We start from the raw sequence: 112,919 nt of genomic DNA on the forward strand, positions 1-112,919 counted from the left end.
ACCTCGGTCCGCCGCAGCGGCCTGCCCGTCCTGCACGGCACCCGCGCTCTGCGCGACGAGCTGCTGGAGCGCTGGCTGGCCGAGCACCCCGAGGGCACCGCCTGCGTCATCGGCGACCCCACCTTCCTCGGCCTGCCCCGGGCCCGCTCGCTCAGCCCCCAGCTGGTCAAGGGCCTGGAGTTCGACCTGGTGGTGCTGGTCGACCCCGAGGCGTTCGGCGAGGGCATCGAGGGCGCGGTGGACCGCTACGTGGCGATGACCCGCGCCACCGGGCAGCTCGCGATCCTGCGCTGACGTCAACTGCTCGTGGACGGGCGGCGGTTCACCCATACTCGATCGCATGACCGAGGAACTGCCGCCCGAATACGCACCCCACTACCCCGACGTCGCCCGGGCCGGCTCGCTGCGCGCCGCCCTCCAGGCGGAGGCCGACCGGGCCGGGCTCCGGCTGGAGGGCGGGCCGACGGAGACCACGGCCTGGCGGCTGACCGACGCGAAGGTGCGGTCGGGCGAGCGGACGGTGTACGTCGATCTCCTCCCCGGCGACCGGCAGTTCACGGTGGCCTGCTACGTCCGGGAGGTCCGGATGGCTTCGGGCCGTACCGACGACCTGGCGGCCGTCGCCGCGGCAGTGGCGGACTGGCAGCGGCCCGTGCCGGTCCGCGAACTCGTCACCCGTCGCCCCTTCCTGGGGACTTGGGAGCTGGCCGAGGCCCACGAGCGCGGCGAACCGATCCCGATCCGCTGGAAGCAGCTGCTCGCCAACCGGAACCGCCGCACCAAGGGCCTGCGCGAGTTCATCGAGGCCGCCCACGCCGAACCCCGCCTACGCGCTCTCTCCCCGGGCATGGCCATGTGGTGGGTGACCTTCAGCCGCCGCGCCGAGGACCCGATCTCCCACGACCTCCCCATGGTCCGCCCGCTCGGCGAGGACCGCTTCGAAGTCCGCCACCGCGCGGAGGACCGCCCCCCACTGATCACCACCGGCGTCGCGGCCACCGTTGCCGCCGTCCTCGACCTGCTCCCCGAGGACGCGGTGCCCGAGCCGCACCTCCCGATGATCTGACCGGCGCGGGCTTCAGTCGGCCGTGTTCGGGCCGAGCACCCGGTAGCGCAGGTGGGTGACGGTCTCGGAGGGGATCACCTCGACGGGCTCCAGGGCGATCCGGAGGCCGTCGAGGAGGCGTTCGCCGGTGCCCAGGGTGACGGGGACGAGGTGCAGGACGAGTTCGTCGAGCAGGCCGGCCCGGAGGTACTGGCGGACGGTGGCGGCGCCGCCGGCGATCTCGACGTCCTGTTCGCCGGCGGCGGCGCGGGCCCGGTCGAGGGCGGCCTCGATGCCGTCGGTGACGAACTCGAAGGTGGTGCCGCCGGCCATCGGGAGCGGCTTGCGGGGGTGGTGGGTGAGTACGAACACCGGCGCGTGGTACGGCGGTTCGGCTCCCCACCAGCCCGTCCAGCTCTCGTCCCAGGCGCCCCGGCCCGGGCCGAACATGTTCCGCCCCATGATGTGCGCGCCGGTGTTCGCGTGCAGCACGCCCAGCAGGTGCGCGTCCTGCTCACGCCCCGGCCGGTCGGTCTCGAACATCCAGGAGGTCAGGGCCTCCCTGGCGCCCGTGCCGAATGGGTACTCCAGGCTCTGGTCGGGCCCGGCGGTGAACCCGTCCAGCGAGATGGCCATGTTGGCGGTGACGATTCCCACGAGGGCTCCCGGTGGCTTCGACGGCGGTGTTTCCCCGGCGATGCTAGGCAGCGGGGCGGCCGATCAGTGGGAGCCGCGGGGCGGAGTGTCCTGCGGGGTGTCGTCCGGCAGGTCCGGGAGCTCGGGCGGGTCGAGGCGGACGCGGCGGTCGGTCGGGTTGTCCGCCAGGTAGCGGACGGTGGCCTTCGCACCGAGCTGCGGTGGCAGGTGCACCCGGAACTCGTACCTGGCGCGGACGGTGGGTTCCCCGTCCTGCCCGTCGGTATAGCGGAGTGTCAGGGTGGTGGCCGTCCGGCCCCAGTTGTCGATCTCTTCGAGCGACTTGCCGATCGCGACCACCACGGCCCGGCGGGTCACCGCCTCGGCGGCGAACCGCCGTTCCGCCAGGGCGCGTTCGCGAGGCTGGTTCAGGCAGAACAGCCGCCGCCTGCGATCCTTCCGGGCGGTGAACACCACCCCGACCGCGGCGGCCACCGCCACCGGCAGCGGCCAGGGGCTGGGCATCCCGACGGACGCGCCGATCGCCATGGTGGAGACGGCGGTCAGGGTGGCCGTCCACGGCCCGAAGACCGGATGGATGTGCTCCAGGGTGTCCAGGCCGGCCGCCGCGAAGGCCATGAAGGCCCCGTACGTGACCGCCGCCATCACCAGTGCGGCCGGCTGCTCCCGGTACCCCGCCCCGGTCAGCCAGCCGCCGACCAGCCCGATCAGCACGGCGATCGCCAGACCCACCCAGCGCAGCCAGAACAGGCGCGGCCACTTCCCCGCCGGGGGTATCGAACGTTGGTAGTCCATGGGCGGGGATGTTAACTGCTCTACCGCAGTGGTTCGTTCGCGTCCTGCGGGGTGTCGAGCGGGCGTTCGCGCAGGGCCTGTTCGCGCGGCTTGTCGGTGGCTCGCGGCAGCCGCTCACGGTACTTTCGGGCGATCTGCACCAGCCAGACCGCAGCGGCCGCCGCCAGCGCCAGCGGCCGGAGGTCGGCCGCCCCGGCGGCCGCCCCGAGCGCGAAGGTGAGGGTGGCGACCACGGCGGCCGTCCACCCTCCGAACATCGGGGCGCGGGTGCGGGGGTCCTTCCGCCCGGCCAGCGCGAGGGCCATGAATGCCGCGAACGTCACCGGCCCCAGGACCGGCGCCGCCGACATGTGGCGGCCGGTCAGCCAGCCGCCGACCAGCCCGACCAGCAGCGTGATCGCCAGGAGCACCCGGCGAGACCAGGGAAGTCGCTGCCACTGTCCCGCCGGTGGCACCGATCCTTCGTTGTCCATGGGCCGGGATGGTAGCGGTTCTGCTGCCGGAGCGGAGTCGCGTCCCGAGGGGTGTCCTCCGTCGCGGGCTGTTCGCCGGGCGGTGGGTCCGTCAGGCGTCGCGCAGCAGGCAGGTCAGGCGGCAGCTGCTGATGCGTTTTCCGGCGGCGTCGGTGATGGCGACCTCGTAGGTGGCGGCGGTGCGGCCGCGGAATACGGCGGTCGCGATGCCGGTGACGTGGCCGTCGGTGGCGGGGCGGTGGTGGGTGGCGTTGAGATCGACGCCGACCGCGTAGCGGTTGGGCCCGGCGTGCAGGGCCGCGCCGATCGAGCCGAGCGACTCCGCGAGGGCGGCGGAGGCGCCGCCGTGCAGCAGGCCGTACGGCTGCTCGTTGCCGTCGACCGGCATGGTGCCCACGACCCGGTCCGGGGTGGCTTCGAGGATGCGGATGCCCATCCGTTCGGCGAGGCGGCCGAGCGGGATGCGATCGGGGTGGGCGCCGAACTCGGCGACATGGTCGGTGAGTTCGGCGGGAAGGTCCTGGAGCGGGTCGAGCGGGGTTGCCTGGTTGGTCATGGTGTTCCTGTCCTGCGGGGTGGCCGCATTCAGCCTGGTGGCGGCGGCTCGAGCAATTGCTTCAGGACTGTAGCTACAGATGTGAAGCTTTCACAAGATAGGCTGGCGCCATGGTCCGACCGCCCACGCCCGCGAAGCGCCCCTACGCCCCGCGGATGGCCCCCGCCGAGCGGCGGGAGCAACTCCTGGACACGGCACTGGAGATCATCAACCGCGACGGCGTGGCAGCCGTCTCGGTCGATGCCGTCGCCAAGGCCGCCGGGGTCACCCGGCCGGTGGTCTACGGGCAGTTCACCGACGCGGACCACCTGCTGCGCGCCCTGCTCGAACGCGAAGGGGAACGGGCCCAGGCCCAGATCGCGGCCACGCTGCCGCGCGACCTGAACGGAGCGGACCCCGTCGAGGTCTTCACCGGCGTCGCCCGCGGCTACTACGACGCGGTGGTCACCGCCCCGAGCCGCTGGCGCGCGATCCTGCTCCCGGTGGACGGCTCACCGCCCGCCGTGCGCAGGTACAAGGAGCGCAGCGACGCGCTGGTCCGGGAGCAGTTCGCCCACGCCGTCCGCTGGTTCCTCCGCGACGCCGACGACGCCGACGACGTCGCCGATCTCGACGTCGAACTGCTGATCCGGGTGCTGCTGGCGGCACTTGAGGAAGGCGGCCGGCTCGTGCTCAACGCCCCCGACGAGTACCCGCCCGAGCGCCTCACCGCGATGGCCCGGTTCCTGGTCGAGACCTTCCTGCACCGCTACCCGTACACGGCGCGCTGAGCCGGCGTCGATCCGGCGTCGTCCTGGTGGGGGAGTCGAGCCGCATCGACCTGATGGCGTAGCAGCGGCCACTCGTTGGTGCACTCCGCAGGGCCGTCCCGGCTGCCCGTACCGCCGAGCGGCGCGGGCCTGGCCGATGATCACAGGCACCGCCCTCGCCCCCTGGAGGCCCCGATGCCAGCCAGCAGCCCGCCCAGGCGCATCCTCGTCGTCTGCCTCGGCAACTACTGCCGGAGCCCGTTCGCCGCCCGGGTGCTCACGGACCTCGGTGGCGGGGCGCTGGAGGTGCGCTCCGCCGGATTGATCGGCAGGTGGCAGGAGGCGCACCCCGAGATGGTCGCCGTGGCGGGCGTCCTCGGCTACGACCTGACCGTCCACCACCCCACCCGCGTCACGGCGGAAATGATCGAATGGGCCGACCTGGTCCTCGCCATGGACCACGCCGTGCTGGACCGGCTCTTCGCCCTGGTCGGCCCCGACAGCACCACCGAGATGCGCCTCTACCTCGACCACGACCGCGACGTCCCCGACCCGATGGGCCGCTCCGCCGTCGAGTTCGTCTACTGCGCCCTGCTGATCGAGGCGGGCGCGGCCATCCACCTGCCCTGACGGGCCGTCAATGCCGGGGGACGCTAGGTTTCCCCTGCACTTTCGTCGAACGATCACCGGGGGGTGGGTCGGCACGTGATCTACAACATTTTCGTGACGGGGTCGCTGGGCCCGGAACGGCTGAAGCCGGCGCTGGCCGAACAGTTCTCCGTGTCGCCCGAGAACGTCGACGTGGCGCACTCCGACGAGTGGGAGGTGCGCGACTGGGACGCGCAGGTGATCTGCGAGTTCCGCCCGACGAGCGGCGACACCTGCCTGATGCTCGACATCTCGGTGGTCGACAGCGTTCAGGGCCAGCCCACCGAGCCCGAGTTCGCGATCCTCCTCGCCGCGCGCCTTCAGCTGCCCGTCCTGTTCCCCGACCCGTGCATCGATCCGAGTGCGTACTGGGTCGCCGACCCGCTGGGAAAGACGGCGCGTGCGCGCCTGTACGCACCCGACGAGGAGGGCGGGAACTACGTCATCGATGCCGTCGATGCGCCGATTGCGGGCCTGCCGGGTATTCCCGTGAAGAATTTCGAGGAAGCGGTCCGAAGGTTCCGGCCGGAGAGGCACCGCCGTCCGGTCGAAATCCCCTGGGACGTGGAACAAGCCGGGTGAGCCTGGTCAGCCGAACTTCGGCGCGAGGTGCGCGGACAGGGCGCGCAGGAAGTCTGGGGCGTCGAAGATCGCGCCCGCGGAGGCGACGCCGGTGGTCCGGGTGCGGCCGGTGAGGATGCGGTCGACGGCCTCCACCGCGAGTGGTGCGGTGACGGCGTAGATGTCCTGGCCGGCGGCGGACGCGCGGCGTTCGGTGTCGCCGGAGCGGACCAGGACGTCGACGACGAAGGTCTGGGCGGAGCGGCCGCGTTCGTCGACGGCGGTCGGCGCCGGGGCGTCGGGGGCGGACAGGTCGGCGGCCGCGTTGGTGGTCATGTAGGTGCGCACCTCCGGGACGGCCAGGTGGCTGGGGACGGTGACGACATCGGCCATGGTGAACTCGCCGAGGACGCGCCGCAGGCCGAGCGGGGCCGGGAAGGGCCAGTCGAGGGTCGGCAGGGCGTCGTCGTGGTGCTCCAACTGCCCACCGGTGAAGCGGAGTCGGCGGCCGCCCCGGCGCTGCCCGGAGACCGCGCCGGCGGCGAGCGTGCCGGCGGTGGGGTGCCAGCTGCTCAGGCCGTAGGCGATGTGCGCCTCGTCCGCCGCCGTCCAGTCGCCCATCGCGGCTGTCACCAGCAGGTCGCCGAGGCCGCCGTAGAAGGCCATCGCCGGGACCACCACCGTGCCGGCTGCGCGGGCGCGTTCCGCGAACTGGGCGAAGGTGTCGAGGTTCGCCTCGATCTCGGCCGCCACGTCGACGTACGGGATCCCGGCCCGCAGTGCCGCCTCGATCAGCGGGGCGGCGGTGGTGGCGAACGGTCCGGCGCAGTTGATCACGGCGGCGGCGCCGCGCAGGGCGCGGTCGAGCGCGGCCGGATCGTCCACCGAGGCCTGCCGTGCCTCGAAGCCCGGTGGAACCAGCGCCGCCAGCTTGTCCCGGTCGCGGCCGACGAGCAGCGGGAGGTACCCGCGCTCGTGCAACTCCGCGACCACGAACCGTCCGGTGTGCCCGTAGGCCCCGTACACCGCCACCACGTTCCGGCTCGACACCATCCGTCTGCTCCCGCGTGCTCGAAGTGAACTGCCAGGAAGATCCTGTCCGTTCGGGGATCCGGCGCCCAGTGTCCGGAACGACACGACCCGTACAATTTCCGACATGACCCCTGCCGCCGCGCGCTCCGTCGCGATCGCCGCCACCGACGGCATGCTGCACTTCGAACTCGCCCTCGCCCAGGAGGTGTTCGGCTCGCGCCCGGACGCGGTGCCGGGGCCCTGGTACGAGGTCAGGGTGTGCGGCACGCGGGCCGTCCGGGTCGGCCGGTTCCTGCTGGAGCCGGACTGCGGGCTCGACCGGCTGGCGGACGCCGACACCGTGATCGTCCCCGCCTTGGCGGACGTCGACCGGGAGCCGCCGGCCGACCTGGTCGAGGCGGTGCGCGCGGCCCACACGGCGGGGGCGCGGGTGGTGTCGCTGTGCACCGGCGTGCTCGCGCTCGCCGCCGCCGGACTGCTGGACGGGCTGCGCGCGACCACGCACTGGGCGCACACCGAGGAACTGGCCAGGCGCTACCCCCGGGTGGAGGTCGACCCGGACGTGCTCTACGTCGACAACGGCCAGGTGCTCACGTCCGCCGGCAAGGCCGCGGCGATGGACCTGTGCCTGCACCTGGTCCGCCGCGACCACGGCTCGGCGATCGCCAACGTGGTCGCCCGGCGCCTGGTCGTGCCGCCCCACCGGGCAGGCGGCCAGGCCCAGTTCGTCACCACGCCGGTGCCCGTGCAGGACGACCACCCGCTGGCCGAGCTGCTCCCGTGGGCGATGCGGCGGCTGGACCGGCCACTTACCGTGGAGGACCTGGCCCGGCGGGCGAACCTGAGCTCGCGCCACCTGGCCCGGCACTTCCGCTCGGTGACCGGAACCACCCCGCTGCAGTGGCTGCTGACGCAGCGGATCCGGCGTGCGCAGGAACTGCTGGAGACCACGGACGACAGTGTCGACACCATCGCCGCGGCCTCGGGCCTGGGCACCTCGACCACGCTGCGCCGCCACTTCCACCGCACGATCGGGGTGCCGCCGGACACCTACCGCCGCACCTTCCGGGCGTGACTATGCGCGGCGGGCGACCGACAGCAGGACGTCCACCAGCCGCTCCGCCGCGTCCGGGCGGCCGTGCTCGCGCGCCCGCGCGGCCATCGCGGCCCGCCGTGCGTCGTCCTCCAGCAGCGGGCCGAGTGCCGATCGGAGGTCGTCCGGCGTGACCGTTCCGAGCAGGGCGACGGCCGCGCCCGCCTGCTCCAAGTGGGCGGCGTTGTGGGCCTGTTCGTTGCCCGCGGCCGAGGCCAGCGGGACGAAGACGGCCGCCTTGCCCAGCGCCGTCAGCTCCGCGAGGGTGCCCGCGCCGCTGCGGCTGACCACCACGTCCGCCAGGGCCAGGACGTCCGGCAGTTCGGCTCCCATGAAGCCCGTCAGGTAGTAGCGGCCCATCAGGTGGGCCGGCAGCCGCGCCGCCCGGGCGTTCAGGTCGGCCTCGTTCGCCGGGCCGCACTGGTGGACCACGTTCGCGCGTTCCAGCAGCCACGGCAGGACGCCGGACACCAGGTCGTTGATCTGCGCCGAGCCCTGCGCGCCGCCCGTCACGTACACCGTCGGCAGCGAACGGTCGAAGCCGTACAGGCCGAGCGCCGCCACCGCCTTGTCCGGGTGGCCGGTCAGCACCGCCGGGCGGACCGGGTTGCCCGTCACCACGACGGTGCTGCGGGCGGCTTCCGGCAGCAGCGGGAGCGTCGACTCCGAGGAGACCGCGACCCGGGTCGCCGCCCGGGCCAGCACCTTGTTCGCCAGGCCCAGCCGCACCGTCTGCTCGTGCACCACCAGCGGGGCCCGGCACGAACGGGCCGCCAGGCCCACCGGCACCGCCACGTACCCGCCCGTCGCCAGCACCACGTCCGGCCCGAACTTCCGGATCAGCGACCGGGCCTGGACCGCGCCCCACGGCACCCGGAGCATGTCCCGCACGTTCGCCGGGGACAGCAGCTTCAGCGGATTGCTCGACCGCCGCACCTTGCCCGTGGCGACCGGCTCGAACGGAATCCCCTCCGCTGGCGCGATCCGCGCCTCCAGGCCCTTCGCGGTGCCCACCCAGAGCACGTCCACGCCGCGACGCTCCGCCGCCAGCCGCTGCTGCAACGCCCGCACCGCCGTCAGCGCCGGGTAGGTGTGCCCGCCGGTGCCGCCGCCCGTCACCACCAGCCTGAGCGCCCTCTGTTCGCCTGCCATCCGCGTCCTCCTCCAGATCGTTCTGTGCTGCTGTGGTCCAGGGTGCACGCTTACCTGGCGGTCAGTCATATTCGTTGGAGTGTCGATGGGGAGGGGCGCTGATGCGCGAGGCGTACATGGATCCGGCGGTCGCTGCCGCTGTGGCGGCCCGGGGCGGAGTCCCGGCGCCGTTGACGCCGGAGCGGCTGCGGGAGTGGCAGCGGGCGGACGCGGGGGTCCGGCCACGGCCGGGGCTGCGGGAGTTGACGGACGGGGGCCGCTTCGAGGTGGGCGTCGGCGAGGGCGTGGTGTGGGCGCGGCCGACCGGGCTTCGCGGGCGGCTGCCGGTGCTCTTCTACCTGCACGGGGGCGGGCTGATCGGCGGCAACGCGTACTCCGTACTGCCGCGCGTGCTGCGGGAGTTGGCGCAGCCGCTGGGCCTCGCGGTGGTGTCCGCGGAGTACCCGCTCGCACCGGACGCCACCTACCCGCAGCCGCTGCACGCCTGCCGGGAGGCGCTGCGCTGGACGGTGGCCAACGCCGACGCGCTGGGGATCGACCCGTCGCGGGTGGTCCTCGCCGGCAAGAGCGCCGGGGGCGGCCTCGCCGCCGCGCTCGCACTGCTGCTGCGGGACGAGGGCGGGCCGGTGACGCTCGGTCAACTCCTGCTCAGCCCGATGCTCGACGACCGGGGCGGCACCGCGTCCGCCCGCCAACTGGCCGGCCACGACACCTGGGACGCCACCTCCAACGCCACCGCCTGGCAGGCCGCCCTCGGCCCGGCTCGCGGCACCGCCGACGTCCCGCCGTACGCCGCGCCCGCCCGCGCCACCTCACTGGCGGGCCTGCCGCCCGCGTACCTGGAGGTCGGTTCGGCGGAAACCTTCCGCGACGAGGTGGTGGCCTACGCGAACACCCTCTGGCAGCACGGCGGCCACGCCGAACTGCACGTCTGGCCGGGCGCCTGCCACGGCTTCGACACCTTCGCCCCGCACGCCGCCGTCAGCCACGCGGCGGTGGCGGCCCGGCGCGGGTGGCTGGGGCGGCTGCTGGCGGGGTGACGCGGGCGTCGGACGTCAGGTGGGTGGCTGGTGTGCTCGGCCCGCTCGGTCCGCTCGCAGGATTCGCGAGACGTGGATCCGCGCCTCATGAGGTTCTTCTCGCCGAGATGGCGGGCAGCACCACTGCGGTGTCGTCGCGATCAAGGGGCCCGGTGGCCGGCTCAGCAACCGCTTGGGTGATCAGCGTGGCCGATCGTCGGTCAGAGTGTGCCGCCGAGCCCACGCGCCAATCGCGTCGGCGATGGCCTGGGGTTGGTCCTCGGGGGCGTGGTGGCCGGCCGGTCCGCAGTGCCGGGTTTCCAGCGCGGCAATGTTCTCCGCGCACCAGTCGGCCATCTCTTTGCCGATCAGCAGGGTGGGCGAGGAGTCGAAGGTGAGCAGCAACTTGGGGACCTCGTCGCTGTCGGCCAGCCACTCGACATACTGCTCGACCCGTTCGGCGACATCGGTCGGCTGCCCGTCCAGCGGTAGCGAGCGTGCCCACTCCAGCACCGGGCGGCGGCTTTCCCGAGTGGGGTACGGCGCCCGGTAGGGCTGCATGTCCGCCTCGCTGACCGGGTTCAGCACGCCTCCGGTGAAGGCCGACTCCAGGAAGACGCTCTGATCCAGCACCAGCGTCTCGCCCTGGGGTCCGCGCATGGCCTGGGCACGCGAGCGCGGTCCGTCGCCCAGCTCGTTCCAGGACATCGGCCGAACAATGGTTTCGAAGAAGGCCATGCCGCGGATCCGATCGGGGTGGCGAGTTGCCCAGTCGAAGGCGAGTGCGCCGCCCCAGTCGTGGCCGACGAGCACCACCCCGTCCAGGCCCAGCTGGTCGAACCAGTCGTCCAGGTAGCGGGCGTGGTCGGCGAACCGGTACGGCACGTTGGGCTTGCCGGAGCGGCCCATGCCGATCAAGTCCGGGGCGAGCAGGCGGGCGGGCAGGTCGAGTTCGGGCAGCACCTTGCGCCACAGGTGGGACGAGCTGGGGTTGCCGTGCAGAAAGACGAAGGGGGTACCGCTGCCCGCCTCCTCGTAGAACATCGTCGAGTCCAGTACGTCCGCCACCGGCATGACGTCCTCCTATTGGTTCGTCACACTAACATTCCATCGCCGGGCAGAGTATTTTGTTAGTGTGACTAGCGCAAGGGATATGGGCATGGGCAACTACCCGCCCGACACGGCTCGTTCGGCCGACCGGCAGGCCACTGCCGCGCGGCTGTGGAATCTGCGGACCCGGCTCCTGTCGCTGGCCGCGATCCAGTCGGATCGTCTGGTGAACGAGAAGCTGGTGCGGGAGGGCGCCCGCAAGTGGCATTTCGCGGTACTCGCCACACTGGACGAGTTCGGACCCGCAAGCCAGGCAGAACTGGTCTCCCGCGCCAGGATCTACCGCAGTGACATGGTCGCGGTCATCAACGAGCTGGCCGATCGCGGACTGGTGGAACGCTCGCCCAACCCCGCCGACCGCCGCCAGAACGTCATTACCCTCACCCGGCAGGGCCGCCGCCAACTGCTGAAGCTGGACAAACTGCTGACCGAAGCGGAGAACGAGGTGCTCGCGCCACTGACGCCTCAGGAGCGCGAGCAGTTGGCCCGACTCCTCGCTGTCCTTGTGCACCACCACGGCCAGGACATGTGAACAAGCCGCGTGCCCTCGGCGCGGTGTGGCGGTGCATCCCGGTCGGCCGGGCGGTGGTGGGTCAGCCCGGGATGTCGGTGGGGGTCCAGTTGGTGGAGGTCCAGCCGGTGGCGGTGCGGGTGAGGTGGAGGTGCTGGTGGTTGCGGTCGGGGGAGGCCTGCCAGAGCTCGGCGGTGACGGCGTGCAGGGCGTAGCAGCGGAGGGTGGGGGAGGGGGTGGTGCAGTCCGGTGCGGGACGGACGGGGCCGCGGAGGCGGACCTGGCGGCCCGGGTGGGGCCAGTAGACGGTGAGGGCGGCGTCCGGGTGGGCGGCGAGTTGGCGGGCCTTCGGGGAGTCGGGTTCGGTCCAGAAGTGCCAGGCGCCGGCGGCCGGGTCGATGTCGCGCAGGACGAGCACCCGGGCGTCCGGGCGGCCCTCGGCGTCGACCGTGGAGAGCGTCATCACCTGCGCGTCCGGGACGTCCGCCGCGAGGGCGTCCAGCAGCCAGGCGGTGAACAGGGCGGCCGGGTCGGCAGGGGTGGCCGGGTCCGGGGGCGGGTAGGTGGTGGCCGCGAGGACCGGATGGGCGATCAGGGCCCGGACCAGCGGGCCGGGTTCGGTGCGGTCGGTCAAGGCGTCTCCCGGGGTGGCTTCGGGTCACCCTATCGAGCGCTTATTAGACTCAATGTTGATAAGAACTGCCGAACCTCTTGTCGGGCCCGCTACCCGCGAGTAGTTTGCCCCTGTGCCCACGGGTCCACCGGGACTCCCCGGAGGCCGGCCCGCCGCTCCGTCAGCCCCCCAGTCGCAGGTACAGGAGGCACCCCCATGCCGCGCCCCACCCCCTCCCGCAGCCTTCGGCCCGGGCAGTCCGCGTCCGTGCACGACAACCTCGTCCTCGAACCCCGCGACGTCCACTTCGACTGGTCGCAGCTCCCCCTGCACTGGATCCCCGACGAGCCGATGGCCACCCACACCATCAACGTGCTGCACCTGCTGCTTCCCGAGGGCGAACGGTGGTTCGTCAAGGTGTTCAAGGAAGCGCTGCCGCTGATCCGCGACGACCAACTGCGGGAGGAGGTCCTCGGATTCATCGGCCAGGAGGCGATACACGCCGAGGCCCACCAGGAAGTCCTCGACCACCTGCTCGGGCAGGGCCTCGACCCGCGACCGTACGTCCGCCAGATCAGCTGGCTGTTCCGCCGCGTCCTCGGCGACAAGCCCGGACTGAACGCGCGCCAGCGCCGCGAGAACATCATCGAACGGGTCGCCTTCATCGCCGCGATCGAACACTTCACCGCGTTCCTCGGCAACTGGGCCCTCAACTCGCCCGGCCTCGACCGCGCCAAGGCCGACCCCACCATGGTCGACCTGCTGCGCTGGCACGGCGCGGAAGAAGTCGAACACCGCAGCGTCGCCTACGACTTGATGCGGCACCTCGACCCCGGCTACCTGCGACGCATCCGCGGCATGGCCGTCTCCGGGCCGCTGCTGGTCCACCTGTGGATCCGGGGTGCGCGCTTCATGCTCGCCGCCGACCCGTCGCTGGACGGGAGGGTGGTGCCGACCTGGCGGGAGGCCCAGAAAGCCGCGAGGCGGGGACTGCTCCCCGAACCGGCCCGGTTCGTGCGGTCGGCGCTGCGGTACTTCAGCCCCGGGTACCACCCCACGAACGAGGGCAGCTCTTCGCAGGCGCTCGCGTATCTGGCGAAGTCGCCTGCGGCAAGGGCTGCCGCGACGCGATAAGCGTTGCGAGACCAGGGAGAGCACAACCAGGGGCGCGGGGAACTGTGCGAAGGGGAACGGGACTTCGGAAAGATCCGGGGTCCTGGAGCACTCGAATCCTGGTTGCGGCCCACGCGAAAGGGTGCACGCCCATGGGGGCCGTCCACGTGCAACTGGCTGTCGGAGCACGGATCTTCCGGACGCGTTCGTTCCCCTTCGCGCCGTTCCCCGCGCCCCTGTCTTCGCGCCCACCTGCTTTCGCAACCCTTCTCTCCCCGCCCTTCTCTTTCCACCCCCGAGAGCACCCGGAGTCGTACCCCCATGGATCTCGAAACCCCGCCGCCCGACCTTTACGGCCGCCCCCGGGCCGATCGGATGTTTGCCCGGCTGACCGCGTTCGGTGATTGGTACAGTCCGGCGCTCGGGCGGCCGGGGTTGCGTCGGAGTCCCCGGCGGGGGGAGTCGCGGGGGGTGCCGCCGTTGTACCTGGTGGTGACGTCGCACCAGGTCATTGCCGAGGGCGTCGTGGAGTTGCGACTGGCCGACCCCTCGGGCGGGACGCTGCCGCAGTGGCAGCCGGGTGCGCGGGTGCTGGTGACGTTGCCCTCGGGGCGGGAGCGCCACTACTCCCTGTGCGGGGATCCGGCAGATCGGCACGGGTACCGGGTCGCGGTGCGGCGGATCGCCGATGGCGGGGGCGGGTCGGTGGAGGTGCACGACGAGGTGCATGTGGGGATGCGGTTGCGGGTGCGGCGGCCCCGGAACGGGTTCGCGTTCTGTGGGGAGCCGCAGGTGCTGTTCCTGGCCGGCGGGATCGGGATCACGCCGCTGCTGCCGATGGCCCGGGCGGCCCAACACGCGGGTATCGACTGGAAGTTGATCCACACCGGCCGCACGGCCGACGCGCTGCCGTTCACCGCGGAGCTGAAGGCGCTCGACCCGCGCCGGGTGGAGGTGCGGACCGACGACGTGCACGGAGTGCCGGACGCGGCCGAGTTGCTCTCGCACGCCTCGCGGGGCGCCGCGGTGTACGTGTGCGGCCCGGCGCCGATGCTGAGTGCCGTGCAGCGGGCGCTCGACGCCTCGCCCGCGGCGTCGTTGCACTTCGAGCGGTTCGGCGCCGCGCCGATCGTGGACGGGCGGCCGTTCACGATCCGGCTCGGGGAGGGCGGGGAGCCGGTGACCGTCCCGGCGGACCGTTCCGCGCTGGACGTGGCAAGGGAGTTGAAGCCGGACCTGGCGTACTCCTGCAAGCAGGGTTTCTGCGGGACGTGCGTGCTGAAGGTGGCGTCCGGGACGCCCGAGCACCGCGACCGCAGGCTGACCGGGGAGCAGCGGGCCGAGGGTCTGATGCTGCCGTGCGTGTCCCGAGCCGCCGAGGGCGAGACCCTCGTGCTGGAGGTGTAAGCGTTGACTTCCTCCCCGGCCTGAAGGCCGGGGATTCCCCTCAGCCTCGCGGCTGAGCCGCTGCGCGGATGCGCGGCGGTGGGACGACTTCCTGCTTCATTGACGACTGCCCGCCCGGAGTGCTCCGTTGAGGTCTTACACCGTCTCCACAGGCTGCTGCCGCCAGTCCGGCGGCCAGGATGTTGCGTGCCGCGTTGACGTCCCGGTCGTGGACCGCACCGCAGTCGCACATCCATTCGCGGACGTTCAGAGGCATTTTCGCGCGGGTGGTTCCGCAGGCCGAGCACAGCTTGGAGCTGGGGAACCACCGGTCGACGGTGATCAGCTCGCGGCCGTACCACTCGGTCTTGTACTCCAGCATGGTCCGCAGCTCGGTCCAGCTCGCGTCGCTGATCGCGCGGGCGAGCGTACGGTTGCCCAGCAGGTTGCGGACCGTCAGATCCTCGATCACGACCGTTTGGTTCTCACGGACGAGTCGGGTGGTGAGCTTGTGCAGGAAGTCCCTGCGCCGGTCGGCGATCCGCGCGTGGATGCGGGCGACCTTCCTGCGGGCCTTCTCCCGGTTGTTGCTGCCCTTCGCTTTGCGGGCGAGGTCCCGCTGGGCCCTGGCCAGGCGTTCCCGGTCGGCGCGCTCGTGCCTCGGGTTGGTGACCTTCTCGCCGGTGGAGAGCGTCACCAGGCTGGTGATCCCGGCGTCGACGCCGACGGCCGCGTTGACGGGTGCGGGCATCGACGGCCGGTCCTCGCACAACAGGGAGACGAACCAGCGTCCGGCCGCGTCCTGCGACACGGTCGCCGTGGACGGCGACTGCCCCTCCGGCAGCGGACGGGACCACACGATGTCCAGCGGTTCCGTCATCTTCGCCAGGGTCAGCCGGCCGTCCCGGTAGCGGAACGCGCTGGTGGTGTACTCGGCGGACCTGCGGGACTTCTTCTTCGACTTGAACGTCGGGTACTTCGCCCGCTTCCCCCAGAAGTTGGCGAACGCCCCCTGCAAGTGGCGCAGGGCCTGCTGCAACGGCACCGACGAGACCTCGGCCAGGAATGCCAGCTCCTCGGTCCGCTTCCACTCCGTCAGCATCGCGGAGGTGGTGTTGTAGTTCACCCGCTCCTGACGCATCGTCCACGCCTCGGACCGGGCGGCCAGCGCCTTGTTGTACACGAGCCTCACGCACCCGAACGTGCGCGACAGCTCAGCCGCCTGCGCATCCGTCGGATAGAAGCGGAACTTGAAAGCCCGCTTCACGTGAGTGGTAGCCATGTCTCACACGTTAACACTTCTGCGTGTGACTACATGACGCGGCATCAACTACCGGTTAGCCGTGCCACCTTGGCGGCGGTTCGGCTTCCCCTGCCCCGCTGTGCGGGAGTTTCGATTCCTGCCTCGGCTGAAGCCGGGGGTATCCACGAAAGGACCCTGATGAAGCAGCGCGGACAGATGCCCCGATTCCCGTTCGACGAGCGGGACTTGGCGAAGTTCCGGGAAGTGCAGCAGCTGGCGTACCACTGCGCGGAGCAGGTCGCGGCGTGGATGGAGCCCGGCGTCACCGAGCGGCAGGCGACCGCGAAGCTGCGGCGCAGCCTGGTGCAGGCAGGGGTGCAGGACTTCTTCCACGTGCCGTTCGCCTGGTTCGGCGACCGGACGGCGTTCCGGCACTTCCACACCCCGTTGCAGTTCTTCGCGGGCTCACGGGTGTTGAAGGAGGGCATGCCGTACGTGCTGGACTGCGCGCCGGTGGTGGACGGCTACACCGCCGACATCGGGTACGGCGGCAAGGTCGGCGAGAACCCGGTGTGGGACCGGCTCGCGCAAGACCTGCGGGTGTACCGGGAGCTGATCCTGCGCGAGGTGAAGGCGCGAAAGACGCTCGACCAGGTGTACGCGGCGGTGGACGCGCAGATCGCCGAGCACGGCTACGACAACCGGCACCAGGTGTACCCGGGCCGGGTGATCGGCCACCAGGTGACCAGGATGACCGCCCGCGGCCCGGCCGGGGTGAACCTGTTCGGGTTCGGCGTGCGGACGCTCCAGACCCTCGGACGGGAACTGGTGAAGGAACGCCTGGAGGGCCGTTCCCCGCTGTGGGCCGGCGGCAAGGCGTCCCGGCACGCCCCGACGCCCGGACTGTGGGCGGTGGAACCGCACATCGGATTCCGCGAGGTGGGCATCAAGTTCGAGGAACTCCTCGTGGTCACCGACGAGGACGCGTACTGGCTCGACGACGACCTGCCGCACGTGCGGCGCTGGGCACTCCAGGAGGGCACCGTATGACCGGCCGCAGCACCGAGATCCGTCGCCGCACCGTCGACTCCGGCGGGCTGAAGCTCGCCGTGTACGAGCAGGGCGACCCGGCGCACCCCACCGTGCTGATGGTGCACGGCTACCCGGACGACCACAGCGTCTGGGACGACGTGGCCGCCGACCTGGCCGCCGACCACCACGTGGTGCGCTACGACACCCGCGGCGCCGGCGCGTCCGGCGTGCCGGCCGGGCGGGAGGAGTACCGGCTGGAGCTGCTCGGACAGGACCTGTTCGCCGTCGCCGACGCCGTCAGCCCCGACCGGCCGGTGCACGTGGTCGCGCACGACTGGGGCAGCGTGCAGTCCTGGGAGGCGATCACCGCCCCCGGCTCGTACCGGCGGATCGCCAGCTACACCACCATGTCCGGCCCGTGCCTGGACCACATGGGCCACTGGATCCGGCACCGGCTGCGCCGCCCGACACCCCGGCACGTCTCCCAACTGCTGCGCCAGGGCCTGCACTCCTGGTACATCGGCCTGTTCCACCTGCCGGTGGTCGCGCCCGCCGCGTGGAAGCTCGGACTGGCCCGGCTGTGGCCCCGGGTGCTGAAGGACCTGGAGGCCGTCCGCCCCCGGCCCGGCCACCCGCAGCGGACCCTCGCCAAGGACGCCGTGCGCGGCATCGAGCTGTACCGGGCCAACATGCGCCCCTCGGTCGCCCGGCCGCGCGAACGCCACACCGACGTGCCCGTCCAGCTGATCACCCTGCAACGCGACCGCTACGTCTCGGAGTTCCTCTCAGAGGGCCTGGAACAGTGGGTGCCCCGGCTGACCCGCCGCACCCTGAACGCCACCCACTGGTCGGCGCTGCTGGAGAAGGGCCCACAGGTCGCCGCGCTGGTCCGCGAGTTCGCCGCCCGCGACCACGGCGCAGTGCGCCAGGAGCCGTCCGAGGGCGGCGAGTTGGTGGTCGTCACCGGCGGCGGCAGCGGCATCGGCCGGGCCACCGCGCTGGCCTTCGCCGACCAGGGCGCCCGGGTGGTGGTCTGCGACCGCGACCTGCCCGCCGCGCAGCGCACCGCCGAACTGTGCGCACTGTCCGGCGTCAAGTCCGGTGCGTACCAGGTGGACGTGAGCGACGGCGCGGCCGTGGACGCGTTCGCCAAGCAGGTCGCCGCCGACTTCGGGGTGCCCGACGTGGTGGTCAACAACGCGGGCATCGGCCACTCCGGGACGTTCCTGGAGACCACCGAGGAGGAGTGGCAGCGGGTCCTCGACGTCAACCTGTGGGGCGTCATCCACGGCTGCCGCGCCTTCGGACAACTGATGGTCGACCACGGCCAGGGCGGACACATCGTCAACCTGGCCTCCGCCGCCGCCTACCTGCCGTCCAAGGTGCTTGCCGCGTACGCGACTTCGAAGTCGGCGGTGTACATGCTCTCCGACTGCCTGCGGGCCGAACTCGCCCCGCACCGGATCGGCGTCTCCACCATCTGCCCCGGCATCGTCAACACCAACATCACCCGCACCACCACCTTCTCCGGCCTCGGCGAGGACGAACAGGCCGCCAAGCAGGCCCGGGTGTCCAAGATGTACGCCCGCCGGGGCTTCCCGCCGGAGAAGGTCGCCGCCGAGATCGTCCGCGCCGTCCGCACCCGCAAGGCCGTCGTCCCCGTCACGATCGAGGCCAAGGCCGCCCGGCTGCTCGGCCGGCTCAGCCCGGGACTGCTCCGCGCGGCGGCCCGGATCAACGCCGGGTGAGGAAGCGGTAGTTGGCGGGCGCCGCGCGGCCGGTGGGGGAACCGGCCGCGCCGCGCCCGCCTGCGCGGGGAAAACCGGCTTGGCCGCGCCCGCGTCATGGCGCGAGACTGCCGTGCATGGACACACCCGAAACCCGAGCCCTGCGGCACGTCGCCGCCCTCAGCAGCGGCGACCCGCTGCCCGCCGGGATCGACGTCACGCTCAACTTCCACCCCGACCGCGAGTTCGACGGAGTGCCGATCCTCGAGTCTCTCGCCCGGGACGGCGTGTACCGCTCCCAGTTCTCCACCGGCACCAGCAACGGCGGCCTCACCGCCCACCCCGGCGGCGACCGCTGGACGTGGGAGAGCCGGATCTTCGGCGGCGCCTACGACGACGCCCCCGTCGAGCGCCGCCCCGTCTACGGCGCGCTCAACCACCTCCGCAGCCCCTACGGCGGCGCACCCCGCTTCGGCTCCGCGCACTTCCGCCTCGCACCCGACACCCTGAACCGGGCCACCTTCTGCTACCCCGACAGCGTCTTCGAACCCGAACACTTCGGCACCGCCGACGCGATGGCCCTGATCGCCCTGGCGGAGGCCGACGAACAGGACCTGCTGGACGCCTACGTCGAAGCCCAACTGCACGGCACCGTACGGATACTGGACCACCTCGACGCGCTCGTCCTGGACCCCTGCTACCGGGGCACCGCCGTCGAGACCGCCGCCCGCGCGCTGCCCTGCCGCCTCGAATGGCACCCCGGCCACCGGCTGCTCGCGCACGAGTTGGAGCAGTACGCCGACTACCGGGGCCCGCACATCACCGCCCTCGGCGCGAAGATCGCCCACGACGGCGTGCTCGACCCCGCCGTCATCGGCGCAGCCGTCCGCAGCGGGCAGCACGACCCGCAGGAACTCAAGAAGGTATGGCACTGCCTGGCCCGATTCGGCCGGCCCGTAGGCTGACAGTCCATGGACCTGTCCCTGATGGCCGCGCCCCTCGCCTCCTTCGCCCTGGTCGTGGGCCTGCTCACCCTCACCCCCGGCCTCGACACCGCCCTCATCCTGCGCACCGCCGCCCTGGGCCGGCGCCGACAGGCCTGGGGCGTCGTCCTCGGCATCCAGACCGGCACGATGATCTGGGGCGCCGCCTCCGCCGCCGGCCTCAGCGTGCTGCTCACCGCCTCCCGCGCCGCGTACGAGACGCTGCGCTGGGCCGGCGTCTGCTACCTGCTCTGGATGGGCGTGCAGATGTTCCGCAACCGCCACCAGGAGGCCCTTCCGGAATCCGAGGAGGGTGACAACCCCGGTGGCTGGTGGGCGGGTTGGCGGCGCGGCACGCTCACCAACCTGCTCAACCCGAAGGTCGGCGTGTTCTACGTCGCCGTGCTGCCCCCGTTCATCCCCGCCGGGGTCGCGCACCTGCCCGCCGGTGTCCTGCTCACCTCCGTTCACGTGATCGAGGGCACCCTGTGGTCCGCCGTCCTGATCGGCTTCGCCCACACCCTGCGCGGCTGGCTGCGCCGCCCCGCCGCCCGCCGGATGCTCGACCGGGTCACCGGCACCGCCGTCCTCGGCTTCGGCGTCAAGCTCGCGCTCAGCGACTGAGGCCCTCGGGTTCCGCCGCGGCGGCGGCGAGCCGGTTCGCCGCCGCCGCCACCGCCGCCCGCAGCTCCGGGCCGCCCAGCACCCGGAAGTCGAACGGGACGGCCGCCAGCCACTCCTGGGCGTACATCGCCGCGTTGCGGGTGCTGCCGCGCAGCACGCAGCGCTCGCCCGCCGCCTCCAGCCGGCCCATCGGCGCGTTGATCCACGGCGCGACCCGGTCGAGCGGGGCTTCGAACAGCACGTGCGTCGGGAAGGCCCAGCCCGAGCCGAGATGCTCCTCCAGCAGCGCCACCGGGTCGAGGTCGTCCGGCATCCGGAACCCCGTCGTGGTCTCCTCGGCCGCCAGCACCCGGTCGATCCGGTAGGTGCGCGTCGCGCCCGCCCGGTGCGAATGGCACAGCAGGTACCAGCGGGTCCGGCGCGCCACCACCGCCCACGGATCCACCTCCGCCCGCCACTCGTTGCCGCCCGCGCTCCGGTACGCGATCACCGCGCGCCGCCGCGCCGCCACCGCCTCCACCAGCGTGTTCACCACCCCCGGATCCGGGTACACCGCCCACGGATCCGGCGCCGCCGCCGCATGCTCGCGCAACGCCGCCGCCTGCCGCCCGACCTCCTCCGGCAGCACCCGCACCACCTTGTCCAGCGCCGCCCCCACCGGATCGCCCGGCTCACCGGCCGCCGGACGCCCGTCCAGCACCGCCATCACCAGCCCCAGCGCCTCCGCCTGGGTGAACGCCACCGGCGCCAGCCGCGTCCCCCGCCGCAAGCGGTACCCGCCGTACGGGCCACGCTCCGACTCCACCGGAATCCCCGCCTCCCGCAGGATCGCCACATAGCGCCGCGCCGCCCGGTCCGTCACCCCGAGCCGCTCCGCCAACTCCTCCGACGTGGTGCCCGGCCGGGCCCGCAGGATCTCCAGAGTGCGCAGCGCGCGGGCGGTGGGGCTCGTTCCTGTCGTCACGTCCGCCAGCCTAGGCCCGGCCCTCCGACAATCAGGAAGCAGATCGTCCTGAACCGCACCTAGCCTTTGGATCACACCCCCTCGACTTCGGGAGCTCACCATGGACATCCTGCTCATCGGCGGCCTCTGGCTGGACGGCACCGCCTGGCATGCCGTCACCCCCACCCTCCGCGAACTCGGCCACCAGCCCCGGCCGTTGACCCTTCCGGCCACGGTTTCCACCACCCTGGACGAGCAACTCGCCGCCGTCCTCGCCGCGGTGGACGCCGCCTCCGGACCGGTCATGGTGGTCGTCCACTCCGCCAACTGCACCCTCGGCTGGATGGCCGCCGACGCCCGGCCCGAGCGGATCGCCTCACTCGTCCTGGTCGGCGGCTTCCCGCAGGCGGACGGCCAGCTCTACGCCGACCTCTTCGAAATCCGCGACGGCGTCATGCCGTTCCCCGGCTGGGCACCCTTCGAGGGCCCCGACGCCGCCGACATCGACGAGAGCCTGCGGCAGCAGATCGCCGCCAACGCCATCCCCGTCCCCGAAGGCGTCGCCCGCGCCCTCGTCCACCTGACCGACCCCCGCCGCTACGACGTCCCGATCACCATGGTCAGCCCCGAATACACCCCCGACCAGGTCCGCGCCTGGATCGCCGCAGGCCAGGCCCCCGAACTCGCCGCCGCCAAGCACGTCGAGATCCTCGACTTCGACTCCGGTCACTGGCCCATGTTCACCAAGCCCACCGAACTCGCCCACCTCCTCGCCGACCTGACCTGACGCCGGTCACAGCCAACGCTCGGCGGCCTCCACGCTGTCGCTCACGCCGCTGTTGAACGCGATCGCCGCACCCGGCGCATGCCGCCGCACCAGATTCACCACCTGCTCGAACAGCGACAGCAACGCCTCCGCCTTCCGGATCCCACCCCAGATGGAGCTCGCCCTGTGACCTGTGCCACATGGTCTGCCAGGTGTGCACGGACCGAGGGGCGTGGGTGCGTGGTGGGGACAACCGGGGCGGGGTGCGTTTCTAGGGTGGAGGCTTCAAGTTCGAGTGGTTCAGAGGGAGTTCACGTGTTCACACGCATTGTTCTGGCCGTCGACGACAGCGACGCCCGGGTGCGCGCCGTTGCCACGGTTGCCGATCTCGCGGGGCGCTTCGGGGCGAGCGTCCATGTGTTGCATCTCGCGCCGACCGTGGTGGTGGGGACGAGTCTGGTGACGCTGGAGGACAACGAGGAGGCCCGGCGGGTGCTGGACGAGTCGGTGCGGGTGTTGCGGGAGGCGGGGGTGGAGGTCGACGGCGAGCTGGTGGACGGGATGCGGGGGCAGGTGCCGGAGGTGATCTCCGACGCGGTGAAGCGGGTGGGGGCCGACCTGGTGGTGCTCAGTCCGCACCACCGGGGGATCGTCGCGTCCTGGTTCAACCCGAGTGTCTCGGACGCGGTCGGCCATGCCTCGCACGTGCCGGTCCTGCTGGTGCCGGACGCCGCCTGACGGCGTCCGGGGCGCCGGGGCCTGCCCGCACGCGATCGGTCATCGCGGATGGAGATGACAGTTGTCGTCGATCATCGCGATCGGACGGGAAGCGCGGGCCGGCCCCGGGCGCTCATACACCTGTGCGCTGCGATCGTCGCAGCCGTTGAACCGCAACCACCCGGGAAGGCAGCCATGGCCACCTCATCGACCACCACTACAACCCACCGCGCGCAGGAAGGCGTGCCGGGCTGGCTCGTCGCGCTGCTCGCCGTCTCCACCGGCATGACGGTCGCCAACCTGTACTACGCGCAGCCGCTGCTGGCGCGGCTGGCCGAGGTGTTCCAGGTCGGAACGACCACGGTGGGTGCGCTGGTGACGGTCACCCAGATCGGTTACGTGATCGGGATGCTGTTCCTGGTGCCGCTCGGTGACCGGATCGAGAAGCGGCGGCTGGTGGCCCTGCTGCTGGGCGTCACGACCGTGGCGATGACGGTGGCGGGGACGGCGGGCAGTTTCGCGGTGCTGCTGGCCGCCTCGCTGGTCAGTGGTGCGACCTCGGTGGTGGCGCAGATACTCGTGCCGTTCGCCGCCGGTCTGGCCCCGGACCACGAGCGGGGCCGGATCGTGGGGCGGGTGATGGCGGGGCTGCTCACCGGCATTCTGCTGTCGCGGACGCTGAGCAGCCTGGTGGCGGGCGCCGCCGGCTGGCGGACGGTGTACCTCGGTTCGGCGGTGCTGACGGCGCTGCTGGGCTTCGCGCTGTACCGGGCGCTGCCGCAGCACGCGGCCACCACCGACCTGCCGTACCACCAGGTGCTGCGTTCCACGGTGCGGCTGGTGCGCACCCACCCGGCGCTGTGGAAGCGCGGGCTGTACCAGGCGGCGGTCTTCGGGTCGTTCAGCGCCTTCTGGACGACCGTCTCGTTCCAGCTGACCGGTCCGGCGTTCGGGTACTCGGAGGCGGGTGTCGGTATCTTCGCGCTGGTCGGCGCGGCGGGCGCGCTGGTCGCCCCGCTGGCGGGGCGCTGGGCGGACCGCGGATTCGGCCGGCCGCTGACGGGGGCGGCGCTGCTGGTGGCGTCGGGGAGCGCGGTGCTCGCGGGTCTCGGGGCGCACAGCATCGTGCTGCTGGCGCTGGCCGCGATCGTGCTGGACGTCGCCGTGCAGACCACGCTGATCCTCGGTCAGCACGTGGTCTACCAGCTCGACCCGGGTGCCCGGGCCCGGCTGAACAGCGTCTTCATCGCCACCTTCTTCCTCGGCGGCGCGCTGGGCTCGGAGTTCGGCACCGTCGCGTACCACGCGGGCGGTTGGTGGGCGGTCGCCGGGTTCACCGCGGTGCTGCCGCTGCTGCCCCTGGTGCACTGGGCGGCGGACCGGAAGGGCGCCGTGAGCTGAAGGAGAGACCGGACGTCAGCCGAGGTGGCGCAGCAGCGCCGCCACGGCCGGCGTCGGCTCCCCGGCGGGGCACACCACGGCGACGTCCCACCGGGGTTGGCCGCGGGTGAAGCGGCGCAGGGCCAGGTCGGGGAAGTGCGCGGCGATCGACTCGGGCAGGACGCACACCCCGAGGTCGTGCCGGACCAACTCGGCGGCGGCCACGATGTCGTTGACCTCGAAGACCGCCGCCCGTTCGACGCCGGCGGTGCGGAACGCCCGGTCCACCGCGGACCGGACCGCCCAGCCCGGGGCGAAGTCGACGAACGGCAGCCCGGCGAGCTCCTCGAACCGCACCCGGTCGGGGAGCTCGAAGGCGCGTCCGGGCGCGGCGGCCAGCACCATCGCCTCGCAGGCCAGCGAGCGCACCGTCAGGCCACGCTGCTGCTGGCGGTCGAACGCGACGATCGCCGCGTCCACGGTGCCGTCGCGCAGCCCGGCGCGGATGTCCACGGCCGCGGCCTGGCGCAGCCGGATCGTCAACCCCGGGTGTTCGGCGCGCAGTTCGCCGAGCACCCGGTCGAGTCCCAGCCAGACGCCCTGCATGGTGCCGATGGTGAGCACGCCCCGCAGCACCCCGCGCGCCTCGTCCGCCGTCGCCCGGGCGAGATCCGCCGCCCGCAGTGCGGCCCGGGCGGCGGGGACGAACGCCGCGCCGGCGGTCGTCAGGGTGACGCGGTGCGTGGTGCGTTCGAAGAGCTGGACGCCGAGTTCCTTCTCCAGCGCGCGGACGGTGCCGGACACCGCCGACTGCACGACGTGCAGCCGCCGCGCCGCCGCGGTGAAGCCGCCCTCCTCGGCCACCGCGACGACGACCTCCAGCTGCCGCAGTTCCATCGCGCTCCACCCCGTCCTCGCAGCCGGGAGCTGTCTCCCGGGCCTCTCGCGGTCAAGGTTAGGTGGCCGTACGGTGACCTCCGGCAGGCGTCGTCGCGGGCGACAGCTGTGCACGGACCGCGCGGGGCGGGTGCGTCGTCGGACAAGCCGGGGCGCGTGGCGTTCCTAGGGTGGGGCGAAACCCAAGTCCAACTTCGAGGGAGCGCGCCGTGACTGACGCGAACGCGGTCGGCCGGCGGCCGGTCCTGGAACCGGAGGCGCAGGCTCTCGCCACGGCGACGGCGAACCCGCCGTACCTGTACCAACTGGGGCCCGCCGAGGGCCGCCGGGCGGTGGACGAGGCCCAGTCCGGGGAGATCGCCAAGCCGGAGGTGGACGAGGAGTGGGTCACCGTCCCGGGCGGCCCCACCGGCGCCGTGAAGGCGCGCATCGTCAAACCCGCCGGCGCGGCCGGCCCGCTGCCCGTCGTGCTCTACCTGCACGGCGGGGGCTGGGTGTTCGGCAACGCGCACACCCACGACCGGCTGGTGCGCGAACTCGCCGTCGGCGCCCACGCCGCCGTGGTGTTCCCCGAGTACGACCGCTCGCCCGAGGCCCGCTACCCCGTCGCGATCGAGCAGAACTGGACGGTGGCCCGCTGGGTGGTCACGGACGGCCGGGGCAACGGACTGGACGCCGGGCGGATCGCCGTGGCGGGCGACAGCACGGGCGGCAACATGGCCGCCGCGCTGACCCTGATGGCGAAGAAGCGCGGAGGCGTCCCGCTGGTGCAGCAGGTGCTGTTCCACCCCGTCACCGACGCGTCGTTCGACACCCCGTCGTACCACGGCTTCGCGACCGGCTACCACCTGCGCCGCGACGCCATGCAGTGGTTCTGGGACCAGTACACCGCCGACCTCACCCAGCGCGCCGAGATCACCGCGTCCCCGCTGCGCGCCACCCTCGAGGACCTGAAGGGCCTGCCGCCGGCGCTGGTCGTCACCGCCGAGGCCGACGTGCTGCGCGACGAGGGCGAGGCGTACGCCGCGAAGCTCTGCGAGGCGGGCGTGCCGGTCACGGCCGTGCGGCTCCAGGGTGTGATCCACGACTTCGTGACGCTGAACGCGCTGCGCCCGACCCAGGCCGCCGGGGCCGCGATCGGGCTGGCCGTGCAGACCCTGCGCGACGCCCTGCAGCAGGGGTGAGGCCGCGATGAAGCCGCCGATCACCGCGCCGCTGCTGAGCCAGTGGGGCTGGCAGGAAGAGGCCGCCTGCCGGGGCATGGACAGTGCCCTGTTCTTCTCGCCGTGCGGCGAACAGGGCGAGGCCCGCCGCAGCCGCGAGCGGCGGGCCCGGTCCGTCTGCGACGGCTGCCCCGTCCGCCCGACCTGCGCGTCCTTCGCCGTCCGCACCGGCCAGAACTTCGGAATCTGGGGCGGGCTGACGGAGGCCGACCGGCAGACGGTGAGGTGACACGTGCCCAGCGTGGGTCGGGCGGCGCCGGTCAGGCGGCGTCGCTCTCGGGCAGCGCGGAGAGGTGGCCGCGCCGGCTGCGCCACTCGCTCGGGGTGACGCCGTAGGCGGTCCGGAAGGCGCGGCTGAAGTGCGAGGCGCTGGCGAAGCCGTGGCGGCGGGCCACCTCGGCGAGGGTCGGGCCGAACGGGCCGTGCCGTTCCAGGGTCCGCGCGCAGGCCTCGACGCGGCGCTGCTGGATCAGCCGGGTGACGGTCAACTCCTCGTCCTCGAACAGGCGGTGGAGGTAGCGGACGGAGATCCGCAGCGCCCGGGCCACCGACTCGGGGCCCAGGTCGGGCCGGCCCAGGTGGGCGTCGACGTGGGCCAGCGCGCGGGCCACCAGGAGGTCGCGGGCGGTGGTCGGCTCCTGCTCCTCGTCGAAGGCGATCGCGTCCACCAGGTCCGCGACGTGCCCGGCCAGCCGGGCGGCCGCGGTCGGCCCGAACTGCGCGGCGTCGCTCAGCACGTGGGTCAGCAGCATGCTCAGCATGGACACCGCGCCGTCGTCCGGCCGGAGCGTCGAGCCGGCCAGCTGCGACAGCGTCCGGGGGCCGCTGAGGGTGCGCTGCGGCAGGTGGACCAGGTGCAGCCGGAACGGCTGGGGGAAGTTGAGGGCGAACGGCCGGGCCAGGTCCACCACCATGATCTCGTCCGGCCCGGGCCGCCGGGTCGGCCTGTCCTGCGAGAAGACCGCCTCGCCCCGGACGCACAGGGCCAGCGCGAAGCGCTCGGCGGGCTCCGGGCGGCACAGGCTCGGCGGGCGGCTGATCCGCTGCGGACCGGCGTCCAGCGACACCGTGCGCAGGTGGCCCAGGCGGTGCGAGCGGACCCTGCCGAGCAGCGGGCCGGGCGCGGTGGCCGTCACCCGGACCGGGACGAGCGCGCGGGAAAGGGCGTCGCTCCACACGTCGTGGCGGGTGTCCTCGGGGACGTCGCCGGTGTCCAGGACGAGGGTCATGCGTGCCCCTGCCTTCCGTCGTGGCCTGACCGGACACCCACGGCTGCGGGGTGCGGTCCTCGTTCACCACCAGCGTCCCCCGCCCCGACTGCTCACCCGGCCGCGGCGGCCACGGCCGGGCACGGCGTGCACGGTGCTGTGCGCGCTCAGGCATGCGGGAGGCGGCCGGTTCGACCGGCCGTGGCCGCCCGCCGACGGAGGGTCACCCCGAGAGGGCGTCCCGGAGCTGGGCCCGGGACTTGATGCCCAGCTTCGGGAAGACCTTGTGCAGGTGGTAGCCGACCGTGCGCGGCGAAAGGTACAGCCGGGAGGCGATGTCCCGGTTGGTGAGGCCCTGCGCCGCCAGCTCGGCTATCTGCAACTCCTGCGGCGTCAGTTCGGCCTTCGCCGCCGGCTCCGCGCCCTGCGGAACGGCGGCGCCCGCCGCCCGCAGCTCCGCCGCGGCGCGCTCGGTCCACGGCCGGGCGTCCAGGCGCCGGAACGTCTCCAGCGCGGCGATCAGCAGCCCTCGGGCCTCCGCCGAGCGCCGGTGGCGGCGCAGCCACTCGCCGAAGTCGAGCCGGGTGAGGGCGCGTTCGAACGGCCACCGGTCGCCGGCCGGATCGGCCAGCGCGGCGCGGAAGTGCCGCTCGGCGGCCTCGTCGCTCTCCTCGACCAGGGCCGCCGCGCGCTCGGCGACGGCGTGCAGACGCGGCGAGAGCCCGTCGCCGAGCGCGCGCCGCGCCGCCGCCAGCACGGCCCGGGCGTCGTCGGTCTGCCCGGCGCGAACGGCCGCGGCGGCGAGGTCGGCCAGGTAGTACAGCGAGGCGTGGTAGTGCACCGGGTCGGGCCGGTAGTCGTGGGTGAAGGTGTTGCGGAGCTCCACGTAGGCGCTCTCGTGGTCACCCTCGACGACCTTGGCCATGCCCAGCGCGTAGTGGTAACGGGCCCGCAGACTACGGGAGTTGCGCAGATCCACCCCGCACAGGGCCTCCTGGACGCGGGCGCACGCGCCCTGGTGATCGCCCCGGAACGCGCCCAGGGTGGCCTGCAGGATCAGCGAGCCCAAGGTGACGTTGTCCGCCCCGGCCTCGGCGGCCATCCAGTACGCGTTCTCGGCCGCGGCCTGCGCCGCCCCCCAGGAACCCGCCTCGGCGTGGGCCAGGGCCAGCGCCTGCGTGAAGGTGGCGTTCGAACCGGCGGTACCGGCCCGGCGCAGCAGGTCCGTCGCGTGGCAGAGGATCCGGACCGCCTCGTCCGTCTCGTCCAGCACCCAGGCCGTGGCACCCAGGAAGCCCAGGTCGGCGAGCGAGTCCGGCGACGCCAGCGTCCGGGCCCGGTGGAGCTGCCAGAGGGCCTGCGGACGGTCGCCGAACGGCCGGGCGGTCGTCTCCGACCAGACCCGTGCGGCCGGGTCCCCCTCCTGCGGGATCAGCCGGCCGATCCGCAGCAGCTCGTTGCCGTAGAACGGGTCGCCGGCGTTGTACGCCGAGGTCGCGGCGGTGCCCAGGGCGCCGACGCCGAGCGGGGGCGCGAGCCCGGCCATCGACTCGGCGACGTGCAGCGAGGCCGCCAGCGCGTCCTGGTGGCGCAGCGTCAGACCCAGCGCCCACCCCCGCATCAGCTCGCCCTCGGCCCGGGCGACCGGGTCCGCCGTCAGGCCGCCGATCCGGGAGGCGAGGTCGCCCGCCCACTGCGGGTGCCCCGCGAGCATCGCCGCCCTGCTGGCCGCCACCAAGCGTTGCGCGTGCAGCTCCGGGTCCGAGGTGAGCTCGGCGGCCCGCTCCAGCGCGGCCGCCGCGGCCGCGTAGCCACCCCGGGCCCGGGCCCGCTCGGCGGTCTCGGCGAGCGCGTCCGCCACTTCGGCGTCCTGGCCGGCCGTCCCGGCGGCCAGGTGCCAGGCCCGCCGGTCGGGCTCCGCCCCGGCCGCGTCGGCCAGCGCCAGGTGCGCCGCCCGGCGCTCGGCGAAACTCGCCGCCTGGTAGACGGCGGAGCGCACCAGCGGGTGACGCAGCACCACCTGCCCGCCCTCCAGCCGCAGCAGCCCCGCCTCCTCGGCCGGCAGCAGCGCCGCGACCACGTCGCTCCCGGCGGACGCGTTCACGATGTCCGCGAGCCGGGACGTCCCGGCCGCCGCGACCAGCAGCAGCGCGGCACGGGACTCCGGCGGCAGCCCCGGGAGCTCGGCCGCGAACAGGTCCTCCAGCCGGCGGGTCAGCGGCAGGGTCTGCGCAGCCCCCGGCCGGCCCGTGCCGCGGGCCACCGCCCGGGACAGCTCGATCAGCGCCAGCGGGTTGCCCGCCGCCTCCTGGAGCACCTGCGAGCGGGCCCGCCCGGTCGGCGGAACAGGCTGGGCGTTCAGCAGCAGCCCCGCGTCCCCCCGGCCCAGCGGACCCGCCACCAGGTGCGGGAAGTCCCGGTCGAACCGGCCCGGCACGCCCGCCTCGCGCGCGGCCAGCAGCATCACCGCCGCCTCCCCGTCCAGTCGGCGGGCAACGAACGCCAGGATGTCCAGCGAGCCGAGATCCAGCCACTGGAGATCGTCCACCACCAGCAGCAGCGGCTGCCGGGCCGCCGCCTCGGTGATCAACGTGGTCACGCCCACGCACAGGTGCAGCGGATCGGCCGGCGCCCCGCCCTCCGGGTCCAGCCCGAAGGCGCACCGCAGCGCCGCGCGCTGACGCTCGGGCAGGTCGTCCAGGCCGCCCAGCAGCGGACGGAGCAACTGGTGCAGCCCGGCCAGCGCCAGCTCGCGCTCCGCCTCGCTGCCGCGCACCCGCAGCGTCTGCAACCCCCGGGCAGCACCCTGCTCCGCGGCCCACTCGACCAGCGTGCTCTTCCCCGCGCCCGGCTCACCGGTCAGCACCAGCACATGGGCGCCGTCGCCCCGCACCGCACCGAGCAGGCCGTCGATCCGGGCCAGCTCCGCCGCCCGCCCGAAGATCGCCGACGCGGCCGACCCGTTCCCGCCCGTGTGCACCATTTCTTCCTGTCCTGCCAGGTCAAGGCCCTGATCACCCCGACACAGTGGGGTATCCTGCCAGCCCGCACACCGGCTCCCGACCACGACCGGTCATTTGACAGAAGCGCGACCGGTCGGGCCCCGGGCAGCATCGGCCGGGAGGGGGGAGAAATGCCGTGGCGACCACGGCGGGCGCAGCGGAGTGGATGATGACGAGCACCGAAACGTACCGGGACAACCCCGAGGGCTTCGGCGAGCGGACGGCCTCCACCCACGGAATCGACCGGCTGCTCGGCCGCCGCGCCGAACTGGCCGCGCTGCGCCGCTGCGTCCGGCAGGAACCCGGCGCGCCCAGGGCGCTCGTCCTGCTCGGCGAGGAAGGCATCGGCAAGTCCCGGCTGCTGCGCACCGCCGCCGAACAGGCCGCGCAGGACGGGCACCTGGTCCTCACCGCGCAGGGCTGGGAACCCGAGCGCGAGGTGCCGTACGGGGTGCTCCGGCAGCTGCTCGCGCCGGTGTCGGACGCCGCATTCGACGCCGGGTCCGAGCCGGCGGCCGCCGTCGCCGCCCTGCTGGACGGCACACCGGGCCAGGTGCTGATCGCCGTCGACGACGCGCACGCCTGCGACCGCCCCACCCTGGAACTGCTGGGCTCACTGGTCCGCCGCCCCGGCGGAAGCCCCGTGTCGCTGCTGCTGGCCGCCCGCGACTTCGCGGTACTGCTGAGCCTGCCCGCCGACACCGAACTGCTGCACGTGGACCCGCTGTCGCCGAGCGCCGCCGCCGAACTGCTGGACGCGGTGCCCGGCGCGCCCGCCGGACGCGCCCGCCTGGAAGTGCTGGAGGAGGCCGAGGGCAACCCGTCCGCCCTGCTGGAACTCTGCCGCCGACGGGCCTTCCGCACCGACCCGGCCGCCGCCCGCTCGCGCACGCCCCGCCTGCACACCGTCCGGACCAGGTTCGACGCCCTGCTCGGCCCGCTGCCCGCACCCACCCGCCGCGCCCTCGTCCACGCCGCGCTCGCGCTGCCCGGTGACGACGCGTCGGCCGTGATGGCCGCCCTCGGCACCACCGACCTCGGGATCTGGGCGCCCGCCGAGGAGGCCGGGATCCTCGCCCTGATCGACGGCCACCTCGTCTTCCGGCACCCGCTGGCCCGGGCCGCCGCCGCCGGCGGGCAGCCCGCCGTCCTGCTCGCCCAGGCCCACCGGGCCCTCGCCGACCGGGCAGCCGCCCGCCCGCTCGACCGGATCCGCCACCTGGTGGCCGCCACCGTCGGCCCCGACGCCTCGTTCACCGAGGACCTGCGGCCCGCGATCGAACGCGCCACCGACGACTTCGCGCTCGGCCAGGCCCTGGAGGACGCCGCCCGGGTCACCACCGACACCGACGAACAGGCCCGGCTGCTCGCCGAGGCCATGGCCGCCGCCGTCTCCGTCGGCGACCCGGACTGGGTCCGCAACCTCCACGCGCGCTTCCGCGGCGTCAACACCGACCCCCGACTCGCCCGCCTGGCCGCCCTGGCCGCAGCGGTCGCGCTCTCGCACACCTCCCGGCAGAAGGAGGCGTTCGACCTGCTGCTGGACAGCGCGGCCCTGCACCCGTCACCCGAGACCGCGCTCGCCGCGAAGCCCGCAGCTGGCGCCGCACTGGACGCGAAGCCCGCAGCCGGCGCCGCACTGGACGCGAAGCCGGTGGCCGGGTCGGCAGTTGACCCCGTCCTTGACGCGAAGCCGTCGTCCGAGACCGCCGTCGGTGTCTCGGCCGGCGTCGCGCTGGACGCGAAGCCCGCAGCCGGCGCCGCGCTCGATGCGAAGCCGGTGGCCGACGCCGTCCTCGGCGCGAAGCCCGCAGCTGGCGCCGCGCTCGATGCGAAGCCCGCAGCCGACGCCGTCCTTGACACGAAGCCGTCGTCCGAGCCCGCCGTCGGCGTTTCGGCCGGCGCCGCGCTGGACGCGAAGCCCGCAGCCAACGCCGCGCTCGATGCGAAGCCGGTGGCCGACGCCGCCCTCGGCGCGAAGCCGGTGGCCGAGCCCGCCGTCGGCGCCTTGGCCAACGCCGCGCTCGCCGCGAAGCCCGCAGCCAACGCCGCTCTCGGCGCGAAGCCAGTGGCCGAGCCCGCAGTCGGCGCCTTGGCCAACGCCGCGCTCGATGCGAAGCCGGTGGCCGACGCCGCCTTCGGCGCGAAGCCCGCAGCCGGCGCCGCATTGGACGCGAAGCCGGTGGCCGGGTCGGCAGTTGACCCCGTCCTTGACGCGAAGCCGTCGTCCGAGCCCGCAGTCGGTGTCTCGGCCGGCGCCGTGCTGGACGCGAAGCCCGCAGCCAACGCCGCGCTCGATGCGAAGCCGGTGGCCGACGCCGCCCTCGGCGCGAAGCCGTCGTCCGAGACCGCCGTCGGTGCCTTGGCCAACGCCGCGCTCGATGCGAAGCCCGCAGCCGATGCCACGTTCGACGCGAAGCCAGTGGCCGAGCCCGCAGCCGATGCCGCCCTCGACACCAAACTGGCCGCGCTGGCGGCCGCCATCGCCGACCAGTCCGGCCTGCCCGAGCACCGCGGCCGGCTCGCCGAGCTGCTCGCCGCGCTCCGCGCGCCCGCGCCGGGAGAGCAGGACGCCACCGGCGTGCTCGGCGGCTTCGTGCGGGCGCTGGCCACTCGCCCTGCCGGTGCCCGGCGGGCCCCGGCCCGCCGCAGCGCTCCCGGGAACGGCACGCCGGAATCGCTGGTCCGTCGTCTCGCCGTCGCCTCCGTCGCCTACCTCTCCGACGAGCCCGACGACTGCCTGGAACACTTCCGTGCCGCCGACAGCCTCCTGCGCGGCCGCCGGGCCTTCGGACTCCGGGCCTGGCACCTGCCAGCCCTGCTGGACAGCCTGCTGGGCACCGGCCAGTGGACGGAGGCGGCCGCGCTGCTGGACGAGGCGAAGGACCGGGCGGCCGTGCTGCGCCTCACCCGGATCCGCGCCGACCTGGACGCCTTCGACCTGTCGTTGCGCGCCCTGCGCGGCACCGCACCCGCGGGCACGCCCGTCCCACCGCCCGTCCCGCTCGACGTGCACGAGAACCTCGCCACCCAGGTCCGGACGGTGCGGGCGCTCGCCCAGGCCGCGATGGCCCACGGCGAATGGGCCGACGCCTACCGGCGGTTGCGCACGCTGTTCGCCGAGGACGGCACCCCCCGCCATCCCTTCCTCTCCTCGCGCTGCCTCGCCGACCTCGCCGTGGCCGCCCACCGGGCAGGCCTCGGCGACCGGGCGGCGCAGGTCCTGCACCGGGTGCAGGCCGCCCACGAGGAACGGCCGACCACCCGGATGACACTCCTGCTGCACCACGCCACTGCGCTGCTCGACCCCGGCCCCGACCCCGAGCACCACTTCCGGCTCGCCCTGGTGAACGCCGACGGCGAACGCTGGCCGCTCGAACGGGCCCAGGCCCGGCTCAGCTACGCGATCTGGCTGCGCCGCGTCCGCCGCCCCTCCGAGGCCCGGCAACAACTCGCCGCGGCCCTCGACACCGCAGAGGCCCTCGGATCCCGGCCGCTCGCCGACACGATCCGCCACGAACTGCGCGCCACCGGCGTCGCGACGGCCACCGACACCGGCCCGGCGCTGGGGCAGCTCACCGCCCAGCAGCAGCAGATCGTGCGGATGGCCGCCCAGGGCCTCTCCAACCGCGAGATCGGTGAACGGCTCTTCCTCTCACCGCGCACCGTGGGCACCCACCTGTACAACGTCTATCCCAAACTCGGCGTCAGCAGCCGCCACCAACTGCGCGACCTGCTACCCACCGCGTAACCCGAAAGCCCCTGGTCGTCCACCGTGGGTACGGTTACGGTGGCCCCCGGGAGACGCCGGAGCGGACGCCGACCGCGGTGGCACAGCAGAACGAGAGATGAGGCGGCGTGGAGCCCGACGAGGACCTTCTGCCCCCGATCGTGCTGGATCCGGCGGTGGCGCGGCTGATCGCGGCCTCCGCCACCCCGCCCGGGCTCGACGAACTCGGGCCGGTGACCGGCCGGCAGGCCCTGCTGGAGTCCCAGGGCGAGCTGATCGAGGACTGCGAGGTCGAAGCCGTCTTCCGGGTCGCCCCGGTCGGGCCCTGCGGGCTGGTCGGCTTCTGGACCTTCCGCCCGGTCGGCGCCGAGGGCCCGCTGCCCGCGGTGTTCTACGTCCACGGCGGACGCTGGATGCTCGGCGACGCCCGGACCCACGCCCGACTGATCAGCGACCTGGTCAACGGCACCGGCGCGGTCGCCGTCGTCCCCGAGTACAGCCGCACCCCCGAGGCCCGCTACCCCGTCGCACTCGAGGAGTGCTACGCCCTGCTCGAGTGGATCGCCGCGAGCCCCGAGCCGCTCGGCATCACCGCCGACCGCATCGCCGTCGCCGGTGACTGCGCCGGCGCCACCCTGGCCACCGCCGTCGCGATGCTCGCCGCCACCCGCGGTGGCCCCGCCCTGCGCGCCCAGGTCCTCTACTACCCGCTGGTGGACCCGGCCTGCGGAAGCGCGGCGCAGCGCCGCTTCAGCGCCGGCTACCTGCTCAGCCGCCAGGGCACGCGGCGCTACTGGCAGGAGTACCTCGGCTCGCCCGAGGACGGTTTCCACCCGACGGCCAGCCCGCTGCGGGCCGGCCCCGAACTGCTCGCCGGCCTGCCCCCGGCCCTGGTCGTCACCGCCGAGGCCGACGTCGTCCGGGACGAGGGCGAGCAGTACGCCGACCTGCTGCGCGCCGCCGGCGTGCCCACCACCGCCATGCGGTTCCTCGGCACCGTCCACGACTTCGTCTCGCTGAGCGCGCTGCGCGACAGCCCGCCGACGCTGGCGGCCGTCCGGCAGGGCTGCACCTTCCTGCGCACGCACCTCGCCTGAGCCGCATCACGCCTGAGTCGCACCTCGCCCGAGCCGCACCGCGCCTGGGCGGCATTGCCCCTGGGCGGCACTGCGCCTGGGCCGCACCGTGCCTGGGCCGCACTGCCCCTGGGCGGCACCGCGCGCGAGCCGCACCGCGTCTGAGCTGCACCGCGTCGGCAGGACCAGTCGTCCGACTCATGCGCCGGAGCCCACCGCTCAGGCATGCTGGCCGCATGCCCGCTCTCAACTCCCCGACCGCGCCCGGCCACCTGCTGACGACCCGTTCGGTCCCGGCGGCCGAGAGCCTGGAGTACTGGCACGACGCGGTGCTCGCCAACCTGGTCGGCATGGACATCCGGACCGCCGGCCAGACCTACGACGCCGCCATGCGCAACCAGGCGGTCGGCGACCTGCGGATCAGCACCCTGGAGTGCGACCCGGCGGAAGTCACCCGGTCCCCGCGCTCGATCGCCCGCGGCGACGGGCAGTACGTGTTCGTGGCGCTGCAGAGCACCGGCGTCGCACAGGTCGAGCAGGACGGCCGCATGAGCGAGCTGAGGGCCGGAGACATCGGCTTCTTCGAGACCGTCCGGCCGTTCCGCAGTCGCTACCCCGAACGCTTCCGGCTGAAGCTCTTCACCCTGCCGCGCGCCCTGCTCGGCCAGAGCGAGGGCGACCTGCGCCGGCTCACGGCCCGGCCGCTGCCGGGCGGCAGCGGACTGGGCCGGATGATCTCCCCGTTCCTGGAACGGCTCGCCGACACCGCCGGCGGCTGTGCCGTGCCGCTCGCCGAGAAACTGGCCCGCAGCGCCGTGGACCTGCTCGCCGCCACCGCCGCCGAGCAGCTCGGCCGGCCGGTGCAGGAACTGCCCGGCGCCCACAACGCCGTGCTGCTGCGCGTCCAGCAGTTCGTCCGCTGGCACCTGGCCGACCCCGGACTGACCCCCGCCGTCATCGCCCGCGCGCACGGCATCTCCGTGCGCTACCTGCACCGGCTGTTCGAGGGCGAGGGCCGGACGCTGTGCCAGTGGATCCGGGAACAGCGCCTGGAGGAGTGCCGCCGCGCCCTCGCCACCGCCCCCGCCGACTCGGTGAGCGTGGGGCTCATCGCCCGCCGTTGGGGCTTCACCAGCGGTGCGCAGCTGAGCCGGGCCTTCCGCAGCGCCTACGGCCAGTCGCCGACCGACTGGCTGCTGACGGAACGCCACCGCCGCGCGACCGGGGAGGTCCGGTGACGGCGGCTGATCCGGTGCAGCGGGCCGCCGCCTGGCAGCTGGCGCTGTCGCGGGCCTTCGCCCGGGTCGAGGTGGCCGCGCACAACCCGGCCTGGACGGGCTCGCTGGCCACCGTGCGCCTGGGCAGTCTGCAAATATCCGACGAGACCTCCGGGCCGGCCACCGTCCTGCGGGACGCGGCGGCCGTCGCGGCCGACCCGTGCGGGGACATCGCGGCCCGGCTGCAACTCGACGGCACCGCACGGGTGTTCCAGGACGGTCGGGTGGTCGAGCTGCCGCCGTACTCGCTCACCTTCCTGGACCTGAGCCGCCCCTTCCGGCTCGTCCTCCCCCCGCTCCAGCGGGCCAGGACCCTGCTGGTGCCGAGGTCCGTCCTCGGGCTGGAGGAGAGCGCGCTGCGCCGGCTCACCGCGACCCGGGTCGGCTCCGGTGAGGGGAGCACCGGGGCGCTGGTGCTGCCGCTGCTGGCCAACGTGGGCGCCGCGCTCGGCGGGGCGTCGCCCGCGGTGCAGGAGCAGATCGCGCGCGCCGTGGCCGAGTTGCTGGCCGCGCTGGCCGTCGACCACGTGGCCCGCACCGGCCTGGACGGGCGGTGCGCCGCGCCGTCGCTGTTCGACCGGATCACCGCCTCCGTGGAGGCCTCGCTCGGCGACCCCACGCTGTCCCCGCAGACGATCGCGGACCGGCACGGCGTCTCGCTGCGCTACCTGCACCAGCTGTTCCAGCGCCGGGGCGACACCGTCGGCGGGTGGATCCGCGGCCGCCGACTGGCGGCGGCACGGCAGGAGTTGGCCTGCCCCGACGATCCGGGCCGGACGATCGCCGCCGTCGCCGCGCACTGGGGCTTCGCCAGCGCCTCGCACTTCAGCCGGGCGTTCCGGGAGGCCTATGGAATGTCCCCGAAGCAGTGGCGGACGGAGCAGTTGGCCGACGAGGCGTCAGCGTGAATGTCTCAAAGTCGACTTGGCGGTAATGCCACACTTTGACAGCTGCGCAGCCGGGCCGTGATGATCTGCGGTCGTGCACCCGTACCGCTCCCGGGAATTGGGGACGGGGAATTCCGGCCGTGCGCCCGGCGCTCGGGGACGGGGGAGGGGCGCGGCCGAGGCGGTGTGCGCCCTGGTCGGAAGTGCAGGACGGTGGGTGCGGTCACCTGGGGGTGGTGGCCGAAAGCGCACGTCGGGGAGGTGCCGGGGGCCGGCCGCGGGGCGTGCGCAGGGGTCATCGGGGCGTGGGGAGCGCGCGGCACCGATCGCCCGCGCTTCCTGATGAGGCGTCAATTTGGCTGGCCGGTAAGCATGATGTGTCCATTCCGCTTATTATTCGGCCAAACGAGGCGCGCGCAGGACCGAATCGGTGATCTTACTGCGGGGGTTCGGCGTGCCTTCCTGACGACGAGAGCAGGGCATGACCCACACAGAACAGGAATCCCGAGCGCCCGCGCCCCGCGCGGGCCGGCGGACGGCCGAACGGGCCGCCGCCGTGGTGGCGGCCCTCGCCGCCGCCACCGCTGTCGCGGCTCCTTCCGCCTCGCCCCAGACCGCCGAAGGTTCGGTGACGGTCCAGGTGGTGCGGACGGTCGACGAGAGCGGAACGTGGTCGGGCCCGGCGATGGAACCGGGCATGGCCGGAGTGACGGTCACCCTGACCGGCGAGGACGGCACGGTCAGCACCGCCCTCACCGCCGCCGACGGTTCGGTGACGCTGAAGCCCGGCAAGTCGACCGCCAGCGGCAAGTACCGCGTCCAGGTGGTCAACCCGAAGCCGGGCGTGCTGTACCCGGCGTTCGCCTCCCGCGAGGGCCTGACCGGCGCGCCGGACAAGCTCAGCAGCAACGAGGAGTTCGTCGACCTCTCGGCCGGCAAGCAGGCCAAGCTCACCACCGGCTTCTGGAACCCGGCCGACTACTGCCAGCAGAACGCCCCGCTGGCCACCGCCTGCCAGCCGGCCTCCCTGGACCCGGCGAGCGGGCGCACCCTGCTGACCTTCCCGTACCGGTCGCGTGGCGTGAACAAGGACGTCACCAACATCGGCACCACCGCCGACACCGGAAACGTCTTCGGCATCGCCTGGAACCGGGACGACAAGCGGCTGTTCAGCTCCGCCCAGGCCAAGCGCGCCACCGTGTACGGCTCCGGCGGCCCGGGCGCGATCTACGTCACCGACCCGGAGACGAAGACCACCTCGCTGTTCACCATCGTCCCGAACGCCGGAAGCACCGCGCACGCCGGCAACGCCCAGGACGACGCCTTCGTCGCCCCGGTCGGCAAGGAGAGCCTCGGCGGGCTGAAGCTCAGCGAGGACGGCCGCGACCTGTTCGTGGTCAACCTCAACGACCGCAAGCTGTACCGCTACGACGCCACGGCGAAGACGGTCGAGAAGCCGAAGGCCAGCTACACCATTCCGACCCCCGACTGCCCGTCGGCCGACGACTGGCGGCCGTTCGGCCTCGGCATGCAGGACGGCGTCGGCTACGTCGGCGGCGTCTGCTCCGGCCAGTCCACCCAGAAGATCAGCGACCTGCGGGCGATCGTGCTGCCCTTCGACCCGGCCACCGGGAAGTTCAGCGCGGCCGTCCTCGACCAGCCGCTCGACTACCACGGCACGCCGGCCGGGTGCAACGGGTACTTCTGGTACCCCTGGCAGGACACCGTTCCGATGACGAACGGGCAGGTCTGCGGCATCAACCCGGAGCCCGAGCTCGGCGAGATCGGCTTCGAGACCGACGGCTCCATGCTGCTCTCGTTCCGCGACCGGTACGCCGACCAGGCCGCCGCCGCGCCGCCCGAGGGCCCGGCACCGAACGGCTTCGTCTCCGTGCTCGCCTCGGCCGACCTCAACAAGGCCTGCAAGTCCGGCGACAGCTACGTGATGGACGTCAACCTCGGCTGCGGGATCACTACCAAGGGCAAGGGCTTCTTCAACCTGAACCGCCCCGCCCCGGTCGGCCACCCCTACGCGTCGTTCGCCGGCATGGCACTGTCCAAGGTCGAGAACTCCATCGCGACCTCCGGCTACGACGTCTCCAACAACATCATCACCGCCGGCACCATGTTCACCCTGCGCACCGGCGGCATCGACCCGGGCTTCGGCAACGAACTGTCCAACGGTCAGTCCCGCTTCGGCAAGGGCGCGGCCATGGCCGACCTCGAGGTGCTCTGCGACAAGGCGCCGCTCCAGATCGGCAACCGGGTCTGGTACGACCCGGAGCGCTCCGGCCTCCAACTGCCGCAGCAGAAGCCGGTCCCCGGCGCGACCGTCAACCTGTACGACGGCGACGGCAAGAAGGTCGGCACCGCCAAGACCACCCCGCGCGGCGAGTACTACTTCGACGACACCAACGTCACCGGCGGGCTGAAGCCGAACACCAAGTACACGATCCGCCTGGACAACCCCGCCGACTACGCCAAGGGCGGCCCGCTGTACCACTGGGTCCCGACCAAGGACAACGTCGGCGACAGCCGCCTGCTCGACTCCGACGGGACCATCCCGAAGGGCGGCACCTACGTCGAGCGCGCGCTGACCACCGGCGGCCCCGGTCAGAACGACCACAGCTTCGACTTCGGCTTCATGCAGCAGCAGGGCGCGCTGCGCCTGGTCAAGCACGACCAGGACGGCAAGCCGCTGCCGGGCGCCGTGTTCCAGCTGTGGCGCGAGACCAACGGCACCGACGGCCTCCAGGCCGACGGTGACAAGCCGGACACCAAGGTCGGCGACCCGTGCACCACCGGCGACGACGGCACCTGTGCCGGCACCGTCGACAAGGGCACGTACTACTGGCAGGAAGTCACCCCGCCGAAGGGCTACCAGGCCCCGGAGCAGCCGGTCCTCGGACCGGTCGTGCTGGACGACGAGCACCTGGAGGACGGCATCACCACCACCGCCGTCAACCAGCTGATCCCCCCGCCGCCCACCACCCCGGCCCCGACGCCCACGCCCACCCCGACGGCGTCGCAGCCCTCGGGCGGCCTGGCGTTCACGGGCACCAACGAGACGGTCCTGACGTACACCCTGGTCGGCGGAGCGATCCTGCTCGTCGCCGGCGCGGGTCTGCTGATCGCGGTTCGGAAGCGCCGCACCCACTGACGCCTCGGCAGCAGTGACCAGGGGCCCCGGGATACTCTCCCGGGGCCCCTTCCCGCACCGAAAACCCTTGCACCGAACGCACCGAGGAGCTGGACGACCCGATGGCATCCGACAAGAAGCGCCCGTCCCGGCGCACGCTGATCGTCAGCGCCGTGGCGGCGGCCGTGCTCGCGGGCGGCGGCGTGACGGCCTGGCAGCTGGTGGGCGGTCAGGAGGAGAGCCGTCCGCTGTCCACCGAGGAGGCGTCCCGGCTGGCGCTGTCCCGGCTGAACGTCTACCAGGCCAGCCCACTCAAGGTGGCGCTGAAGGCCCAGGAGGGCGACGGCATGGTGGTCGAGGTGCAGGGCGTCGTCGACTACCGCACCAAGCACGCGGCGGGCAGCTACACCGTCACCAAGAAGGGCAGCACCGTCGACCACGGGCTGGTGGTGTGGGACACCGGCGGGCTGGGCCTGGCCAAGCAGCCCGACGGGGCGAGCGGTCCGGCCTGGGAGCAGGCCGAGCACGTGCCGCGGGCTGGCTGGACCTCACGCAGCTACGGCACCGACCCGCTGGACGCCGGGCTCCAACTGCTCATCCAGCTGGGCGCGGACCGGCCCGACAACCCGCTGCTGCTGGTCCAGGCCGGCCCGCGATGGCTCGGCCGGGACCGCATCGACGGCCGCGACTACGACCGGATCGCCGGCCCCCGCGCGCGCGACGCCGCCGACAAGGACGCCACCTCGCCGGTCACCTACTGGATCGACGGCGACGGCGGCCTGCGCCGGGTCACCATGCGGATGGCCGGCCTCGGCACCCCGACCACCCTGGACCTCGGTGGCCGGGACGCCGAAGCCAAGCTCCCCGAGGCGCCCTGGGCGACGGCGGGCTGAGATGCCGTCAGACGGCCGTCGGCAGCGGGTAGCTGTCCGGATCGACCTTGCCCGGCAGATCGACGGCCGGGACGGCCGGCGCGTTCGGGTCGGCCATCGACGGCTGCGCGGGCGGCGCCGGTACGGCGTTGAACGCCATCCCCGGCGGGGCCTGCACCCCGGCGGCCCGGCCCGGCGGTACCTTGCCGCCGCCGCCCGCCCCGCACTTGGCCAACTGCTCAAGGTCCGGCGGGCTCTGGGTGCCCGGGCTGTTGTCGGAGAAGCAGTTGCCCGGGTCGGCGGCCGAACTGACCAGGTCCACCCCGTTGCCGGTGGCCTTGTTCCCGGTCACCCGGTTGTTGGAGGCGGGGTGCCCCGGCGGGTCGGTGACCACGACGCCCGCCGCCCGGTTGCCCTGGACGAGGTTGCGCTCGACCCGGTTGTCGGTGCCGCCGCCGATGCCGATCCCGATGCCGAAACCGCCGTCGGCCTGCTGCGGCGAGTCCGCCGAGTTGTTGTTCGCCACCACGTTGCCCGCGATCACCGCGGCGTGCTGCGGGGCCAGCGACTCCAGGTCGTTGGAGTTGATGGTCACCCCGACCCGGTTGTTGACGGCCCGGTTGCCCACCACGGTGAGGTTCTCCGAGGCGTTGGTGATCTCGATGCCGACCGCGTTGCGCTCCACCAGGTTGTTCCGCACCAGCGTGTTGCACGGCCTGCACTGACCGACGTAGATCCCCGAGTCGGCCTGCCCCGACGCGTACGAGTCCTCGATGATCCCGTCGCGCGCGTCGAACGCGTAGATGCCGTACAGGGCGTTTCCGTACGAGGTCACCTTGGTGGCCCGGAAGCCCTGCACGGCCGGGAAGCGGGTGGTGTCCAGCGGGTCGTACGCGGAGCCGCCCGCGCCATGGCGCTGCAACTTCTCGTCGGTGACGCCGGTGAACAGCACGCCGTTGGCCAGGAAGCCGCGCACGGTGAGGTTCTCGACCACGGTGCCCGCGCCGGTCGCCGTGATGCCGTTGATCAGCTTCAGATCGCCGTCGAAGATCACCGTGTTGCGGTCCGAACCCCGAAGCACGACACGGGGCTTGGTGATCCGCACGCTCTCCTTGTAGACGCCCGGGTGCACCAGCACCAGATCGCCGGGATTGGCGACGTCCACCGCGCGCTGCACCGTCGGAACGTCCTCGGGCACCTGGATCACCGTGCCCGGCGGGTGACGGTCGGCGGACGGCGACGCCGACGAGGAACAGGCGGCCAGCGCCGGAAGCAGCAGACCCAGTGCCATCACGCCGGCCCGGAACCGGCGCGGACCGGTCCCTCGGCGTACCAACAGGTGGAAATCATGGAGGAGTTGCATGAAACGTGTTCTATCGTCTCCAATAGCGCCCATGCACATCGAATCGGGGAACCCGCAGGACACCGCCGCCGCCGGACGGCCCCGGTTCGGACGCCGCGCACTGCTCTCCGCAGGCGCCGTGCTGGCCGCGGGGGCGGGCGCGGCAGCCGCCACCGTCATCGGCCGTGAATCCGGGCACCCGGCCCCGGCCGCCACGCCCCCCGCCGCTGTTCCCCACTACGGCGCCCGGCAGTCCGGCCTGACGTACCGCCAACTCCCCGCCACCAGGCTGCTCGCGCTCGACCTGCCTGCCTCCGCCGACCGCGACGCGCTGCGCGGCCTGCTCGCCGCCCTCGACAAGGTGCTCGCCGCGGCCTCCGACGGCAGCCTCGCCGACCCGCGGCTGTCCGCCACCCCGGTCTCCTCGCTGGCCGCCATCGGCCCGTCGCTGGCCGCCCGGCTGAAGCTGCCCGTGCCCGCCGAACTCGCCGAACTTCCCGCCTTCCCCGGCGACCGGCTCGACGCGGCGCGCAGCGGCGGCGACGTCCTCCTCCAGGTCTCCGCCGAACACCCGTGGACCACCGGCGTTCTGACGGAACACCTGCTCACCGCCGCCAAGCCCGCCGGCGCAACCCTCCGCTGGAACCAGGCCGGCTTCCTGCCGTCCGTCCCCGACGGGGAGACCCCGCGCAACCTGTTCGGCTTCAAGGACGGCAGCGCCAACCCCGACCCCGCCGACCCCGGCCTGTGGAACGCCGACGGCACCATCCTGGTCTACCGCCGGATACGCATGGACACCGCCGCCTTCGCCGCTCTCCCGACCGACCGTCAGGAACTGTCCATGGGCCGCCACCTGATGTCCGGCGCCCCCCTCACCGGCACCGGCGAGCACGACGACCCCGACATCTACATCAAGCACCCCGACGGCTCCTACGTCATCCCCGTCGACGCCCACGTCCGCCTCAGCAGCCCCCGCCTCGACGGCGGCGCCCGGATGCTCCGCCGCGGCTACTCCTACGACGACGCCCCCGACGACCGCGGCCTGCTGTTCTGCGCCTTCATGCGCGACCCCGCCCTCTTCACCCGCGTCCAGAACCGCCTCGCCGAGAACGACGCCCTCAACCCCTTCCTCACCCACAACGCCACCGCCGTCGCCTGGGTCCTCCCCGGCTCCCAGCCCGACCGCCCGCTCGGTTCGACGCTCTGATCCCCTCCCGGGCCGGACCATCGGTACCCTGGGGCCGCCGATCCCGGAACGTGCTCAACCACCGGGCCGGTGACGGGATCTGACGGATCCGAGGATTTGCCTGGATGGGGATGGACATGTCCGACAACGCACGCCTCGCCGGGGAAGTCCTGCTGGACGTCGGCAGCCCGGAGGAGTACCGGGCGACGGTCCTGCGATTCCTCACCGATGCGCTGGGCCGGATCGAAGTCCCGCTCAAGGCCCGGGTCGAGGAGCTTGCGGGCGGGAAGGCCGGTCAGATCCACGGCGACGCGCTCACCGGCCGAATCCAGCTGTCGGCGGCCTCGTTGGAGCTCGGCGGCATGTTCCAGCACCGCCCGTACAGCCCGGAGAACCTAGACTGGCTCGCCGACCGGGCGTCCGAGGGCCGAAGCGTGTCCGCGATGGCGGAGATCGTCGGACAGGGCGGACTGACCGTCGAGGTCGTGGGCGTCCTGAGGGCCTGGCGGGACGACGCCGACGACCGGTGGGCCGTCCTTCGGATGGAGACCCCGACCCCCGGCACCCTGGTGGAGAGCATCCGCAGCGTGGCGGACGGGACGGACCCGGTCTTCGGCTCCATCGGCCACGGCGGAGACATCACGTGCACCGAGCTGGAGCACGCGCTGGGCCTCCGCGACCTGGGCGACACCTACGACGACGCCCGCCGGATCCTCCGCGGCTACGACTGGATCACCGTCGTGCCGAAGCAGTTGGCGGCCGAGCACGGCGGCGCCGCCGCCTTCGCCGGATCGAACCTGTCCTCCGTCGACGAGCTCCCGTCCGGCGCCCTGTGGCTGCGCGCCACCGACGAGTTCGCCGACTACCGCGGCTCGGCGGTGTGGGCCGTGTTCCAGGCGCTGGCCCCCATGCTCCCGACCGGCCTGCCGGCCGAGCGGGAGTGCCCGGGCGTGCCGCGGCAGGCGAGTCCGGTGGTCCTGGAGGACGCCGCGAAGTACGGCGCGACGCGGGCGTTCGATTCCTGATCGCGATGGGCGGCGCCTTCCGCGCGGATGTGGAACGCGAGGGCGGGGCTGCGGTCGAGGGCGTCGAGCTCACCGGCGGTTCCGAGGTGACCTGCTGATCCTCACCGATGGGTGGCACCGGGGTCGGGGTCGTGGTGGATCGGCCCCGTCGTCGTGGTGAGCGGGAGGTGGGTGCCGCCGCGGGTGTGGGCGACGATTTCGGCGGCGATGGAGATGGCGGTCTCCTCGGGGGTGCGGGCGCCGAGGTCGAGGCCGATGGGGGAGTGGAGGCGGGACAGCTCGGCTTCGGTGAGGCCGGCTTCGCGGAGGTGGGCGAGGCGGTCGTGGTGGGTGCGGCGGGAGCCGAGGGCGCCGATGTAGGCGACGGGGAGGCGCAGGGCCCGCTCCAGCAGGGGGAGGTCGAACTTGGCGTCGTGGGTGAGGACGCACAGGACGGTCCGGGCGTCCAACTGCCCGGCCTGGGTGTCTAGGTAGCGGTGCGGCCAGTCGACGACGATCTTGTCCGCGTCGGGGAAGCGGCGGCGGGTGGCGAACACCGGGCGGGCGTCGCAGACCGTCACCTGGTAGCCGAGGAACTTGCCGATCCGGACCAGGGCGGCGGCGAAGTCCATGGCGCCGAAGACCAGCAGGCGCGGGGGCGGGACGTAGGACTCGACGAAGAGGGTGCCGGAGTCGAGCGGGAGGAGGCCGGTGCGGCCGGCGGAGAGCATAGCGCGGGTCTCGGCGACCATCGGGTGTTCGAGGGGGAGGGCGCCGTACTCGGCGTCGGGCGTGACGGTGAGGGTGCGGCCGAGGAGGGCTGACGGCCCGTCGACGATCCGGGCCACCGCGACGGGTACCCCGGAGGAGACCAGGGAGATCGCGGCGTCCAGGCCGGGGGAGGAGCCGGGGACGACGGGCTGGACGAAGACGTCGAGGGAGCCGCCGCAGGTCAGGCCGACGGCGAAGGCGTCCTCGTCGCTGTAGCCGAAGTGCTGGAGGACCGGGGTGCCGCTCGAGAGCACCTCCTGGCAGGTCTCGTACACGGCGGCTTCCACGCAGCCCCCGGAGATCGAGCCGACCGCCTCGCCGTACGCGTCGACGGCGAGTGCCGCGCCCGGCCCGCGCGGGGCGCTGCCCGAGGCGCGGACCACGGTGGCCACGGCGAAGGGGCGTCCGGTGGCGTGCCAGGCGTGGAGTTGCGCGGCGATGTCCTGCACGAGTACTGCTCCCTACTAATGGACGCCCAGCCAGGACTTGATCGGGGCGAGCGCGAAGTAGACGACGAACACGAAGGTGAGGATCCACATCAGCACCCCGGGCTCGCGCCACTTCCCGGTGCCGGCCTTGACGACGGTGTAGGAGACGACCCCGGCGCCGACGCCCGCGGTGATGCTGTAGGTGAACGGCATGACCACGCTGGTGAGGAACACGGGGATGGCGACCTCGCTGTCCGACCAGTCGATGAGCCGGGCCTGGCTCATCATCAGCGAGCCGATCACCACCAGCGCGGCGGAGGCGACCTGCACCGGGACGATGGCGGCGATCGGGGAGAAGAACAGCATCAGCGTGAACACGCCGCCGGTGACGATGGATGCCAGTCCGGTGCGGGCGCCGTCGCCGACGCCGGTCGCGGACTCCAGGAAGACGGTCTGCCCGGACGCCCCGGCCACGCCGCCGATCGCGCCGCCCGCGCCGTCGATGAACAGCGCCTTGGACAGGCCCGGCATCCGGCCCTTGGAGTCGGTGAGTCCGGCTTCGGTGCCGACGCCGATGATGGTGGCCATCGCGTCGAAGAACCCCGCCAGTACCAGGGTGAACACCGCGACGGAGGCGCTGATCGCGCCCATGCTCTTCGCGCCGAACGCACCGAACAGGTCGACGTGGCCGAACAGCCCGAAGTCGGGTGCGGCGACCGGCGACCCGGGCCAGACCGGCGCGGTGCCGCCCCAGTCCTGGGGGGTCAGGTCGGCGGCCTTGTTGACGATCATCGCGGCGGCGGTGCCGAGCGCGAGGCCGAGCAGGATCGCGCCGCGCACGCGCCGGGCGAGCAGCACGAAGATCAGCAGCAGGGTGAGGCAGAAGAGCAGCACCGGCCAGCCCTCGAGTTCGCCGGCCGGGCCGAGGGAGAGCGGGGTGGGCCCGCCGGTGTGCACGAATCCGGCCTTGACGAAGCCGACGATCGAGATGAACAGGCCGATGCCGATGGTGATCGCGTACTTCAGCGGCAGCGGAATGCCGTGCATGATCCTCTCGCGCAGGCCGGAGACGACCAGCAGCACGATCAGCAGACCGTAGATCACGCACAGGCCCATCGCCTGCGGCCAGGTGGAGTGCGGCACCACCAGCGCGGAGATCACGCCGGAGACGGACAGGCCGGCGGCGAGCGCGAGCGGAACGTTGCCGACCACGCCCATCACGATGGTGGTGACGGCGGCGGCGAGCGCGGTGGCGGTGGTCACCTGGGCGTGGTCGAGCTTGTGGCCGGTGACGTCCGCGCCGCTCAGGATGATCGGGTTGAGCAGGATGATGTAGGCCATCGCCATGAAGGTGGTGAGGCCGCCGCGCAGTTCGGTGCCCACGGTGGAGCCGCGCGCCGAGATCTTGAAGTACGTGTCGAGCGTGCCGCGCGAGGTGGGGCCGGGCTCCACCGGGGTCTGTGCCATGTCGGTTCCCAAGGATCAGAGAGTCAGGTGCTCCGGCCGGACCGGGATGCGGGTGAGGGCCTTCCCCGTGGCTTGTCGGATCGCCGCCACGATCGAGGGGGTGGCCGAGACGGTGGGGGCCTCGCCGACGCCGCGCAGCCCGTACGGGGCGTGCGGGTCGGGAAGTTCGAGGAGTTCCACCGGGATCGGCGGGGTGTCGAGGACGGTCGGGATCAGGTAGTCGGTGAACGAGGCGTTGCGGACCTTGCCGTCGGCGATCACGATCTCCTCCATCACGGCCAGACCCAGTGCCTGCGTGCAGCCGCCCTGGATCTGGCCGACCACGGCGAGCGGGTTGAGCGCCCGTCCGACGTCCTGAACGGCCGTCAACTCGACCACCTTGACCAGTCCGAGCTCCACGTCCACGTCCACCACGGCGCGGTTCGCGCAGAAGGAGTACTGGACGTGGCCGAAACCCTGCCCGGTCTCCGGGTGCAGCGCGACGGTCGGGCGGTGGCGGTGCACCCGGGTCTGTTCGACGGCCTCGTCGCCGAGCAGCTCGGCCAGCGAGGTCAGCACCCCGGCGGACGCGGAGACCACCCGGCCGCCGGCCAGCGTCAGGTCGCGGTGCGTCCAGCCGTGCCGGCGCCGGCCCCGGTCGAGCAGCACCTCGCGGACCGCCTCGGCGGCGAGCTTGACCGCGCCGCCCGTCATGTAGGTCTGCCGGGAGGCGGAGGTGGAGCCGGCCGAGCCGATCTCGGTGTTGGCGGGGTGGATGGTGACGTGCTCGACGCCCAGCTCGGTGCGGGCGATCTGGGCGTGCACGGTGACGCCGCCCTGCCCGACCTCGGCCGCCGCCGTGTGCACCATGGCGACCGGCTCGCCGCCGATCAGCTCCAGCCGGACCCGGGCGGTGGAGTAGTCGTCGAAGCCCTCGGAGAAGCCGACGTTCTTGATCCCCACCGAGTAGCCGACGCCGCGCACGATGCCCTCGCCGTGCGAGGTGTTGGACAGCGCCCCCGGCAGGTTGCGCAGGTCGGACGGGTCGAGCGGCGGCGGCAGCGGCCGGTCCTTGGCCCGCCGGAGCAGTTCGGCGACCGGCGCGGGCGCGTCGATCTGCTGCCCGGTCGGCATCAGGTCGCCCTGCGCGACGGCGTTCAGCTGCCGCAGCTCCACCGGGTCCATACCGAGCGCGGCCGCCAGCTTGTCCATCTGCGACTCGTAGCCGAACGCGGCCTGCACCGCGCCGAAGCCGCGCATCGCCCCGCACGGCGGGTTGTTGGAGTACAGCGCCAGGGCGTGCATCGCCACGTTCGGGATGACGTACGGGCCGTGGCCGAGCGAGGCGGCGTTGCCGGCCACGGCGGGGGAGGTGGAGGCGTACGCGCCGCCGTCCAGCACGATCCGGCAGTCCGCGAACACCAGTTTCCCGTCACGGGTGGCGCCGTGCTCGTAGCGCATCCGGGCCGGGTGGCGGTGCACGTGCCCGAAGAAGGACTCGTCGCGGGAGTACACGATCTTGACGGGCCGCCGGGTGCGCAGCGCCAGCAGGCAGGCGTGGATCTGCATCGACAGGTCCTCACGGCCGCCGAACGCGCCGCCCACCCCGGCCAGGGTGAGGCGGACCTTCTCCTCCGGCAGGGCCAGCACCGGCGCCATCTGCTGCCGGTCCACGTGCAGCCACTGGGTGGCGATGTACAGGTCCACGCCGCCATCCTCGGCGGGCACGGCGAGGCCCGACTCGGGGCCGAGGAACGCCTGGTCCTGCATGCCGACCTCGTACTCGCCGGACACGATCACGTCCGCCAGCGCCCGTACCCCGTCGGTGACGCCCCGGCCCGCGACCAGGCGCTGCTCGTGGCAGAGGTTGCCGTGCGCGCGGGCCTTGTACTCGTGCGGCTCGTGCACGTAGCCGTGGTGCTGAGGGTCGAGGCACTGCTCCTCGGTGGTGATCGGGGTGAGCACCTCGTACTCGACGACGATCCGTTTCGCGGCCCGGCGGGCCGTCTCCGGGTGGTCGGCGGCGACCAGCGCGATCGGCTCGCCCTGGTAGCGGACCTTGTCGATCGCCAGGGCCGGCTGGTCGGCGATCTCCAGGCCGTAGAACTTGGCGCCCGGGATGTCCTCGTGGGTGAGCACCGCGTGCACCCCGGGGACGGCGAGGGCCCCCGAGATGTCCACGGACAGGATGTTGGCGCGCGGGTGCGGGGAGCGCAGCGCGGTGCCCCACAGCATGTCCTCGTGCCACAGGTCGGAGGAGTAGGCGAACTCGCCCTTCACCTTCAGCGTGCCGTCGGGGCGCAGCGGGGACTGCCCGATGCCGTGCTCGGACGCCTGGCTGATCTTCTGCAGGTTCTTCTCGGCCTGGATCGGACGGGTCGTCATTCCCGGCCCCCCGCCCCGTCGATGCGGGCCGAGGCCAGCCGCACCGCGTCCATGATCTTCTCGTAGCCGGTGCAGCGGCACAGGTTGCCCGACAGCGCCTCGCGGATGTCGGCGTCGGACGGCCGCGGGTCCCGGGCCAGCAGCGCGTCGGTCTGCACCAGCAGGCCCGGCGTGCAGAAGCCGCACTGCACGGCGCCCGCGTCCAGGAACGCCTGCTGGACGGGGCCGAGTCCGCCGTCCTGGCCGGTCAGGCCCTCGACGGTGCGCACCTCGCGGCCCTGCACCTGGCCGGCCGCCACCAGGCAGGCGCAGACCGGGACTTCGTCCAGGTAGACGGTGCAGGAGCCGCACTCGCCCTGCTCGCAGGCGTTCTTCGAACCGGGCAGGCCGACCCGCTCGCGCAGCACGTACAGCAGCGACTCGCCCTCCCACACGTCGTCGGCCTCCACCGGCCGCCCGTTGGCGGTGAACGTCACCCTCATGCCGCCCTCCCGGGCCGATAGTCGTTCCAACACCACGTCAGCGTGCGCCGGGCCAGCACGGCCAGCGCATGGCGCCGGTACGCGGCGGTGCCCCGGACGTCGTCGATCGGGTCGGCGGCGGCCGCGACCAGTTCGCCGAAGCGCCGCACCACCTGCGGGGCCGGCGGGTCGCCGGACTCCCACGCCAGTTCGCCCGCCAGGTACGCCTCGGCGTCCGAGGCCCGGCGCGGGGTCGGCGCGGCCGAGCCGATGCCGGTGCCGACCGTGCGGTCCTTCGGGTGCAGGGCGAGACCGAACGCGCAGACCGCGATCACCATCGCGTTGCGGGTACCGACCTTGGAGAACTGCTGCGGGCCGTCGGCGACCGGGATCCGCACCGCGCGGATCAACTCGTCCGGCGCCAGGCAGTGCCGCTTCACCCCGACGTAGAACTCGTCGATCGGGATCAGCCGCACCCCGCGCACCGAGTGCGCCTCCACCCGCACCCCCCGCCCGGCGGCCAGCAGCGCCGGATGCGCGTCACCGGCCGGCGAGGCCGCGCCCAGGTTGCCGCCGACACTGCCGCGGTTGCGGATCTGCGGCGAACCCACCGTCCGCGACGCCAGCGCCAGCCCGGGCAGCGGGCCGGACAGCTCGTCGATGATCCGCGCGTACGGCACCGCCGCGCCGAGGCGCACCGACGCCCCGTCACTGCTCCACTGGCCCAGCTCGGTGATCCGGTTCAGGTCGAGGATCGCGGACGGCCGGCGCAGGTCGAAGTTCAGCTCGACCATGACGTCAGTGCCGCCGGAGACCGGCAGTGCGCCGGGGTGATCGGCCATCGCCCCGAGCGCCTCGTCCCAGGTCGCGGGTCGAAGGAACTCCATGCGGTGTCTCCTCTCTTCGTCGACGCGGCTCTTCGTCGACGCAGCGCCCCGGCCGGTGCGGCCCGGCGGTGTGCAGGCCAGTGAACCGCCGTCACCGGCATGGTCGGCAGTCACCGATGACATGAGCGCCGACGGTGACCTGCGGCGCTGTCCTGTACGTTCGTCCAATGTGGACGATCCTCCAGCCCACCCGGGTCACCCTGGGCCGTCCCCGCCCCGGAATCACCCCCACGATTCATTCGCAGCACCCGCAGCACCAGCCGCACCGTCACGAAGGGCCCCGTCCATGCGCGTCCGCGACCTGCTCGCCCCCGGCGCACCCCGGCTGCGCCTGCTCGCCGGCGAGGACGAACTCGACCGGCAGGTCACCGGCGTGATGACCACCGACCTGCAGGACCCCGGCCGGTTCCTGCACGGCGGCGAACTCGTCCTCACCGGCATGCTGTGGCGCACCGCCCCCGCCGACTCCGCGCGCTTCGTGCGCACCCTGGTGGCCGGCGGCGCCGCCGCGCTCGGCGCCGGCGAGGTGGAGGTCGGGCCCGTCCCCGCCGACCTGGTCGAGGCCTGCCGCCGGCACCGGCTGCCGCTGCTCGCCGTCCCCGACGACATCGCCTTCGGCACCGTCACCGAGTACGTCGGCCGGCACGTCTCCGCCGGCCGGGCCGCCGACCTCGCCGCCCTCGTCGACCGGCACCGGCTGCTGGTCTCCGCCGCCGACACGGGCGGCCTCGACGCCGTCCTCGACCTGCTCGGCGGCGACCTCGACCTCGACTGCTGGGTACTCACCCCCACCGGCCACGTCATCGCCGGACCCGCCGACCGCCTCACCCCCGCCGACCGCGACCGCCTCGCCCGCGCCCACCTCGCCGCCCAGCAGCGCGGCCACCACCCCCCGCACCGGGTCCGACTCGCCGACTGCACCTACTCGCTGCTGCCCGCCGCCGAACCTGCCACCGCCACCGTGCTCGCCGACTGGATCCTCGCCGTAGCCGGCGACCTCGCCGAATGGCCCGCCAAACGCCGCCAGCTCGCCGAGAACCTGTGCCGCCTGGTCGCCACCGAACGCACCCGCCGCGACGAGAGCCGCCGACTGCGCCGCCGGCTCGCCGACGAACTCCTCGACCTGCTGAGGCACGGCGCCGCCCCCGCCGAGACCGCCCGCGCCCTGCGCGCCTCCACCACCGACGGCGCGGGCCACCCGCAGTGGCTGGTGCTGTCCGCCGACGCCACCGGACTGCCCGACGGCGCGCTGCGCCCGGTCCTCGAAGAGGCACTGCCCGGTACGGCCCTGGTCGCCGCCGTCGGCCGCAGCGGCGCCGTCGCCGTGCTGCCCGCCCCGAACGCCCCCGACGCCGCCGTCCCCGCCGACGCGGTGCGCGCGCTGCTGGCCCCGCTGGAGGCCGGGCTCGACGCCGACGGGCGGATCACCGTCGGCGTGTGCGCCCCCGCCGCCGAGTCCGACGGCCTGCGCGGCGCCCTGGAGGAGTCCCGGCACGCCCGCCGGATCGCCGCCTCCCGCCCCGGCCGGATCCGGGTCGCCGGCGCCGAGGAACTCGCCTCGCACGTCCTGCTGCTGGCCGCCGTCCCCGCCGAGGTCCGGCGCGCCTTCCGGGCCCGGCTGCTCGACCCCGTCACCGCCTACGACCAGGAACACCAGGCCGACCTGCTGCACACCCTGGCCGCGTTCCTGCGCTCCGACGGCTCCTGGACGCGCTGCGCCGCCCAGCTGCACGTGCACGTCAACACGCTGCGCTACCGGATCGGCCGGATCGAGGAACTCACCGGCCGCGACCTGTCCCGGCTGGAGGACCGGGTCGACTTCTACCTGGCGCTGGAACTCGCCTGATCGATCGTCAGGCGGCGCTCCGGCGCCGGCCCCGCGGGCGGCGCGGGTACGGGAACAGCCGGGGCCTGCGCTTCGCCGCCAGGTCCTCGACCCAGCCGAGGGCCATCACCAGCAGGGCGAGCAGCGGGATCGCCACCAGCAGGCTGAACCACTGGCTGGTCAGCAGCCACCTGAGGTGCTCGTAGAAGTAGTCGACGTTCCACAGCGGGTCGATCAGCGGGAAGGCCAGCACCAGTGCCGGCACGTGCCACAGGTAGACGGTGACGGCCCGCGAGTTGAGCAGGCTCACCAGGCCGTTCCAGCGCTCCAGCCGCGCGGGCCACTGCTCCCAGGACGGGCTGATGTGCAGCAGCAGCGCGACGAAGCCGAAGGACCACAGGGCCTGGGCGATCGGCCAGAGCTCGATGTCGGCGGGCTGGCTCGGATCGACCGGCCGGGTCTGCAGGTACCAGAAGCCCGCCACCATGATCAGCGGTGCGATCGACGGCAGCACGTACTGCGGGATCCGCCGCAGCAGGCCCTCCTGGTGGGCCATGCCGAGGATCCAGCAGGAGCCGAACATCGCGAAGTCGTTGACGGTCTCCCAGACCCGGCCCCAGACGACGTCCTGGCCGGCGAAGAACGCGTTCATGACGATCACCAGCGCCAGCGGGGCGAACAGCGTCACCACCGGGAAGCGGCGCAGCGCCTTCAGCATCAGCGGCGACAGCAGCACGTACCAGAGGTAGGCCCGCAGGTACCACAGCGGCACCACCAGCTGGGAGGCCCAGCCGGTCTCGAGGTGCCCGCCGAAGCCGTGCAGCTCGGCCGCGTACGGGGGAGTGCTCAGCGGCAGCACCCAGAACGCCAGCTTCGCCCACCACCAGGTGGGGTGGCCGTCGGAGTCCGGGCCGCCGCCGTCGAGGACCTGCAGGGTGACCACGACGGCGCCGAACAGCCACATCGGCGGCAGCAGGCGGCGCAGCCGGCCGCGGATCACGCTCAGCGCGGGGCGGCTCAGCGAACGCGTCATCAGCGAGCCGGCCAGGGCGAACATCACGCCCATCGACGGGAACACCAGCGGCAGCCAGAACCACTCGAAGTGGTGGTAGAGCACCACGCGGACCAGCGCCATCGCGCGCAGCAGGTCGAGGTAGCGGTCGCGGCCGGCCTTGCGCACGGACGCGACGAGCGTGTCCGGGGCGGTGTCGGGGGCCTCGTCCCGGCGCAGCTGCGGGGGGATCCGCAGCCGGATGGTGTCGCTCATGGTCAGGCCTCCACGGGGACAGCGACCTCGCCGGTGCGCCGGAGCTTGTGCCAGCGCAGCCGGCCACCGGTGAGCGCGGTGATCGTGGACTGCAGCAGGACGATGTACATCAGCTGCCGGTAGACCACCTGCTGCAGCGGCAGGCTGATCAGGTGCCAGGGCTTCTCGTGGTCGAGCCGGAAGGCGTACCAGGACAGCAGGCCCTGGAGCGCGATGAACCCGCCCCAGCTGGCCAGCGTGATCGGCGCGTCCGTGAACAGCACGCCGTACAGCAGGAACAGGTCCACCAGCGGCGCCAGCAGCGGGGCGACCACGCCGAACAGCACCACCATCGGCAGGCCGATCCGGCCGAAGCGGCCGGCCGGGCCGCGGGAGATCACGGCGCGGCGGTGCTTCCACATCGCCTGCATCGAGCCGTAGCTCCAGCGGTAGCGCTGCGACCAGAGCTGCTGGAGGCTCGCGGGCGCCTCGGTCCAGGCGCGGGCGCGCTCGGCGTAGACGACCCGCCAGCCGGCGCAGAGCACCGCGATGGTGATGTCGGTGTCCTCGGCGAGGGTGTCGTCGCTCATCCCGCCGACCTGCCGCAGCGCCTCCTTGCGGAACGCGCCGACCGCGCCGGGAATGGTCGGGATGACGTTCAGCACGTCGTACATCCGGCGGTCCAGGTTGTGGCCGAGGACGTACTCGATGTGCTGCCAGGCGCCGATCAGGCTGTCCCGGTTGCCGACCTTCGCGTTGCCCGCGATCGCGCCGACCTTCGGATCGGCGAACGGCTGGACCAGCTCGCGCACCGTGGACGGCTCGAAGACGGTGTCGCCGTCCATCATCACCACGAGGTCGTACGAGGCGGCCGCGATACCGGCGTTGAGGGCGCTGGGCTTGCCGCCGTTGACCTTGCGGATCAGCCGGACGAACGGCAGGTTCATCTCCTCGACGATGTCCGCGGTGCCGTCCGTGGAGCCGTCGTCGATCACGATCACTTCGATCGGATAGTCGCTGGCGGCCAGCGAGTTCAGGGTGTTGGCGATGCACTCGAGCTCGTTGTACGCCGGGACGAGCACGGTGACCGGCTCGGTGACCGGCGGCCCCCAGGCGTCCTTGCGCTTGGAGCGGCGGGCGTGCACCGGGGCGAGGACGATCATCAGCGCGAACCGGCCGAAGTTCAGGAAGCCGACCAGCGCCAGCAGCCCGACCAGCACCGGCAGGGTGTACACGGCGACCTGGGTCGCCCAGATGAAGCCCTTGCCCGCCCACAGCTGGAAGCCGTGCACCGGCACCATCGCGTTGGACGCGCCGAGCGCGTCGGAGATGGTGGTGAAGCGGTAGCCCTCGCCCTGGAGCTTGACGATGATCTGCTCCAGCGCGGCGACCGTCTCGGTGCGGTCACCACCCGCGTCGTGCAGCAGGATCAGCTCGCCCGCGCCGGGCGTGGCCGGCATCGCGGCCTTCACGATCTCGTCGACGCCCGGGCGCTTCCAGTCGTCGGTGTCGCGGTCGATGAACGCCGTCAGGTAGCCGTGCGCGCCCACGTACTGGATGACCGGGTAGTTCCAGTCGTCCAGCGCGTTCGCCTCCGAGGAGTACGGCGGCCGGAACAGCGAACTGTGCACGCCCGCGACACCGGCCAGCGCCAGCTGGGTCTGCGCCAGCTCCCAGCCGATCCGGGTGTGCGACTGGTACACCAGGTCGGGGTGGGTGAAGGTGTGCAGGCCGATTTCGTGGCCGCCCGCGACGATCTGCCGGATCAGGTCCGGGTTGCGGGTGGTCATCGCGCCGGTCACGAAGAAGTCCGCGCGGACGTCGTGCGCCTTCAGCACGTCCAGGATCTTCGGCGTCCACTCCGGCGAGGGGCCGTCGTCGAAGCTCAGCACCACCGTCTTGTCGGGGATGCGGTAGCTGACCGGGTTCGCCTTCTTGTCGCCGCGCGTGTCGATCACCGGGCCGCCCTTGAGCAGGTTCTCCGGCACGGTGTCCTTGTCCACCGAGGTCGCGATCCGGGTGTCGTGGAACACCTCGTTGGTGGCGAGCCCGCGCAGCACCAGCAGCGCCAGCAGGCACGCCAGCAGGGACAGCGGCATGACGAAGCGCAGCGGCGGCGCGGCCAGTCGGCGCGGCCTCAGCAGGGAATGCCGGCGGCGCTGGTGGCGGGACAAAGGGCGCTCCTGGAGGTGCGGTGGTGCGAACGATCAGGGGTGCTTGGTCGCCCGGCCCGAAGGCGTCCCCCCGGCGGGGGGCTTCGAGGTGCCGGCCGAGTTCCCCGCCTTGGGCGGCGAGGTGGAGCGGGAGGGTGCTCCGGACGCCGGCGCCGAGGCCGAGGGCGACGGGCCGGCCGACGGTGACGCCGAGGGCGCCGCGGCCGCCGGCGCGGGCTGCGCGGGGATCTCCATCGGCGGGGCGTCCGCCTGCACGCCGATCAGACTGCCGCCCATCGCGACCGCCAGCACCGCGCCCACCACCGAGACCGGCCAGCCGAGACCGCGCAGCAATCGCCCGCGCAGGCCCGACTCGTCGACGAACACCGGTTCGGGCAGCGCCTCTTCGGGCAGCGGCTCGTCGACATCCGGGCCCGGGGCGCCGGGCGGTGCCGGGTACGCCGATCCGGGCTCGGAGGACGTCATGACAGGGCGCACCGTGCGAGGCCTTTCAGGGCAGGGAGGGCGAAGACCGCGGGAGCGTGACTCGAACGCTAGTGCACCGACCTGGGTCGACCTGCGACGAATTGGGCCTGATGTCCACTTTCAACACGTTCCCGATCATGGTTGTGACCGGATCGAGACCCCTACCGGCGCGTACATGTTTAACCCGTGCACAGACCGTTCGACCTCGGCGGATGCGGGCCGTCCCGGCGGCGGAGCGGCCTGTGAGCCCCCGTTAGGATGACCGCCTCCGACCGGTCGTCGATTTCCCGCGCAGAGGGGCGTGTCCCAACTACCGCCGCTGCGCCCCAAGGAGCCCGTGTGCGAGCCCGTGTACGCAAGTCCAGCCGCCTGCCCCGCCGTCGCGCGTGGAGCGTGATCGCGCTGCCGACCCTGCTGTGCACGCTCGCCGCGTGCAACGGCGACCCGGCCGCCGGTGGGGATTCCGCCGCGAAGGGCCGGTCCGCCAGCGCCTCGCCGACGCCGTCCGGGCCGCCGGGAACGATGTTCGACACCTTCCACTACACCGGGCCCGACGACCCGCAGTTGGCCGCGCACGGCTGGCAGGTCCGGGACGGCGGCGGCGGCCCCGGCATCAAGGACACCTGGTCCGCCTCCGGCGCCGCCTTCCCCGAGGACCCGACCGCCAAGGGCGGCCGGGCGCTGCAACTGCGCTCGACCACCGACGGCACCAAGCAAGGCACCAAGCAGGTCGAGGTGCAGAGCACCGCCACCAACCTGTTCCACGGCACCTTCGCGGCCCGGATCAACTTCGGTGAGAAGCCCTCCACCGGCCGCACCGGCGACCACGTCGTGCAGACCTTCTTCCCGATCTCACCCGCCGACGACTCGGCGAACTACAGCGAACTCGACTTCGAGTACCTGCCGAACGGCGGCTGGGGCGCGCCCGGCCCGAAGCTCGACACCACCAGCTGGTTCAAGGCCGACCCGCCGGACCGCGTCACCAAGGCCGCCAAGCAGCGCCTCGAGGGCTGGCACACCATGATGATCACCGCCATGGACGGGAAGGTCACCTACTTTCTGGACGGCAAGGAGATGTTCACCAGCTCCGACAAGTACGTCGCGCGCGAGAAGATGGACATCCACTTCAGCAACTGGTTCATCGACCTGCTGCCCTCGATCAGCGGCCAGCGCAGCTGGGACATGAAGGTCAACTGGTTCTACTACAAGGCCGACCAGGCGCTCTCCGCGGCGGACGTCGAGCAGACCGTGGACGGCTTCTACGGCGCCGGCACCCAGTACGTCAACACCCTGCCGAAGAACTGACGTTGGGCATACGAAGGGCCCGGCCGCCGGCCGGGCCCTTCGGTGTGCGGTGGGTCAGTGCTGCGCGGGGATGATCGTGGTCAGCCAGGTGAAGATGCCCGGGACCAGCGGCTTCCAGACGTCGCTGCTGTGCGCGCCCGTGGTCTCCTGGATGGTCACCGTGGTCGGGGCCTTGGCGGCCGCCTTCAGCGCCTCGCCGCCCTCCAGGCCGTCGCCCTTGTTGCCGGTGACGTACAGCGCGGTCTTCGGCGGGGTCTTCGCGGACTTCAGGATGTTCAGCGGGTTGGAGATCTCCTTCAGGTGCGGGTCCTTCGCGGTCAGCGACTTGTCCTCCGCGCCCGGGTCGTTGTAGCCGGAGAGGCTGATGCCCGCGCGGTAGCGGTCCGGGTGCTCCAGCGACAGCTTGGTCGCGCAGTGCGCGCCCGCCGAGTAACCGGCCACCGCCCAGCGGTCGGAGGAGGGGTCGGCCCGGAAGTTGTCCAGCACCATCTGCGGGACGTCCTTGGACAGCCAGGTGTCGGCGTTGACCTTGCCCGGGACGTCCGCGCAGCCGGTGTCGGTGCTGTCGCCCAGCAGGTTGGTGCGCGGCGAGATCAGGATGAACGGGGCGACCTGCCCGCTCTGCATCATCGGCTTCAGCTGCTCGGAGACCCGCAGGGTGCCGAACCAGGTCTTCGAGGAGCCCGGCCAGCCCGGCAGCAGCTCGACCACGGGGAAGGTCTTGTCCTTGTACGCCGGGTCGTTGTACTGCGGCGGCAGCCAGACCAGCACCTCGCCGTCGACGCCGGAGACCGCGCCCTTCAGGTCCGTGGTCTGCACGTCGTTCGGCACCTTCGGGTCACCGACCGGCTTGAACTGCTGGATCACCTTGGTGTGTTGCTTGTTGTCGCTGCTCCCGCTGCCGCCGCCCTCACTGGCAGCCACGTTCGGCACCGAGCGCACGTGGCTGCCGGTGCCCAGCAGGTCGTCCCAACTGCCGTAGATCAGGTTGGCGTTGTTGACCATGACGAAGACGGTGAGTACGGCGGTGATCTGGCAGAACAGCAGCATCACGATCCGGGACAGCGCCTGGACCGGCTTCGGTCCGCGCACCCGGCCCCAGAGCAGCAGGGCCGCCGCAAGGGAGATCGGCACCAGGATGATCGTCAGAATAAGAAAAGGGGTGCCTGTTAGCTGCATCAGGTCTCTCGAATCGGGTCGTCCGGCCGTCCGGGGCACGGTCCCCCGGTTCGCACATCACACTTGTCAGACTGCGTCAAACACACGATCAGTTGCTGGCAACACCCGCAGAAACCTGAGAGGAACATCACGTTTTCGTGAGAATCCGCTGTGCGTTCGCGGCCTAGTCTGCCAGCTCGTTCCGACCCCTCCAGCACCAGCCCGCACGTTTTACCGAAACCAGGAGCATTCATTCCGTGACCAGTGCCAACGGCCCCGCCCGCCCCGCCCTGCCCAGCCTGCTGGGCCTCGGCCCGCGCGCCGAACGCCGCCGCCGCACCCTGCCCGCCGGAGTGCTGCGGCTGCCCACCATCGGCGTGGACATCGGCGGCACCAAGGTGGTCGCCGGAGTGGTCGACGGCGAGGGCCGGGTCCTGGAGCGGCTGCGCACCGAGACGCCCGACAAGAGCAAGAGCCCCAAGGTGGTCGAGGACGTCATCGTCGACCTGGTCCTGCAGCTCGCCGACAAGCACGACGTGCACGCCGTCGGCGTCGGCGCGGCCGGCTGGGTCGACTCCGAACGCTCCACCGTGCTGTTCGCCCCCCACCTGAACTGGCGCAACGAACCCCTCCAGCAGGCGCTCAGCTCCCGGCTGCGGTTCCCCGTGGTGGTCGAGAACGACGCCAACGCCGCCGCCTGGGCCGAGTGGCGCTTCGGCGCCGGCCGCGGCGAGGACCACATGGTGATGATCACCCTCGGCACCGGCATCGGCGGCGCACAGGTCCGCGACGGCTTCGTCGACCGGGGCAAGCACGGCATGGCCGGCGAGTTCGGCCACATGCAGGTGGTGCCCGGCGGACACCGCTGCCCCTGCGGCAACCGCGGCTGCTGGGAGCAGTACTCCTCCGGCAACGCGCTGGTCCGCGAGGCCCGCGAACTCGCCGCCGAGGAATCCCCGGTGGTCCAGCCCCTGCTCGCCCGGGCCGGCGGCAGCCCGCTCGGCATCACCGGACCGCTCGTCACCGAGGCCGCACGCGAAGGCGACCCGGTCGCCACCGAACTGCTCTACGAGGTCGGCCGCTGGCTCGGCGTCGGCATCGCCAATCTGGCCGCCGCGCTCGACCCCGGCCGCTTCGTCATCGGCGGCGGCGTCAGCGAAGCCGGCGACCTCCTCCTCGGCCCCGCCCAGGACGCCTTCCGCCGCACCCTCACCGGCCGCGGCTTCCGCCCCGAGGCGGAAATCGTCCACGCCGCCCTCGGCAACGAGGCCGGCCTGGTCGGCGCCGCCGACCTGGCCCGCCAGGTCGCCCGCCGCTTCCGCACCGTCAAGCGCCGCCGGGTGGAACGCGCCACCCGCTGACGCGGGGCCGGCCCGGTGGGGCGTGAGGGGCTGGGGGTGGCCCGGCCCTGCCTGCCCCCGCCGGGCCGGGTCACTCGTTGCTGAGGAGGACGGCGTAGACGATCGTGCTGCCTTCGATGCTCACCTCGGTGCAGAGGTCACGGCGGTCGAGCAGGTAGCCGTTCGGCTCGCACGGCTGCCGGGGCCGGAGCCGGTCGGCGGCCTCCGCGGTCGGCACGCCGGGTGGGCCCGACAAGTGGAGCGTGCGCCAGCAGAGGGCGCCGTGGCCGTTGCCGCAGCCTTCGCCGGTGTCGAGGACGGTGTAGCCGGGCGGCGGCTCCGGCACGGCCCTCGCGGGCGGGAGCGTCGCCTCGTGGAAGGCCAGCAGCGCCGCCAGCGGGGTCGTGGTGAGGACGAGGGCCAGCTGGAGGTAGAAGGCGATGCCCACCGCGCGGGGCCAGCCGGCCGGACGCCCGGTGCGCGGGCCGGCGATCCGCCGGTCCAGCCGCAGGCCGATCAGGACGGCCAGTTCGGCGAGCGGCGTGTAGAGCAGGTAGAGCTCGGCCCCGCTCCGCAGACGCAGCAGGTCGAACGCCACCGCGAGTACCAGCGCCAGCCAGAGCGTTAACGCGGCGGCGACGGGTACCCGGAGCGGCGTGGGACGGGCGCGCAGCAGCCAGTGGACGAGCGGTAGCAGCGCGAACAACACCCCGACGACGGCCCATATCACGATTCCCACGACCCGAAACCCCTCCCAGCGGTGGACGGCGACAGCCCGGGAAGTGGGACGCCCGGGCAGTGATCGCCGGTTCCAGCGCGAAGGGCTCTGCCGGCCGCTGCCGGGCGCCGGCGCGGGCTACGACCCGGTGGCGCTGAGGTGGCGACAGCGGGCTTGTGGTGTGCGGCAGTTGGCCGAACGTGCCGTTGTCGGGGGCGTGCTGGGTGTGGGAGAACGGGAGACCGTCGCCGTCCCAGGGAGATCGTATGAGAACCCTCGCCCGTCTCGTCCCCGCACTCGCACTCGTCACCGGACTGCTCTGCACCGCCGCGCCCGCCCAGGCCGACCCGTCCGCCGCCGTCACCGGGAAGCAACCCGAGGCGGTGGGCTGGGGCGGGGCGGTCACCAGTGTGGACGCCGACGCCACCGCCGCCGGGCTGGAGGTGCTGCGGCGCGGGGGGAACGCGGTGGATGCCGCCGTGGCCACCGCGGCCGCGCTCGGGGTGACCGAGCCGTACTCGGCGGGCATCGGCGGCGGCGGGTACTTCGTGTACTACGACGCTCGGACCGGGAAGGTCTCCACGCTGGACGGGCGGGAGACCGCGTCCCGGACGGCCGACAGTTCGCTGTTCCTGGAGAACGGGAAGCCGCTGGCCTTCGCCGACGCCGTCACCAGCGGCCTGTCCGTCGGCGTGCCCGGCACCGCCGCCACCTGGGAGCAGGCGCTGCGCCGCTGGGGCAGCCGGGATCTCGCCGAGGTGCTGAAACCGGCCGAGCGGATCGCCGATCGTGGGTTTACCGTCGACCAGACCTTCCAGGACCAGACCGCCCTCAACCAGGCCCGGTTCCAGGACTTCCCGGCCAGCCGCGCGCTGTTCCTGCCGAACGGGAAGCTGCCCGTCGTCGGCTCCACCCTGCGCAACCACGATCTCGCCGCGACCTACCGGGAGTTGGGACGCGGCGGCACCGCCGCCCTGTACCGCGGCCCGATCGGCGCCGACATCGTCCGCACCCTCCAGCACCCGCCCGTCGACCCCGCCTCCGGCCGCAACGCCCGCCCCGGCAAGGTCGACACCGCCGACCTGGCGGCCTACCAGGTCCGTCAGCAGGACCCGACGCACGTCAACTACCGGGGCCTGGACGTGTACGGCATCGCGCCGTCCTCCTCCGGCGGGACCACCGTCGGTGAGGCGCTGAACATCCTCGGAGCGAGCAGCCTCGCGGACCCCGTCCAGTACGACCACCGCTTCCTGGAGGCCAGCCGGATCGCGTTCGCCGACCGCAACCGCTGGGTCGGCGACCCGAACTTCGTCCAGGTGCCGACCCGCCAGCTGCTCGATCCGGCCTACGCCGCCTCCCGGGCCTGCCTGATCAACCCCCAGCACGCGCTCACCAGCCCGCTCGCCCCCGGCGACCCGTACCACCCCGCGGCCTGCGCGAGCAGCGGACAGCCGGTCGCCGAACCGTACGAGGGCCAGAGCACCACCCACCTGACCGTCGCCGACCGGTGGGGCAACGTCGTCGCCTACACGCTGACCATCGAACAGACCGGCGGCAGCGGCATCGCCGTGCCCGGCCGGGGCTTCCTGCTCAACAACGAACTGACCGACTTCAACTTCACCCCGCTCACGCCCGGCATTCCCGACCCCAACCTGCCCGGCCCCGCCAAGCGCCCGCGCTCCTCGATCTCCCCGACCATCGTGCTCAAGGACGGCAAGCCGTACCTGGCGGTCGGCTCGCCCGGCGGCGCCACCATCATCACCACCGTGCTGCAGGTCCTCACCGGGCGGATCGACCGCGGCCTGACGCTGGAACAGGCCATCGCCGCACCCCGGGCCAGCCAGCGCAACACCGCCGCCACCCAGGCCGAACCGGCCTTCCTCGCCTCGCCCGAGGCAGCGAAACTCCAGGCCATGGGCCACGTCTTCAGCGCCACCCCCGAGATCGGCGCCGCCACCGGCATCGAGCGCCTCCCCGACGGCCGCTGGCTGGCCGCCGCCGAACCCGTCCGCCGTGGCGGCGGCTCGGCCGCCGTGGTGCACCCCTCGCGTTAGCTCCGCGACGGCCGGCCGATCTGACGGGGTGTCGGGTCGGCCGGCCGATCCGGGCAATCCGATGGACGCGAACTTCCTTGTACGCCACGATCGTTCGGTGATCACCCCGAGGCGCTTCGTCCACATCCTGACCGCCCCGCTGCTCGTCGCGGCCCTGGCGGCCTGCACCAGCAGCACGCCTGCGCCATCCCCGGCGCCCGCCGGCTCCGTGTCCTCCGCCTCCCCGTCGGAGACCGTCTCCGTCGCCGAGGCCCGCGAGAAGTTGCGGCAACTCAACCGCCTGGGCGGGCCGGAGGGTTCCACGTACCCGCCCTCCAACGGAATCCTCGATCTGGACCGCACGGCGACCGCCATCCTCGGCCCGGGGGCGGAGCCGGACACGAAGGCCACGACGAAGAACCGGCTCACCCAGGACGGCTTCCTCGCGGCACTCCACCAATCCTGGACCGCCCCCGACGGGACCGCGGCCGACATCCTGGTGCTGCGCTTCTCCGCCGATGCGGGCGCCGAGAGCCTGGCAGGGAGTCTGGCCCAGGGAATGAAGACGACCTACCCCGACACCGTCTTCACCGACCCCGTCGACCTGGCCACCGGCGCCGTCGTAAGCGACCTCGACGGCCGGGACAAGGCATCCGTCCTCGAGGTCGCCCCCCATGGCGACGCCGTTGTCCTTGTGAGCTACTTCACCCCTGCCACCCCGGACAGGAAAGCCGCCGCAATCCTGCTCCACAACCAGTTCAAGCTGCTGCCCACCCCCGGAACGCCCTGGTAGGTCCGGCCCCGGCCGATCTGACGGGGTGTCGGGTCGGCCGGCCGATCCGGGCAATCCGATGGACGCGAACTTCCCTGCCCGCCATGATCGTTCGGTTATTACCCCGAGACGCTTCGTCCACCTCCTGGCCGCCCCGCTGCTCGTCACGGCCCTGGCGGCCTGCACCAGCAGCACGCCTGCGGCATCCCCGACGCCCGTCAGTTCGGCGCCCGTCGCTTCGCCGTCCGGGACCATCTCGGCTGCCGAGGCCGGCGAGAAGTTGATGCACTATCGCCCGGCCGGGCCGGAGGGGTCCCACCTCCTCGTGTCCGCGGTCCTTGACCTGGACGGCACGGTGGACACCATTTTCGGTTCGGCGGCGCCGGATGCGAAGGCCGAGGTGAAGAGCCAGTTCACCCAGCGCGGCTTCGTGGTGGCGATGCGCCACGCCTGGACCGCCCCCGACGGGACCCAGTCCTTCACCGTGCTGATGCGCTTCTCCGATGACGCGGGCGCCGAAGGCATGGCGAGCCGCCTGGCCGAAGGCCTGAAGAGTACCTACCCCGACACCGTCTTCACCGACCCCGGCGACCTGTCCACCGGCGCCGTCGTCAACATCGACGACCACGGCAAGGCGCTCGTCGAACTGGTCGCCCCCCATGGCGACGTCGTCGTCTTCATGAACTACCTGACCCCCGCTGCCCCCGACAAGAAGACGGCCCTGGTCCGGTTCCACTCCCACCTCACGATGCTGCCCACCCCCGGACTGCCCTGGCAGTAGGGCCTGTCCGGCCGGGCGCTGTCGGTGGCGGGCGGTATGTTCGGACGGGGTGCCCGGCCTGTCGTCGGGTGCGCTGTCCGTCCGTACCGCCGAGGGAAGGCCGCCGTGACCGTCCGCATCGCCACCTGGAACATCAACTCCGTCACCGCCCGGCTGCCCAAGCTGCTGGAGTGGCTGGAGTCCGCCAAGCCGGACGTGCTGTGCCTCCAGGAGCTCAAGTGCACCACCGAGGCGTTCCCCGCCGAGGCGATCGGCGAGCTCGGTTACGAGAGCGCCGCGCACGGCACCGGCCGGTGGAACGGCGTCGCCGTGCTGTCCCGGATCGGCCTGGAGGACGTCGTCCGTGACCTGCCCGGCCAGCCCGGCTACCTCGCCGAGGACGCCATGCTCCCGGTGGTCGAGCCGCGCGCCGTCGGTGCGACCTGCGGCCCCGTCCGGGTCTGGTCGGTGTACGTGCCCAACGGCCGCGAGGTCGACCACGCGCACTACCGCTACAAGCTGGAGTGGCTGGCCGCGCTGCGCGACGCCGTCCGCGAGGACGCGGCGGGGGAGCGCCCGTTCGCCGTTCTCGGCGACTACAACATCGCCCCCACCGACGCGGACGTCTTCGACATCGCCGCCTTCGAGGGCGCCACCCACGTCACCGCCCCCGAGCGCGCCGCGCTGACGGCCCTCCAGGAGATCGGCCTCCAGGACGTCGTCCCCCGCCCGCTCAAGTACGACCACCCCTACACCTACTGGGACTACCGCCAGCTGGCCTTCCCGAAGAACCGCGGCATGCGGATCGACCTCACCTACGCCAACAAGCCGTTCGCGGACGCGGTTTCGGACAGCTACGTCGACCGCGAGGCCCGCAAGGGCAAGGGGACGTCGGACCACGCGCCGGTGGTCGTCGACCTGGACCTCTGAGCGCCGGTCAGAAGAACGAGGTGACGGCCGACAGGATGACGCTGCCCAGCAGCGGATTGGCGTTGACGTAGTCCAGTTCTGCCCAGGTGTACAGGGCGACGGCGAGCACGTGCAGCCGGTCGGGCTCCGCCGGCGCCCGGCCGTCGGAGCGGGCCACCGTCCGGCCGTCTTCCAGGAGTTCGGCGCGGATCACCCCCCGGCGGACGAAGCGCAGGGTCCGGTCGCCGGTGCGGAACTCCACGAAGCGGCCGGAGCGCAGCAGGTGGCGGCCGCGGGCGCGGATGTGCAGTTCGGCGCCGTCGAAGGTGCCGGCGACGCCGCGGCGCGCCAGTTTGGCGACGTGGAAGCCGGGCTGCCCGAACCCGGGCAGCTCGGCCAGCGGGCGGCCGTCGAGTTCCACCCGCCAGCGCTCGGTCTGGTCGCTGTACAGCCTCGAAGGCGTCCGGTGCAGCGTCAGTTCGCCGAGCGGCGTGCTGGCTGACGCCCCATCGGGCCGCATCTTCGTGAACTCCACCGCTTCGTCCCCTGTTCGTGAAACCCCAGGTCAAGGCTAGTGGGTGGAGATTCCTGCGTCAGTATTCTCTGAGTGTATAGACGTGGAGTACACCTCCGGCGTACTCTTTCGATCATGAGCGTTCCACTCACCCTGCTCGGGCTGCTCGAACGCGAGCCCAGCCACGGCTACGACCTCAAACGCGACTACGACGCCTTCTTCGGGCGCGGCAAACCGCTCCCCTTCGGCCAGGTGTACGCGACCCTCGGACGGCTCGCCCGGGACGGGAAGGTCGTCGTCGGGGAGCCCGAGGCCGGCGACGGGCCCGACCGCAAGCGCTACGTCATCACCGAGACCGGCGCCACCGAGTTCGAGGACTGGCTGCGCGAGCCCGTCGCCGCCGAACCCCACCTGCAGACCGTGCTGTTCAGCAAGGTCGTGCTCGCCCTGATGCTCGGCCGCGACGCCGAGCACTACCTCGACACCCAGCGCGCCGCCCACCTGCGGCGGATGCGCGAACTCACCGAGATCAAGCGCTCCGGCAGCCTGGTCGACGCACTCCTCGCCGACCACGGACTGTTCCACCTGGAGTCCGACCTGCGCTGGATCGACCTGACCGCCGCCCGACTCGACGCCCTTGCCGCAGAGGTGGCCAAGCAATGACCGACCCCCTGATCCACGCCCACGACGTCACCCTCGCCTTCGGCGAGACCCCCGCCCTGCGCGGCGCCGAACTCGCCGTCGAGGCAGGAGAGATCCTCGCCATCATGGGCCCCAGCGGCTCCGGCAAATCCACCCTGCTGCACTGCCTGGCCGGCATCCTCACCCCCGACAGCGGCGAGATCCGGTTCGACGGCCGCCGGATCGACAACCTCGGCGAACAGGAACGCAGCGCCCTGCGCCGCGACAGCTTCGGATTCGTCTTCCAATTCGGCCAGCTGGTACCGGAGTTGACCGCCGAGGAGAACGTCGCCCTGCCGCTGCTGCTCGGCGGGCAGCGCCGCAACGCCGCCCTCCAGCGGGCCCGCAGCTGGTTCCCGAAGCTCGGCCTGGACGGCCTGGAGGCCCGCCGCTCCGGCGAACTGTCCGGCGGTCAGGCCCAGCGTGTCGCCCTCGCCCGCGGACTGGTCGCCGAACCGCGCGTCCTGTTCGCCGACGAACCCACCGGCGCGCTCGACTCCCTGACCGGCGAACAGGTGATGGACCTGTTGGTCGGCTGCGCCCGCGAACAGGGCACCACCGTCGTCCTGGTCACCCACGAGGCCCGGATCGCCGCCTACGCCGACCGCGAGGCGATCGTCCGCGACGGCCGTGCCACCTCGCTGAGCGGACGGCTGACCTCATGATCCGGTTCGACATGGTACGGCTCGGACTACGACTGGCCGTCAGCGGCGGCCGCGAAGCGCTCGTCCGCCTCGCCATCACCGCGGGCGCCGTCGCCATCGGCGTGGGCCTGCTGTTCACCACGCTCGCCGCGATCAACGGCGTGCACTCCCAGAACGCGCGCAACGCCTGGCTCAACACGCCGTTCGTCAAGCAGCTCCCCGCGAATCGGGAGGTTGCGGGGAGTTCCGGCGACGGCGGGGGCGGGACGGCGAATGCCTCCGGCGGTGCGACGGGGGCGGGTTCGGGAACCGCCGGTGCGGCGGCAGGGGCCAACGGGCAGGCGAGCAGCTCGGGTGTTGATCCGATGTGGTGGTCGACCCGGCGGGACACCGTGCAGGGCAAGGAGATCGGGCGGATCGACGTCGCGCTCACCGGGCCGCGGGCGGCGCTCTCGCCCGGGGTGCCGCGGATGCCCGGGCCCGGTGAGTACTACCTGTCGCCCGCGCTGGCGCGGATGGTCGACGAGATGCCGCCCGCGCAGCTGGGGGACCGGTTCCCCGGGCACCGGATCGGGATTCTCGGGGACGAGGCGCTGCCCGCGCCCGACAGCCTGCTGGCGGTGGTCGGCCGGGCCCCGCAGGAGATGAAGGGGCTGAGCGAGGCCGCGCTGGTGAACAAGGTCGCCACCACCAGGCCCGACCATTGCGCGGACTGTGTGGTGGGCATCAAGTCCGACGGTGTGGACCTGATCCTCACGGTGGTGAGCGGTGGGCTGGTCTTCCCGGTGCTGATCCTGATCGGCACCTCCACCCGCCTGAACGCCGCCCGCCGCGAGCAGCGCTTCGCCGCGATGCGGCTGGTCGGGGCGACCCCCCGTCAGGTGTCCGTGGTGTCGGCGGTGGAGGCGGCGGTCGCCGCCGCGGCGGGGGTGGTGCTCGGCTTCCTGCCGTTCCTGGCGATCCGCGGACCGGTCGCGAACACGGCGCTGACCGGCGCCAAGTTCTTCCCCTCCGACATCTCGCTGACGCCGCTGCAGATCGCCGGTGTCGCCCTGGGCGTCCCGCTGGCCGCCGCCGTCGCCGCGCGGATCGCGCTGCGCCGGGTGCAGATCTCCCCACTCGGGGTGACCCGCCGGGTGACGCCGAAACCGCCCCGGGCCTGGCGGGTGATCCCGCTGGTGGCCGGGCTCGCGGAGCTGGTCGGGTTCCTGATCTGGCACCCCGGGACGGTGCCCGGGCAGATCAAGGGCTATCTGTCCTCGTTCCTGCTGATCGCGATCGGCCTGGTGCTGTCCGGCCCGTGGCTGACCATGAAGGGCGCCGCCCTCATCGCTCGCCGCACCCAGCGGCCGGCCACCCTGATCGCGGTGCGCCGGCTGGCCGACAACCCGACCGCCGGGTTCCGGGCCGTCAGCGGACTGGTGCTGGCGCTGCTGGTGATGACCGCGACGCTCGGCGTCATTTCGACGATGACCGACGAGCGCGGCCGCCCCGCCGGCGGCCCGCAGTTCAACAACGTGCTGGTGAACGAGCTGAGCCAGGGCTACAGCAGCGACTACAAGCCGGTCTCGATGGGCAAACCCGCCCCGCCCGAACTGATCGAGCGGCTGCACGCCGTCCCCGGCGTGCGGAACGTGCTGCTCGGGCACCCGGCCGACAAGGTCGTGGAGGTGCAGACCGCCGACGGCCCGGTCACCGCCCGGCAGGTCGTGGTCTGCGCCGACCTGGACCCGTTCAAGATGTACGGCCACTGTGCGCCCGGCGCGCAGACCGCCTACGTGCCGACCTCCTGGTACGGCTGGAGCGACCAGCGCACCAGCGAGTGGCCCACTGCCCCGTTCACGCCCGAACAGCTCGCCGGGACGGGCGTGCTGAACGTGGTCGTGGAGACCGACGGCTCGACCGCCGCCGTTGAACAGACCCGCACCATGGTGGACGCCGCCTACCCGGCGACCCGGCAGGCGATGACGCTGAGCGAGGCGCGGTACCTCGCCGGGGCCGAACTGCGCGGCTACCAGCAGCTGGCCGACGTGGTGATCCTGGCGACCTTCCCGATCGCCGGCTGCAGCCTGGCGGTCAGCGTGGCCGGCGGCCTGAGCGAGCGCAAGCGCCCGTTCAGCCTGCTGCGCCTGACCGGCGTGTCGCTGGGCACGCTGCGCCGGGTGGTGGCGATGGAGTCGGTGGTGCCGCTGCTGGTGATGGCGGCGGTGGCGATCGGCGTCGGACTGCTCGCCGCCGACCTGTTCCTGCGCTCACAGCTGCAGTACTCGCTGCACGCGCTCGGCGCCGGCTACTACCTGGCGGTGATCGGCGGCCTGACCGCCGCGCTGGCGATCATCGGCGCGACCATGCCGCTGCTGCGCCGGATCACCGGTCCGGAGACCGCCCGCAACGAGTAGGGCTGATCCCAAGGGGCCGTTCGGGCACAGACCCGAACGGCCCCCGAGGTGTCGCCGGGCGCGGTGGGCCTGGCCTAGCGTGGTCGGCGACCAGGAGTAGCGGAATGATTACGCAGCCGCTGCCCCCGCACCGATCCCCCCTGGAGGTACGGCATGCGCCCGACGCGCACCGTCGCCGCCGCCCTGCTCGGCACCACCGCCCTGTTCGGCCTGGCCACCGTCGTCCCCGCCCCCGCGTCCGCCAAGGGCAGCCAACCCGCCTGGGTCAGCCCGGCGCAGGCGCAGCCAGGGCAGTCCGTGTCGGTCAGCGTGAGCTGCGCCAGCAGTTCGACGAAGTCCGTCACCGCGTCCTCGCTGGCCTTCGCCGGCGGCTCGACCACGCTCAGCGTCGGCCCGGACGGCAAGTACTCGGGCACCGCGACCGTCATCTCCGAGCAGGAGATGGCCGGCGCCGCCGCCAAGCGGACCACCGCCAACGACTCGTCCTGGGGCATCGACGGCAAGTGCCCGAACGGGGACAGCTTCGTCGGCGCGGTCGCCATCGCCGTCGCCTCGGCTGGCGGGAGCGGCAGCAGCACCGGCGGCGAGACCGGCACCGGTGGCGAGTGGGAGGGTTCGCAGCTCCCGCACGGCGGGGTGGAGACCGGCGTGGGCGGCTCGGTCGGCATGGACGCCGGGCGGCTGGTGGCCGGGGCCGGGCTGGTGGCCGCCGGTGTGACCGGGTTCTGGCTGCTGCGCCGGCGCGGTACGGCCACCGGCCGGGAGCTCTGAGCGGGCCCCGGGTACGGCGAGAGGGCGGCTTCCACCGGCGAGGTGGAAGCCGCCCTCTCGGGTTGCTCAGGCCGTCGCGGGGACGGTCTTCGGGGCGGGAGCGGCGTCGGTGCGCTCCAGGGTGCCGATGGTCAGCAGGTACTGGCCGACGAGGTAGGTGAGCATGATCAGGAAGCCGTGCGCGGGCAGGTGCTTCCAGCCGGCGATGTCGGTGGCGATCAGCGTGTCGGACAGCAGGAACAGCGCGCCGCCGACGCCCGCCCGCCAGTCGATCCGGGAGGACATCACCGCGGTGGAGGCCAGCAGCAGGCTGTAGCAGGCCATCGGGATCCGCATGCCGGCGTCCAGGTCGGGCAGCAGCATGGTGATCAGCGTCGCCCAGGCCACCGCGTAGCAGGCCGCGGTGATCGCGGTGCGGCGGCGGTCGGCGAGCGCGCCGAGCTTCACGAACATCGTCACGTAGCAGGCGTGGCCGGCCGCGAACGAGCCCATGCCGGCCAGGAACCCGGCGGTGCCGCCGACCTGCAGCAGGATGTCGCCGCCCGCGCCGAACAGCAGCGCCGGAATCAGCAGCTTCGGCGTGCCGGGCCGCGCCGACGCCCACACCCAGGCGGCCAGCAGCGGCATCAGCAGCGGCTTGGTGGAGTACCGCAGGACGGGCACGTGAACGGCGATCGCCGTCAGGTGCGCCACCGAGACGACGGCGAAGGCGATCAGCAGGGCCCGCGTGGTACGCGGGTCGCGGGCGGGGCTCATGCGGGGGCACTCTCCGGTGGGGCGGCGGGGGACTCGGGACGCGGCGCGGGCTGCCAGCCCGGGCCCTTCGCCAGGTGGCGCAGCCGGTCGCCCCAGGTGGTGGCACGGGCCACGTCGCGGGCGATCGCCGCGTACTCGTGGGTAGCGACCTTCAACGGATTGTAGGTCGTGATGTTCTTGGTCAGTCCGTACACCGGCTGCTCGGCCTCCGCCGCGAAGGAGCCGAACCAGCGGTCGAAGACGATCAGGATGCCGCCGAAGTTGCGGTCCAGGTAGCCGCCCTGCGAGGCGTGGTGCACCCGGTGGTGCGACGGGGTGTTGAAGACGTACTCGATCGGGCGGGGCAGCTTGCCGATCCGCTCGGTGTGGATCCAGAACTGGTACACCAGGTTCACCGAGCCGCAGAACGCCACCGCCGCCGGGTGCACGCCCGCCAGGATCATCGGCAGGTAGAAGATCCAGGTGGTGGCGGACGTCCAGGGCTGGCGCAGCGCCGTCGACAGGTTGTAGTGCTTGCTGGAGTGGTGCACCACGTGGCAGGCCCACAGCACCCGGATCACGTGGTGGCCGCGGTGCGACCAGTAGTAGAAGAAGTCGTAGGCGAGCAGCATCAGCGGCACCGTCCACCACAGCACCGGCACCCGAAGCGGCGTCAACTCGTACAGGAACGAGTAGATCCACACGATCGGGATCTTCCACCCGGCGTCGAACAGCAGTGAGCCCAGGCCCATCGACAGGCTGGTCGCGGTGTCCTTCGCGGCGTACCCCTGCTCGTCCTCGTCCGGGTGGAACCGGTAGGACACGATCTCCAGAACGGTGAGCAGCACAAAGGCCGGTATCGACCAGAGCACGACATTGGGTAGGTCAGGCATGCCGGAACCATAAGGGACGGTGGCGGGCGGCGGAAGAGGTAGTTACCGACGCGTAGTGTTCCGAACGGCGTCTAGGCTTGGGGGCGACATGGAGCGGCTTGAAGCAGCCGCCGGCGCCCTCGCGGCCACCGGCGGTACGGGGATCGGACGCGCGGGCGGGGCGAAACGGCCTGCGGCCCCGGCGCAGCCGTACCCGGGATCCGCCCGAAACGGAACCGAACTCGCCGATTCCGCCCGGCAGTTGGCCGAACGGTTCGCCGCCGCCACGCCTGCCGGGGCCGAGCTGCTGGCCTCCGCCGCGTTCGGCGCCCACGGTGCGCGGCACCTCGGCGGCGCACCCCAGCAGGCCGAACCCGCCCCCGGCACCAGCTGGTGGCACGGCCCGAGCGTCCACCACGCCACCTCGCCGCTGTTCCGGCCGCTCGGCTACCGCCGGATCCGGCGCGAAGCCCCCGCACTGCCCGACCCCCGCCCCACCGGCGGCGGCCGGCACCGCAAACCCGAACGCCCCACCACCGAACTGCGCATCGCCGCCCGGCTGCTGCTCGCCCACCCGCTGGTCACCGCCGACGGCCCGCACGGCGCCGCGCTCCCGCTGATCCGCCGTCACGCCGGAACACTCGCCGAACGCTTCCACACCCTGCTCGGCTACCGGCTCACCCTCGGCCCCGCCCACGCCCGCCTGCACAAGGCCGCCCTGCCGGGCCGCGGCCTGCCCGGCCTCGACCCCGCCGGGCACGCCGAGTTGGTCCACGCGCTGGCCGCGATCGCCCGCGGCGAGCAGCCGATCGCTCCCTCCGGGGCGGTGCGGGCGCTGCTCGACCAGTGGCGACTGCCCGCCGAACTCGCCGCCGACCTGCTCACCGCACCCGAACTGCCGCCCGTCGGGCCCGAATTGACCGTCCGGCGGCTGCTCGCCGAAACCCCCGTCGTCCTGCTCGACGACCTCGCGCCCGCCGAACGCGCCCACCTGCGCGAGGCCGGCCCCGCAGAGACGGAACGATTCGCCGACATACTCGGCCTCACCGCCGAGATCCGCGCCGAAGGCATCGCCCTGTTCGACCCCGCCGACGAACTCACCGACCTCGCCCTCCCCGGCACCGGCACCCTCGCCCAGGCCGCGCTGCTCCTCGCCGAACGCCTGGTCGAGGACCTCCGCCCGGTCGACGCCGAAACCGCCCCGCCCGCCGTCCTGATCCCCGACGCCCTCATCGACGGCACCCTCGGCGACATCACCGACGACTACGGCATGAGCGCCGGCTGGGACGCCGGCTACCTCGCCGACCTCGCCGCCTTCCGCCGCGACGCACTCGACCTGCTCCACCGCATGGGCCTCGCCGCCCCCGCCGGCCGCAACTGGCTGCTCCGCGCCCCCGCCGCCCGCTACGCCCCCCGCGCCGAACTCCAGCCCGCCGCCGGCTCCGGCCGCCACTCCCGCGACCGGCAGGCGGTGTGAGGGCCACGGCCGGCAGGCGGTGTGAGGGGAGGATTCGGGGCCCTAGGATCTCGCGGCATGACGAGCAAGGGGTGGGGCGCCCTGTACGGGCTGGTGGTCGTGGCGGTGATCGGCTGGGGTCTGACCGGAATGGTCGACGGCGGGTGCGACTGGGGATGGTCGCGGGGCCGGCGGCAGTGCGGAGTACCGGAGCCGTACCTGCCCCAGTTCATCGCCAGTGGCGTGGCGGCGTACTCGATGGCCGGGCTGGGCTGGACGTTCATCCGCACCGACGACTGGCGGCCGTCGCTGGGCGCCTCGGCGGGTGGGCTGGTCGCGCTGGCGATCACGCTGTCGAGTGGCCGGAGCGGCTGGTTCCTCGCGCTCGCCGCGCTGGAGGCGGCGGTCGTGGTCGGGCTTCCGGTGACGCTGCGTCAGGTCGGCCGGGCCGAGGCACGGCGGGCGGGTAAGGGTCGGAGCGTCAGGGCGTGAGCGGGCGGACGCGTTCGGCGACCGGGCGGAATTCCTGGACGGTGGTGTCGTACTCGACGCGTTGGCCCTGGTGGAGGAAGCGGTTGTCGTCGGGGGCCAGGACGGAGTCGTAGTAGACGGCGACCTCGGGGCCGCCTCCGTCGGGGGTGATGTAGCCGTAGGCGTGGTGGATGTCGAACCATCGCACGGTGCCGGTCTCCATGGCGGGACTCCCTTCGGGCCGGTCGCCCTCAGTATCGGACGCGGCCGGGGGGGTCCACCACTCGTTCGGCCCAGCGTCAGCGCTGCGCGGCGCTCACGGCGTGGCCCTGGCGGACGGTTTCCACGGTGGCGGCGACGCCGAAGGAACCCAGGGCGACGGAGGCCGCGACGGCGGCGCAGGCGAGCATCCGGCGGTGGCGCTTGGGCAGGGGGAAGCGCGGAACCGAGGCGGACGCGGCAGTGCGGGCGTTCATGGCAGGGAGCCTGGCAGCTTGGCGTTACGCGGTCACGAAACGCGGGTGAAATCCCGACGGGATCTTGGCGTCGGAACCTCCATCACGGCATCGCCGCAGGTCGGACGCATGAGGGTAGGGGTACGCAGCAGGCCGGGAAGGAACGAGGCCAGCACCTGCTGGGCCGCGCCGTAGAAGAAGATCGGCAGCAGAACGGCGGGGTGGCCGCCGAACTGGGTACCGGCCAGGGCGGCCGCCGCGCTGGTGTTGTTCAGGCCGGAGGCGAGGGTCAGCGTGGTGCGGGCGGCCGGTGCGGTGGGGGAGCGGTGGACGGCCAGCCAGCCCGCCAGGAACGGCCCCGCGCAGACCAGCGCCCCGCACCCGGCGGCGACCGCGACCAGCCTGGGCTCGGGCCGCAGTTCGATCTCCCGGGCCACGCCCGCCGCGTTCAGGTAGGTGAGGGCGAGCGCGTTCAGCAGGCCGGCCAGCCGCAGCCGGGGGAGCAGCGCGGCGCGCAGCCGGCCGCGCAGCGGGCGGCGGGTCAGGCGGCGGGCGAGCAGCCCGGCCAGGCAGGGCAGCGCCACCCACAGCGCCATGAACCGGCAGGTGGCGTCGGAGTGGGCGAGCGTGTCGAGGATGCGGCGCGGGCCGCCGCTCTCCGGGCCCTCGGCGAGGGCCAGGCCGAGCGGGGTGGTGAGCGGGCTGAGGAGCGTGGTGGACAGGACCAGGCCGAGGCCCAGCGACGCGTCCCCGCCGACCCTGGCGCCCCAGGTCTGGGCGGCGCCGGCGACCGGCATCGCGGCGGTCAGCGCCAGCCCGACCACCAGCCAGCGTGCCTCCCGGACGTCCGGCCAGCACCCGGCGGCGGCCCGCTCCGCGCCGAGCAGCACCACCGCCCGTAGCACGAGTGCCACCCCCAGCCCGGCCAGCAGCAGCCCCGGCCGCAGCAGCGCCCGGCCGATGTCCGCCGCACGGGTCTCGAACCCGCCGATGAACATCGCCGCCAGCAGCATCAGCATCGGCACCGTCACCCCGCCGGGACGGCAGTGCCGGATCGCGCCCGCCACGTCCGGCAGCAGGGCGCCCAGCAGGCAGGCGGCGAGGGTGGCGGCGGCGAGACGGCGGCGCAGGGCGCGGTCGAGGGCGGTGCAGAACGGGCGCATGGGGGCGGGGCTTTCGGACGGGGCACGAGGGGGCGCGAGGGGAGGGCAAGTGGGCGCGGGAGGCCGTGGCTTGTCGGACCGGCTCCGGCGGGCGCGGGCGGATGACGGCCGCCCGGCCGCCGCTCGGCGTGGAGTCCGACCCGGCCCACCCTGCCACCGTCCCGGGGCGGCCTTGACCATTACGAACTCTTGGTAAAGGCAGACGAGTTGCCGCCCCGCCCAGACGCCGCACGGGGCCCGGGCCGCCCAGGCCGGACGCGGCGGCGCGGCCGTTTCACTCCTGCGGGCGAGACCGCTCGGGGTATTCGTCGCCGACGGCCGTGCCGACCGCCTCGCGCAGCCCGTGCGCGCCGGGCGCCCGCGCGGGCCCGGCAGCCGGGTCGGCGCGCAGCTCCCGCAGCAGCGCCACGCACAGCGCCAGCATCACCACCACGAACGGCAACGCCACCAGGATCGTGGCGTTCTGCAGCGCCGTCAGCCCGCCCGCCAGCAGCAGCGCCGCCGCGACCGCCGCCATCAGCGCGCCCCACACCACGACCAGCCAGGTCCGCGGGTGCAGGGCGCCGTGCGAGGACAGCGAACCCAGCACCAGCGACGCCGAGTCGGCGGAGGTGACGAAGTACAGCATCACCAGCAGCACCGCGATCACGGTCGTCACCGAGCCCAGCGGCAGCGCCTTGAGCATCTCGAACAGCCCGGCGTCCGCGCCGCGCGGAATGGTCGCCACCAGGTCGGCCGCGCCGGTGGACTGCAAGCGGATCGCCGAGGCGCCCATCACCACGAACCACACCGTGGTCGCCCCGCTCGGCACCAGCAGCACCCCGACCAGGAACTGGCGCACCGTGCGGCCGCGCGAGATCCGGGCGATGAACGTGCCGACGAACGGCGCCCAGGACAGCCACCACGCCCAGTAGAAGATCGTCCAGGAACCCAGCCAGTCCTCATCGGTGAACGCCCCCGTCTGGGTGGCCAGCACCGCCAGGTCCGACAGATAGCCGCCGACCGTCGACGGCAGCGCGTCCAGCACGAACACCGTCGGGCCGACCAGGAACACGAACGCCATCAGCGCCGCCGCCAGCACCACGCTGGTGGTGGACAGCCACTTCACGCCCCGGTGCACGCCCGACATCGCCGACAGCACGAACGCCCCGCCGAGCGCCGCGATGATGACCAGCTCCACCCCCTGGGTGGCCCGGACGTCCGTCACGTACCCCAGACCGCCCGCCACCTGGATCGCGCCCAGGCCCAGACTCGTCGCCGAACCGAACACCGTCGCGAACACCGCCAGCAGGTCGATCCCCCGGCCCGCCCAGCCGTGCGCCCGGCGCTCGCCGAGCAGCGGAACGAACGCCTCCGACATCCGGTTGCCCCGCCCCTTGCGGAACGTGGTGTACGCCAGCGCCAGGCCGCCCACCGCGTAGATCGCCCACGGGTGCAGCGTCCAGTGGAACAGCGAGAACTCCAGCGCCCGCTGCGCCGCCGCCGGCGTCTGCGGCGCGATGTCCGACCCCGGCTGCGGCTGCGCGTACAGCTGGAGCGGCTCGCCGACGCCGTAGAACAGCAGGCCGATGCCCATGCCGGCGCTGAACATCATCGCCACCCAGGCCAGCGTCGAGAACTCCGGCCGCTCGCCGTCCCGGCCCAGCGGGATCCGGCCGAAACGGCTCACCGCGATCACCACCGCCAGCACCAGGAACACGTCCGCGGCCACCACGAACAGCCAGCCGAAGGAGTGCAGCACCCAGGACAGCGCCGTCCCCGACGTCCGGCCGAGCGAGTCCTGCGCGAACACCCCCCAGGCGACCACCCCCAGCACGGCGGCCGCGCCGACACCGAACACCACCCCGTCCAGCGGGAAGGCGTCGGTGCCCGGCGGCGCGGACCGGCCATCGGGCGCGGGTTGACGGTCGGGAGAAGGCTCTGAAGGCGTGGGCATACGCGGCACTATGTCCACAAACGTCCGACCGTTGAGGGCGGCACGCCGAGAGCCGGTACGGGCGGTCGGACGTCAGGCGGGCGGCGGTTCGTACGGCGCCAGCACCAGCCGGACCATCTCCTCCAGCCGGGTCCGGGCGTCGTCCAGGGTGGTCCGGCCGGTCACCCAGGCCGTCAACTCGCCCTGCCAGGCGTGCCCCACCATGTGCCGCACCAGATCCCCGGACGGCGACGGCACGTCCGGCAGCACCACCCCCAGCGCCGCCCGGTCCGCCCGCGCCAGCCCCTGCAACGCCTCACTGGCGAACGGATCGGTGGACGTCGCCACCGCCACCCGCAGCCGGGCCAGTTCGGGCTGCCGCTGGTACGCCCGCATCCCCCGCCGCACGAACCGCACCGTCCGCTCGGTCGGCGAGGCACTGCGCCCCGCCCCCACCTCGCCCACCAGGTCGGCGAGCAGCAGCCGATGCCAGTCCGCCATCGCGGCGGCCAACAGATGGTCCTTGGACGAGAAGTACCGGTAGGCCGTGCCGAGGGCCACTCCCGAACGCTCCGACACCTGTTTCATCTGGAGCCGCTCCACGCCGATCTCGGTCACCAGAGCCAGGGCGGCGGACAGGAGGGAGCCGCGGCGTTCGAGCTGACGGGGGGACATCGCCTCCACCGGACGAGGTGACAGGTCAACCTTGGTCACCCGAACCATGATAGGGGGCGGGCCCGCGCCGCGGTATGACGCGACAGGTCACCGCTCAGTGACGGTTGATCATCGGGCCCCGGTGTGCGGCTACCGGGACTTGGCGCGCAGCTCGCGCAGCAGCGTCTCCTGGACGGCCGACGCCACCAGCGCCCCGTCCCGGTCGTAGAACTCGCCCATCGCCAGCCCCCGCCCGTCCGCCGCGGACGGGCTGCGCTGCGCGAACAGCAGCCACTCGTCGGCGCGGAACGGACGGTGGAACCACATCGCGTGGTCCAGCGAGGCCAGCGCCACCCGCGACTCCGTCACCCGGTGCACCGGGTGCGGCTGGAGGTGCAGCGCGGTGGTGGACGCCAACGTCAGGTCGGACAGGTAGGTGAGGGCGCACACCTGCAGCAGCGGATCGTCCGCAGGGAGCCGGGAAGCCGTCCTCAGCCAGACGAACTGCTGCGGCACACCCGGCAGTTCGGGCGGCAGGCCCGGGGCGTCCGCCGGGACGAAGCGCATCTGCAGGGCGTGGAAGATCGCGGACCGTTCGTACTCCTCGGGCGCGTTGTGCCGCCAGGCCGGGTACGGGTCCGGCAGCTCCTCCGGCCCCGGCACCGGCGGCATGGTGCGCTGACGGTCGCCCGAGGACTCCGGCCGCTTGAACGACGCGGACATGGTGAAGATCGCCTCGCCGCGCTGCACCGCCGTCACCCGCCGCGTCGCGTACGAATTCCCGTCCCGGGCCCGGTCCACCTGGTAGACGATCGGCCGCCGCGGATCGCCCGGCCGCAGGAAGTACCCGTGCAGGCTGTGCACCCGCCGCGCCGCCTCCACCGTCCGCCCCGCCGCCGTCAGCGCCTGCGCCGCCACCTGCCCGCCGAACGCCCGCAGCGGCGCACCCGCGTGACAGTGACCCCGGAACAGGTTCTCGTCGAGCTCCTCGATGCCGAGCAGATCGACGAAGGAAGGCAGGCTGGGTACGGAAACTGGCGGCAGAGCGGCGGAAGCGGTCACGCGGCACATGCTAGAACACGTTGCAGTACGGATTGAGTGTGGAACGGGTCACGTCGGGCCGCGCCGGGGCTGGGCTGCGGCCGCGTTGGGGCTGTGCCGATTGTCGGCGGTGATCGTTAGCGTTCGACGCATGACCACGGCCGTACACACCTTCCGGTACCCGCGGCCCTCCGCGCTGCACCCGCACCGCCTGGACCTCGCCACCCAGCACGGCCCGTTCTTCGACGGCGCCCTCCGCCACCCCGGACCGGCCGCCGCCGCACTGCTGGCCGTCGCCGATGTCGCCGCCGCCCGCTACCACCGCCCGCTCGCCGCCGCCTCGCTCGACCCCGTGGTCACCGCCGACGGCGACCGGCTGCGCTTCGAATCCTTCTCCGGCTGCGGCGGCGTTCACGCCCGGCTGGACCTGCTGCCCGAAGGACTCGACGGCGCCGGCACCGGCCACGGCACCACCAACATCGACATCGGCGCCCCGCTGCGCGAAGCCCTGCGCCTGCGCCTTCCGGACGAGCGGCTCACCCTCGCCGTCGGCACGGACGGGGTCGAAGTCGGCCTCGGCGCGGACACGTTGATCGAACGGAAGGTGCCGCTGCCGCGGCGCTGGCTCAAGGGCTTCGCCGAAACCCAGGTCCTCACCGCCCGGTTCGACCTGCGCGCCGAACTGCCCGCCGCCGAAGCCGTCCGCTTCCTGCGCACCCTGCCCACCGGCGGCCGCAGCACCGTCCGCTGGATCCTGCCCACCGCCGGTGGACTGCGCGCCACCTCCCGGCCCGCCCCCGGCACCGTCTGCCTCCCCGGCCCCGAACGGCTCGCCGCGCTGCGCCCGTTGCTGCGGCACGCGCTCGGCCTGCGGATCTACGGCCCGCCCGGCACCCCCACCGCCCCCACCGCCTCCGCCTGGGAACTCGCCCTCCCCGGCGGCCGGATCACCCTCACCCTCTCGCCCGACGCCTCCCGCGGCTTCTCCGGCGAAGGCGCCCTGCTCGACCTGCTCGCCGCGTCGTCCGCCGCCGATGCGTTCGAGCTCGACGCGCTGCTCGACGCCGAGCCCCGGACCGACCTCACCGCGGACTCCGGGCTGCCGCCGGACCGCCTCCGCGCCGCCCTGGCCCACCTCGCCACCGCCGGGCGGATCGGCTACGACCTCGCCGACGCCGCCCACTTCCACCGCCGCCTCCCGTACGCCGCAGGCCGGGTGGAGGACGCCAATCCGCGGCTGCGCGCCGCCCGCGAGCTGCTCGCCGCAGGGGCGGTAGGCCCGGTGGTCGGTGACGTGCGGGTGGTGGCGGTCGGCGACCACGTCTACCACGTCCGGGTCGACGCGGACGGCCCGGTGGGCTGTACGTGCCAGTGGTGGGCGCGGCACCGGGGCGACCGGGGGCCGTGCAGCCATGTGCTGGCGGTGCGGATGATGACGGAGGAGACGCAGTGAAGCAGCCCGGGACGGACCTGGTGGGGGCGGTACGCCGGGCCGAGTTCGACGAAGTCGCGCGGCTGGTCGGCGGCTTGACGGCGCGGGAGCGGCGGGCCGAGGTGGCCGGGTTGAAGGCGTTGCGGCGCGAGTTGCGGGAGAGCACGTACTCCCGGGGCGGGGCGTGGACCGCGCTGCTGGTTGCCGGGGCGGTCTGTCACAGCGCGCCGTCCGGGGCGGCCGACTGGATCGGGTCCGGGGACTTCGAAGGCATTGAGCGGTGGCACCGGCCGCCGCTGGGTGGCCTGTTGGAGGGGCAGGACGTCACCTGGCAGCGGGAGGTGGCGCTGCGGTTGGCCCGGCGGCCGGCCGGGCGGGACGGGTGGGGGCCGTCCACCGGCTACCGCGTCGCGGAGCATCTGCTGCGGGTGAGCGATACGCCGCCGCCCGCTGAACCCGGCTTCGTTGTCGGGTGGATGACCGACCGCGGTGACCCCCGGCCCCGGTACGGGGAAGGGCAGTTGCCGCCCGGGGGCGATCTGTACGGGCGGCTCGTGTGGGACAGCTTCACGGCCGTCCTCGCCCCGCTGGTCTTCGATGCCGACACTGCCGGGCAGCTGTCCGGGCCATGGGCCGCCAAGGAGGATGCTCAGCGCTGGCCCGCCGTTCTCGCCCGGCTCGCCGATGAACGGGTCATCGACCGGGGCGAGTTGATCGCTCGCGGATTTGCCCGGCTGGTGCGCGGCGGTGGGGCGGGGGAGTTGCGGAGCTACCTCGCGGTGGTTCGGGCGCTGGCCCCGTCCGAGGAGGAACTCGCGGCGAATCTGCGGGCGTTGACGGCGCTGCTGGACGGCCCATCGCCGCTCGCCGGCTACGCGCAGGACTGCCTGATCGCCCTCGACCGGGCCGGGCGGCTCGACGACGCGACCGTGGCCGAAGCCGCCGAGGTGCTGCTGGCCCGGCCGGAGAAGAAGCTCGTCCGCGCTCAACTGGCCTGGCTGGACCGGGTGGCGGCGCGAGCGCCCGAGCTCGCGCTGCGGGCCGTGGCCCGGTGTTACGGGCACCCCGATCGGCAACTCCAGGGCCAGGCGCTGAAAGTGACGGGACGTCATGTCGCGGGCGTGCGGGGCCGGTTGCTGGTGGAGCTGCGGGCGGCGGTCCACTTGTTGGACCCCGCGCACGCCGAGACCGCCGCCCAACTGCTCGGTATCTACGTCGAGTCGGTGGAGGAGGCCGAGGACGACCGGCTGCCCGAGCCGCCCCGGCCGGTCGCGATGCCCGCGCCGCTCGGCAGCCCCGCCGAGGTCGCCGAGGAGCTCGCCGCCGCGCTGGCCGCCGCCGACAGCGACAGCGTCGCGTTCGAACGGGTCCTCGACGGGCTGGTCCGGCACGCCTGGCAGGACCGGGAGGCGCTCGTCGCCGCGCTCGCCCCCGTGCTCGCCGACGGAGAGTGGCGGTCGCTCGGGGTGCTCGCCGGTGCCGTCGCCGGTGCGCTGCCCAAGCAGCGGGCCTGGCGGTCACTGACGCTCGCGAACGCCAGCCCGTTCCGGACCTGGGAACTGCGCGGCGGAGTCGGAGAGTTGATCGCCGCCCGGCTGGAGGAGATCGCCTGGCGGCTGGCCGGTGACCCCGTCCCACTGCTGCTGGCCACCCCCACGTGGCGCAACGGCGCGCTCGACCCCGGGGAGCTGGTGGCGCGGATTCGCCGGTACGAGGAACTCGGTCTCGAACCCGGGCCGGTGGACCTCGCCCAGGCCCTGCTGCGCACCGTCCCCGACGGCACCTCGGACGACAGCCTCGCGTCCCCGGCGGGTGCGGCGCTCGCCGCCTGGCTGCGGGTGGGTGGGCTGCGGCGGCAGGACACCACACTCGTGCCCGCCGGGACGGCGCGGCTCGGGGTATGGATGGCCGAGTACCGCCGTTTCTGCGACCAGCCCGGCCTCGGCGAGGAGGAGTTGGCGCTGCTCGGGGTGCCCGGGGCCGGCGCGCCCGGGGTGCGGCCGGAGGGCGGGGTGCCGGAAGTGGTGCGGACGTTGCTCGGCCCCACCGAACGCTTCCACCGGCGCTCCGAGGTGGAGCACAGCATGCCGGGCGGGCGCTGGCTCGCCGTCCTGCCGCACCACCGCGAGGAACTCGCCGTCCGCCTGATCGGCCAACTCGCCGACTCCGCCGGTTCGACGCCCGTCCGCGGCTGCCCCAAGCTCCTGCCGCTGCTCGCCGAGCAGGGCGGCCCGTCCGGGTTCGCCGTGCACCAGGCCCTCGCGTACGGCCTCGGGGCGGGTTTCCCCGAGGACCGCACCGCTGTGGTCGACGCCCTGCTGTCGCTGGCGGCGCAGGGCGAGTTGGACGCGCAGGCGCTCGGCCGGGAGACCGGCGAGCTGCTGCGGCTCGGCGCGGTCAAGCCGGGCCGGCTCGCCGCGACCTGCACCGAACTGGCCGACGCGGGCGCGCCGAGGCTCGCCTGGACGGTGCTGGCGGGCGTCCTGCCCGCGCTGCTGGACGGGCGGCCGTCGGGCAGTGCGGCGGGGCTGTTGACGGCGGCGGTGGAGTGCGCCCGACGGGCCGGGGCGCGCGGGGCCATTGCGGAAGTGACCCGGGTGGCGGCGAGTGGTGGGCGGAGCAAGCTGGTTGCGGAGGCGAAGGTGCTGGCCGGGCTGCTGGGGGAGTGAGGGGGGCACCTGCTCGGTGGGGTCCTTGCCTGCGGCTTCGGTGGGGTTGGTGGCGGCGGCGGTGGAGTGCGCGCGGTGGTCGTGGGGGTGGCCCGGGTGGCGGCAAGTGGTGGGGGGAGCAAGTTGGTTGCGGAGGCGGAGGTCCTGGGCGGGCTGCTGGGGGAGTGAGGGGGCACCTGCTCGGGGGGTCCTTGCCTGCGGCCTCGGTGGGGTTGGTGGCGGCGGCGGTGGAGTGCGCGCGGTGGTCGTGGGGGTGACCCGGGTGGGGGCAAGTGGTGGGCGGAGCAAGCTGGTTGCGGAGGCGAAGGTGCTGCTGGGGGAGTGAGGGGAGCAACCTCCTGGCCCGGCCCTCGCCGGGGGCCGTGCGGCCGTCGGTGATGCTCGGCGGCTGTGGGGGCCGGCGATCTCGTCGGGCGGAGGGTTCCTGCCGGGCGTCTGTACAATGGGCGGCTGCGAAGGGGAGTAGCCCCGCGAACCGGTCGTCGACATGCTGGAGCCCGTTGCCGGGTTCCCGGTGGCCGGGCTCGTCACCGGTGATGGTGGGGGGCGGGCGAGACCTTCGGCCCGTTTGTCGACGACTGTGCGTGTCGGCGGGGGCCGAAGTCGTGCTGCCCCTGTGCCGCCCGCTCTTTGGATTCCCGCCGGCGCGGGAAGGCCTGACGAGTTTCGTGATTCATTTCGTTTTGCTCATCGTGTGCGCGGTGGCGATCTATCTCTCGTGCGAGTGGTTCGTCAACGCGGTGGAGTGGCTGGGTGAGCGCCTCAACGTGGGGAAGATGGCGGTCGGCACGATCCTGGCCGCTTTCGGTACCGCGCTGCCGGAGTCGGTGGTCACCCTGGTCGCGGTGACCACTGGTGGTACCGAGGAGGCGAAGAACATCGGCGTGGGCGCCGCGATGGGCGGACCCCTCGCGCTGGCGACCGTCGCCTACGGCGTCACCGGAGTCGCCCTGCTCATCAAGCGTCGCCGTGACCGGGTCTCGGCCCTGGCCACCGGCACCGCGATCGTTCCGGCCGGGCAGGCGCTGGGCACCGAGAAGGACATGCGGCGGCTGGCCAAGGACCAGAAGTGGTTCCTGCCGATCTTCTTCGTCAAGGTGTCGCTGGGCCTGGTCGCGTTCGCCTTCAAGCCCGCCCTGGGTGTGCTGTTCTTCGCCGCGTACGCCGCCTACTTCTGGCGGGAGATCCGGGCCAGCCGCGCCGAGGAGGCCGCGGGCGAAGCCGACGAGGACGAGGAGGAGTTGGAGGCGCTGAAGCTCCAGCCGAAGAAGGAGTCGCCCGACACCTGGGCAGTGGTCGTCCAGACCCTGGCCACCCTCGTGGTGATCTTCTTCGCCGCGCACTACTTCGTCGCCCAGCTCGACGTCATCGGCCCGATGCTCGGCCTGTCCGCGACGGTGACCGCGCTGCTGCTGTCCCCGATAGCGACCGAGCTGCCCGAGATCATGAACGCGATCATCTGGGTCCGCCAGGGCAAGGTGAAGCTGGCGCTCGCCAACGTCTCCGGCTCGATGATGATCCAGGCCACCGTTCCCAGTGGCATCGGCCTGCTGTTCACCAAGTGGCACTTCGACGGCCCGCTGCTGTGGTCCGGTCTCATCACCATGGCAGCGATCGTCTACCTCCTGCTGACCATGCGCGCCCACAGGCTCACCCCGGCCCGGCTGGCCGTCGCCGCCGGCTTCTACGGCGTCTTCGCGATCGGGCTGGTGCCGATTCTGGCCTGAGCCACGGACCGCCGCGCCCGCGCGGCGGCCCGGATCTCCGGTTCGGGGCTCCGGAGTTTTGGAACGGTCGTTCTTGACTGAACGTTCTCGAATCCCTAGGGTCGTGGGCATGGGAAGACCACGGGCCTTTGACGAGGCCGAGGCGGTTCGGGCGGCGGCGGTGCTGTTCGCCGAGCGCGGGTTCGAGGGCACCTCGGTGGACGACCTGGTGCAGCGGCTCGGTGTGCACCGGGGCAGCTTGTACAAGGCGTTCGGCAGCAAGCGCGGGCTCTACCTGGCCGCGCTGCGGCACCACTTGGCGGACGAGGTGCTGCCGACCGTGGCCGCGCTCACCGTCACCAGCGGGCCGGCGGAGGCGCTGGGTCAGGCGGCGGGCGGGTTCGACGGCGGGGCGGCGGCGGGGTTGCTGCTGTCCGCGGCGGTCGAGCGGGCGCCGGAGGATCCGGACGTCGCGGCGCTGGTCGCGGACGGCCTGCACGCGCTCGAACGGGCGCTCGCGACGGTGCTCGGCGAGCCCGTCGACAGTCCGCTGGTCGAGGCGCTCGGGGCGAGCGTTCTGGGGCTGCGGCTGCGTGACCGGGCGCTCGGTCCGGCGGCGTCCGCGCAGGCGGTACTCGCGCTGGCGGCCCGGCTGGCCGGCTGACCGGCCGTCACATCACTGTTTTTCACCGTACGAGGGAGGGTTCACCGACATGGCTCGAGTGGCTGTAGACAAGGAAACGCTGGTCGTGGAGATCGAGGGCCTGGACAAGCTCTGGGCGATCAAGAGCCGGATCGAGATACCGCTCGCCAACGTGCGCGGCGCGACCGCGGACCCGGGGGTCGCCTCGGAGCCCAAGGGGCTCAAGGTCGGCGGCACCCAGTGGCCGGGGCTGATCACGGCCGGGCGGTTCCGCCGCCACGGTGAGCTGGTGTTCTGGGACGTGAAGAACCCGGCGAAGGCCGTGGTGATCGAACTCGCCGACGAGCACTACGCCCGGGTGATCGTCGAGGTGGACGACCCGCGCGCCGCAGTGGCCCTGATCGAAGGCGCGCTGCGGCACTGAGAGTCAGAACAGCGGGTCCGGGCCGGGGGGCTGTTCGGACGTGGCGGCGCGGGGCTTGCGGGCGGCCGGCTTCGGCTTCGCCTCTGTGGGCCCCGCGGCGGGCCTCGCGTTCGCCAGCGGCGCGTCCGGGCGCGGGGTGGGCGCGAGGCGTGCCGCGGAGTCGGGGGCGGCGGTGGTGGGCGGGGTGAGGCTCTCGGGGGCGAGGACGTCGGCGCCGGACGGGGTGGCGGCGACGGCGCGCCACCAGAGTTTGACGGGTGGCGGGTCGGCCGGTTCGAAGGGCTTGCCGGGGCGGGGGACGGCCAGCGTGACGCCGGCGGCGTTCGCGGCGGCCACCGTCCGTTCGGCGGGTTCTTCCCAGGGGTGCGGGGCGAGGTCGAAGGTGCCCCAGTGCATCGGGAGCATCACCTTGCCGCCCAGGTCGCGGTGCGCCTGCACAGCCTCCTCGGGGGTCAGGTGGACCTCCGGCCAGTGTTCGGAGTACGCGCCGACCTGCATCATGGTGGCGTCGAACGGCCCGAAGCGGTGGCCGATGTCGGCGAAGCCGGGGAACCAGCCGGTGTCGCCGCTGTGGAAGAGCCGGTGGTGCTTGCCCTCCACCACCCAGGACGACCAGAGGAACTTGCCGCTGGGCCGCGGGCCGCGCGAGCAGTAGTGGCGGGCGGGAGTGGCGGTCAGCCGCAGGCCGTCCAGTTCGGCGGACTCCCACCAGTCCAGGTCGACGATCCGGTACGGCTCGACGCCCCAGTGCTCCAGGTGCGCGCCGATGCCCAGCGGCACCGCGAACACCGCGTCGCCCGCGGCGAGCGTGCGGATGGTGGTCATGTCCAGGTGGTCGTAGTGGTCGTGCGAGATCACCACCACGTCCACCGGCCCGAGTTCGGCCAGTGGCAGCGGCACCGGGTGCAGCCGCTTCGGGCCGATCCAGCCGAACGGCGAGACGCGTTCGCTCCACACCGGGTCGAACAGCACCCGGACGCCGTCCAGTTCGGCCAGCACGGTGGCGTGGCCGAGCCAGGTCAGGCGCAGCCCGGAGGCGGGCGGGGTGGCCAGTTCGACGGGCAGCAGCCGGTGCACCGGCACCGCGGCGGCGGGGCTGCGGCGGTCGCCGTCTGCGGCCAGCTTGGTGCGCATCAGCGCCAGCGGGGTGTGGGCGTACCGCAGTCGGCGGGTCGGGACCGGGTTGCGGAACGAACCGTCCACGAAATGCTGCGAGTTGCGGACCCGGTGCCAGCGGCCGCCCCGCGGGTCGGCGCCGAACGCCTCGGTGCGCAGCCGGTGCCAGCTGTCCCGCGGCAGTGTCCGGTACGAGCGCTTCGCGTCGCGCAGGGCGAGCCCGGCCTCGGCGGCCAGCTCACCGGCGCGGAACAGCCAGGAGACGGGACGGGACAAGGCACCTCCACGGTCGAGCACCCGAACGGTGGGGCTTGCCGGGACGGCGGGACGAGTTGGCGCCCCGGACGGGTCGACGGCAGGCCGGACGGCGCCGCCCGGACAGCCGGGACCCCGGCGGGGACGACGCGTTTCAAATCGGGACACTACCGCCGTAAACGGGCCCGAACCAGCCGAACGGGTCGGCGGCGCGCCGGTCGCCGCGAACGGGAACGGACCGCCCCGGCAGGCGGGACGGTCCGTCGGGGAAGGGCCGAGGAAGGGCGGAAAGGCGCAGATCAGGCCGCCGGGTAGAAGCGGGTGATGGTCTCCGCCACACAGTGCGGCTTGGCACTGGCCTCACTGGAAATGGTGAACCGGACCACCGCCTGCACGCCGCCCGGCACCTCGTCGGCCGACACCAGCACCGCCGTCGCCCGGACCGCTGTGCCCACCGGCAGCGGGGCCGGGAAACGGACCTTGTCCGAGCCGTAGTTGAGGGCCATCGCGATGTTCTCCACCGCGTAGCACTCCTTGGCCAGCACTGGCAGCAGCGACAGCGTCAGGTAGCCGTGCGCGATCGTCCCGCCGAACGGCGATTCCTTGGCGCGCGCCGGGTCCACGTGGATCCACTGGTGGTCGCCGGTCGCCTCCGCGAACAGGTTCACCCGCTCCTGGTCGACGGTGTGCCACTCGCTGGTGCCGAGTTCGGTACCGACGGCGGCGGTCAGGTCGGCGAGCGAGGCGAAGGTCGTCACGGTGCGCTCCACAGGTGCGACGGGGCAGGGGACGGCCCGTCCGGGCCGCCCCGCAGAGTATGCCTACTCGCCGGTCACCTGTCAGTGGGGTACGGCGGTGAGGTCAGAGCGCGTGGTCAGGGATCAGCCGGCGGCCGGAGACCAGCTCCGGAGTGATCGCCACGTACTCCGGGCCCGGCTCCGGGATCCACGGGCGCAGCCCCTCCGACTCCAGCGCGGCGCGCTCCTCCGCGTCCCGCACCACCTCGGCGCGGCCGTGCACCAGCACGCTCCAGCCGCAGCGGCCCGCCGCGTCGAAGTCGTCCACCTGGAACGCCGCCACCGTCCCGTCCAGCGCCCGGGCCACCCGGGTGCCGGTGCGCAGCGCCAGGATCACCCGGCCGTCCTCGGCCAGCCGAAAAGCCACCGGCAGCACGGCCGGCAACGCGTGCTCGGTGTACACCACCCGCCCCAACGGCACGGCGCCGAGCAGGCGCAGGCACTCGGCCTCGCTCAGGGTCTCCACCCGGTCGTCACGGTCCATAAGGGCGATGGTGCCCCCCGCGCACCGGCCGCGAACAGGGCCTATGGTCCCTGAGCTGGGGCTCATCAGGCCCATTTGGGCCCGCGCCGACACCGCTCGGCGATACCTTGGCTCAGGCCGCAGCAATCACTGGTGGCCGGAAATGGCGGGCGAGGGGGCGGTACAAGGTGAGCGGTGGCATCGAACTGGTGGTGATCGGCGCGGACGGCGGCCCCGAACGCGGGCACGGCGGCTCCGCCCGCGCCGCCGACGGCGCCCGCACCCTCGCCGCCGCGCTGCCCGGCCGCACCTTCGACGCCGGCACCCGCGGCAGCACCGTCACCCAGCCGCCGGCCGACGCCGACGCCAACACCCTGCTCACCGCGCTGCGCCAGGCCTCCCAGCGCCCGGCCCGCTGGCTGGTGGTGTGTCTGCTCGGCCAGCTGGTCGCCGACCCGCGCGGGCGCCGGGTCGCGCTGGTCACCGCGGGCTCCACCCCCGACAACGCCTACCGGCGTGGCCTCGCCTGGGACTGGATCACCAGCGCCATGGTGCACGGCGAACAGGAGGAGACCCTGTTGATCGTCGACGCGGTCGCCGACCGCGACACCTGGGCGGCCCTGCTGCGCGAGGACGGCGCGGGCGAACTGCTCGGCCACTCCCGGGTGCCGCTGTGGGGCCGGATCGGGCGCTGGAGCGCCGGGCGGCGGGGGCGCGACGGCGTACTGCCCGGCGCGGAGGGCTCGTTCAGCTGGGCGCTCGGCCGGGTGCTGGAGCACGGCGTGCCCGGCGCGCCCGCCGCCGTCGGCCCGCTCGACCTCCAGCCCGCCGTCGAGGGCCAACTCGGCTGGGGCGAACCGGCCTCCGCCGGCGAGGCCAGACTGCTGGTGCCCCGTGACGGGGGGAGACTCCTGATGCGCAACCGCGCCGCAGTGCGGGGAGCGCTCGCCGGACTGCCGCTTTCCGATGAACTTTTGGCGGTTCTGTGGCGAGAAAGTGCCCCAACGGATCCGCCTTCCGCGTAAGGTCAGGACGCCCCGGGTGTTGCCGTGCCGGGGCGGGTTGGCGAAGAATCGACCTCCGAGCCGCCCGGAATCACCACAGGGGACGGCAGACGAGATCGGCGGCCCGGACCCACCACAGTTCGGCCGCGACAAGGTGGGGCTATGCGGCAGCGCGGAATTCCGGTGCGCCCTCGGGGAGTTGGGATCAGCGGGCTGCTTCTGCCATTCCTGCTGACAGCTCTCACGGCATGCGGCGCCACCGAAAAAGGCTCCGCCGACCGCCTCGGCACCCCCGAATCCGGACTGCCCCGCGCCACCAACTCCGCCACCGGGAAAGCCGACCCCAGCCGCAGCCCCGTCCCCGACCAGGGCGACCAAGGGCTGGAGGCGCACAGCGTGGTGACGGCCTATCAAGCCTGGTGGGACGTCCGGGCCGACGTGTTCGAGCGATCGAATTCGGACGGAACCGCGCTCGGCCAGTACGCCACCGGGCCGGCGCTCAGCGAAGCGCTGCTCTCGCTGACCCAGTTGCACGATGCCAAACTCATGATGACCGGCCGGCCCAGAACCTCACCCGTCGTCAAAAGCATGAATCTGCAGGCGAGTCCGCCCACCGCGACGATCGAGGACTGCCTCGACGTCAGCGGCTGGCACCAGGCGGACGCGGGCACCAAGCAGATCAAGGATCCGCAACAGCGGCTGACCCGCTACCCCGCTACCGCTGTCCTGAAGAGATACGGAAACCGCTGGCTGATCGCCGACTTCACCCGTGAGGTGACCAAGACATGCTGAACTCCGCCTGGCGCGCCGCGCTCTGTGTACTGACCGGAATCGGACTGACGGTCGCGTTCGTCCCGTCGGCGAGCGCCGACGTGACGCCGTGCGCCGACGACATCATTTGCACAGGCGTCCACGAGCCCGGCAGCGGGGGCGGCTCCGGCGGCGGGTCGGGCGGCGGGGGAGGGGACTCCGGGTCCGGCAAGTGCCGCTGGAACGACGAGGACGTGCCGTGCTGGCTCGACGACCTGGGCTGGTTCTCCAGCGGCTGCTACTACCGGCTGTCGAAGCCGCAGCCGCTGGAGAGCGAGGACGTCTGGGACGGCAGGACCAGCAAGGACGGCGCGATCTACGACCGGTCCTGCCTCGGCGTCGAGGCGCCCGGCCAGGTCTTCCTCGCCCAGCCCCCCGGCCCGGTGAAGCCCCCGACGCCCCGCCAACTCGCCTTCGACGCCCTCGACCAGATCAAGGTCGCCCGCCCCGTGCTGCACGCCGCCCCGCAGACGGACGCCGTGGTCGGCTCCCCGGTGGGGCTCTGGTTCGACGCCACACCGCAGTCCGCCGGACCGATCAGCCACACCATCCACGGACCCGGCTACGACGTGACCACCACCGTGACCCTCAAGCAGGTCGTCTGGTCCGCCGACGACGGCCCCGACGGCGCCCGCTCCCAGGAGTTCACCTGCGCCGACGCCGGAACCCCGTTCGCCGCCGGGCAGACACCCAGCTGCAGCCACATCTTCGCCCGCGCCTCCGCCGGCATGAAGGACCACGCCTACACCCTGCGGGTCGCGCTGCTGTGGAAGGTCACCGCCAAGACCTCGAACAACGCCGACATCGACATGGCGGACTTCACCTGGCGCAGCGAATTCCCCGGCCTGACGATGCAGATCCCCGTCAACGAGGTCCAGGTGCTGAACTGACCGGGCCGACAACCCCCTTGCCGGACCAGCATTGACGTTCCATCACGAGTGAGAGGCCGCGAAGCGGTGGAGAACCGAAGCATGCCGACCCCGCCGCGCCGCCTCGGCGTCCGCCGCCGCAGGCCCGCCGTACTGGCTATGGCGGCCGCCCTGATCGCCGCCGGCGGCCTGGGCGGCGCCGTGCTGTACAACAGCAGCGGCCAGCGGATCGCCGTCCTGGCCCTGGCCCGCGACGTCCCCATGGGCCAGGTCATCGGCAACGACGACCTGGTCGTCGCCCACATCGCCGGCGACCCCGCGCTGCGCCCGCTGGACGCCCGCGACCTCGAACACACCGTCGGACTGCGCGCCACCACCGACCTCAAGCGCGGCGCCCTGCTGGTCAAGTCCGACCTCACCAGCGACCCCGCCACCCAGCCCGGCCAGCAGATCGTCGGCGTCGCCGCCAAACGCTCCCAACTGCCCGCCACCCGGCTGCAACCCGGACTCCAGGTGCTGATCGTCTACACCCCCGACAGCACCAAGACCGACGGCACCACCCGCACCCCCGACACCATGACCGCCACCGTCTCCGCCGTCGGCCGCACCGACCCCGACGGCACCACCGTCATAGACGTCGCCATCGGCCCGTCCGACGGCCCCCGACTCGCCTCCTGGGTGGCCGGCGGCAAGTTCCAGGTGATCCTCGCACCCCGAAACGCCGGGGGCTCCTGATGACCGTGGTGGCCGTCCTCGGCGGGCCGGGGGCGCCCGGGGCCACCAGCAGCGCCCTCGCCCTGCTGCTGTCCTGGCCGCTGCGCCCGGGCCGCCGCGTCCTGCTCGCCGAATGCGACCCCGACGGCGGCGCGGTGCTGGCCGGCGCCCTCGAAGGCCGCGTCGACGCGGTGTACGGACTGCGCAACCTCGCCGTAGCCGACCGGCGCGGACTGCTCGCCCAGACCCTGTGGGAACAACTGCTGGACGTCTCCCCGCAGGGCTCCGGCGAACGCCTCCTGCTGCCCGGACTCACCGACCCCGCCCAGGCCCCCGGCCTCGCCTACACCTGGGAACCCCTGGTCGAAGCGCTGCGCGCGCTCGACCCCGAGGGCTACGACGTGATCCTCGACCTCGGCCGCTCCGGCGCCAACGGCCCGATGGCCGTCCTCGCCCGGCGCTCCGACGTGGTCGCCGTGACCGTCCGCACCACACTGCGCGGACTCTCCGCCGCCCGGCCCCGGCTGGCCGCACTGCGCGAGGACCTCGACACCCACGGCACCGGATCGGACAGCCTCGGACTGCTGCTGGTCGCCGAAGGCCCCTACCCCGACCACGAGGTGTCCCGGCAGTTCCAACTGCCCGTGCTCGGCACCCTCACGCACGCGCCGCGCACCGCCCGGGTGCTGTCCGACGGCGGCGACACCACCGACCGGCGGTTCATCCGCTCCGAGCTGATGCGCACCGCGCGGACCGCCGCCGACCGGATCCAGCACCACGCCGAGGGGCGTCGGCGACGCCTCGGGCCGCAGGGGCCGCAGCAGGTTCCGCCGCAGCAGCTTCCGCGGCCGCAGGCGCAGGCCGTCCAGCCGTCGCCCCAGCCCGTCCAGCCGCAGCCGTTGACGTACCAGGTGCAGGCCCCGCAGCCGCCCGTTTCCCAGCAGGCCGTACCCTCGCAGCAGATGACGCAGCAACAGATGACGCAGCAACAGGTGACGCCCCCGCAGGCGCCGCCTCCCGCAGCCCCGTTCGCGCAGCCGCCGTTCGCGGCCGGGCCGGTGGGCGGGCGCCAGGCCCAGCCGTACCCTCCGCAGGCCGAGCAGTCCTACGTCCAGCAGCCGTACCCGCCGCAGCCGTACCAGGCCCAGGCCCCGCAGTACCCGACGCAGCCCCAGCCGTTCCTGCCGCCGCCCGTCCAGCCCCAGCCGGTTCAGCCGCAGCGGCCGCAGGCCGGTGGGCAGTTCACGGGGGAGTGGCCGATCCGGGTGGAGAACCAGCCGCAGATCTCGTACACCGCGCCGTACATCGCGCCGCCCGTGGTGCCGCAGCCGCCCGCGCCCGCGCCGTTCCCCAGACAGGACGACGGGCCCGAGGACGGGCGGGGGGAGGTGCACCGTGCGCGCTAACCCCTACCAGGGGCCGCCGCCCCAGCAGGCCGGGCAGTACGTCAACGGGCAGGTGGTGTACGGAGGTTCGGCGGACGCCGGCGAGCTGCCGTGGGCCGCGCCGGCCGTGCCCGCGCCGATGCCCGCCGCGCCCGTCCCGCCGACCGGCCCGGTGTCGGCCATGCCCGCCGCCGTGCCCGCGCTCGGCCCGGCCGGGGCGGTGCCGGCCGTGGACACCCAGGTCGCACGGGAGCTGAAGCGGCAGGTCGCGGCCGAACTGCACCAGCAGCTGTCCCGGCTGAACGAGGCGTCCGGCACCGAGGCCGACCGGGCCACCCGCCGTCAGCGCGGACGGGCGCTGATCGAGGAGGCGGTGGCCCGCTGGTCCGACGCCTACGCGCAGACCCACGGCATCCCGCCCACCCGCGAACAGGACCGGGCGCTCTCCGAGGCCGTCTACGACCTGCTGTTCCGGGCCGGGCGCCTCCAGCCGTACCTCGACGACCCGGAGATCGAGAACATCCTGATCAACGGCTGCGACGACGTCTGGGTCTCGCGGGTGCACCAGCCGCTGCGGCAGGTCCCGCCGGTCGCCGACTCCGACGAGGAACTCATCGAGCTGCTCCAGGACCTGGCCCGCCAGCACGGCGGCGGCGAACGCAGCCTGTCCACCGCCAGCCCGATGCTCGCGCTGCGCCTGGAGGGCGGCATGCGCCTGCAGGCGATGACCGAGGTCACCCCCCGCCCCTACGTGGCGATCCGCCGCCACCGGGTGGCCAGCGCCAACCTCCGCGACCTGGTCCAACTCGGCACCGTGGACACCACCCTGGCCGCGTTCCTGGCCGCCGCCATCCGGGCCCGGAAGAACGTGATGATCACCGGCACCCAGGGCGTCGGCAAGACCAGCCTGCTGCGCGCGATGGCCGCCGAGATCCCGCCCGACGAACGGATCGGCACCCTGGAGTCCGAGTTCGAGCTCTGGCTGCACACCCTCGGCCACCTGCGCCAGGTCGTACCGATGGAGGCCCGCGAGGGCAACGGCGAACGCGTGGACGGACGGCTCGCCGGCGAGCTGACGATCGGTGAACTCATTCCCGCCGCACTGCGGATGACGCTTTCGCGGATCATCGTCGGCGAAGTCCGCTCCGGCGAGGTCGTGCCGATGCTGCGGGTGATGACCAACGGCGAGGGCGGCTCGATGTGCACCCTGCACGCCCGCGGCCCGCACATGGTGGTCGACCGGATCGCCGAACTCTGCCTCGAGTACGGCTCCCACATGACCGACAGCCTGGCCTACCGGCTCACCGCCAACGCCATCGACTTCATCGTGCACGTCACCATGGTCGACGAGACCGCCGTCGGCGGCCGCCGCCACCGGTTCGTCTCGCACGTCCTGGAAGTGGCCGGCCTCGGCGAGTCCGGACGGCCCGCCATGAACACCGTCTTCGGGCCGCGCCCGGAACTCGGCGAGGTACGGGCCGTCCCCGTCACCCCGCCGCACTGCCTGGACGACCTGCGCCGGGCCGGCTTCGACGCGGGGCTGCTCGCCTCCCCCTACGGGGCCTGGGGCGCGCCGCTGAACCTGCGGATCGGGGGGATGCGCTGATGCTCCTGTACGTGCTGTGCGGACTGCTCACCGCCGGCGGACTGGTGGCCCTGGCCGCCGGACTGACCGGACGGCGCGCCGACCCCGACGAACGGGCCAACCCGCTGGAAGGACGGCTGCACACCCTCTGGTACGGCGCCCCCGGCACCGCCTCGCCCGGCGTCGCCCGGCTGCGCCGCATCCAGCTCGCGCTGGCCCTGCTCGGCGGCCCGGCCGGCTGGCTGTTCACCGGCATCCCGCTGGTCGCCCTGCTGGTGCCCGCCGGCGTCTTCGGCCTGCCCTGGCTGTTCGACGCCACCCGCTCCGACACCCGCCGGATCGAACGGCTGGAAGCACTCGCCGAGTGGACCCAGCGCCTCGCCGACGTCCTGCTGCTCGGCGTCGGCCTCAACCAGGCCATCGTCACCAGCCGCCGCACCGCACCCGCCGCCCTGGAGACCGAGATCACCGAGCTCGCCGCCCGCCTCCAGGCCCGCTGGCGCCCCGAGGACGCACTGCGCGCCTTCGCCGACCAACTCGCCGACGCCACCGCCGACAAGGTGCTCGCCGCCCTCCTGCTGCGGGCCGGCGACAGCGGCCCCGGCCTGGCCCGGGCCCTCGCCGACATGGCCGAATCGGTCCGCGAGGAAGTCCGCCAGCGCCGCACCATCGAGGCCGACCGGGCAAAGCACCGCACCACCATCCGCTGGATGGTGGGCATCATCCTGCTGGTGATAGTCCTCGGCTCGTTCAACTCCACCTACACCCAGCCCTACACCACCGGCATCGGCCAACTCGTGCTCGGCGTCGTCGCGGTGGCGTTCGTGCTGGTGATCGCCTGGATGCGCTCGCTCGCCTCGTACACCCCCCTGCCACGGATCCTGGAACAGGACCGGCGCTCCAAGGCCGGCCGGATGCCCGGACAGCGCACCGGCGACGAAACCGCCGACACCGCGGCCGGCGACGACAACGACCCGCTGGTCAAGGGAGCCCGATGATCTCGCCCTGGGCCGTCCTGGCCGGCGCCGCCGCCGCCGGCGGCCTCGCCCTGCTGCTCGCCGAACTCCGCCCCGCCCCACCGGACCTGGGCCAGGCCCTGGACCGGCTGCACCGCACCCCCGAACCGCGCCGGGACGCCGCCGACGACGCCGCCGACCCCTGGTACGACCGGGTCGGCACCCGCTCGCTCCAACTGCCCGGGGTCCGCATCCCACAGCAGGAACTCGCCCTGATCGGCCGCAGCCCCGCCCGGTTCATGGCACACAAGGTGCTGTTCGCCGTCATCGGCCTCTCGCTGCCCGGCTACTTCGCCGCACTGGCCGCCCTGTTCGGCGACGGACTGCCCATCGCCGTCCCGCTGCTGGTCGGACCGCTGCTCGGCGCACTGCTCTGGTTCGTCCCCGACGCCATCGTGGCCGGCGAGGCCAAGGAGGCCCGCACCGAGTACCTGCACGGCATCGCCGCCTACCTGGAACTCGTCGCGCTGGAACGCGCCGCCGACTGCGGACCCGCCGAAGCACTCCGCCGCGCCGCCTCCGCCGGCCGCGGCACCGTCTTCCGGCGGATCCGCGACGCCCTCGAACGCGCCGCCACCGACCGGCTCCCGCCCTGGGACGGACTCGACACCCTCGCCCAGGAGTTGGGCCTCACCCCGCTCCAGGACGTCGCCGACATCATGCGGATCTCCGGCGTCGACGGCGCCGCCGTCTACGACACCCTGCGGGCCCGCGCCAAGAGCCTGCGCGGCGAACTGCTCTCCGAAGAACTCGCCAAGGCCAACACCGACAGCGAACGAATGGTCGCACCCGGCTCCGCGCTCACCCTGCTGATGACGGTCCTGATCGTCTTCCCCGCGCTCTACCAGATGCTGACCGTCCAATGACCTCCACGAGTACCCCGCCACCCCGCACCGGAGAGCACACCATGAACCGAATCCGCGCCCTGGCCACGGCAGTTCTGCTGCCGCTGCTGTTCCCCGTCCACCTGCTGCGCCCCGTCCTCGAGTTCCGGCTGGTCAAGCTGCGGGCCGCCCGCGCCTCCGGCGACCGCGGCGCGATCAGCATCGAACTCGCGCTCGCCGTCATCGTGCTGGTCGCCATCGCCGGCGCGGTGGTCTACGCGATCACCCAGCTCGGCACCAACGTGAAGAACAAGATCCCGCAGAACGTGCCGGACGGGGGCCAGGCACCGTGACCTCCCGCCCGCCCCGGCCCGTCGCCCGTACGGCCCTGACGGTCCGGCAGTTCCGCGGACGCACGCTCGACGCGGGAGCGATGGCGATCAGCCTCGCCATCGTCTTCCCCGCCGTGCTGTTCGTCATCCTCCTGGTCGTTCAGGCCGGACTCTGGTGGTACGCCGACCAGGCCGCGCTGACCGCCGCCCGGGAGGGCGTGGACGCCGGACGCGTCAACGGCGCGCGCGCGGACGACGGGCCGAGGCGGGCCCAGGACTTCACCGACCGGCTCGGCAACCTCGCCCGGCTGGAACACATCGACACCGACAGCGGCGACCCCGACCTGTACCGGCTGTCCGTCACCGTCCACCCCGCGTCCGTGCTGCCGTTCTTCGACCGGCTGACGCTCACCAAGACCGCCAGCGCGCCCCGGGAGAAGTTCGTTCCGCAGGGGCAGCCGTGAGAGACCTTCTTCGGATACGCCGCGACGACCGGGGGTCGTTCGCGATCGAGGCCGCCATCGTGGTGCCCGTGGTGCTCGCCTTCGCGCTGATGGCGGTCGCCGCCGGGCGCGTCCAGAGCACCGGCGCGATCGTCGACGCCGCCGCCCGCTCCGGCGCGCGCGCCGCCTCGCTGGCCCGCACCCCCGAGGGCGCCCGGCAGGCCGCCGCCGACGCGGTCCAACAAGCCCTCGCCGACCGCCGCGTACAGTGCGCGACCGAGCCCGTCGGGGAGCCCGAGTACGGCATCCTGAACACCGACGGAGAACCGCTCACCACCATCACCGTCCGGGTCTCCTGCACCGTCGCGTTCGGCGACCTGATGGAACTCGACGGCCTGCCCGGCCACAAGACGCTCACCGGTACATTCACCTCCGTGGTGGACCGCTACCGGGGAAACTGATCACACCTCAGGGGGAGGGACCGTGAACGAACGAGGCGTGAACTGCCTTGACCGGGGCAGCATTTCGGTCATGGTCGCCGTCACCGCCGTCAGCCTGGTGGCCGTGGTCGGCCTGGTTCTCGACTGCGGCGGACGGCTGCGTGCCGTCGAACGGACCGACGCGCTCGCCCAGGAAGCCGCCCGGGCCGGCGGCCAGCAGCTCGACATCGACGCGCTGCGGGCCGGCCGGGGCTACCGCTTCGACCGGCCCGCCGCCGAACGGGCCGCCACCGCGTACCTGCGCGGCCACGGCATCAAGGGCGCCATCGGCTTCCCGAACCCGAACGACCTGCAAACGTTCAGCGTCACCGTCGAAACGGACTACCCGACCGCGCTGCTCGGCCTGGTCGGCATCACCACACTCCCCGTGCAGGGTCACGGCAAGGCCACCCTGGTACACGGCATCACGGAAGGGACGACCGGCTGATGGCCGCGCGCGGAGCCGACGACCAGCACCGCAAGGGCCGCCCGGGGCGGCGACCGCACCCCGGCGGCACCACGCCCGTTCATCTCGGGCGCCCCGCCCGACGGCGCGGCGCCGGAGGCTCGCTGCTCGCCGCGCTCGGCTCGCTGCTGGCGCTGGCCGTGCTGCTGATCGGCGTGCCCGCCCTGCTCGGCTACGGCACCGCCACCGTCGCCGCCATGGGCAACCCGTTCGGCCGCGGCCTGGTGGAGGCGCTCACCAGCCCCGACGACGGCAGCCTGTTCCTGTGGCTGCTGGTCGGCGTCGGCTGGCTCGGCTGGCTGTGCTTCCTGATCTCCGTACTGATCGAGATCCCCGCCCAGCTGCGCGGCCGGGTCGCCCGCCGGCTCCCCGCCTTCGGCTGGAGCCAGCGGATCGCCGCCGGCCTGGTCGGCTCCGTGCTCGCCCTGCTCCCGGTGGCCGGCTCGGCCTTCGCCGCCACCCCCGAACTCGCCGAACGCCCCGCCGCCGTCGCCCAGTTGACGTCCTCCCCGGCGCTCGCCGCACTGCCCGCCGCCGCCCCCGCCGCGGCACCCGACGCCGACCCCCAGCAGCCCACCTACACGGTGCGCGACTCCCGGCCCGCCGACAGCCTGTGGACCATCGCCGAACGCCAACTCGGCTCCGGCGAACGCTGGACGGAGATCGCCAAACTCAACGCGGGCCGCGCGATGGACGACTCCGGCACCCGCTTCGACGCCGACCGCCCGATCCAGCCCGGCTGGCGGCTGCTGATGCCCGCCGACGCCAAGCCCGACGCCGCGAGTGGCGGGGGCGCCGGGACAGCGGGTGGCGGCGCGGCCGGTGGGGGTACCCAGAGTGCCGCCGTCACCCCGCCCGGGCTGACCGCGGCCGCCCACGGCACCGTCACCGTGCACTCCGGCGACTCGCTGTCCGGCATCGCCCAGCGGGAGTTGGGCGACGGCGACCGCTGGCCCGAACTGTTCGACGCCAACAAGGGCGTCACCGCGCCCGACGGCGAGAAGCTCACCAACCCGGACCTGCTCGCGCCCGGCATGGTGCTCACCATGCCCGGGGCGCCGGCTGCCGCTCAGCCGCCCGCGGCGGGGGCGCCCGCGCCGCAGGCCCCGGTGGTGCCGCGCAGCCACGCGCCCGAGCGGCCCGAGCACGACGACGTGCCCGCCGCCCAGCCGCCTGCCGCCCAGCCACCTGCGCCCGCGTCGCCCGCTGCGCAGAGCCCGGCCGAGCAGAGCCCGACGGCGCAGAGTCCGGCCGCGCAGAGCCCCGCTGCGGAGAGCCCCGCGCCCGAGCAGACGCCCGCACCGTCCACCGGCGCCGAGACGCCCGCGCCGCAGGACAGCACGCCCGCCGCCAACCTGCCCGCCGCCCGCGACCAGCAGGCCCGCCACGGCGACGACTACACCGTGCCGCTGGCGGTCTCCACCGTCGGCGTGCTGATGGCCGCCGCGCTGGTCAGCCTGGTCGCCCGCCGCCGCACCGACCAGCAGCGGGCCCGCCGCCCCCGGCACCGGATCGCGCTGCCGTCCGCCCCGGCCGGCCGCTTCGAGGCCGAGCTGAAGGCCCGCCAGAACGACGGCGGACTGGAACTGCTCAACCGCGCGCTGCGCACCCTCGGCCGCAACACCGTCCGCGGCGACAAGCGGCTGCCCGCCCTGGTCGCCGCCCGGATCACCAACGCCGGCACCGTCGAACTGCACCTGGCCGCACCCGCCGTGCCGATCGCCCCGTTCCGGGCCGCGCACGCCCCCAACGTGTGGTGGTGCCCCGACGACTCCAACGAGCTGCTGTCCGCCGGGCAGGCCGCCAAGTACAGCGCTCCCTACCCGGCGCTGGTCACCCTCGGCAACAGCCCCGACGGCTCCACCGTCCTCGCGGACCTGGAGACCGTCCGCCTGGTCCACCTCTCCGGGCACCCCGACGACGCCGACGACGTGCTGCGCACCCTCGCCGTCGAACTCGCCCACAGCCCGCTCGCCGACCGTCTCCACCTGCACCTGGTCGGCATCGCCACCGACCTGCCCGCCGCCGGCCCCGCCACCGACCGGGTCCACCACCACGCCACCCTGGAGGCCGCGCTCGCCGCCCTCGGCCCGCGCACCGCCAAGGCCCGCGCCACACTGGTCGCCGCCGAGGCCGGCAGCCCCCGCGAGGCCCGCAGCCGGGGCAGCGCCGACGAGGCCTGGGTGCCGGAGATCGTGCTCTCCGCGCAGCCGCCCGCCGGTGGCATCCCCGCCGAACTCGGCCGGCTGCTCGACGGCCGCCCCCGCACCTGCCTGGCCGTCCTCACCCGTGCCCCCGAGCGCGGGGCCGGCCCCGTCGCCCGCTGGACGCTCCCCGCCGTCGGCCAGTTCACCCTGCCCGGCCTTCACCTGAACGTCGAACTCCAGCGCCTGAGCCGCGAACAGTACGACCAGCTCGGCGAACTCGTCCGCGCCTCCGGAGACTTCACCCAGCACCCCGCCCCCGACTGGACCCTCGACGGCCCGCACAACGGCCCCGAGGACGAGGCCGAGATCCCGCTCCCCGCCGTCCCCGCACTGGCCACCGTCGGCGCCGCGATCGCCGCCCACCCCGGACCGCTCGGCTTCGAGTCGGACGGCGGCATGCCCGAGCGCGCCGACAGCTCTCTGGACGCCCGGCTGATCGCCCTGCTCGGCGGACCCGGCGGCGCGGAGCAGCACGCGGCCGAGGCATCGGCGCCGCTGTCGCTGGCCAAGCCCGGCGCCGACGGCGGCGCCGACGGCCCGCGCGTGCTGGCCCGGGTCGTGCCCACCGGCAGCAGCCCGTTCGCCGGGCTCGTCCCCACCGCGCCCACCAACCCCTACGCCGTCACCCCGGTCACCCCCGTCCCGCCCGCCGAGCCCCGGCACGCCGCCAACGGCCAGGCCCGCAAGGCCACCACGCCGCCGCACGGCACCGTCGTCGACCCGCGGCTCGCTGCCTACCCCGTTCCGGTGGACCCCGTTCCGGTGGACCCCGCGCCGCTCGACCACGACCCGGACGCCGCCGACACCGCCGAACTCCCGCCCGTGGAAACGGCGGTGGAGTCGGTGGCGGAGCCCGTGGCGGAGCGGTCGGTGGAGTCGGTGCCGGAACCCGTCGTGGCACCGGAGCCGGACCGCACGGAGTACTTCGAGCTGCCGCCGGCGGAGACCGCCCCGGAACCCACGGCCGGCACCCAGTACTTCGAGCTCCCGCCGGTCGAGACCGCCCCCGCCGTCCCGGCCCCGGCCGCCCAGCCGGTGGTGCCCGAGCCCGCGCCGATCCACGACCAGGCGGAGGCACCCGACCCGCACGCCGCGAGCGCCGCCGCCCGGCCGTCCGCCCGGCCCGGGAGCACCGCCGCCCGGACCGACAGTGACGACCTGCTGGCGATCCTGCGCTCCCCGGAGGCGCACCACCTGCGGTCCGCGCCGCGGATCCGGCTGCTCGGCCCGGTGGACGTCCTCGGGGTGGCGGGCAGCATCGACCCGGCCGCCCGCCCCCGGCTGACCGAGCTCGCCGCGTACCTGGCGCTGCGCCCCGGATCCGAGCACTCGGTGGTCGACCGGGACATCCACCCCGGCGCCGCCCACCTCGACCCGAAGGCCACCGCGGAGCGGCTCGCCGAACCGCTGCCGGTCAAACTCGCCGCGCTGGCCGCCTGGTTGGGCGCCTCCCCGGAGGGCCGCGACTACCTGGCCGCCGAGCCCGCCGAGACGTACACGCTGGCCCCGACGGTCGGCTGCGACTGGGACGAGTTCCGCAGCCTGTACCGGCGCGGCATGCGCTCCACCTCCACCACCGCCGACGCCGCACTCGCCCACGCCCTCGCCCTGGTCCGCGGCGCCCCGTTCGCCGAGTCCCCGGCCGGGACGTTCGGCTGGGCGGAGACCGAACGCCAGGACATGCTGGCCGCGATCGTCGACACCGCGCACGAACTCGCCGCCCGCCGCCTCCAGTACGGCGACCACCGCACCGCCGAGGCCGCGATCTTCCGCGCCCTCGCCGTCGCCCCTGACGTCGAACTCCTGCACCGCGACCTGTTCTACGCGTACGCCTCGGCCGGCGCCCGCGACCAACTCGTCCGCGCCGTCAACCGCCTCGACGCACTGAGCCGCCGCACCGGCCGCGACCTCGACCCCGACACCGTCGCCCTGCTCCGCGACCTCCTCACCGGAGGCTGAGCGCTGAGGAGTTGAGGCCCCGGTCCTACTGGACGCTCCAGCGGAACTCGATCTCCGGGTACCGCGGGGACGGTCCGTCGAGGATCGGGGCGGGGCAGTCGCGCAGGAAGCGGTCGGCGAAGGCGCGGACGTACGCGCGGGTGAGTTCGGTGGCGCGGGCCGGGGCGAGGGTGCCGAAGAGGCCGGCGTAGACCTCGGCGGGAAGGCGGTCGGCGAGGTGGCCCGGCCCGGCGGCGTGCGGCAGGTCGGTGAAGGTGAGGTGGCCCGCGCCCCGGGTCCGGAGCTGACGTCCCCAGGCCCGGTGGTGCTCGCGCCAGCGCCGCCAGGTGTCGTGGTCCTCGAGCGAGGTGAGCAGCAGGAACGGCCGGTCCAGCCCGAGTTCGGGAACGGACGAACCGAACAGGCCGCCGTCGAGGTCGAGGCCGATCCGCAGCCGGGAGTCCTGCCGCAGCGCCTCGGCCGCAGCGGCCCCGCCCATGGAGTGGCCGAGCACCCCGATTCGCCCGCCGTCGACCCGGAACGGCAGCCGGCCGCCGGTCAGTTCGTCGACCACGAAGCGCAGATCGCCGACCCGTGCGGCGATCTGCTGCCGGTCCGGGCCGTCATTGCCCGGCGGATCGTCCGACAACGAGCTGTACACCACCCGGCCGTCCGGGAACTCCACGGCGGTGGCGTCGTAGGTGTGGTCAATGGCGGCGACGAGGTAGCCGTGCGCGGCCAACTCCTCCGCCAACGCCGTGCAGTTGCTGCGCCCACCCTTCCGCCCGTGCCCGAACAGCAGCAGCGGCAGCGGGCCCGGGTGGACGGGGGCGCCGGCGTGGGCGGTGGGCCGGATCCGCGACAACGTGCCCGGGTCGATCAGCAGAAAACCTTCGAGCGCGGCCGCGACCCGCGGGGTCGTGTACGACGCCCGGCCCTGGTCCCCGGTACCCCGCGCCGGGTACCAGAACTGCACCATCAACTCGCGTGCCCCGGAGGCGGGTTCGAACGGGTCGGGCCGGCCGTGGTCGACCAGGTGCAGACTGACGGTACCGACCGGCCGGCCGACAGTCGGCGAGGGCAGGTCGATGGGCTGCGGCGAATCCGCCAGGGCAGGCCCGGCCGGCAGCAGGGCGGCGGCCCCGCCCAGACCGGCGAGAGCGAACAGTGAGCGACGCTTGATCATGTGTCATCCTCGGCGACTCGGCTGTTGAGTCCGGCCAGCGTAGGCCGAGGGTGCCGCCAAGTTGTAGAGGGCGCAACGGAGTTGGCCTGTTGCGCCCGCGACCTCCTTACCGGAGGCCGAGCGGGGCTCGGCGCAGGGCCACTTCGCGCGGGCCGTTGAGGGGCGCCAGGGACAGTACCGTCCTCGGCGCCCGCAGTCCGTCGTGCTGCGTGAAGAGCGCCCGCGCGGCGTCGAACGGCACGTCGTCGGAGGCCACGAGTGCGGCCCGGTCGTAGAGTTCACGCATCGCGTCGGTGATGTCCGCGTCGCTGCCCGCCCCCGTGCCCCAGACGTCCCACAGCAGCGTTTCGACCTTGTTCAGCGCCGCGAGATCCAGCCGGACGCACCCCGCGACGAACCACTCCCCGCACATCGGCCCCACCTGCGGCGGGTGCAGCCCGAACGCCTTCGGGTCGGCCTCGCCCGCGCGGACGGCCTGCCAGACCTTGCCCGCGACCTGAAAACGCTCGCGCGGAACGTCCATGGGGTCGAAGTCGAGGTTCCACGCGGCCGCGATCGCCGGGTCGGCCGCCTGGACGTCGGCGAGCAGCCAGCCCCGCTCGCTGTCCCAGTACTCGGTCACCATGTGATCGGCGTGGAAGCCGTCCGTGCCGAGGTAGTCGGCGAAGCCGTACCGCACGCGGGCCGGGATGCCCGCGTGGCGCAGGAATGAGCAGTGCAGCAACGCGAAGTCGCGGCAGACGCCGACGAATCGGTCGCCGGTGGCACGCGGCTGCGTCAGCGGGGCGTCGTTCCGCTCGAGGATCAGCCGGAGGATGTCGTCGAGGTAGCGGGTTTCGGCGTCGTTGTGGAGACGGTCCCGGGGGAGGGTGAAACGGAACTGCCCGCCCTCCAGGCGGTGGATCATCAAGTCGCGTGCGATGCGGGCGAGTTCGGCGGGATCGGTGGGAAGTGCGGCGTAGCGCGGGGCGAGGTCGCCGGGGTCGGAGAAGGCGCTCTGCTCGGTGTAGAAGGCGGTGGCGTCGGCGGCGAGACGGACGGATGGCATGGCTGGACTCCCGGAAGGCTTCGGTCGCATGTTCGATTGCCGGGCCGGCGCGCCTCACGGTGTCAAAATCTCCCGGAATTTGTCCAGACGCGAGATGCCCTTCCGGTTCCCAGCTTGCCCACGACCGCCCGCCCGGTCAGTGGGTCTCCAACGGGCCGGCCCGGGTGAGGAGTTCGGCGAGGGGGGTGCCGGTGCGGCGGGTGCGGAGTTGGGCGCGGGTGCGGGGGCGGGATTGGGGTTCCCGGCCGCAGCCGCAGCCCGTCGGCGCGTACGCGGTACGGGCGGGCGATGTTTCGCACCCTGCGGTGTGGAACGTCGCCCGCCCGTGGATTTCCGCTTCGCGTTCGGGAGTTACCGGCTCAACGTGCGGCCGGCCTGGCTCCGGCGCGGTGCCTCGGGGTCTGGCGGCGAACCGGTGGCCGGCGTTCGTGGGTCTGCTGGGGCGGGCCGGTCGGGTGTGGGGTCGGCCAGGCGGCGACCGGGTTGCCGATCCATCGGGTGCTTGCCGGGAGCGACTCGCCGCGCATGGCCAGGGAGGCCCCGCCGATCGAGGCGCCGGCGCCGATCGTGGCGCCGGGCAGCACGATGGAGTTGGGTCCGAGGGTGGCACCTTCGTCCAGCTTCACGGTGCCGAGCCGCATCACCCGGTCGTGGAACAGGTGGGTCTGCAGCACGGTGCCCCGGTTGACGCTGGCGCCGGGGCCGACGGTGACCAGGTCGGCCTCCGGCAGCCAGTGCGTCTCGCACCAGGCGCCGCGGCCGATCTTGGCGCCGAGGCTGCGCAGCCACAGGTTGAGGTAGGGCGTGCCGAGCAGGGTCCGGCCGCCCCAGGGCATGGCCAGTTCCTCGACGAAGGTGTCGTAGAGCTCGTTGCGCCAGACGAAGCTGGACCAGAGCGGGTGTTCGCCGCTGCGGAAGCGGCCGACCAGCAGCCATTTGGCGAGTGTGGTGACCAGGCAGGCGGCCAGGGTCGCGCCGGCCAGCACGATTCCGCCGACGGCCAGCGCCGCGGCCAGGCCGTCCCGGTCGATGACTTCCTGGAGCGCGCCGAAGACCAGGTCGCCCAGGATCACCGTGAGCACCACCGGCAGCAGCCGGCACAGTTCCACGCCGGCCCGGGCCAGCACCAGCCGGCGCGGCGGGTCGTAGGTGCGTCCCTCGTCGGCCTGGTCGGCCACCCGGGGCAGTTCGATGCCGGGCCGGCCGAGCCAGGAGGAGCCGGGCGCGGCCTTGGCGGGCGCGTCGGAGAGCACCCCGACCAGGGCCCGGTCGGGCAGCTCGCGGTCGGCGCCGACGATGCCGGAGTTGCCGACGAAGGCCCGCCGGCCGACGTGGGACGGGCCGACCCGCAGCCAGCCGCCGCGCACCTCGAACGGGGCGATCAGGGTGTCGTCGGCGAGGAAGGCGCCGTCGTCCACGGACATCTGACCGGGCAGCGCCAGCACCGTGGAGGCCTCCACCCGGCTGCCGATCCTGGCCCCGAGCAGCCGCAGCCAGACCGGGGTGAAGAGGCTGGCGTAGAACGGGAAGAGGGTGCGGCGGGCGGTGTCCATCAGCCGGTTGACGGCCCAGACGCACCAGGCGACCTTGCCGTGCGCCGGGTGGTGGCCGGGCTTGATCGGCACGCTGAAGATCCGGATCAGCAGCACCAGCAGCAGCGCGTAGACCGCAAGGGTCATGACCGTCAACTCGAGGCTGAAGGACACGAGTTGGAGCATCGCGCTGCCGAGCGTGCGGTCGGTGTCGAGCATCGGGTAGAGCACCAGCAGCCCGGGTACGGCGGCGAGCAGCGGCAGCAGGGTGAAGCCGAACAGGCCGAGGCCGTAGGCGAGGTTCCAGAAGCCCCCGCGGCGGCGGGCCCGGCCCGCGGCGGGCCAGGGTTCGCCCGGTTCGCTGCTGGGGCGGGCGGGCGTCCCGTGGTAGCGCTGCCCGGCCGGGACGGCGTCGAGCACGCAGCTGCCGGGGGCGACCTCGGCGGCGGCGCCGATCCGGGCACCGGGCATCAGGGTGGTCCGGGCGCCGATCCGGGCGCCGGCGCCGATCTCGATCGAGCCGATGTGCAGCAGGTCGCCGTCCAGCCACCAGCCGGCCAGGTCCACGCCTGGTTCCACCGCGCAGTCGGCGCCGAAGCGGGCCAGGCCGGTGATCGGCGGCAGGGCGTGCAGGTGGGCGCCCCGGCCGACCTCGCAGCCGAGCAGCCGGGCGTAGTGCCGGGCCCACGGGGTGCCGATCAGGTCGCCGGCGCCGAACGCCACGGCGGCCCGCTCGGCGGCCCAGAGCCGCAGGTGGACCAGGCCGCCGCGGGGGTAGCTGCCGGGGCGCAGCCGGGCGGTGAGCAGCCGGGCGCCGAGGGCGGTCAGCAGTAGCCGGCCGATGGAGCTGGAGAACAGCAGCAGGCCGGTGATGATCAACCACCAGGGGGTGTGCGGGGCCCAGTCGAGCCGGCCGCCCATCAGGTTGTCGACCCCGGCGACGGCGAGTACCCAGCGCACGCTGGTGACGGTGTAGAGGACGGCGAGCACCAGCGTCTGGCCGATCGCGGCCCGGCGCGGGGTGCGGCGGACCTGGCGCTGCCGGCCGGGTCCGCTGTCCTGGCCGTCCAGTACGGCGGCGGGCACCGGTCCGCTGTCCTGGCCGTCCAGGAGGGCGGCGAGGTCGGCGAGCACCGGGTTGGCGTACAGGTCGGCGACCGAGAGGCCGGGGAACCTGGCGCGCAGCACCGAGATCAGCCGGGCCGCGACCAGGCTGGAGCCGCCGAGCGCGAAGAAGTCGCTGTCGGCCCGGACCGGCAGGCCGAGGGTGGCCTCCCACTGTTCGGCGAGCCAGCCGGCGGTGCCGGTGAGTGGGGCCCGGTGGCCGCCGTCGCCCTGGCCGAGGCCGGGCAGCGGCCAGGGCAGGGCGTTGCGGTCGACCTTGCCGGAGGTTTTGGTGGGCAGCTGGTCGACGGCGGCGAGCAGCGGGACGAGGGCGGCCGGCAGACGTTCCTGGAGGAGTTTGCGGGCCAGGGTGAGGTCGGGATCCACCCCGGGGTGCGGCACCAGGTAGCCGACCAGCAGTTGGGTGCCGGCCGGGTTGGTGCGCACGGCCGCGGCGGCGGCCCGGATTCCGGGCAGCGCCTGGAGTGCGGCGTCCACCTCGCCGAGTTCGATCCGCCGGCCGCCGAGCTTGACCTGCTCGTCGGCGCGGCCGACGAAGATCAGGCCGCGCGGGTCGGCGACCACCAGGTCGCCGCTGCGGTAGACCCGCCCGCCGGGCAGCGCGGGGTGGGCGGTGAACTTCTCCGCGTCCTTGGCCGGGTCCAGGTAGCGGGCGGTGCCGATGCCGCCGATCAGCAGTTCGCCGGTCTCGCCCCAGCCGACCGGGTGCCCGACCTCGTTGACGACGGCGAGCTGCCAGCCGTCCAGCGGGGCGCCGATCCGCACCGGTTCGCCGGGCAGCATCCGGGCGGCGGTGGCGACCACGGTGGTCTCGGTGGGGCCGTAGGTGTTCCAGAACTCGCGGTGCGGGGCGGCGATCCGGTGCACCAGGTCGGGCGGGCAGGCCTCGCCGCCGACGATGATCAGCCGTACCCGGTCCAGGCACTCCTGGGGCCAGAGCGCGAGCAGGGTGGGTACGGTGGAGATCGCCGTGATGGCGCGCTCGACCAGCCAGGGGCCGAGGTCCGTGCCGGCCTTGACCAGTGAGCGCGGGGCCGGGACCAGGCAGGCGCCGTGACGCCAGGCCAGCCACATCTCCTCGCAGGAGGCGTCGAAGGCGACCGAGAGGCCGGCCAGCACCCGGTCGCCCGGACTGAGCGGGTGCTGCTGGAGGAAGATCCGCGCCTCGGCGTCCACGAAGGCGGCGGCGGAGCGGTGCGTGACCGCCACGCCCTTGGGGCGGCCGGTGGTGCCGGAGGTGAAGATGATCCAGGCGTCGTCGTCCGGCGACGGCCCGGCGGCCCGGCCGGCGGGCGGGACGGCCCCGTTCAGGGCGACCTGCCGGCCGGCGCCGATCACGGCGCAGACCCGGGCGTCCTGCCAGATCATCTCGGCCCGCTCGTCGGGGTCGTCGGCGTCCACCGGCACGTAGGCGGCGCCGGCGGCGAGCACCGCGAGGATCGAGACGTACAGGTCGGCGGAGCCGGAGGGAACTCGGACGCCGACCCGGTCGCCGGCGCCGATCCCCCGTTGGTTGAGCCAGTTCGCCAGGGTGCTCACCTCGTGGAGCAGCGCCTGGTAGTCGAGCACCGCGCCGCCGGCGTCCAGGGCCGGGGCCCCGGGAAACGCCTGTGCGGTGGCGATCAGGATGTCGAGCAGGGTGCGCGCCTGGGGCACCGGGGTCAGGGGCCAGACGGCGACCTCACGAGCGGACCGGTGCGGATGCGCGGTGGGCACCGGGTCGTGGCTCGCAGCCATGGGGTATCTCCTCGAGTCGCTGAACTGCCGAATACGAACTGACGGGGCCGAGTACCGCAGCGGAACAACGGCACGCGATCTTCCGGGACGGACAGCGCGCTCATTCACATTGCCTGAAGCCGGCGCTCGCCGCGCACGCAAGCGTGGAATCAAAGCAATTTCTCATCCGAGTCGGAAGGCTCGGCGGTGGGGTGGCGGCGGTCACATGTGAATCAGACCTTAATGGGTGATAAACCCTTAATAAAATATGGCCGGAAACCTTAAAGAAACCACAAGCGACCTGCGTCACAAGATCCATTCGTGTAGTGAGCATCCTTCCCAAAGCTGAAGGAGCTCACGGTGGGAAGTGTGGGTGCAGGGTTGCTCCTCCCGTAGGGGGAGGGGCCAGAGTGGGCGGCATGACAGGCGACACGCGCTATTCGATCGGTGAACTGGCCCGGCGGGCCGGGCTGACGGTCAAGACCGTTCGGTTCTACGCGGATCGGGGCATCGTGCCGCCAACCGGCCGTACCCCGGCCGGGCACCGCTGGTACGGCGCCGAGGCCGTCGCGCGGCTGGAGTTGGTGCGGACGCTGCGCGAGCTGGGACTCGGGCTTCCGACGATCCGGCAAGTGGTGGACCGGGAGCTGTCGCTGGGCGACGTCGCGGCGGCGCACGCCGAGGCGTTGGACGTACAGATCCGGACGCTGCGGTTGCGGCGGGCGGTGCTGACGGCGGTGGCCAGGCGCGGGGCATCCCCTGAGGAGATGGATCTCATGCACAGACTGGCCACGCTCTCCGAGGCCGAACGGCGAAGGCTGGTCGGGGAGTTCCTCGATGCCGTCTTCGGTAGCCTCGGCTCCGCCCCGGAGTTCGCCGGGATCATGCGCTCGCTGACTCCCGAACTGCCCGAGGAGCCGAACACCGAACAGGTCGAGGCGTGGGTGGAGTTGGCGGAGCTCACCCAGGACCGGGAATTCCAGGCGGCCGTACGGGAGTTGGCGCGGCACCACGCTGCGGATCGGGGCCCGGCCGCGCCGCGCAGGGACCCGGTCGCGCTGGTCCGCGACCGGGTCGGGTCGGCCCTGGACCTCGACCCCGTCTCCGCGCAGGCCGATCCGGTGGTCGCGGCCGTCACCGCCCAGTACGCCGAGCTCCGGGGCCGCCCGGACGACGCCGAGCTGCGCCGGCAGTTGCTGGCCAGGCTGGAGGCCGCGAACGATCCGCGCCGCGAGCGCTACCTGCGGCTGCTCGCGGTGATCAACGGCTGGACGCCCCAGGAGAGTTCGGCCCCGGCCCTCGCCTGGTTCGCCCGCGCCCTGGCCGTCCGCATCCCGGCCTGACACACTGCTTCGCATGCACCTCACCGACAACGGAACCGTCGCGGCCTCGCGGCTCGTTCTGATCAACGAGTTCGAGAACGACAACGCCTACGCCTTCGTCCTGCCCCGCCCGCTGTTCCTGGCCGCCGGGGACCGGGTCGAGCTCACCGGTCCACGGCCGGCCGTCATCCGCGCCGACGGCTCCCGGTACCCGCTGGAGGGGTACTGGGAGCCCAGGTGCCGGCCGCGCTTCAGGAGAGGTTGAGGGCCAGGTCGTCGAGGACGAACGAGGTCTGCTTCTGGTAGTCCTCGACACCGGTGAAGGTCAGCGTGACGCTCTGGCCCGCGTAGGCGGAGAGGTCGACGGTGTGCTGCGTGTAGCCGGTGTTGTGGTCGAGGTTGGAGTGGGTGGCGACGGTGGTGCCGTTGGCGGTGACGGTGAGCTTGTCGTAGGCGGTGGTGGTGCTGGTCTCGGCGGTGTCGACGTGCAGCCAGTAGCTGAGCGTCGCGGTGCACCCGGCGGGGACGGTGACGGTCTGGGTGAGCGTCTCGGTGTGGGCGGTGCCGTAGCCGTCCAGCCAGACGTCCCAACTGCCGGTGTGGGCGGGCTCGGTGCTGGTGTTGTTGAGGGTGCCGGCGGTGCCCGTCCAGGGAGCCAGGGCCCCGGTCTCGAAGCCGGGGTTGCCGAGCAGTTGGGCGGCCGTGCAGCCGCCGGTGGGCGGCGGGGTGGTGCCGCCGGTGCTCGGGACGCGGTTGAAGTCGGCGGTGAAGGTGGACTCGATGCCGGAGATCACCGCCGGGTCGGCGATGATCAGGCCGAGTTCGCGGTTGTGGTTGAGCGAGTTGTCGGAGAAGTTCTCCGACCCGGCGAACACCTTCGCGCTCGAGGTGCCGTAGTCCGCGACGATCGCCTTCGCGTGCACGTAGAAGCCGGTGCTGCTGGTGTACGTGGTGACCTTTCCGCCCGCCGCGGTGACCTGGTTGAACTGCGCGGTGTACTTGGCGGAGGTGTCCTCGGCGACCACCCGCACCGTCACACCGCGCTGTTCGGCGGCGACGATCGCGTTGACCAGCGCGGTGTCGCCGAACTCCTCCTGCTCGACGTCCAGGCTGTGCTGGGCGCCGTTGATCAGCGCGAGCAGCCGGTTCTGCGAGTCGGTGGGCGACCACACCAGGTCGGTGCCGTCGGACGGGGTGATGGCGGTGTGCGCGTAGTCCGCGTTGAAGACCTGCTCGGTCGCGGCGACGTCGGCCGGGTCGGTGTCGAGCACGCCGTAGTCGCGGGAGGTGGCGTAGTAGGTGGTGTCGAAGTTGCCGGTGGAGATGTACGACTTGGCGCCGTCCACCGTGATGGTCTTCTGGTGGGTGTAGGTGAACGAGGAGGACGAATAGACGACGCTCACCCCGCCGGCGGTCAGCGCGTTGTACGCGGCGCTGTTGACCGTGCTGTGGTTGGGGTCCATCACCACCCGGACGGTCACGCCGGCCTTCTGGCGGTTCACCAGCGCCGTGGTGAGGTTGGTGTCGCGCAGCTCGTAGATGGTCACGTCGACCGACTTGGTGGCCGAGTTCACCAGGTTGTAGATCGCGTTCTCGCCCTGGTCGGGCAGGACCACCAGCGTGTAGGTGCCGGTGGCGGCGTGCCCGGCGGTGACGGGGGCCAGCGCGGTGGCGGCGACGGTGGCACCGGCGGCGAGGGTGCGCAGCAGGCGGCGGGTGAGGCTCATGGCGGGGCTCCAGCAGTCCGGTGCACGTACGGAAGTGACGCGCGTAGCGCCGCCCAGTAAG

Annotated in this window: 100 protein-coding genes (1 of these 100 only partly in view); 60 read left to right on the forward strand and 40 right to left on the reverse strand. The window is 73.3% G+C overall.

The genetic code is table 11. The features are described 5' to 3' along the window. Both helR and ACFYST_RS04165 read left to right on the forward strand, forming a co-directional pair. Positions 1-294: the final stretch of an RNA polymerase recycling motor ATPase HelR gene (gene helR, locus ACFYST_RS04160; RefSeq protein ID WP_387634606.1), read on the forward strand. 1,869 nt of this gene lie to the left of the window's left edge; only the last 294 of its 2,163 coding nucleotides appear in the window; its start codon lies off the left edge, out of view; its stop codon occupies positions 292-294. A 46-nt stretch (positions 295-340) separates the two neighbouring features. Beyond that, positions 341-1,066: a DUF6193 family natural product biosynthesis protein gene (locus ACFYST_RS04165; protein WP_387859701.1), complete on the forward strand. Its 726-nt coding sequence runs from the start codon at positions 341-343 to the stop codon at positions 1,064-1,066. Between the two features lie 12 nt (positions 1,067-1,078). Here ACFYST_RS04165 and ACFYST_RS04170 read toward each other — a convergent pair whose 3' ends face one another. From ACFYST_RS04170 to ACFYST_RS04185, 4 genes are all read right to left on the reverse strand, one after another. Beyond that, complete coding sequence (locus tag ACFYST_RS04170) at positions 1,079-1,681, reverse strand: dihydrofolate reductase family protein (RefSeq protein WP_387860087.1); 603 nt, start codon at positions 1,679-1,681, stop codon at positions 1,079-1,081. 84 nt (positions 1,682-1,765) lie between these two features. Next, positions 1,766-2,497 carry a hypothetical protein gene (locus ACFYST_RS04175; protein WP_387859702.1) on the reverse strand — a complete coding sequence of 244 codons (732 nt, stop codon included), beginning with the start codon at positions 2,495-2,497 and terminating at the stop codon, positions 1,766-1,768. A 20-nt stretch (positions 2,498-2,517) separates the two neighbouring features. Then, the gene (locus tag ACFYST_RS04180; protein ID WP_387859704.1) at positions 2,518-2,970 is read right to left on the reverse strand and encodes a hypothetical protein; all 453 of its coding nucleotides are present in this window, start codon (positions 2,968-2,970) and stop codon (positions 2,518-2,520) included. Between the two features lie 91 nt (positions 2,971-3,061). Next, the gene (locus tag ACFYST_RS04185; protein WP_387634599.1) at positions 3,062-3,526 is read right to left on the reverse strand and encodes a PaaI family thioesterase; all 465 of its coding nucleotides are present in this window, start codon (positions 3,524-3,526) and stop codon (positions 3,062-3,064) included. Between the two features lie 110 nt (positions 3,527-3,636). Between ACFYST_RS04185 and ACFYST_RS04190 the strand changes: the two genes are divergently transcribed. The 3 genes from ACFYST_RS04190 to ACFYST_RS04200 all read left to right on the forward strand — a co-directional run bounded on the left by ACFYST_RS04190 (position 3,637) and on the right by ACFYST_RS04200 (position 5,505). After that, positions 3,637-4,296 carry a TetR/AcrR family transcriptional regulator gene (locus ACFYST_RS04190; protein ID WP_387859706.1) on the forward strand — a complete coding sequence of 220 codons (660 nt, stop codon included), beginning with the start codon at positions 3,637-3,639 and terminating at the stop codon, positions 4,294-4,296. 174 nt (positions 4,297-4,470) lie between these two features. After that, the gene (locus ACFYST_RS04195; protein ID WP_387634594.1) at positions 4,471-4,905 is read left to right on the forward strand and encodes a low molecular weight phosphotyrosine protein phosphatase; all 435 of its coding nucleotides are present in this window, start codon (positions 4,471-4,473) and stop codon (positions 4,903-4,905) included. A gap of 75 nt (positions 4,906-4,980) precedes the next feature. Continuing rightward, positions 4,981-5,505, forward strand: a complete 525-nt coding sequence (locus ACFYST_RS04200; protein ID WP_387859707.1) for a hypothetical protein — start codon at positions 4,981-4,983, stop codon at positions 5,503-5,505. 6 nt (positions 5,506-5,511) lie between these two features. Here ACFYST_RS04200 and ACFYST_RS04205 read toward each other — a convergent pair whose 3' ends face one another. Then, complete coding sequence (locus ACFYST_RS04205; RefSeq protein WP_387859709.1) at positions 5,512-6,537, reverse strand: saccharopine dehydrogenase family protein; 1,026 nt, start codon at positions 6,535-6,537, stop codon at positions 5,512-5,514. Between the two features lie 103 nt (positions 6,538-6,640). Here ACFYST_RS04205 and ACFYST_RS04210 point away from each other — a divergent pair, with 103 nt between their 5' ends. Beyond that, positions 6,641-7,591: a helix-turn-helix domain-containing protein gene (locus tag ACFYST_RS04210; protein ID WP_387859710.1), complete on the forward strand. Its 951-nt coding sequence runs from the start codon at positions 6,641-6,643 to the stop codon at positions 7,589-7,591. On the opposite strand, the gene murG is transcribed toward ACFYST_RS04210, so the two are convergent. Beyond that, on the reverse strand, positions 7,592-8,761 hold the full coding sequence (gene murG, locus ACFYST_RS04215) for an undecaprenyldiphospho-muramoylpentapeptide beta-N-acetylglucosaminyltransferase (RefSeq protein ID WP_387859712.1): 1,170 nt from the start codon (positions 8,759-8,761) through the stop codon (positions 7,592-7,594). It abuts the gene before it with no gap. 101 nt (positions 8,762-8,862) lie between these two features. Here murG and ACFYST_RS04220 point away from each other — a divergent pair, with 101 nt between their 5' ends. Further along, complete coding sequence (locus tag ACFYST_RS04220; protein ID WP_387859714.1) at positions 8,863-9,801, forward strand: alpha/beta hydrolase fold domain-containing protein; 939 nt, start codon at positions 8,863-8,865, stop codon at positions 9,799-9,801. 180 nt (positions 9,802-9,981) lie between these two features. Here the strand turns inward: ACFYST_RS04220 and ACFYST_RS04225 are convergent, their stop codons facing one another. Then, entirely contained in the window at positions 9,982-10,854 is an 873-nt protein-coding gene (locus ACFYST_RS04225) for a haloalkane dehalogenase (RefSeq protein WP_387859716.1), read from the reverse strand. 85 nt (positions 10,855-10,939) lie between these two features. Here ACFYST_RS04225 and ACFYST_RS04230 point away from each other — a divergent pair, with 85 nt between their 5' ends. Beyond that, positions 10,940-11,422 carry a MarR family winged helix-turn-helix transcriptional regulator gene (locus ACFYST_RS04230; RefSeq protein ID WP_387859718.1) on the forward strand — a complete coding sequence of 161 codons (483 nt, stop codon included), beginning with the start codon at positions 10,940-10,942 and terminating at the stop codon, positions 11,420-11,422. A gap of 61 nt (positions 11,423-11,483) precedes the next feature. Here ACFYST_RS04230 and ACFYST_RS04235 read toward each other — a convergent pair whose 3' ends face one another. After that, entirely contained in the window at positions 11,484-12,035 is a 552-nt protein-coding gene (locus ACFYST_RS04235; RefSeq protein WP_387859720.1) for a pyridoxamine 5'-phosphate oxidase family protein, read from the reverse strand. A 195-nt stretch (positions 12,036-12,230) separates the two neighbouring features. Between ACFYST_RS04235 and ACFYST_RS04240 the strand changes: the two genes are divergently transcribed. Both ACFYST_RS04240 and ACFYST_RS04245 read left to right on the forward strand, forming a co-directional pair. Beyond that, entirely contained in the window at positions 12,231-13,148 is a 918-nt protein-coding gene (locus tag ACFYST_RS04240; protein ID WP_387859721.1) for a metal-dependent hydrolase, read from the forward strand. Between the two features lie 450 nt (positions 13,149-13,598). After that, positions 13,599-14,534 (forward strand): PDR/VanB family oxidoreductase, encoded by a 936-nt coding sequence (locus tag ACFYST_RS04245; RefSeq protein ID WP_387859723.1) that lies wholly within the window; start codon positions 13,599-13,601, stop codon positions 14,532-14,534. 40 nt (positions 14,535-14,574) lie between these two features. On the opposite strand, the gene ACFYST_RS04250 is transcribed toward ACFYST_RS04245, so the two are convergent. Beyond that, positions 14,575-15,795, reverse strand: a complete 1,221-nt coding sequence (locus ACFYST_RS04250) for an RNA-guided endonuclease InsQ/TnpB family protein (RefSeq protein WP_387634566.1) — start codon at positions 15,793-15,795, stop codon at positions 14,575-14,577. Positions 15,796-15,954: 159 nt separating this feature from the next. Here ACFYST_RS04250 and ACFYST_RS04255 point away from each other — a divergent pair, with 159 nt between their 5' ends. From ACFYST_RS04255 to ACFYST_RS04270, 4 genes are all read left to right on the forward strand, one after another. After that, positions 15,955-16,806 carry a M24 family metallopeptidase gene (locus ACFYST_RS04255; protein WP_387634563.1) on the forward strand — a complete coding sequence of 284 codons (852 nt, stop codon included), beginning with the start codon at positions 15,955-15,957 and terminating at the stop codon, positions 16,804-16,806. Further along, on the forward strand, positions 16,803-18,536 hold the full coding sequence (locus tag ACFYST_RS04260) for an SDR family oxidoreductase (protein ID WP_387859725.1): 1,734 nt from the start codon (positions 16,803-16,805) through the stop codon (positions 18,534-18,536). Before ACFYST_RS04255 ends, ACFYST_RS04260 begins: the two co-directional genes overlap by 4 nt. A gap of 116 nt (positions 18,537-18,652) precedes the next feature. Continuing rightward, on the forward strand, positions 18,653-19,480 hold the full coding sequence (locus tag ACFYST_RS04265; protein WP_387859726.1) for a DUF3626 domain-containing protein: 828 nt from the start codon (positions 18,653-18,655) through the stop codon (positions 19,478-19,480). Between the two features lie 6 nt (positions 19,481-19,486). Then, positions 19,487-20,122, forward strand: coding sequence for a LysE family translocator (locus ACFYST_RS04270; RefSeq protein ID WP_387634555.1), 636 nt, complete (start codon positions 19,487-19,489; stop codon positions 20,120-20,122). Here ACFYST_RS04270 and ACFYST_RS04275 read toward each other — a convergent pair. Continuing rightward, positions 20,112-21,086, reverse strand: coding sequence for a helix-turn-helix transcriptional regulator (locus ACFYST_RS04275; RefSeq protein WP_387859727.1), 975 nt, complete (start codon positions 21,084-21,086; stop codon positions 20,112-20,114). The genes ACFYST_RS04270 and ACFYST_RS04275 overlap by 11 nt on opposite strands. Positions 21,087-21,186: 100 nt before the next feature. Between ACFYST_RS04275 and ACFYST_RS04280 the strand changes: the two genes are divergently transcribed. The 3 genes from ACFYST_RS04280 to ACFYST_RS04290 all read left to right on the forward strand — a co-directional run bounded on the left by ACFYST_RS04280 (position 21,187) and on the right by ACFYST_RS04290 (position 23,949). Beyond that, positions 21,187-21,852 carry an alpha/beta fold hydrolase gene (locus ACFYST_RS04280; protein ID WP_387859729.1) on the forward strand — a complete coding sequence of 222 codons (666 nt, stop codon included), beginning with the start codon at positions 21,187-21,189 and terminating at the stop codon, positions 21,850-21,852. 294 nt (positions 21,853-22,146) lie between these two features. Continuing rightward, complete coding sequence (locus tag ACFYST_RS04285) at positions 22,147-22,569, forward strand: universal stress protein (protein WP_387634531.1); 423 nt, start codon at positions 22,147-22,149, stop codon at positions 22,567-22,569. A gap of 174 nt (positions 22,570-22,743) precedes the next feature. Beyond that, the gene (locus ACFYST_RS04290) at positions 22,744-23,949 is read left to right on the forward strand and encodes an MFS transporter (protein WP_387859730.1); all 1,206 of its coding nucleotides are present in this window, start codon (positions 22,744-22,746) and stop codon (positions 23,947-23,949) included. 15 nt (positions 23,950-23,964) lie between these two features. Here ACFYST_RS04290 and ACFYST_RS04295 read toward each other — a convergent pair whose 3' ends face one another. Continuing rightward, positions 23,965-24,825, reverse strand: coding sequence for a LysR family transcriptional regulator (locus tag ACFYST_RS04295; RefSeq protein WP_387859732.1), 861 nt, complete (start codon positions 24,823-24,825; stop codon positions 23,965-23,967). Between the two features lie 209 nt (positions 24,826-25,034). Between ACFYST_RS04295 and ACFYST_RS04300 the strand changes: the two genes are divergently transcribed. Then, entirely contained in the window at positions 25,035-26,009 is a 975-nt protein-coding gene (locus tag ACFYST_RS04300; RefSeq protein WP_387859733.1) for an alpha/beta hydrolase, read from the forward strand. Positions 26,010-26,016: 7 nt separating this feature from the next. Further along, positions 26,017-26,277, forward strand: coding sequence for a WhiB family transcriptional regulator (locus ACFYST_RS04305; protein ID WP_387634519.1), 261 nt, complete (start codon positions 26,017-26,019; stop codon positions 26,275-26,277). Between the two features lie 31 nt (positions 26,278-26,308). Here ACFYST_RS04305 and ACFYST_RS04310 read toward each other — a convergent pair whose 3' ends face one another. Next, positions 26,309-27,277, reverse strand: a complete 969-nt coding sequence (locus ACFYST_RS04310; RefSeq protein ID WP_387859734.1) for a helix-turn-helix domain-containing protein — start codon at positions 27,275-27,277, stop codon at positions 26,309-26,311. A gap of 202 nt (positions 27,278-27,479) precedes the next feature. Continuing rightward, positions 27,480-30,239, reverse strand: a complete 2,760-nt coding sequence (locus ACFYST_RS04315) for an AAA family ATPase (RefSeq protein ID WP_387859736.1) — start codon at positions 30,237-30,239, stop codon at positions 27,480-27,482. 188 nt (positions 30,240-30,427) lie between these two features. On the opposite strand from ACFYST_RS04315, the gene ACFYST_RS04320 reads away from it, so the two are divergent. The 6 genes from ACFYST_RS04320 to ACFYST_RS04345 all read left to right on the forward strand — a co-directional run bounded on the left by ACFYST_RS04320 (position 30,428) and on the right by ACFYST_RS04345 (position 41,260). After that, positions 30,428-34,009 carry a LuxR C-terminal-related transcriptional regulator gene (locus ACFYST_RS04320; protein ID WP_387859738.1) on the forward strand — a complete coding sequence of 1,194 codons (3,582 nt, stop codon included), beginning with the start codon at positions 30,428-30,430 and terminating at the stop codon, positions 34,007-34,009. A gap of 107 nt (positions 34,010-34,116) precedes the next feature. Beyond that, positions 34,117-35,085, forward strand: coding sequence for an alpha/beta hydrolase (locus tag ACFYST_RS04325; protein ID WP_387634511.1), 969 nt, complete (start codon positions 34,117-34,119; stop codon positions 35,083-35,085). A gap of 215 nt (positions 35,086-35,300) precedes the next feature. Beyond that, positions 35,301-36,302, forward strand: a complete 1,002-nt coding sequence (locus ACFYST_RS04330; protein ID WP_387859739.1) for a helix-turn-helix domain-containing protein — start codon at positions 35,301-35,303, stop codon at positions 36,300-36,302. Continuing rightward, a complete protein-coding gene (locus ACFYST_RS04335; RefSeq protein ID WP_387859740.1) occupies positions 36,299-37,249 on the forward strand; it encodes a helix-turn-helix domain-containing protein in 951 nt (316 codons plus the stop codon). The genes ACFYST_RS04330 and ACFYST_RS04335 overlap by 4 nt, the downstream gene beginning before the upstream one ends. A gap of 460 nt (positions 37,250-37,709) precedes the next feature. Further along, positions 37,710-40,388, forward strand: a complete 2,679-nt coding sequence (locus ACFYST_RS04340; RefSeq protein WP_387859741.1) for an SdrD B-like domain-containing protein — start codon at positions 37,710-37,712, stop codon at positions 40,386-40,388. 101 nt (positions 40,389-40,489) lie between these two features. Further along, positions 40,490-41,260 carry a hypothetical protein gene (locus ACFYST_RS04345; protein WP_387859743.1) on the forward strand — a complete coding sequence of 257 codons (771 nt, stop codon included), beginning with the start codon at positions 40,490-40,492 and terminating at the stop codon, positions 41,258-41,260. A gap of 7 nt (positions 41,261-41,267) precedes the next feature. Here the strand turns inward: ACFYST_RS04345 and ACFYST_RS04350 are convergent, their stop codons facing one another. Continuing rightward, entirely contained in the window at positions 41,268-42,602 is a 1,335-nt protein-coding gene (locus ACFYST_RS04350; RefSeq protein WP_387859745.1) for a nitrous oxide reductase family maturation protein NosD, read from the reverse strand. A 31-nt stretch (positions 42,603-42,633) separates the two neighbouring features. Between ACFYST_RS04350 and ACFYST_RS04355 the strand changes: the two genes are divergently transcribed. Beyond that, on the forward strand, positions 42,634-43,788 hold the full coding sequence (locus ACFYST_RS04355; protein ID WP_387859746.1) for a Dyp-type peroxidase: 1,155 nt from the start codon (positions 42,634-42,636) through the stop codon (positions 43,786-43,788). A gap of 116 nt (positions 43,789-43,904) precedes the next feature. After that, the gene (locus tag ACFYST_RS04360) at positions 43,905-44,792 is read left to right on the forward strand and encodes a hypothetical protein (protein ID WP_387859747.1); all 888 of its coding nucleotides are present in this window, start codon (positions 43,905-43,907) and stop codon (positions 44,790-44,792) included. 101 nt (positions 44,793-44,893) lie between these two features. Here the strand turns inward: ACFYST_RS04360 and ACFYST_RS04365 are convergent, their stop codons facing one another. From ACFYST_RS04365 to ACFYST_RS04385, 5 genes are read right to left on the reverse strand one after another with little or no spacing between them, the layout of a single operon-like run. Next, entirely contained in the window at positions 44,894-45,991 is a 1,098-nt protein-coding gene (locus tag ACFYST_RS04365; RefSeq protein WP_387859749.1) for an XdhC family protein, read from the reverse strand. Positions 45,992-46,006: 15 nt separating this feature from the next. Beyond that, positions 46,007-47,437 carry an NCS2 family permease gene (locus tag ACFYST_RS04370; RefSeq protein WP_387859751.1) on the reverse strand — a complete coding sequence of 477 codons (1,431 nt, stop codon included), beginning with the start codon at positions 47,435-47,437 and terminating at the stop codon, positions 46,007-46,009. A gap of 15 nt (positions 47,438-47,452) precedes the next feature. After that, the gene (pucD, locus tag ACFYST_RS04375) at positions 47,453-49,801 is read right to left on the reverse strand and encodes a xanthine dehydrogenase subunit D (RefSeq protein ID WP_387634486.1); all 2,349 of its coding nucleotides are present in this window, start codon (positions 49,799-49,801) and stop codon (positions 47,453-47,455) included. Continuing rightward, positions 49,798-50,283, reverse strand: coding sequence for a (2Fe-2S)-binding protein (locus tag ACFYST_RS04380; protein WP_387634483.1), 486 nt, complete (start codon positions 50,281-50,283; stop codon positions 49,798-49,800). Before ACFYST_RS04380 ends, pucD begins: the two co-directional genes overlap by 4 nt. Then, the gene (locus ACFYST_RS04385) at positions 50,280-51,149 is read right to left on the reverse strand and encodes an FAD binding domain-containing protein (RefSeq protein ID WP_387859752.1); all 870 of its coding nucleotides are present in this window, start codon (positions 51,147-51,149) and stop codon (positions 50,280-50,282) included. Before ACFYST_RS04385 ends, ACFYST_RS04380 begins: the two co-directional genes overlap by 4 nt. Before the next feature lie 286 nt (positions 51,150-51,435). Between ACFYST_RS04385 and ACFYST_RS04390 the strand changes: the two genes are divergently transcribed. Continuing rightward, positions 51,436-52,995 carry a PucR family transcriptional regulator gene (locus tag ACFYST_RS04390; RefSeq protein ID WP_387859754.1) on the forward strand — a complete coding sequence of 520 codons (1,560 nt, stop codon included), beginning with the start codon at positions 51,436-51,438 and terminating at the stop codon, positions 52,993-52,995. Between the two features lie 7 nt (positions 52,996-53,002). On the opposite strand, the gene ACFYST_RS04395 is transcribed toward ACFYST_RS04390, so the two are convergent. The 3 genes from ACFYST_RS04395 to ACFYST_RS04405 all read right to left on the reverse strand — a co-directional run bounded on the left by ACFYST_RS04395 (position 53,003) and on the right by ACFYST_RS04405 (position 56,859). Further along, positions 53,003-54,241, reverse strand: coding sequence for an acyltransferase (locus ACFYST_RS04395; protein ID WP_387859757.1), 1,239 nt, complete (start codon positions 54,239-54,241; stop codon positions 53,003-53,005). Between the two features lie 2 nt (positions 54,242-54,243). After that, the gene (locus ACFYST_RS04400) at positions 54,244-56,331 is read right to left on the reverse strand and encodes a bifunctional polysaccharide deacetylase/glycosyltransferase family 2 protein (protein WP_387860089.1); all 2,088 of its coding nucleotides are present in this window, start codon (positions 56,329-56,331) and stop codon (positions 54,244-54,246) included. A gap of 96 nt (positions 56,332-56,427) precedes the next feature. Continuing rightward, positions 56,428-56,859 (reverse strand): hypothetical protein, encoded by a 432-nt coding sequence (locus ACFYST_RS04405; RefSeq protein WP_387634472.1) that lies wholly within the window; start codon positions 56,857-56,859, stop codon positions 56,428-56,430. Positions 56,860-57,198: 339 nt separating this feature from the next. On the opposite strand from ACFYST_RS04405, the gene ACFYST_RS04410 reads away from it, so the two are divergent. Next, positions 57,199-58,164 carry a glycoside hydrolase family 16 protein gene (locus ACFYST_RS04410; RefSeq protein WP_387859758.1) on the forward strand — a complete coding sequence of 322 codons (966 nt, stop codon included), beginning with the start codon at positions 57,199-57,201 and terminating at the stop codon, positions 58,162-58,164. Positions 58,165-58,218: 54 nt separating this feature from the next. Here the strand turns inward: ACFYST_RS04410 and ACFYST_RS04415 are convergent, their stop codons facing one another. Continuing rightward, a complete protein-coding gene (locus ACFYST_RS04415; protein WP_387859759.1) occupies positions 58,219-59,298 on the reverse strand; it encodes an alpha/beta hydrolase in 1,080 nt (359 codons plus the stop codon). Positions 59,299-59,621: 323 nt separating this feature from the next. Here ACFYST_RS04415 and ACFYST_RS04420 point away from each other — a divergent pair, with 323 nt between their 5' ends. Then, entirely contained in the window at positions 59,622-60,683 is a 1,062-nt protein-coding gene (locus ACFYST_RS04420) for an ROK family glucokinase (protein ID WP_387636799.1), read from the forward strand. A gap of 70 nt (positions 60,684-60,753) precedes the next feature. On the opposite strand, the gene ACFYST_RS04425 is transcribed toward ACFYST_RS04420, so the two are convergent. Continuing rightward, on the reverse strand, positions 60,754-61,401 hold the full coding sequence (locus tag ACFYST_RS04425) for a hypothetical protein (RefSeq protein ID WP_387859761.1): 648 nt from the start codon (positions 61,399-61,401) through the stop codon (positions 60,754-60,756). A gap of 245 nt (positions 61,402-61,646) precedes the next feature. Between ACFYST_RS04425 and ggt the strand changes: the two genes are divergently transcribed. The 4 genes from ggt (at position 61,647) to ACFYST_RS04445 (ending at position 65,875) form a co-directional block, all read left to right on the forward strand. Next, entirely contained in the window at positions 61,647-63,434 is a 1,788-nt protein-coding gene (ggt, locus tag ACFYST_RS04430; protein WP_387859763.1) for a gamma-glutamyltransferase, read from the forward strand. 97 nt (positions 63,435-63,531) lie between these two features. Then, positions 63,532-64,206, forward strand: a complete 675-nt coding sequence (locus tag ACFYST_RS04435) for a hypothetical protein (protein WP_387634456.1) — start codon at positions 63,532-63,534, stop codon at positions 64,204-64,206. A 304-nt stretch (positions 64,207-64,510) separates the two neighbouring features. Then, complete coding sequence (locus ACFYST_RS04440; RefSeq protein WP_387859765.1) at positions 64,511-64,966, forward strand: hypothetical protein; 456 nt, start codon at positions 64,511-64,513, stop codon at positions 64,964-64,966. A gap of 105 nt (positions 64,967-65,071) precedes the next feature. Next, positions 65,072-65,875: an exodeoxyribonuclease III gene (locus ACFYST_RS04445; RefSeq protein WP_387634451.1), complete on the forward strand. Its 804-nt coding sequence runs from the start codon at positions 65,072-65,074 to the stop codon at positions 65,873-65,875. Positions 65,876-65,882: 7 nt separating this feature from the next. Here the strand turns inward: ACFYST_RS04445 and ACFYST_RS04450 are convergent, their stop codons facing one another. Then, positions 65,883-66,389, reverse strand: a complete 507-nt coding sequence (locus ACFYST_RS04450; RefSeq protein ID WP_387859767.1) for a hypothetical protein — start codon at positions 66,387-66,389, stop codon at positions 65,883-65,885. A gap of 114 nt (positions 66,390-66,503) precedes the next feature. On the opposite strand from ACFYST_RS04450, the gene ACFYST_RS04455 reads away from it, so the two are divergent. The 4 genes from ACFYST_RS04455 to ACFYST_RS04470 all read left to right on the forward strand — a co-directional run bounded on the left by ACFYST_RS04455 (position 66,504) and on the right by ACFYST_RS04470 (position 70,863). Next, on the forward strand, positions 66,504-67,031 hold the full coding sequence (locus ACFYST_RS04455) for a PadR family transcriptional regulator (protein ID WP_387634446.1): 528 nt from the start codon (positions 66,504-66,506) through the stop codon (positions 67,029-67,031). Next, positions 67,028-67,714 (forward strand): ABC transporter ATP-binding protein, encoded by a 687-nt coding sequence (locus ACFYST_RS04460; protein WP_387859769.1) that lies wholly within the window; start codon positions 67,028-67,030, stop codon positions 67,712-67,714. Before ACFYST_RS04455 ends, ACFYST_RS04460 begins: the two co-directional genes overlap by 4 nt. Then, complete coding sequence (locus tag ACFYST_RS04465) at positions 67,711-70,092, forward strand: FtsX-like permease family protein (RefSeq protein WP_387859771.1); 2,382 nt, start codon at positions 67,711-67,713, stop codon at positions 70,090-70,092. The genes ACFYST_RS04460 and ACFYST_RS04465 overlap by 4 nt, the downstream gene beginning before the upstream one ends. Before the next feature lie 153 nt (positions 70,093-70,245). Next, on the forward strand, positions 70,246-70,863 hold the full coding sequence (locus tag ACFYST_RS04470; protein WP_387859774.1) for a hypothetical protein: 618 nt from the start codon (positions 70,246-70,248) through the stop codon (positions 70,861-70,863). A 66-nt stretch (positions 70,864-70,929) separates the two neighbouring features. On the opposite strand, the gene ACFYST_RS04475 is transcribed toward ACFYST_RS04470, so the two are convergent. Together ACFYST_RS04475 and ACFYST_RS04480 are read right to left on the reverse strand one after the other, a co-directional pair. Beyond that, positions 70,930-71,619 carry a lysoplasmalogenase gene (locus tag ACFYST_RS04475; RefSeq protein WP_387634435.1) on the reverse strand — a complete coding sequence of 230 codons (690 nt, stop codon included), beginning with the start codon at positions 71,617-71,619 and terminating at the stop codon, positions 70,930-70,932. Further along, positions 71,616-72,491, reverse strand: a complete 876-nt coding sequence (locus ACFYST_RS04480; protein WP_387634433.1) for a sterol desaturase family protein — start codon at positions 72,489-72,491, stop codon at positions 71,616-71,618. The genes ACFYST_RS04475 and ACFYST_RS04480 overlap by 4 nt, the downstream gene beginning before the upstream one ends. Positions 72,492-72,579: 88 nt before the next feature. Between ACFYST_RS04480 and ACFYST_RS04485 the strand changes: the two genes are divergently transcribed. Together ACFYST_RS04485 and ACFYST_RS04490 are read left to right on the forward strand one after the other, a co-directional pair. Then, positions 72,580-73,947 carry a DUF2398 family protein gene (locus ACFYST_RS04485; protein WP_387859776.1) on the forward strand — a complete coding sequence of 456 codons (1,368 nt, stop codon included), beginning with the start codon at positions 72,580-72,582 and terminating at the stop codon, positions 73,945-73,947. Positions 73,948-74,004: 57 nt separating this feature from the next. Next, positions 74,005-74,418, forward strand: a complete 414-nt coding sequence (locus ACFYST_RS04490) for a hypothetical protein (RefSeq protein ID WP_387859779.1) — start codon at positions 74,005-74,007, stop codon at positions 74,416-74,418. Here ACFYST_RS04490 and ACFYST_RS04495 read toward each other — a convergent pair. From ACFYST_RS04495 to ACFYST_RS04520, 6 genes are all read right to left on the reverse strand, one after another. Then, positions 74,408-74,620: a cold-shock protein gene (locus tag ACFYST_RS04495; RefSeq protein ID WP_387634427.1), complete on the reverse strand. Its 213-nt coding sequence runs from the start codon at positions 74,618-74,620 to the stop codon at positions 74,408-74,410. The two genes, ACFYST_RS04490 and ACFYST_RS04495, sit on opposite strands and share 11 nt — an antisense overlap. Positions 74,621-74,696: 76 nt before the next feature. Further along, entirely contained in the window at positions 74,697-74,873 is a 177-nt protein-coding gene (locus tag ACFYST_RS04500; protein WP_387634423.1) for a hypothetical protein, read from the reverse strand. A gap of 32 nt (positions 74,874-74,905) precedes the next feature. Then, complete coding sequence (locus ACFYST_RS04505; protein WP_387859781.1) at positions 74,906-76,015, reverse strand: hypothetical protein; 1,110 nt, start codon at positions 76,013-76,015, stop codon at positions 74,906-74,908. 274 nt (positions 76,016-76,289) lie between these two features. After that, positions 76,290-77,951: a BCCT family transporter gene (locus ACFYST_RS04510; protein ID WP_387859783.1), complete on the reverse strand. Its 1,662-nt coding sequence runs from the start codon at positions 77,949-77,951 to the stop codon at positions 76,290-76,292. A 72-nt stretch (positions 77,952-78,023) separates the two neighbouring features. Next, entirely contained in the window at positions 78,024-78,644 is a 621-nt protein-coding gene (locus ACFYST_RS04515; protein WP_387634411.1) for a TetR/AcrR family transcriptional regulator, read from the reverse strand. A gap of 90 nt (positions 78,645-78,734) precedes the next feature. After that, a complete protein-coding gene (locus ACFYST_RS04520) occupies positions 78,735-79,655 on the reverse strand; it encodes an acyl-CoA thioesterase (RefSeq protein WP_387859784.1) in 921 nt (306 codons plus the stop codon). A 121-nt stretch (positions 79,656-79,776) separates the two neighbouring features. Between ACFYST_RS04520 and ACFYST_RS04525 the strand changes: the two genes are divergently transcribed. The 5 genes from ACFYST_RS04525 to ACFYST_RS04545 all read left to right on the forward strand — a co-directional run bounded on the left by ACFYST_RS04525 (position 79,777) and on the right by ACFYST_RS04545 (position 86,499). After that, positions 79,777-81,078 carry an SWIM zinc finger family protein gene (locus ACFYST_RS04525; RefSeq protein WP_387859787.1) on the forward strand — a complete coding sequence of 434 codons (1,302 nt, stop codon included), beginning with the start codon at positions 79,777-79,779 and terminating at the stop codon, positions 81,076-81,078. After that, positions 81,075-83,726: a hypothetical protein gene (locus ACFYST_RS04530; RefSeq protein ID WP_387859788.1), complete on the forward strand. Its 2,652-nt coding sequence runs from the start codon at positions 81,075-81,077 to the stop codon at positions 83,724-83,726. Before ACFYST_RS04525 ends, ACFYST_RS04530 begins: the two co-directional genes overlap by 4 nt. Before the next feature lie 668 nt (positions 83,727-84,394). Further along, entirely contained in the window at positions 84,395-85,453 is a 1,059-nt protein-coding gene (locus tag ACFYST_RS04535; protein WP_387859790.1) for a sodium:calcium antiporter, read from the forward strand. A gap of 109 nt (positions 85,454-85,562) precedes the next feature. Beyond that, entirely contained in the window at positions 85,563-86,096 is a 534-nt protein-coding gene (locus ACFYST_RS04540; protein WP_387634398.1) for a TetR/AcrR family transcriptional regulator, read from the forward strand. A gap of 49 nt (positions 86,097-86,145) precedes the next feature. After that, positions 86,146-86,499, forward strand: a complete 354-nt coding sequence (locus ACFYST_RS04545) for a hypothetical protein (RefSeq protein ID WP_387634395.1) — start codon at positions 86,146-86,148, stop codon at positions 86,497-86,499. Between the two features lie 3 nt (positions 86,500-86,502). On the opposite strand, the gene ACFYST_RS04550 is transcribed toward ACFYST_RS04545, so the two are convergent. From ACFYST_RS04550 to ACFYST_RS04560, 3 genes are all read right to left on the reverse strand, one after another. After that, positions 86,503-87,798, reverse strand: a complete 1,296-nt coding sequence (locus ACFYST_RS04550; RefSeq protein ID WP_387860090.1) for an MBL fold metallo-hydrolase — start codon at positions 87,796-87,798, stop codon at positions 86,503-86,505. 371 nt (positions 87,799-88,169) lie between these two features. Continuing rightward, positions 88,170-88,628 carry a MaoC family dehydratase gene (locus ACFYST_RS04555; protein ID WP_387634392.1) on the reverse strand — a complete coding sequence of 153 codons (459 nt, stop codon included), beginning with the start codon at positions 88,626-88,628 and terminating at the stop codon, positions 88,170-88,172. A 103-nt stretch (positions 88,629-88,731) separates the two neighbouring features. Further along, positions 88,732-89,151, reverse strand: a complete 420-nt coding sequence (locus tag ACFYST_RS04560; RefSeq protein WP_387634389.1) for a pyridoxamine 5'-phosphate oxidase family protein — start codon at positions 89,149-89,151, stop codon at positions 88,732-88,734. Between the two features lie 167 nt (positions 89,152-89,318). Between ACFYST_RS04560 and ACFYST_RS04565 the strand changes: the two genes are divergently transcribed. The 13 genes from ACFYST_RS04565 to ACFYST_RS04625 all read left to right on the forward strand — a co-directional run bounded on the left by ACFYST_RS04565 (position 89,319) and on the right by ACFYST_RS04625 (position 103,223). Then, positions 89,319-90,155 (forward strand): hypothetical protein, encoded by an 837-nt coding sequence (locus ACFYST_RS04565; RefSeq protein WP_387634386.1) that lies wholly within the window; start codon positions 89,319-89,321, stop codon positions 90,153-90,155. A 141-nt stretch (positions 90,156-90,296) separates the two neighbouring features. Beyond that, entirely contained in the window at positions 90,297-90,926 is a 630-nt protein-coding gene (locus ACFYST_RS04570; RefSeq protein ID WP_387859791.1) for a hypothetical protein, read from the forward strand. Next, a complete protein-coding gene (locus ACFYST_RS04575; protein WP_387859792.1) occupies positions 90,920-91,834 on the forward strand; it encodes a hypothetical protein in 915 nt (304 codons plus the stop codon). The genes ACFYST_RS04570 and ACFYST_RS04575 overlap by 7 nt, the downstream gene beginning before the upstream one ends. Positions 91,835-91,915: 81 nt before the next feature. Then, positions 91,916-92,548: an SAF domain-containing protein gene (locus ACFYST_RS04580; RefSeq protein ID WP_387634377.1), complete on the forward strand. Its 633-nt coding sequence runs from the start codon at positions 91,916-91,918 to the stop codon at positions 92,546-92,548. Beyond that, entirely contained in the window at positions 92,548-93,933 is a 1,386-nt protein-coding gene (locus tag ACFYST_RS04585; protein WP_387859794.1) for a hypothetical protein, read from the forward strand. Before ACFYST_RS04580 ends, ACFYST_RS04585 begins: the two co-directional genes overlap by 1 nt. Beyond that, positions 93,923-95,518, forward strand: coding sequence for a CpaF family protein (locus ACFYST_RS04590; protein WP_387859796.1), 1,596 nt, complete (start codon positions 93,923-93,925; stop codon positions 95,516-95,518). Before ACFYST_RS04585 ends, ACFYST_RS04590 begins: the two co-directional genes overlap by 11 nt. Beyond that, positions 95,518-96,495 carry a type II secretion system F family protein gene (locus ACFYST_RS04595; protein ID WP_387634371.1) on the forward strand — a complete coding sequence of 326 codons (978 nt, stop codon included), beginning with the start codon at positions 95,518-95,520 and terminating at the stop codon, positions 96,493-96,495. The genes ACFYST_RS04590 and ACFYST_RS04595 overlap by 1 nt, the downstream gene beginning before the upstream one ends. Then, complete coding sequence (locus ACFYST_RS04600) at positions 96,492-97,379, forward strand: hypothetical protein (protein WP_387634368.1); 888 nt, start codon at positions 96,492-96,494, stop codon at positions 97,377-97,379. The genes ACFYST_RS04595 and ACFYST_RS04600 overlap by 4 nt, the downstream gene beginning before the upstream one ends. A 41-nt stretch (positions 97,380-97,420) precedes the next feature. Beyond that, positions 97,421-97,690 (forward strand): hypothetical protein, encoded by a 270-nt coding sequence (locus ACFYST_RS04605; RefSeq protein ID WP_073808831.1) that lies wholly within the window; start codon positions 97,421-97,423, stop codon positions 97,688-97,690. Then, positions 97,687-98,133 (forward strand): TadE family protein, encoded by a 447-nt coding sequence (locus ACFYST_RS04610; RefSeq protein WP_387634365.1) that lies wholly within the window; start codon positions 97,687-97,689, stop codon positions 98,131-98,133. Before ACFYST_RS04605 ends, ACFYST_RS04610 begins: the two co-directional genes overlap by 4 nt. Further along, positions 98,130-98,573, forward strand: a complete 444-nt coding sequence (locus tag ACFYST_RS04615; RefSeq protein ID WP_387634362.1) for a TadE/TadG family type IV pilus assembly protein — start codon at positions 98,130-98,132, stop codon at positions 98,571-98,573. The genes ACFYST_RS04610 and ACFYST_RS04615 overlap by 4 nt, the downstream gene beginning before the upstream one ends. Positions 98,574-98,643: 70 nt before the next feature. After that, entirely contained in the window at positions 98,644-99,039 is a 396-nt protein-coding gene (locus tag ACFYST_RS04620) for a hypothetical protein (protein ID WP_387634360.1), read from the forward strand. After that, a complete protein-coding gene (locus tag ACFYST_RS04625; protein ID WP_387859798.1) occupies positions 99,039-103,223 on the forward strand; it encodes a BTAD domain-containing putative transcriptional regulator in 4,185 nt (1,394 codons plus the stop codon). The genes ACFYST_RS04620 and ACFYST_RS04625 overlap by 1 nt, the downstream gene beginning before the upstream one ends. A 25-nt stretch (positions 103,224-103,248) precedes the next feature. Here the strand turns inward: ACFYST_RS04625 and ACFYST_RS04630 are convergent, their stop codons facing one another. The 3 genes from ACFYST_RS04630 to ACFYST_RS04640 form a co-directional block, all read right to left on the reverse strand. Then, positions 103,249-104,388, reverse strand: a complete 1,140-nt coding sequence (locus tag ACFYST_RS04630) for an alpha/beta hydrolase family protein (RefSeq protein WP_387859800.1) — start codon at positions 104,386-104,388, stop codon at positions 103,249-103,251. Between the two features lie 106 nt (positions 104,389-104,494). Then, the gene (locus ACFYST_RS04635) at positions 104,495-105,436 is read right to left on the reverse strand and encodes a transglutaminase-like domain-containing protein (protein ID WP_387859801.1); all 942 of its coding nucleotides are present in this window, start codon (positions 105,434-105,436) and stop codon (positions 104,495-104,497) included. Positions 105,437-105,795: 359 nt separating this feature from the next. Then, positions 105,796-109,830 carry a Pls/PosA family non-ribosomal peptide synthetase gene (locus ACFYST_RS04640; RefSeq protein WP_387859803.1) on the reverse strand — a complete coding sequence of 1,345 codons (4,035 nt, stop codon included), beginning with the start codon at positions 109,828-109,830 and terminating at the stop codon, positions 105,796-105,798. 398 nt (positions 109,831-110,228) lie between these two features. On the opposite strand from ACFYST_RS04640, the gene ACFYST_RS04645 reads away from it, so the two are divergent. Further along, complete coding sequence (locus ACFYST_RS04645) at positions 110,229-111,152, forward strand: MerR family transcriptional regulator (RefSeq protein ID WP_387859805.1); 924 nt, start codon at positions 110,229-110,231, stop codon at positions 111,150-111,152. Between the two features lie 13 nt (positions 111,153-111,165). Beyond that, the gene (locus tag ACFYST_RS04650) at positions 111,166-111,396 is read left to right on the forward strand and encodes a hypothetical protein (protein WP_387634342.1); all 231 of its coding nucleotides are present in this window, start codon (positions 111,166-111,168) and stop codon (positions 111,394-111,396) included. Here the strand turns inward: ACFYST_RS04650 and ACFYST_RS04655 are convergent. After that, on the reverse strand, positions 111,383-112,858 hold the full coding sequence (locus ACFYST_RS04655) for a phospholipase D-like domain-containing protein (protein ID WP_387859807.1): 1,476 nt from the start codon (positions 112,856-112,858) through the stop codon (positions 111,383-111,385). The two genes, ACFYST_RS04650 and ACFYST_RS04655, sit on opposite strands and share 14 nt — an antisense overlap. Positions 112,859-112,919: the final 61 nt, after the last annotated feature.

Source organism: Kitasatospora sp. NPDC004614, from assembly GCF_042873675.1.
GTDB lineage: Bacteria > Actinomycetota > Actinomycetes > Streptomycetales > Streptomycetaceae > Kitasatospora.

Excerpts from the sequence above, each read along its gene's own strand:
- ACFYST_RS04165 (WP_387859701.1), top strand. The coding sequence starts at position 341 with ATGACCGAGGAACTGCCGCCCGAATACGCACCCCACTACCCCGACGTC.
- ACFYST_RS04170 (WP_387860087.1), bottom strand. The coding sequence starts at position 1,681 with ATGGCCATCTCGCTGGACGGGTTCACCGCCGGGCCCGACCAGAGCCTG.
- ACFYST_RS04175 (WP_387859702.1), bottom strand. The coding sequence starts at position 2,497 with ATGGACTACCAACGTTCGATACCCCCGGCGGGGAAGTGGCCGCGCCTG.
- ACFYST_RS04180 (WP_387859704.1), bottom strand. The coding sequence starts at position 2,970 with ATGGACAACGAAGGATCGGTGCCACCGGCGGGACAGTGGCAGCGACTT.
- ACFYST_RS04185 (WP_387634599.1), bottom strand. The coding sequence starts at position 3,526 with ATGACCAACCAGGCAACCCCGCTCGACCCGCTCCAGGACCTTCCCGCC.
- ACFYST_RS04190 (WP_387859706.1), top strand. The coding sequence starts at position 3,637 with ATGGTCCGACCGCCCACGCCCGCGAAGCGCCCCTACGCCCCGCGGATG.
- ACFYST_RS04195 (WP_387634594.1), top strand. The coding sequence starts at position 4,471 with ATGCCAGCCAGCAGCCCGCCCAGGCGCATCCTCGTCGTCTGCCTCGGC.
- ACFYST_RS04205 (WP_387859709.1), bottom strand. The coding sequence starts at position 6,537 with ATGGTGTCGAGCCGGAACGTGGTGGCGGTGTACGGGGCCTACGGGCAC.
- ACFYST_RS04210 (WP_387859710.1), top strand. The coding sequence starts at position 6,641 with ATGACCCCTGCCGCCGCGCGCTCCGTCGCGATCGCCGCCACCGACGGC.
- murG (WP_387859712.1), bottom strand. The coding sequence starts at position 8,761 with ATGGCAGGCGAACAGAGGGCGCTCAGGCTGGTGGTGACGGGCGGCGGC.
- ACFYST_RS04220 (WP_387859714.1), top strand. The coding sequence starts at position 8,863 with ATGCGCGAGGCGTACATGGATCCGGCGGTCGCTGCCGCTGTGGCGGCC.
- ACFYST_RS04225 (WP_387859716.1), bottom strand. The coding sequence starts at position 10,854 with ATGCCGGTGGCGGACGTACTGGACTCGACGATGTTCTACGAGGAGGCG.
- ACFYST_RS04230 (WP_387859718.1), top strand. The coding sequence starts at position 10,940 with ATGGGCAACTACCCGCCCGACACGGCTCGTTCGGCCGACCGGCAGGCC.
- ACFYST_RS04240 (WP_387859721.1), top strand. The coding sequence starts at position 12,231 with ATGCCGCGCCCCACCCCCTCCCGCAGCCTTCGGCCCGGGCAGTCCGCG.
- ACFYST_RS04250 (WP_387634566.1), bottom strand. The coding sequence starts at position 15,795 with ATGGCTACCACTCACGTGAAGCGGGCTTTCAAGTTCCGCTTCTATCCG.
- ACFYST_RS04255 (WP_387634563.1), top strand. The coding sequence starts at position 15,955 with ATGAAGCAGCGCGGACAGATGCCCCGATTCCCGTTCGACGAGCGGGAC.
- ACFYST_RS04260 (WP_387859725.1), top strand. The coding sequence starts at position 16,803 with ATGACCGGCCGCAGCACCGAGATCCGTCGCCGCACCGTCGACTCCGGC.
- ACFYST_RS04265 (WP_387859726.1), top strand. The coding sequence starts at position 18,653 with ATGGACACACCCGAAACCCGAGCCCTGCGGCACGTCGCCGCCCTCAGC.
- ACFYST_RS04270 (WP_387634555.1), top strand. The coding sequence starts at position 19,487 with ATGGACCTGTCCCTGATGGCCGCGCCCCTCGCCTCCTTCGCCCTGGTC.
- ACFYST_RS04280 (WP_387859729.1), top strand. The coding sequence starts at position 21,187 with ATGGACATCCTGCTCATCGGCGGCCTCTGGCTGGACGGCACCGCCTGG.
- ACFYST_RS04290 (WP_387859730.1), top strand. The coding sequence starts at position 22,744 with ATGGCCACCTCATCGACCACCACTACAACCCACCGCGCGCAGGAAGGC.
- ACFYST_RS04295 (WP_387859732.1), bottom strand. The coding sequence starts at position 24,825 with ATGGAACTGCGGCAGCTGGAGGTCGTCGTCGCGGTGGCCGAGGAGGGC.
- ACFYST_RS04305 (WP_387634519.1), top strand. The coding sequence starts at position 26,017 with ATGAAGCCGCCGATCACCGCGCCGCTGCTGAGCCAGTGGGGCTGGCAG.
- ACFYST_RS04310 (WP_387859734.1), bottom strand. The coding sequence starts at position 27,277 with ATGACCCTCGTCCTGGACACCGGCGACGTCCCCGAGGACACCCGCCAC.
- ACFYST_RS04315 (WP_387859736.1), bottom strand. The coding sequence starts at position 30,239 with ATGGTGCACACGGGCGGGAACGGGTCGGCCGCGTCGGCGATCTTCGGG.
- ACFYST_RS04320 (WP_387859738.1), top strand. The coding sequence starts at position 30,428 with ATGACGAGCACCGAAACGTACCGGGACAACCCCGAGGGCTTCGGCGAG.
- ACFYST_RS04330 (WP_387859739.1), top strand. The coding sequence starts at position 35,301 with ATGCCCGCTCTCAACTCCCCGACCGCGCCCGGCCACCTGCTGACGACC.
- ACFYST_RS04340 (WP_387859741.1), top strand. The coding sequence starts at position 37,710 with ATGACCCACACAGAACAGGAATCCCGAGCGCCCGCGCCCCGCGCGGGC.
- ACFYST_RS04345 (WP_387859743.1), top strand. The coding sequence starts at position 40,490 with ATGGCATCCGACAAGAAGCGCCCGTCCCGGCGCACGCTGATCGTCAGC.
- ACFYST_RS04350 (WP_387859745.1), bottom strand. The coding sequence starts at position 42,602 with ATGCAACTCCTCCATGATTTCCACCTGTTGGTACGCCGAGGGACCGGT.
- ACFYST_RS04355 (WP_387859746.1), top strand. The coding sequence starts at position 42,634 with ATGCACATCGAATCGGGGAACCCGCAGGACACCGCCGCCGCCGGACGG.
- ACFYST_RS04360 (WP_387859747.1), top strand. The coding sequence starts at position 43,905 with ATGTCCGACAACGCACGCCTCGCCGGGGAAGTCCTGCTGGACGTCGGC.
- ACFYST_RS04370 (WP_387859751.1), bottom strand. The coding sequence starts at position 47,437 with ATGGCACAGACCCCGGTGGAGCCCGGCCCCACCTCGCGCGGCACGCTC.
- pucD (WP_387634486.1), bottom strand. The coding sequence starts at position 49,801 with ATGACGACCCGTCCGATCCAGGCCGAGAAGAACCTGCAGAAGATCAGC.
- ACFYST_RS04380 (WP_387634483.1), bottom strand. The coding sequence starts at position 50,283 with ATGAGGGTGACGTTCACCGCCAACGGGCGGCCGGTGGAGGCCGACGAC.
- ACFYST_RS04385 (WP_387859752.1), bottom strand. The coding sequence starts at position 51,149 with ATGGAGTTCCTTCGACCCGCGACCTGGGACGAGGCGCTCGGGGCGATG.
- ACFYST_RS04390 (WP_387859754.1), top strand. The coding sequence starts at position 51,436 with ATGCGCGTCCGCGACCTGCTCGCCCCCGGCGCACCCCGGCTGCGCCTG.
- ACFYST_RS04395 (WP_387859757.1), bottom strand. The coding sequence starts at position 54,241 with ATGAGCGACACCATCCGGCTGCGGATCCCCCCGCAGCTGCGCCGGGAC.
- ACFYST_RS04405 (WP_387634472.1), bottom strand. The coding sequence starts at position 56,859 with ATGACGTCCTCCGAGCCCGGATCGGCGTACCCGGCACCGCCCGGCGCC.
- ggt (WP_387859763.1), top strand. The coding sequence starts at position 61,647 with ATGAGAACCCTCGCCCGTCTCGTCCCCGCACTCGCACTCGTCACCGGA.
- ACFYST_RS04455 (WP_387634446.1), top strand. The coding sequence starts at position 66,504 with ATGAGCGTTCCACTCACCCTGCTCGGGCTGCTCGAACGCGAGCCCAGC.
- ACFYST_RS04460 (WP_387859769.1), top strand. The coding sequence starts at position 67,028 with ATGACCGACCCCCTGATCCACGCCCACGACGTCACCCTCGCCTTCGGC.
- ACFYST_RS04465 (WP_387859771.1), top strand. The coding sequence starts at position 67,711 with ATGATCCGGTTCGACATGGTACGGCTCGGACTACGACTGGCCGTCAGC.
- ACFYST_RS04470 (WP_387859774.1), top strand. The coding sequence starts at position 70,246 with ATGCGCCCGACGCGCACCGTCGCCGCCGCCCTGCTCGGCACCACCGCC.
- ACFYST_RS04475 (WP_387634435.1), bottom strand. The coding sequence starts at position 71,619 with ATGAGCCCCGCCCGCGACCCGCGTACCACGCGGGCCCTGCTGATCGCC.
- ACFYST_RS04480 (WP_387634433.1), bottom strand. The coding sequence starts at position 72,491 with ATGCCTGACCTACCCAATGTCGTGCTCTGGTCGATACCGGCCTTTGTG.
- ACFYST_RS04485 (WP_387859776.1), top strand. The coding sequence starts at position 72,580 with ATGGAGCGGCTTGAAGCAGCCGCCGGCGCCCTCGCGGCCACCGGCGGT.
- ACFYST_RS04490 (WP_387859779.1), top strand. The coding sequence starts at position 74,005 with ATGACGAGCAAGGGGTGGGGCGCCCTGTACGGGCTGGTGGTCGTGGCG.
- ACFYST_RS04495 (WP_387634427.1), bottom strand. The coding sequence starts at position 74,620 with ATGGAGACCGGCACCGTGCGATGGTTCGACATCCACCACGCCTACGGC.
- ACFYST_RS04500 (WP_387634423.1), bottom strand. The coding sequence starts at position 74,873 with ATGAACGCCCGCACTGCCGCGTCCGCCTCGGTTCCGCGCTTCCCCCTG.
- ACFYST_RS04505 (WP_387859781.1), bottom strand. The coding sequence starts at position 76,015 with ATGCGCCCGTTCTGCACCGCCCTCGACCGCGCCCTGCGCCGCCGTCTC.
- ACFYST_RS04510 (WP_387859783.1), bottom strand. The coding sequence starts at position 77,951 with ATGCCCACGCCTTCAGAGCCTTCTCCCGACCGTCAACCCGCGCCCGAT.
- ACFYST_RS04520 (WP_387859784.1), bottom strand. The coding sequence starts at position 79,655 with ATGTGCCGCGTGACCGCTTCCGCCGCTCTGCCGCCAGTTTCCGTACCC.
- ACFYST_RS04525 (WP_387859787.1), top strand. The coding sequence starts at position 79,777 with ATGACCACGGCCGTACACACCTTCCGGTACCCGCGGCCCTCCGCGCTG.
- ACFYST_RS04540 (WP_387634398.1), top strand. The coding sequence starts at position 85,563 with ATGGGAAGACCACGGGCCTTTGACGAGGCCGAGGCGGTTCGGGCGGCG.
- ACFYST_RS04545 (WP_387634395.1), top strand. The coding sequence starts at position 86,146 with ATGGCTCGAGTGGCTGTAGACAAGGAAACGCTGGTCGTGGAGATCGAG.
- ACFYST_RS04560 (WP_387634389.1), bottom strand. The coding sequence starts at position 89,151 with ATGGACCGTGACGACCGGGTGGAGACCCTGAGCGAGGCCGAGTGCCTG.
- ACFYST_RS04570 (WP_387859791.1), top strand. The coding sequence starts at position 90,297 with ATGCGGCAGCGCGGAATTCCGGTGCGCCCTCGGGGAGTTGGGATCAGC.
- ACFYST_RS04575 (WP_387859792.1), top strand. The coding sequence starts at position 90,920 with ATGCTGAACTCCGCCTGGCGCGCCGCGCTCTGTGTACTGACCGGAATC.
- ACFYST_RS04580 (WP_387634377.1), top strand. The coding sequence starts at position 91,916 with ATGCCGACCCCGCCGCGCCGCCTCGGCGTCCGCCGCCGCAGGCCCGCC.
- ACFYST_RS04585 (WP_387859794.1), top strand. The coding sequence starts at position 92,548 with ATGACCGTGGTGGCCGTCCTCGGCGGGCCGGGGGCGCCCGGGGCCACC.
- ACFYST_RS04595 (WP_387634371.1), top strand. The coding sequence starts at position 95,518 with ATGCTCCTGTACGTGCTGTGCGGACTGCTCACCGCCGGCGGACTGGTG.
- ACFYST_RS04600 (WP_387634368.1), top strand. The coding sequence starts at position 96,492 with ATGATCTCGCCCTGGGCCGTCCTGGCCGGCGCCGCCGCCGCCGGCGGC.
- ACFYST_RS04605 (WP_073808831.1), top strand. The coding sequence starts at position 97,421 with ATGAACCGAATCCGCGCCCTGGCCACGGCAGTTCTGCTGCCGCTGCTG.
- ACFYST_RS04620 (WP_387634360.1), top strand. The coding sequence starts at position 98,644 with ATGGTCGCCGTCACCGCCGTCAGCCTGGTGGCCGTGGTCGGCCTGGTT.
- ACFYST_RS04625 (WP_387859798.1), top strand. The coding sequence starts at position 99,039 with ATGGCCGCGCGCGGAGCCGACGACCAGCACCGCAAGGGCCGCCCGGGG.
- ACFYST_RS04630 (WP_387859800.1), bottom strand. The coding sequence starts at position 104,388 with ATGATCAAGCGTCGCTCACTGTTCGCTCTCGCCGGTCTGGGCGGGGCC.
- ACFYST_RS04635 (WP_387859801.1), bottom strand. The coding sequence starts at position 105,436 with ATGCCATCCGTCCGTCTCGCCGCCGACGCCACCGCCTTCTACACCGAG.
- ACFYST_RS04640 (WP_387859803.1), bottom strand. The coding sequence starts at position 109,830 with ATGGCTGCGAGCCACGACCCGGTGCCCACCGCGCATCCGCACCGGTCC.
- ACFYST_RS04645 (WP_387859805.1), top strand. The coding sequence starts at position 110,229 with ATGACAGGCGACACGCGCTATTCGATCGGTGAACTGGCCCGGCGGGCC.
- ACFYST_RS04650 (WP_387634342.1), top strand. The coding sequence starts at position 111,166 with ATGCACCTCACCGACAACGGAACCGTCGCGGCCTCGCGGCTCGTTCTG.
- ACFYST_RS04655 (WP_387859807.1), bottom strand. The coding sequence starts at position 112,858 with ATGAGCCTCACCCGCCGCCTGCTGCGCACCCTCGCCGCCGGTGCCACC.